Raw genomic sequence first — 115,343 nt, 5'->3', positions numbered from 1 at the left:
TACATGGTTTCCAAGGAAGCGTCCGTTACCTGGGTTCGCGCCGGCTACCTGCCTGCAACCCCTGTTTCGGAAGATGCCGGGGGCAGCGCCTCCCCGCTTCTGAAAGAAGGCATCTCAATCTGGAAGTCGCTGAACGATAACAATGCCCTTGGACATTATCCCGATTGGGCGAGCCCAACCATGCTCAAGACGTTTGATGAAAACACGCCACTGCTGCTTGCGAACAAGGAAACGCCCGAAGAGCTGATCGGCAAGCTCGACGCGGACTACAGCGCTTATATGAAGAGCAAGTGATTGCCGCCGAATACGCCGATCCCGCCGCGCTACTCGATCGAAGAGAAGTAGCGGCGGGAAACTTCGGTACGTCTATCCCGATCACGGCCAGAGCGGTGCAATTCGACCTCTGGCATATTTCCGAGACGGTGCATGAAACGCTCATCACTTGACGCAAAGGCCAGCAGAAATCTCATCTACATTCTGCCTGGCTTGCTGCTTTATTTTGCTCTCATCCTTGGTCCTATTGTTGCGGCAATCGGTATCAGTTTTACCGAATGGAACGGGATCAGCCCGCCCAACTGGATTGGCCTTGGCAATTATGCAAAATTGTTTTCAGATGAAACTTTCTATGTGGCATTGAAAAACAATGCTTTCTTCATGGTATTTTACTGCGTCATCCCGATTGTCGTCGGCCTGTCACTTGCTGCGATGGTCTGGACGTTCAGGCAGCGGGAACAGTTCGCGCTGCGTACATTGCTGTTCTTGCCCTATATCATGCCCACTGCTGTCCTTGGCATCATTTGGCACTGGCTTTATAATCCCGCCTTTGGTCCCATCAACCAGGCTTTGAAGCTGGTTGGCCTGGGTTCGATCGCTCTACCATGGCTCGGCGATTTCACGTTTGTCCTGCCGGCGGTCGGTATTGTTGCGAGCTGGTATTTCTTCGGCTTCTGCATGGTCTTGTTTCTTTCCGGCATCCAGCGGATTGATCCTTCGCTGTTTGAAGCGGCAAGAGTCGATGGTGCCAGCGGAAGCAGAATTTTCTTTTTCATCACACTGCCGCTTCTCCTGCCCGAAATACGTATCGCGCTCCTTCTCACGATCATTTCCTCGATCAAGAGTTTTGATCTGATCTTTACGATGACTCGAGGTGGACCGGCCAATGCCACCCTCGTTCCCAATATTTATATGTACGAGCTTGGCTTCCAATTGAATCGTTATGGATATGCCTCAGCCGTCGCCATCATCGGTGCGATTCTCGTCTTTACTATCAACTATGCCGTTCATCGGCTGGTGCGGCCGGTGAATGAAGGGAGTGCATCGTGAGCAGAGATTTTCGTGGGATAGGCGCGGTGCTGCCCTCGCGTATCATTCTTTGGCTGTTCGCAGTCCTGGCGATAGTTCCATTTGCCCTTCTTATACTTACGTCTCTGAAGAGCCGCGCCGATCTCATACAAGGTGCATTCGTATTGCCGGCCTATCCGCATTTCGAGAACTATGCAAATGCTTGGATCGATGGCCGGTTTAATGTCTATTTCCTGAATTCGGTCATGATTGTTTTCCCCGTTGTAGCGGTTAGCATCATACTTGGCACGTTGACGGGATTCGGGTTCGCATTCCTGACCTTTCCGTTCAGACGCACCATTTTCGTCCTTTTAACTGTTGGCATGATGGTGCCGACCGAAGCCTTCATTATTCCGCTCTACTATGAAATGCGTTATGTCGGCCTCATAAACACCTATGCTGCGCTTATCCTCCCTCAAATTGCCATGTCTCTGCCTTTTGCGACCATGTTCATGGCCAGCGCGATGCAACAGTTGCCATCGGAAATTATAGAAGCGGCCGTTCTCGATGGGGCATCCAGACGATACATTCTTTCTAAAGTTATCGTACCTTTGATGCTGCCGTCGATGTCCACGCTGGCATTGTTCTTGTTCATTTGGACCTGGAACGAGTTTCTTATCCCGCTTGTCCTTGTCAATGATGATAACTATCGTACTCTGCCAATTGGCATGCTGTTTTTTCAGGGACGCTATACCGTCAATACACCGGTGCTAACGGCGGGCGCTGTCATCGTCATCGGGCCACTCATTCTTGCCTATATGTTCTTCCAGAGGAAACTCATCACAGGCCTAACGGCTGGAGCGACGAAGTAAACGACGTTGATCTCGATTAAAGAGATCGGTCGCGCGCTCGGGCGCCATGAAGCAATGGGAACCTTCTTTCGCCGATCATCGCGCCATTCCCGTGCGAATGCGGCCATGCAATTATTGGATCCCCTAATCGCTTTGCCGGTTGAGATGACACGCAAATCTGGTTATCTGCCTGTCCGTCCAATTCGCGAACAGTAAGGTCCTGGCCGTATGGCTCCCAATTTCCTCGTTACCCATTCCGGCGGCTTCCATGCCGACGAAGCGTTGTCCAGCGTCATTCTCACGCGGCTTTTCCCTGATGCGCGCCTGGTTCGCAGCAGGGCGCCGGAATGGATCTCGCCCGGCGTCGATCGCATCGTCTACGATGTCGGCGGCGCTTATGATGCGGCCGCCGGGATTTTCGATCATCACCAACGCGGCGCACCGCAGCGCGACGATGGTCAGCCCTTCAGTTCGTTCGGGTTGATCTGGAAACATTTCGGTCGCGACTACCTGACAGCCCTTTTGGTCCCAAGCGCCTTTGTCGAGACCGTGCATGCTGCTTTCGATGCCGGCTTCGTCTTGCCGGTCGACCTGGTCGACAATGGTGCGCTCAGCCCGGATAGCGCCGGCCTGCTGGCCGGATTGACCTTGCCGTCGTTGCTCGAAACATTGAAGCCCGTCTTCGACGACGCGGACCCGGAGGCGACCGACCGCGCATTCCATGCTGCGGTTGCAATCGCCCGCAATTTCGTCGAAGCGAAGATTGCCGGGATCCATGCGAAACTGCGCGCCGAAGCTCTGGTGTTGCAGGCGATTGCGTCCGCCGGGAGGAGCCGCGTTCTCGAACTGCCGATGGGCATGCCGTTTCGTCCGGCGATCGTGAAAGCGGGCGCCGATCACCTCCTGTTCGTGGTCCATCCGCGCGAGGCTGACTGGTGCCTGACGGGAATTCGCCGCGCGGAGGAAGGGTTCGAACTGCGCGCCGATCTTCCGGCGGACTGGGCCGGGTTGAGCGGTCGCGACCTTGAAATGGCGACCGGTATTGAGGGCGCCAGTTTCTGCCACAACGGCCGTTTTATCGCCGCCGCCAAAACGCGAGAGGCAGCGCTCGCTCTCGCGAGATTGGCGGTGGAGGACGCGGAGCAACGAGCCGGTTGAGTATAGACCTTGGCACTGAGCGGGTCGGCATGTGGAAGCAACTCGGTCAATCGTCTTTCATCATCTGCACCAGAACCGGGTAGCCCCGAATTTGCACGCTATTTAGATCGACTGAAAATAGTCCCGTGTGAAATTATTTGGGGATGATCCTGCGCCGCCGTTGCTCCCATGAGCGTGCATTGGCACGATCATGAGAGCAAAAAAGGAGGCTTGTCATGCGCTTATCCGCCCCGCCGATGTCGAAAGAACGACTTGCGCAGCTGCTGGCTGGTTTTTTGCCGGATACCAAGCAGCAAGAGGTTCACACCGGCATGCGGAGCCAAGACGGTGGAAAAGCGACATGTGAAGAAGGCCCGTCCGGCGGATCTAATTCGCAATAGCTGAGGATCGTTGCCGAAGCGTTGGTATGGAAACGTACGGACACGGCAGAAAGGGGCGTATTGAGGCGATAGTCAACAGTCTGGATCACACGATAAGCCGTAAACTGCGGCAGGCTGGTTCACGCCTTTCAACGTGAAAATCCCGAGCCGTTCAAATCCGTCTTGGACGTGCGAGGCGAATAGTTCGGAGGCCAACAGATTGCGTTCGACCGTATCGCACAATTTTTCCATTCGGGCTGCCTCGTTGACAGCTCTGCCGATTGCCGTGAAATCAAGTCTGCGGGCAGCTCCGACGTTTCCGTAGAATACGTCTCCGATATGCAGGACTATATCGACGAGGAGCTCGGGTTCCTCGGAAACCACGCGTGCCCGGTTGACCGCTGCATTCGCCTCGATTGCCATCTTCGCAGCGGCTAAGGCCCTTTCACAGGCCTTAGCCGGATCTTCAATATCGGTCGGGAAGATAGCAAGCAGACTATCGCCCATAAATTTGAGAATCTCACCGCCGAACCGTTCAACCGGCCCCCCGATCGCGTCGAAATGCTCGTTCAGCCAACCGACGATACGTTCCGGCGGAAAACGTTCGTTTAGCGCCGTAAAGTTCTTCAGGTCCGCAAGCAGAATGGCGGCATGGATAGCATCACCATTGCCGCGCCGGGTCTGGCCGCTGAGAATGCGGCCGCTCGTGCGGGCTCCGGTATAAACGGCGAGCATGTCGGTCGCGACACGCATCGCCGCGATGCGGCAGCAGGCGAGGGCGAGAGCAGGTAGAAATTCATCCAGGGCGGCAATCTGGCTGTCGGAGAACCCCTCCGGGCTATCGACAGCCAATGAGAAGCCGATACCGGCCAAGGCGGTTCCCCCAGGAAACCGCGCAAGCTTCACCAGGTAGTCGGTTGCCCCAAGATCGGAGAGTTCGTTTAGCAGCGGAAACCCGGCTGCGTCACCGCCGGGCGGCAGTCTCCAGCGCCCAACATCGATGTCTCGTGAAAGAAGATAGGAGATAGGCGAGCGGCGAAACATCGCGTCACCCGCTTCGCCGTGCTCTTGTATTTCGAGCGAGATGCTCGATGACCGCGACCACGAAATCGAGGAGCCTCTCTGGAGCGGATCAATCGACGGCATGGCTATCGACGCCCTAACGAGCGGATAGCCGAGCCTGGTCAGCCGTTCTGAAACTCCGGTCAGGAGCTCTTCGATGCTGTCGCTGGTCAGGCCCACAGCTATGATCCAGTCGACCAACTCCCGCGTCTGCGTCACTTCGTAAGCCTCTCTTAACGGCAACGTTTGAGATGATCGTCGACCAAGTTTGGTGTTCCGGTCCAAATCAATGGGCAGCCTAGCATGGAAACTGGCGAAAGTACCTTGTGTGCGTACGAGCGGGGTGGCTGCCCATGCAGCACAAGATCGAATGCGCTTTTCGAAGTGTTTGGAGATAATGGCGGAACCATACGGGTAAAACTGGGTGGCCTTTATCTTGCCTCGCCTTGACCGCCTGGTCGCGTTGTTCTCGCCCGACGCAATTGATCTTTCGTTATGGGCGCAACAGTTTCACCATCTGGCAGGTTTGCTGCGCCTGAAGTGACGGGCCTTTTGCAAGGTGAAGGCTCTTGTGTGGACGGTCATTCGATCTGAAGCTCGAGCGTCTTTGCGACCTCATCATAGTGTTGCGCCGACGCTGAATTCTTCTCTGCGGCATACTTGGCGCTAATCTTCCTTGCAGCCTCAGCCGCAATGCGAAACGCGTCAATCCTGACCTGAGGCTCAAGCTCGGCTCCGCCGCCGATGTCATCGTCACTGAACGTACCGGCCCGATATCCATCGCCCAGATCGACAACGCCGATCTCGGGAAGGCCATTCTTCATTCGGCCAAAAAAAGCCGGTCCGGCGTGATTGCCGTCGCGGCGCCGCAACATGCCCGCGCCCGAGGCCTTCCCGTCGGCACAGGCGCCTGTCCAGAAGGCAGGCCCATTCGTCAGGGATGCAGGAGCGACGAACTCGCAGTGGCTTACCGGATCTTGCGACCAAAGGTGAGCTGCCGATCCGGCCAGCCCTGGGATGGTAATGCTCATAGCGAGCACGATCCCCGCGATGCTTGATAATCCGTTCACTCGAACGAATACATTCCCCAAAACAATTGCATCCTTGCTCATCACCGCCTCATAGGCCTGTCATTAGCCACTCGGTAAACCTGACAATTCCATATGGGTCGGAGTTGAACTGGTTCATTTCGTATGTTGTACGCAGGGGCAAGCTATCATGAGCGCTCAAAGCGCGCCGGCTTGCTGACCCTTTATCTGTTATCCAGTCCATAACGGCATCGATTATAACGACGGTTTCTCACTGGTCGAGCCTCGCTTGACCAATGTCGTCCCCAAGGCCATCCGTCGAACCGTTGACGCGCTACTTGCCGTTTGAAGAAGTCGCACCGCGCTGCGGCCGAGCTCTTCTCGATCGACGCGCATGGTTGTCAGCGGCGGAGACGAATGCGCTCCAACCGGCAGGTCGTCGAAACCGATGACGGAAATATCGTCAGGCACGGAAAGACCATGCGACTGGATCGCCTGGATTGTTGCGATGGCGACGATATCGTTGACGCAGACGATCGCTGTGGGCCGCCGAGCCGTTGTCGCCAGATAGTCGCTGATGATGCCTCGCGCATCGATCGTCATCAATTGTGGTGTCCCAAGGTCAAGGACATGTCGTTCTGGCTCGAAGGTGATACCTGTCTCCTGGATCGCATTTCGAAAACCATCCATTCGCTGCCGGATCGACTCGCGATAGGGATGAGTGACATGGAGAATTTCCCGATGTCCGAGTTCGATGAGGTGCCATGTGGCAAGCCAGCCGCCGAAATGATAGTCGGGTGAGACGCTTGATAAACGCATGCATCGGTCCATGCCGTTTACCAGCACGCTCCTTATGCCTGCGTCGGCAATCTGTTCGATCAGAGCTGGATTGTCGATGCCGACGAGCAGCAGCGCATTCGGCAGCCCGGACGGAAACAGATGTTCGATCAAACCGGAGCCCGTGCCGTCGGATGCGATCTTCACATCGATGGCAATCCCTTCCGAGGTGCCAGCCTCAATGATCCCGTTCAAGATTTCGCCATAGAAGCTGTCGTTGCTGGCATATCGGCCAAGCGTCAGAACGCTGGCCTGACGCAAGGGTTCGATAGATGAGCGGCCTTTGCGCTTCCTATAGCCAAGCGCCGTCATGGTCCGCATAACCCGTTCGCGGTTTGCCTGGCTGACGCCCTCTCTATTGTTCAGAACCTTGGAGACCGCAGCCAGCGAAAGGCCTGTAGCGGCGGCAATGTCTTTCAGCGTTGGCTCGGTTTCGAACTCGTCTATCGCCATGCGTATGGGGTATCCTGATTTCTGTATGTCACCGCCGTCTCGTCCGCAGATGAGCTATCTTACATAGCCCGTGACAAAACTCATATGCCAGCAAGAACGCTGGTATTCGGGACGATTGGCGCATTGTGATGGTCAATCGGGGTCTGACCGGCATGTGGCGATGCGTGGCGGACGGCAGTCGGATTTGTCACGCATCGCCTTTTCAGCGGCATTTGTCAGTTTCGTCCAAGGTGGCGATCGCAAAAGGCGAGATAAAGCTTCCAGTCCAGCGGTGTCGTGGAGTGTCCGCCATCGCGGATATGATATCCGACGTCCCCGCCGACGCTGACGCCGAACTCCGGCAGAGTGTCCGTTTCGATGCCCTCTTCGCCGAACAGCCTATAGACCGGCGTCACGGCTCGCGCAGATAGAAATTCGCCCGCGGGGTCAGAGTAGGGATCGCCGGCAGCCGAACCCACGTAGATCGGACGGGGTGCGATCAAGGACAGAAGCAGATGACCGTCGACCGGCAGATCCTGCGGGTGATCGGTATAACGATGATAACGGGCCGACATCCAGTAGGGAAAGGCGATATTCATATGCGAGATGGGTTCGTCCACTTCGCGATGGGACAGCGTGGCTCCGCCCTGTCCGGATTCGCTTGAAATGACCAGAACAAAACGCTTGTCCTGGGCTGCCGCCCACAATCCAGCCTTGCCCATCCGCGAAAAGCCATAGGCCACAGCGCGGCTGGCATCCAGGGACTTGTCGGTTTCGACATAATCGAGCATGCGGCTCATCCCCCAAGCCCATGCCCCGAGGGCGCCCCATCCGTTGCTGTCGACCAGTTTGGCTTGCGGATCGATAAATAGCGGCCGGATGCCATAGCCTATGCCCGCGGAGAAATCGGGTTCGAAATCTCCCGCATAGGCCGTTACGACGGCGTAGCCGGCCTTGAGAATTTGCGGAACATCCCACCACATCGTCTCGATGCCGCGGCTCTGATCGGTGGCGTCACGACGAATATGGCCCGAGAGTTCCTTGGCGATCGGCGTCCCATCCAATGCGGGGTCCGGCATCCAAAGCGGGTTGAGGGGTGCGCCGGGATCGTTCGTCACTGCCTGATTACCGAAGAAATTCAGTCCGATAATGACCGGGACCGGCTTGTCGGCATTTGCCGGCCGGTAGATCAATAGCGGAACGGTGCGCTCAATGCCGTTGGCATGGAAAACCAGCTTGATTTGCTTGCGCAGTGCCAATCCATCGAGAGCCGGCTGTTCATCGCCCTGTTCCACGGTCATCGGCAGCTTTGTACGCGGTGTTCGCCCGAAGACCTCATCCTCGAACATGCGCAATATCTCCGGCTGGCGCCGGCCGACAAAGGTCGCAGCATCGGTGATCCGCGTGCCATCCCGGCTCACCAATGGATCGGGCCATGGGGCCGGCGAGGCAGTCGAATTCATCTTGGCAATCAGAGCCTCGCGTTCAGACATTTCAGCACGAACCGAAACGGGTGACAGAAATAAACATGCGATGCAGAATCCGGCGATAGCGCTTATGAATATTTTCATAGTCTCCTCCCTTTGGCTATTCCACGCCATCGGCCTGTTCCGAGACACGCGTGACGTCCGCCGCGGCAAGGACCGAGGTGTGGGTCTTCTCTTCAGACGATGGCTCTTCAGGCAGCGACGAACCTTCCAGTCCCTGCCTCTCCCCTCGGCAACTCTGGAGGAAAAGTGTCTTACGTCAAGCGAAAATAGAAATTATACGAAATATATATCAGATTACGAAAGTTTCGTTCAGGGCGATCGAAGGTGATGTGCTCCCACTCTTGTACCTGCCGGCGGGACGAGCGCCTGTATGGCTCGTTCCGTGCGCGACCGGGGGCTGGGCACCATTCTTCTCGCAGGAGGCGGGAGCGCGCTCCTGCGATTGCCGGGATTGCCGGAGAACTGCCGATAGGACCCAGATGCAGGTAATCGTCGAAGTGTGGGATACTGCCGAAGAGCAGCCGGGGTAGGTGCTACCCCTCGTCATATCACTGAAATGCTGGCTGGCAGAAGCAAGTGTGGCAAAGTGGCGACACGTGCCGGCGACTAAGCAAAAAGCCGTAATTTCCTAAAAATAGTCCATAATTTTCTAAAATACCGCCGCCTCGAATGCAGCCATCCTCGCCATGGTAACCATTCGGTGCGCTATGGACATTCAATTCCCAGGTTTTGAAATTTTTGCTCCGAAAATCGAAGTGGCCCGGGCTGTCCTGCAACGGCCATATGCGAGCCATCCGACCGGTTGGAAACTCGATCATCTATATGCCCGCCGCGCCCGCGCGGGGACGAAGCTCCCTTGCGACCACACGCATGTTGCACTGCATTCCGCTCCGGAGCCGACGCAGCCGGGGGTCACGGATATCAGAGCAGATCGAAAGCCGGGCACCGGGATGGGACGCGTACTTCAGGAGTTACAAAATTTCGACGACGACGCAGGCGCGGATGCCGACCCAAGCGTGAAGCATTTTGCTCGGTTTCCAGCATGCTAGCAAAGCCAGGGGCAGCCAGGATCGGATCTGACGGGACTTGCATCAGATGATGGATTTCGCCGCAGGCATGAAACGCGCCTGAGGCATCGATCATCCATGACTTGTGTGTAGTGCCATACAGCCAGCCTTAGGAATTCGGCAATGCCGATGCTTCAATTGATCGGGAGAGTCGCATGAACACTGAAAAAATCATTATCTTTGACACTACTTTGCGTGACGGCGAACAAAGCCCCGGCATCAACCTTGACGCCGGGGAAAAGGTGGAAATCGCGCTTATGCTCGAAGGGCTGAAGGTCGACGTGATCGAGGCTGGTTTTGCCGTCTCCAGTCCAGGCGAGTTCGAGGCGATCAAGGCCGTGGCGCGCGTCGTCAAGGACAGCACGATTTGCAGCCTGAGCCGCGCGGTCGAGCGCGACATCGATCTGACGGCGGAAGCCGTTTCCGGTGCAGCGTCGTCCCGTATCCATATCGTGCTGGCGACCTCGCCCATTCACATGAAATACAAGTTGCAGATGACGCCGGAAAACGTGCTCGAACATGCCGTTCGCGCGGTGCACCACGCACGGCGCTATTCCGAGGATATCGAGTTTTCCTGCGAGGATGCGAGCCGGTCGGAGCCGGAGTTTCTTGCCCGTTTCGTGGAACTGGTGATCAAGGCCGGTGCGACCACGGTCAGCCTGCCTGATACGGTCGGCTACGCCACGCCGTACGAATACGGCAAGCTATTCACCTATCTGCGCAACACCGTGCCGAATGCCGACAAGGCCGTGTTCTCTGCGCATTGTCACAACGATCTGGGGATGGCTGTTTCCAACTCGCTGGAAGCGACCCGGCAGGGCGCACGCCAGATCGAATGCACGATCAACGGTATCGGTGAGCGGGCGGGCAATGCATCGCTCGAGGAGATCGTCATGGCGCTGCATACACGCGCGGATTTTTTCCGATGCCAGACGTCCGTTGAAACCCGTCGATTGACGGCTGCATCCAGGCTCGTCTCGGAGATCACGGGTTTCGTTGTGCAGCCCAACAAAGCGATCGTCGGCAGGAATGCCTTCTCGCATCAGTCCGGCATTCACCAGGATGGTATGCTGAAGAACCCGCTGACCTATCAGATCATGACGGCGGCGGAGGTCGGTGCCGACGAGTATCGGCTGGTGCTCGGAAAGAATTCGGGTCGCAACGGTTTTCGCATGTGCATGCGCTCGCTGGGCATCGAGTTCGGCTCCGATGCCGATCTCGATCGCGCTTTCTCCCGTTTCAAGGACATCGCCGATCAAAAGGCATCGCTTTGTGATGAGGATCTTCTGGCGACGGTTGCGGGTATGGAAGCCCTCTCCCGGGAAAGCCACATCGCGTAATTCTGTTTCCAGAACATGCAATCGGGATCGGCCGCGTGTCGGAACCGTGCCTGCTTCGGGCCTGGGCCGGCCCCGGGGGAACGCACGTCAATACTTTGCAGCATTCAGGAACGAAGGTCACAGTGGAGAAGCGAGCAAATGACGATGGATCTTGCAGTCGAAACGGCAGGCGATCTTCGAGTAGCCAAGCCGAAAACAGGGTATGAATTCCTGATCGACACGCTTAAGACCTGGCAAGTGCGCCATTATGCCGGCGTCACAGGGGGAGGGGTCATCCATTTGCTCAAACATCTCGAGCCGATGGTCTCTCCCGACGACGGTGCCGAATTTCCGGTTTTCTTCAATATCGGAGAGTATGTCGCCGGCTTTATTCCGTTGGGATACTATCTCGCGAGCGGGAAAATCAGCGCAGCCATTGCAACGACGGGAGCTGCGACACGGCTGCTGACCTGCGGCCTGAGTGATGCGAAATTGCACAATATTCCTGCAATCTACCTCATTCCTCTCAGTCCGGCAGATACGCGATACCGTGCGCCGCTGCAGGATACGAGCCCGGAGGGTGCCGACGTCGTGGCTCAGCTGAAGGCCGAGCTGCCATCAGGCACATTCGTCCTGAATGATCCGGACCATATCGGAGAACAACTCGAGCAGGCCCGCAAACACCTCGATCAGGGCGCGCCCATCGCACTTCTGATGCCGCCGGAAGCGCTCGGCAAGACGGTGCCCGAGCCGGTCCATAGGCCTTGGGACGGAGACCGCATTCATAAACCGAACAGGATCGACCAAGGCTCGTTCGCCCATTTTTTGGCCGAGTTCCCACGGCGATCGGTTGGGCGTCGGGTGATCGTGCTCGCGGGGGAAGAGGCGGCCATGTATCCGCACATGCCGGCCCTAACCACACGCTTGTGCAAAGCATTGCAGGCGCCGATCGTCTGGAGCATAAACGGAGCGAATGCGGTGGGGCGCGACAACAGCTTCGGTTTCGGCTATCTGGGCTTCGGCGGTAATGATCGCGCAATGCAGCTCTGGAGAAGCCTCGGCCCTGACGATATTGTCATCACCCTCGGGTTTTGCCCTGACGAATATACCCTTAATTTTTCTGACATACCTGCCCATACGACATGGAATTTCACCAACCTGGCTGCCCCATACGGCAGCGTTGGAGGCGAATTTCGGCATCGTGTGCGCGGCGAATATTTCGATGTTCGAGGACCGATCGATCAGGTTCTGAGCCAAGCGATCGAGCGGCTCGAGGATCTTCGGCTGCCGCGCCCTCCGGCACCGGCTTTCGCGGCCGATCTCAATGATCGCAAGATCATGCCGCCACGTCCCGGGACGATCGATATCGCTCGATTTTATCAGGAGCTCGATCGTCATTGGCAGCCGGGAAGCGTTGCATTCGATGATGTGTGCCTTGCCTACAAAGATCGTCAGTATGTCACGCAGCGCCCGCATCCGGACGTCCGCTTCCATTCGCTCTATCGCGGTTCGGCAATGGGCGGAGCATTCGGCGCGGCAATCGGCGCAAAGCTTGCAAAGCCGGACGCGACGGTCTTCGCTTTTACGGGCGATGGATGCTTCCGGCTGATTGCCGGTTGCCTTGCCGAAGCGCGATCATTGGGGCTTGTCCTGTTCGTTCTGGACAATGGCGCACTCGGCATCATGGTGCAGGGCCTGCCCGTGGTCATTCCCGACTATTCATCCGATCGCTACCATAGTGATTTGCACCGCATCGACTTTGGATCGATGGCGCGCGCATGCGGCTGGTCAAGCCGCAAGCTGATGCCGGATCTGAGCAATCTGGCTGAGATCATGTGCGAAAGCTATCGTCCCGGCCACCCATCCATCCTGGTTGAGGTACCCGTCGATGCAGAGCAGGTGGTGGGACAAAATCCGCGGGCTAACAACCTGTAGCGCCACACGGAGCAGCCGATACCGGATCAATGCAATGGCGTCGAAGGCGTCATCTCCATGTCACCAATGACCGTATCGAAATAGTTGTCGGCGATCTCGAGCAGCGTTTCCGCTATGCACTGAGGCTCCCATCCGTCTTGCCGAAGCTCCTGCACGGCCGCATCGATTTTCTGACGGAGTTGCTCGTGGCACTGCTGTCTCGATTGATCTGCAAAACCGATCAGCCATTGTTTACCTGGCATGACGATGCTCTCCTCCATGACGATAGACGTCCATATCTGTCGACAAGGTATAGCGGAGGTAAGCTGAGGCAACTGCTGCAGCGCCATTTTTCAAGCGCAATGCCATCATTTGGTCGTCGATACGCATAAGCAATTCGCGCATTCAATGAGTGGTTGTGGTGCTTGAGGGCGGTATCGGCGACGATCTTCGACAGGCCTTGCGGCAATGGCCACATACCCACATATGTGCCAATGTGGGTTTCTCAACTCAGGAGCACGCTAGATGAGCCGTTTGACGATCGACATAACGGACCAGCAACATCAAAGCCTAAAGGCAATGGCCGTTTTGCAGGGCAAGACAATCAAACAATATGCACTCGAGCGCCTTTTCCCCGGTGACATAGATGGAGATCGAGCCTGGGAGGAGTTGAAGACGTTGATGAATACGCGCATCAATGACGGGCTCGCCGGAAAACTGTCGACTAAAGCCGTAGGTGACATCTTCGATGAGGAGATCGCCGAGGATCGTGCTTGACGGCTTACATTCTTACCGCGGATGCGGAATCGGATCTACGTTCTGTAATCCGCTACACACATGCGCAATGGGGTACCGCTCAGGTACGCCGGTACATCTCGGCTTTGGAGCGAGGCATTGCGAATCTTGCCGGGGGGAAGGTCCTTTCAAGGATATGAGCGCGCTTCATCCGGCGTTACGAATGGCACGGTGTGAACATCACTATGTCTTTTGTCTGCTTCGCGAGAATGCGCCCGCCCTGATCGTGGCGATTTTTCATGAAGGAGTGGATCTCATGAAGCGATTGGCTGGTCGTCTGAACGAATGATCTTCGGACGAAGGCGAGATTGCCTGGTAGACGGTTGAGATGGTCGAACAGGATCGTGCATCAAGCCCAGCCGGTCATTGTCCGATCGATCTACGCGCCGTCGTCGCAATCCCGTTGTACACGCAAATCAACAACCTGAACCTAGTGGGGAGGGCTGACCCCATTTTGAGGGCGAGAACACCGTTAGAAATGACCTAAGCTGACCAAGGCTGAGCGAAGGCGATATGTCAGATTGCCAGCGAATAGCCCAGATCACGCAAGGGTAGGCGGCGTACCCGCTCTCCGGTTGCCGCGAAGATGGCGTTGCCCAGCGCAGGGGCGAGTGCCGGGAAGGCGGGTTCGCCCATGCCGGTCGGCGGATTGTCCGACTGGATGAAATAGGCATCAATCGCCATCGGCGCGAAGGGCAGGCGCAGGATCGGATAGGCATTGTAGTTCTGTTCCTGGATCTCGCCGTTTTCAATGGTGATTTTGAGGCCCATCGCCGTGGAAAGAGCATCGGTCGAGGCGCCTTGAGCCTGTGCTTCGGAGCCCGCCATGTCGATGATGGGCCCGACATCCAATACCGCGACGATCCGATCGATCTTGATCTGCTTGCGGGCGTCGACGCGAAGCTCGACAGCCTGCGCGACATGGCCGGCGTGAGAGTAGCACCAGGCGAGGCCCAGCCCGCTGCCATCAGGCATCTTCCTGCCCCAGCCAGCCTTGTCGGCGCACATCCTGATCACATCGGTCGCCCGCTTCGGGCTGAAGTTGACGCTCTTGTCTTTCGGGGCGAGCTCCGGCACGTCTCGGTTGACGGCGGCGATGAGGAATTCGACATGGTCGCGGCCCGACGCCAGCGACAGTTCGTGCATGAAGCTCTGCGCGGCGAAGACCTGGGCGTTATCACCCGGCGCCCGCCAGGCGCCGGTCGGGATCTTCAGCGGGAACATGGTTTTGCCGCGGCGCAGGTTGGGCGCCTTGATGGAGTATCTCAGATTATCGGTGAGGCCGGCACCGGAGGCTTCCTTCTTGCCGTCGGCGGTGAAGGTGATGAAATGTTCCTGCCAGGCGTCAAGCCTGCCATTCCTATCGATCGCCCCCTTGAACTGATGGTAGCCGGCGGGACGATAGAAGTCGTGGCCGAAATCGTCTTCCCGGGTCCATTGTAGCTTGACCGGCGCGTTGATCTTCCGTGCGATGACTGCCGCCTCGCAAGCATAATCATTGACCAGCCGCCGGCCAAAGCCGCCGCCGACGCGGGTCTGGTGCATCACGATTTTTTCCGGCGCTATCCCGGCAGCCTTGGCAATGACAGGCAAGCCGCGATCCGGCTGCTGGGTGGGCACCCACATTTCCATCATCCCGTCATGCCAATGCGCGGTGGTGTTCATCGGCTCCAGCGGCACGTGCGCGGCGAAGGGATATTCGTAATAGGCCTCGACGGTCTTCGCGGCATTGGCAAAGGATTTGTCCACGTCACCGACATTGTCATCCGATTTTTCCGGGAAGCGGGCTGCGAGCTTGCTGGCTTCGGCGGAGAATTTCGCGGTGGAATCCGTCGAGGCCTCGCTCAGGTCCCAATCCACTTTCAGCTTGTTCTTCGCCTGGAAGGCGCTCCAGGTATCCTTGGCGATGATGGCAACACCCGGCATCACCTCGACCGCCTGGCCGGTCCCGTCTAAGGCGAAGGCGTCAAGCACGCCGCGCTCGGCCTTGATCTCATCGATATTGAAGGACCTGACCTTGCCGCCGGCAGCCGGGCATTTGGTGTAGTTGGCATAGACCATGCCGGGACGCTGGACATCGATGCCGAACAGCGGTTCGCCCCTGACGACCTTCGGATCGTCGACGCCGTGGTAGCGCTTGCCGATCAGGCAATATTCGGCGCGTGTCTTCAGCTTCAGGCTGCGAGGATCGGGCACAGGCATTCCTGCCGCCGCCGCTGCCAGCGATCCATAGGCTGCGGATCTGCCGCTGGCAGTGTGGGTCAGGACCGAGGCCTGCGCGGTAATCTGTGAGGGATTGACTCCCCATTGCTGGGCGGCAGCGGCCATCAGCATTGCTTTGGCGCTGGCGCCGGCCTGACGCAGCTGGTCCCAGGCGCGCGGGATCGAGGTCGAGCCTCCCGCGCCCTGGCTGCCATAGATCTTGGGGATGATGTCGGCTTGCTCCATCACGACATGGCTCCAGTCGGCATCGAGCTCTTCGGCAATGATGACGCCGAAGGAGGTCTTGATGCCCTGGCCGATCTCCGGACATTTGGAATAGATGGTAATGGTGTTGTCCGGAGCGATCCGGATGAACGCGTTCATCGCCTGATCCTTGGGGTCAGCTGCTTCTGCTGCAAAATCTTCGTCGCCGAGATAGAAGCCCAGGATCAGCCCGGCAGCACTCCCGCCGGCGAGCTTGAAAAAGTTGCGCCGTCCCATGCTCAGCGTGGTAGTGGCCACCGGCAGTGAGCGAACCTCGCGCATCAATGCCGAGAGATAGGCGTCGGACTCGGCGAAATCGGTCCTGATATCAGCCATGGTGTGCCTCCGGGGGATGAGGTTGCTGGGCCGCCTGCTTTCGCAGATTGGCCACGTCCTTGCCTGTCAGATGTGCGCCTTCGGCGCCGAAGCGGGCGGTCACATAGTTGGCGACCGCCGCTATGTCGTCGTCCGAATAACCCTGGCCGAAGGCAGGCATGAAGATCCTGCCGTCAGCAGTCGTGCGGTTGACACCGTTGATAACGGTCTGTGCCACGTTCGTGGCGCTGGGATCGTTGACGGCGCGCACACCGGTAAGTGTCGCAAAGCCGGTGACCGGACTTACGCCGGTCCAGTCGTGACAGCTGGCGCAAGCGCCGGCGAAGATCTTCTCGCCGCGTGAGTCGATATCCGCCACGCCCTCCTTGTGCGATGCCGGCGCGGCTGTGGTAACGGTGCGCGGCAGGTCGCTTGCGTGGGCCGGTACGCTGCGCAGATAGGTCACCAGGGCATGCACGTCGTCCGGCACCAGATAGCTGAGGCTGTCGTCGGTGGCTTCACCCATCGGACCGGCCGCGCCGCCATGTCCGTTGGCGTGTCCCGTCGAAAGATAGAGATAGATATCCTCGTCGCTCCAGTCGCCGATGCCGGAATCCTTGTCGCTGCTGATATTATAGGCGTGCCAGCCGGCGGTGACGGCGCCTGCGAACTTGTGGTGATTGTCGAGCGCAAAGGCAAGGTTGCGCGGCGTGTGGCACTCGCCGCAATGTCCGAGCGCCTCGGCAAGGTAGGCGCCGCGATTCCACTGTGGGCTCTGGCTCGTGTTGGGGCGGAAGCGTTCGTCTGTGTTGAACACAACACTCCACAGCGACAACAGGCTGCGCTGATCGAAGGGCCATGAAAGCTGGTTGGGCTTTGACGGGGAATGGGCGGGCGCCAGCGTGAAGAGATAGGCCTTGATCGCCAGCACGTCGGCGTCCGTCATATAGGTGTAGGACGCATAGGGCATGGCGGGATAGAGCCTCTCGCCGTCGGCACGGATACCTCGGTGCACGGCTGCCAGGAACTGAGCGTCGGTATAGTTGCCGATGCCCGTCTCCTTGTCTGGCGTGATGTTGGTGGAATAGATGGTGCCGAATGGCATGTTGAAGGCGAAGCCGCCCGCAAAGGGAGTGCCGCCGTGTGCCGTATGACAGGCCTGGCAGTCCGCGGCATGGACGAGATATTCGCCGTGCTTCACGATATCCGCACTGGCAAGCTGCCCCGGAACACCGCTCACGGTGCCTGCCTGATAATCGCCAAGCGCTACCGTCGAACCACTCGCAAAAGAGGTTGGATCGCGGCCAAGAAGCAACCATCCCGCAAAGCCAAGGGCGATGACGACAATGACCGCAAAGAGAAGGCCGATAATTTTCTTCATGATCAGGCCGGCTTGGCAGCGGCGTTCTTGATCGCACGGCGGATGCGGATGTAGGTCCCGCATCGACAGAGATTGCCCGCCATGGCCGCATCGATGTCGGAATCGTCGGGTTGGGGATTGATGTTGAGCAAGGCCGTCGCCGACATGATCTGGCCGGCCTGGCAGTAGCCGCATTGCGGTACGGACGCTTCCATCCAGGCTTGCTGGACCTTGGCGCCGTTGGGCGTCTTACCGATTCCTTCAATGGTGATCACGGCGCGGGTGCCGACGTCGCCAACGGTCAGCTGGCAGGAGCGCACCGGCTTGCCGGCGACGTGGACAGTGCACGCGCCGCACTGGGCGACGCCGCAGCCATATTTGGTACCGACCAGATTGAGATGATCCCGCAGCACCCACAGAAGCGGCATGTCCTCGGGGACATCGACCTCGTGCAATTGCTCATTGATATTCAGAGTGAGCATGTTTCCATCCTGCCTGACGGGGGAAATCGACGCATCAACGGAACTGCTGGGAGATGGTACGCCGGTATCGTCGAGGGGTAAACTTCAACAATGCGTTATCACAGCCGTTGCCTCGCACCATTCAGCAGCCACGAGCGCGCCGGTGCCTTGAAATTGCTGGCGTCTCCAGTTGGCGCCCTCAGCTATGTCGCATTGAATGGATCGGCGCCAAATGGAAATACGGGTAGGCGGCAGTGATGGATACAGCCGTAAAGTCATCGCCCCCGCAGCGGGATCACTTGGAATTGCTCATAAAAAGTCTCGCTGAAAACCATCGCAGCCGGCATTGGTCCTGCTGATTTTGGCAACGAAGCCACCTCCATCAGACTAAAGTCTGGTTCATGATCGGACCTAGGGCCGAAGACGCAATCTTTAGTCCTAATGCCATGGATTGCCCCGACCTTTGCGCCAGTTGTTTCCCGCGATGGAAGCGGTTGGACACCCGGCCGCTGTCGTAGTGCATGCGGAGAAGGTCGATGAATGTGAACGGCGCCCGTGAAAGCGGCATCCCAGCCCCGGCATGTGCCAATGCTTCCGTCGGCAGCAGTATCATCGGGTTTGTCGGCTTCGTCGCCAAAGGTGGCAATGACTGTGGGAGCTAAGCGAAGTACCACGGTTGCGGTCGTCGTACCGATGTTCAACGCCGAACGAACGATCGGCGCGACCCTGGCCAGCATCTGTCGTCAGACGCATCAGGCGCTCGATATCATCATTGTCGATGACGGTTCTTCGGATCGATCGCTATCCATCGTGGCTGAATACGCGAAGCAGGATCCGCGAATCCGGATCCTTCGGCAGGCCAATAGCGGTGTCGCCGTCGCGCGTAACACCGGTGCGGCGGCGGCGGACGCCGAGTTTCTCGCATTTATCGATGCCGACGATTTATGGGCTCCGTCAAAGATCGCCCTTCAGTGGCAAGCACTTGACGAGGGCGGACCATCGGTTGGATTGGCCTATTGCTGGTATGCGCTCATCGACGAACATAGCCGCGTATTTTCCCTGCATAACCGGCCGAGCCACGAAGGACATGTGCTCCAGCGCATGTGCAGAAACAATTTCGTCGGCAATGGCAGCTCGATGCTCATGCGTCGTTCCGCATTCGAAAAGGCCGGGCAGTTCGACCCGTCCTTAAGGGCACGCAACGCACAGGGTTGCGAGGATCTTCTGATCTGCCTCAGAATTGCGGAGAATTACGAATTCCGCGTCATACAGCAGCACCTGATCGGCTACCGCATGACGAACACGAATATGTCGAGCGATGTCAGGCGGATGCTCTCTTCGTGCGAAATCGTCCTCGCCGAATATCGTCAAAAATATCCGCAGTATGGCAGCGATCTCGACGCGCATCTGGTCGACATGATCCACTGGCTGGTCGTCAGAGCTTTTGTCAGCGGCCGTTTTTTCGATGGCTGTGATCTGTTGAGGCGATTTCTGGCATTGGAGCCGCGCCTGGCGATTTCGAGCCTGCCGAACATACTGGACGTATATTGTCGCGCCAGGCTGGTTCCCGATTGGCTCAAGGCCCGCTTGCGGGGGTTGCAAAGAAACGCGGAGTTGCGGCCGCTCTATATGGAGACGATCCCGTGAGGTCGGGCGGTTCGTTCCTCATGCGGCTGCAGCGCCTCTTCCGCCTGGCTGAGGCGCCTGCCTGGGCAGGGCCGACCATCGTCGGGCTCGGCCTGACCGCTGCGGTCCTCGAGGGGGCAGGCCTCTTTCTCTTCATTCCCCTCATTCAGAGTCTCGGCGCCGTAGCGGCGCAACAGGGAGAATGGCAGCGAATTTTCGACCGGCTTCTCGCGCCCGTTCCGCAAAGCCATTTGACGGCATTCCTAGTGGGCGTGCTGTGCGTCAGCATCCTTCTGAAGAACGCCGTCCATCTCGTCAATATCTGGGTGACCCGGTATATCGATGGTCTCGTTGCGCATCGGCTAAGAGCAAGGGTTTTCGACCAGACGATAAGCTCGTGCATCGACTACAGGGTGGAAAACAAACGCTCCGATATCATCACGACGATCGCCAACAACACCTGGAAAGTCAGTCAGGCCTTAAGTCTCGCCTACCGTTTGATGATCTGCTTCTGCACCTTCGCTGTCTTCATGCTGCTGATGCTGCTGATTTCCGTCCGGCTGACCTTGTTCTCGATGATGTTCCTGCTCGTAGGCGCCATGGCCATTCGCCTGGCCACGCGGCGCGCAGACGAGACCGGCAAGGCCGTCGTCGAGGAAAACAAGCAGTTCGGCCTGAGGATGTGGGAGAGCATCAATGCGCTGCAATTGATCCGCGCTTTTGCCCAGGAAGACTATGAACGCAATCGCTTCTGGAAGACTTCCGACAATGTGCGGCGACGCCTTCTGAAGCTCGATATGCTGTGGGCGACACCGGGACCAGTCTCCGAAATCTCGATTACAATCCTGATCGGTGCGCTCGTTCTCGTTGCTCAATCGGTGGGGCTGGGCATTGCGGCGCTGGCAGCGTTTCTCTCGTTGCTATATCGTCTGCAAGGTCCGACCAGGGAATTGCTGCAATCGAAGATCGCGCTCGATGGGCTCGCCGGCAGCCTCGACGATGTCGATGACTTCCTCCGTACAACGGAGAAGCCTTTTCTCTCGCAGGGGCACGTGCAGGCGCCCGCCTTCAGGAAAGCCGTCGAATTCCGCAATGTCTCATTCCGCTACGCGCCCGGACAGCCGCTGGTGCTGGAGGATATCTCCTTCAGCATTCCCGCCGGCAAAACCACTGCGATCGTGGGCGAATCGGGGGCCGGTAAGTCCACGGTGATGGCGCTGCTCTTTCGCTTCATGGATCCGACATCCGGCGCAATCGTGGCAGACGGCATGCCTCTTCCCGAATTCGATCTTCGTAGCTGGCGCAAGCGCCTGTCGCTGATGTCGCAGGAGGTCCACCTCTTCAACGACACGATTTCAGCCAACATCGCCTATGGCGATCTGGATGCCGGGCCGGACGAGATCCGCAAGGCTGCCGAAATTGCCAAGGCGGACGATTTCATCCGCCTCCTTCCGGATGGCTACGAGACACGGATCGGCGATCAGGGAATGCGCCTGTCGGGCGGGCAAAGACAGCGCGTGGCGCTCGCCCGAACGATCCTTCGAAATCCCGATATCCTGCTGCTGGATGAGGCGACGAACGCGCTCGATGCCGAAACCGAACAGGCGTTTCAGCTGGCGCTCGATAAATACTCGCATAACCGCACCGTTGTCGTGATCGCTCACCGGCTTTCGACCGTTCTGGCGGCCGATCAGATCATCGTCATGACAAAGGGTCGCGTGGTCGAGGCCGGTTCGCCGGACGAGCTCTTCAAACGGCAGGGACATTTTTCCAGGCTCCACGAATTTCAGCACGGCCGCCGCAGCGGCCGGGAGTTGGGTGATGAGTTACAAGCTTATTGATATCGAGTTATCGAAACCCCTGGCGCCGATCGAGCTCTCGGCTGAGCAGACCGGTGTCGGCTTGATCGCACGATGGCAGGGCCGGCTGATCGCATTTGAAATGATCGAGCGGTCCGCCGGTTCTATGCTGTCGGCCGAGAGCCTGAAAGCCCTTGCTGATGAGCGATTTGCGGAGCGCATCCTCGTTGCCAAGTTCGACGAGGAGCTGAGGGCGCGCTTGTCGGCGACCGAGACGGCGCTGCCCAGTCTCAGCATCGCGATCTGCACCAAGGATCGTGCACAGCGCCTTTCCCGGTTGCTGCGCTCGCTCGATCAGGTTCGGGATGAATCTCCCTTCCAATTCATCGAAATTATCGTGGTCGACAATGCCTCGGTGGACACGGCCACGCGCGAAGCCGTCGAGAGTTTCCGCGATATCCGCTACGTTTTCGAACCGAAGGCTGGGCTGGATTTCGCTCGAAATGCCGCCCTTCAGGCGGCTTGGGGCGATATCATCGCCTATCTGGACGATGATGTCGTGGTGGACCGCAACTGGCTCGCAGGCCTTGCCAAGGCGTGCAGCGACAACCCTGGCGTCGGCGGCTTCACAGGCCTCGTGCTACCGTTTCGTCTCGACACCGAGGCGCAGATCTTTTTCGAGCGGCGTGGAGGGTTTGGTCGCGGCTTTGCGCGACGGGAGTTTCACAAGGCGCGCTTCGACAATCCGCTGCATCCCGTCGGTGCCGGCATTCTCGGCGCCGGCTGCAACATGGCCTTCGACCGTGCATTGCTGATCGAGCTCGGCGGTTTCGATGAGGCGCTGGATACGGGAGCGCCGCTGCCCGGAGGCGGGGATCTCGATATTTTCTACCGTGTCCTGCGCTCCGGCCGCCCGATGATCTATGAGCCGGAATATGCGGTCTATCACGAGCACCGCGAAACCATTCCGCAGCTCAGGCGGCAATACTGGACCTGGGGTCTCGGCATGATGGCCTTTCTCGTCAAGAGCTATCGCACCGATGGCGCGATGCGAGCGCGCCATCGTGCCATGGTCCGCTGGTGGTTCTTCGATCAGTTGAAGGCGCTTGCCCGCGCTGCGAGGCGGCTGCGCGGCCATGAGCTGCGTTTCGGTATCGCGGAGCTGTGGGGTGGAATCTACGGCCTTGCCGGTGAATACGATCGCTCGCGCGCCCGTATCAGGTCGATCCGGGAGCGCAACTCATGACGACAGAACGTTTTGAGGTGAGGCATATCGATCTTGCGGCCGCGGATATCGGTAGTGCTCGCGAGCCAGCGCTGTCGATCTTCTGGTGGAAAGATCTGCCACTCGGGGCACGGGCATCCCTGGAGGACGAGCTACCTTACGGGGCTTCTCAATTGCGTCAGCTTGCTGCCGAACATGCGGCCGCGCAATTGCAAGCGCGCAGCATCGCGCTGGGCGCACCGTTGCGTGCCACCTATGAAGGACAGCCAAAACCTGCGCTCTCGCTGGAGGCGGCGCTCGATGCACAAAATCTGGTAGAGGCGCTCGACGCGATCGCAGCCCCATCCTCCGCTTCGGCGCAGGATATTTCCGTGGTCATCTGCACCCGCGATCGCGGTCCGGCTCTGAGCAAATGTCTGGCCAGCCTTGCAGCGCAACGCAGCGCTCCGGGTGAGGTCGTTGTCGTCGACAATTCCCCGGACGGGAATGCGAAGAACATCTGCAGGCAATTCCCCGATTTTCGCTATGTCCATGAGCCTCATGCCGGTCTAAGCCGAGCCCGGAACACCGGTATTCAAACGAGCCGGTTTGATATCGTCGCTTTCACCGACGACGATGTCGAGGCGCATCGGGGCTGGACCGCGGAGATCGCGCGTATCTTTGCGGAACGGGACGTTGAGGCGTTTACCGGTCTCGTGCTGCCCGCGCGTCTCGATACGGCGGCGCAATGCTCCTTTCAGTTCACCATGGGCGGCTTTGGTTCGACCTTCGTGCCGCTCACCTTCGACAGGCGTTTCTTTGAGGAGACGCGGCCGAGCGGAGCGCATGTCTGGAAGATCGGCGCTGGTGCCAACATGGCCTTTCGACGCTCCGTATTCGAGCGGGTTGGCCTGTTCGACGAACGCCTCGGCGCGGGGGCGGCAGGATGCTCTGAAGATTCAGAGCTTTGGTACCGGCTGCTGGCGTCCGGTGGGGTGTGCCTCTACGAGCCCCGGGCCGTTGTCTTTCACCACCATCGCAGCGACTGGCCCGGCCTCAAGCGGCAGATCAAAGCCTATATGAAAGGCCACGTTGCAGCCCTTGTGACGCAATACGACAATTTCGGCGATCGGGGCAACATCGTGCGCATCGGCAAGCAGCTGCCGGTCTATTTTGCCAAGACCTTCGTCAAGGCGCTTTTCGAAGGGCCTCCGGGTAGGCTCGGAATTTTGGCGGCCGAAGTAGAGGGCTGGCTCGCCGGCCTGCAGTTTCTCCTGCGCTTCGGCTGGAGAATGCGGCGAACCCCGACGGGGAGCGCTGCTACGGCTGAAAAAGGAATATCGCGATGATCAAGAAAGCAGCGCTTGGCCAATTTCTGTCCGGAAACCCCTATCCGAATGGCTTGACGGATGGGCTGTTCTATCGCGAAAAGATGCGCGCCATCCATCGGGTCGCGCCGCCTGAAACGGGAGGCACCGGACGGGTGCTGGAAATCGGCGGCGGTCGCAGCGGTCTTGCCAGCATCCTTTATCCGCAGGCCGAAATCGTCACGCTCGACATCGACCCCGAACTGGCCGACCATCAGCCTTCCTGGGCGAAATCGACCTTCATTTGCGGCGATGCCTGCTCGCTGCCAATGGAAGACGATAGCTTTGACATCGTCACCATGTTCGACGTGCTCGAGCACATCGAGGATGATCGCCGCGCGGCGCAGGAAGCGCTGCGGGTGGTGCGGCCGGGCGGATATGTCCTGATCTCCACCCCTGAGCTCAACTGGCATTATCCCTATTTCAGCGTCATGAAACGCCATTGTCCGCATGAAAGCGAACTGATGCGCGAATGGGGCCATGTCAGGCGGGGATACCGGGATCCGGAACTTGCGGCCCTTTTCGACAGACGCCCGGAGCGGCGCGCCACCTTCATCAATGCCGCCACCGCGTTTTTTCACGACGTTTCGTTTTCCCGCATCGGACGCCGTCGCCGCAAGGTCCTCTATGCGCTGGCCGCGCCCGTGACCTTCCTCGGTTACCTGATGCACCGGCCATCCACGCGTGGCACCGAGACGGCCTTTGCCTGGCGCAAATGAGAGGTGACCGGACGTCAAAGATGATCGCGCTTTTCCCATGGGGAGATGTGATCGAAGAGTTTCTCGATCCGATCGGGCTTGAACTTCAGGATTTCGTCGAGCGGATGACGGGGGGCTGGCTGTTCGGCTATGCGGCAGCACTGAGTTCGGCCGGCCACAAACCGATCATCGTCTGTGCATCCGAGCGGGTGCACAGGATTGAGTGCTACGAGCATCCTAGCACGGGCACGCCGATCTGGGTCGCACCGGCAAAGCGGCCGCGGCAGGGCCATTCTCCTTCCGCCTATAGCCTGCGGCGCTGGTCTGCAACGCCGCTTTCAGCCTTCCGCGAGATCCTTTCCCGCTCCAAATGCAATCTGCTGCTTGCCCAGGAATATGAATACACGCGCTTCGATGCATTGGCATGGCTGGCGCGGGGTTTAAACCTTCCTCTCTATGCCACCTTTCAGGGAGGGGATCGCACGCTGTCCTGGATCGAGGCTGCTGCACGACGGCTTTCGCTGCGCGCGTGCCGTGGCCTGATCGTTGCGTCTTCCGCAGAGCGCGAGCGCCTTGCCAAGGCCTATCCACGCATTGCTCTCAATATCGCGAATATCCCAAATCCGCTAGCTACCCAGGAATGGCAAGCGATGGATCGCAGCGAGGCACGAGCAAATCTCGGCCTGCCGCAGGATTGCTTCATCGTCCTCAATCACGGGCGCATCGATATCCGCCGCAAGGGGCTCGATGTGCTTCTGGAAGCCTGGGAACGCTTAGCCGATGCTTCCGCCTGCCGATTGGTGATCATTGGCTCGGGTCAGGACAATGACGCTTTCGCAAAGCTCGTTCGCGAAAGCGAGCTGACGAACGTGCAATGGTTGTCCGGCTACATGACGGACCGAGCCTTGATCCGGCGCTGGCTATCGGCCGCGGACGTCTATGTCACAGCCTCGCGCGTCGAGGGCATGCCGGTTGCGCCATTGGAAGCCATGGCCTGCGGCCTTCCCATCATCGCTTCGGATGCACAAGGCCTGCCGGACATTCTCATCGACGGCGAGGCCTCGGGCGGCCTGATGGTCGCGCAGGAACAGCCGGAGGAAATCGCGCGGGCCTTGGCAAGATTGAAAGGTGATGGAGCTCTTCGCGCACGACTGGGTGCAGCTGCCCGACGGCGAGTGATGGAAAAATTCTCCATCGAAGCGGTTGGCGCCGCTCTCGATGAGTTTCTGACAACGGCACGCAGGTAAGGATCACATCCGGTCACGATGCCAGGCGAGCGCCGTCTCGATAATCCTGTCGATGCTGGAATGTCTGGGCACCCATCCAAGCTCGCGCTCGGCTTTATCGGCGGCAGCGACGAGAGCCGGTGGATCGCCGGCTCTGCGCGGACCATAGGCCAGGGCAAGGCTGCGTCCGGAAATGCGGCCGACAGCATCGACCAATTCCCTAACGGTCGTGCCGTTGCCGGTGCCAAGGTTATAGACGTGCGCCCCCTCATCCCGCAGCAGCTTCTCTCCGCCAAGGACATGAGCCTGCGCGAGATCGCTGACGTGGATGTAGTCGCGGATGGCGGTGCCGTCGCGCGTGTCGAAATCGGTGCCGTTGATGGTGAAGGTTCGGCCCGGTCTGATTGCCGCTTCTATGGCGAGCGGCACGACATGGGTCTCGGGGTCGTGCCGTTCGCCGATCTCGCCATCGGGATCACAGCCGGCCGCATTGAAATATCGCAGCATCACCGCATTGAGGCCGCGGGCGCGCGCGAAATCCTCCACCATGCGCTCGATCATGAATTTCGACCATCCATAGGGATTGATCGGCCACTGCGGATGGCTCTCGTCGATCGGAGTACGGGTCGGAATGCCATAGGATGCGCAGGTGCTTGAAAAGATCAGTCGGTTGACGCCTGCTTTGAGCATTTCCTCGATGAGAACCAGCGTCCCGAATGTGTTGTTCCGATAGTAGAGCTCAGGAAACTCGACAGATTCGCCGACATAGGCATAGGCCGCGAAATGGGCGACCACATCCGGGCGGTATTGGCGCAACGTTGCCGCGACCGTCTCGGCGTCGGCAATGTCGCCCTCGACCAGCGGCCCCCATTTCACGGCGTCACGCCAGCCGCGGGAGAGATTGTCGTAGGTGACAACCGACCATCCGGCCTCGGCGAAGGCCTTACAGCAATGCGATCCGATATAGCCGGCTCCGCCGGTGACAAGGACCGTCCTCATTCGGCGGCGATCGCGTGTGAACGGCCAGACGAAAGCAGTTCCTCAAAATAAGCGATCGTTTTGCCAAGCCCGGCTTTCAACTGAACCTTCGGCTTCCAGCCGAGTTCGCGCGATGCGATCCCGATATCCGGCTGGCGTTGTCTGGGATCATCCTCAGGCAACGGCAGGTATTTTATCGTCGAGCGGCTTCCAGTCAGTTCTATCGCGAGGTTGGCGAGCTCCAGCATCGTAAACTCCGCAGGATTGCCGAGATTGATCGGGCCTGTGATCTCGTCCCTTGTTCCCATCAGGCGAACCAGGCCGTCGATAAGATCGTCGACATAGCAGAACGAGCGCGTTTGCTGGCCGCTGCCATAAACCGTTATCGGCTTGTTCTGCAGCGCCTGCACGATGAAGTTGGAGACGACGCGGCCGTCATCGGGGCGCATCCTTGGACCATAGGTGTTGAAGATGCGCGCCACCTTGATCCGTAGCCGGTGCTGACGCCAGTAATCGAAGAACAGTGTCTCGGCGCAGCGTTTGCCCTCGTCGTAACAGGAGCGCGGGCCTATCGGATTCACCCGGCCCCAATAATCCTCCTGTTGGGGATGGATCTCGGGATCGCCATAGACTTCGGACGTCGAGGCCTGGAGAATCTTGGCGCCGACCCGTTTGGCGAGGCCGAGCATGTTGATCGCGCCGTGGACGCTGGTCTTGGTCGTCTGCACCGGATCGAACTGATAGTGAACCGGGCTCGCCGGACAGGCAAGATTGTAGATCTCGTCGACCTCCACATAGAGGGGGAAGGTAATGTCGTGGCGGACGATTTCGAAAGATCTGTTATCAAGCAGATGCGAGACGTTGCTTTTCCGTCCTGTAAAGAAGTTATCTACGCAGATAACCTCGTGTTTTTCCTGCAAAAGCCGTTCGCATAGGAAGGAGCCAAGAAAACCTGCGCCGCCGGTGACCAGGATTCGCTTTGTTTGCTGCATGACGGTTATCTCGCCGCTAACAGCGTGATGTTGCCGCCGTCGGCAGCTGCGGCACGTGCCGGGGCTGGGATGCCGCTTTCAAGGACGCCGTTCACATTCATCGACCTTCTCCGCATGCACTGCGACAGCGGCAGGGTATCCGACCGCTTCCATCGCGGAAAACAACTGGCGCAAAGGTCGGGGCAATCCATGGCATTAGGACCAAAGATTGCGTCTTCGGTCCTAGGTCCGATCACGAACCAGACTTTAGTCTGATGGAGGCCGAAAATCTTCCGGACGGCACTATGGCGGGCGGCGCTACTTGCCTTTCAATGACCGATTGATCGGCTTTGGATTGGCTGACATAGTGCCGCCGCTATCCGACCATGCCATGCAAAGACCCATCGATGACCGAACCCGCCGCTAATTCGTTTTCGCCCGTTTCCGCTCGCCCCTTGGCCAAGATCAGCCTGAAATGGGGTATGGTCGAGGAGCCTTCGCTTTCCATCCTGGAAAAATTCCAGCTCCTGCGGGATCTCGGCTATGACGGGGTCGAGCTCGATTCGCCCAATGATCTGCCACTCGACGAAGTTCTGAATGCCCGCGACAAGACCGGACTCGCTATTCCCGGCCTCGTCAATGCCGTGCACTGGAAGCGTCCGCTGACGGATCCCGATCCATCGGCGCGCCAAGCCTGCGTCGATTCGATGGTCAAGGCGCTCCATGATGCAAAGCTCTATGGCGCGACGACGGTGTTGCTTGTGCCCGGCGTCGTCAATGCAGGCACCAGTTACAAGACCGCTTACACGAGAGCCGGCGAGGAAATCGCCAGAATCCTGCCTGCCGCGGAAGAGAGCGGCGTATCGATTGCGCTCGAAAACGTGTGGAACGACTTCCTGCTGAGCCCGCTGGAGGCGGCCGATTTGGTCGATCGCTTCAACCATCCGAAGCTCGGCTGGTATTTCGATGTCGGCAACGTGCTCCGCTACGGACGGCCGACCCATTGGATCGAGGCGCTTGGCAAGCGCATCCTGAAAATCGACATCAAGGAATACAGTCTCGAAAAGATGAACAGCGAAGGCCCATGGAAGGGCTTCGATGTCGAGCTGAGCGAGGGCGACTGCGATTGGGCTGCGGTCAACAAGGCTCTGTCTGATATCGGTTATTCCGGCTGGGCTTCCATCGAGGTGCCAGGAGGCGACCGACATCGCCTTGCCGATTTGAAGAAGCGCGTCGACCGGATCGCCGCGCTTTAATGGCTGGATTGCAAGCGGGCGATCGTCAGCGGCCGGCAGCGGCTGCAAACATCGCCTTCGCATTCTTCAGGCCGGTTTCGCAACCGTATTGCGTCGGCTCGTTGCCTTCATATTCGAGCGAGACGAAGCCGTCGTAGCCTGAAGCGACGATGTCCGCGACGATCGACTGAACAGGCAGGTCGCCATAGCCGAAGACGGAGCCGCGGATTGCCTGGCCGCCGACCGTCTGCAGCCAGTCCGCGCCAGGTGCTACCTGGCGCACATAGAAATCCTTGAGGTGGACGAAACTTGCATGAGGGAGGCACGCACGCGTTCCCGTGAGCGGATTTTCATCGACGCAGAGGAAATTGCCGATATCGACGGTCAGCCTGAAGCTCGGCAGATTGACGGCATGAAGAAGCCGCTTGATCCGCTCGCTCGAGTTCATGAAGAAACCGTGATCCTCGACGCTGGTGGTCACGCCATAGCGTCCGGCATGCGCGGCAAGCTCATGGGTGGCGTCGGCGATCGCCGGGAATGCCGCTTCGAACTGGCCGGGCTCCGTTGCGCGGAGCGACCATGGCACGACATCGTGGCGCAGGAAGCGGACGCCGAGCTTGTCACAAAGCTCGACATAGCGCTTCAGCCGGTTAAGCTGGAATGCCCGTTCGCCGTCATCGATGAAATTGCCGGACATGCAGAGGCCAGAAAGCGGTATGCCGCTTTTCTGAGATGCGCCTGTCAGCCGCTTCAGCATCTCCGCGTCATCGGCGAGTTCATATTGCAGATCCTGCCCTTCGGGCGCGACGGAAAGCGTCGCCAGCTCGACATGATCGCCGCCATGTTTGCCGACCCACGCAAAGACATCCTCGATCTGCATGGCGCCGCTCTGCATCAACGGACGGAAACTGTATGAACTCAGACCTACCTTCATCGTGCCTCTCCTCGAGCGCTTTCATAAAAACTTTGTTCGGCAACTTAACAATCCCGGTTGACTTCGGCTACGATACATCTTTGTTTGCAATCAAATTGATTTAAGAATGGGGAATAGCAGGAATGTCTCGTCAGTCTGCCGACGTCGTCATCATCGGAAGTGGCCCGACCGGCTCGGCCTATGCACGGATCATCAGGAATAACTGGCCGGAAGCGCGTATTCTGATGGTGGAAGCCGGCCCGCAGATTCTGCCGCAAAAGGGCGCACATCTAGACAATATTCTCGATCTTGGCGAACGCGCTGCCTTCGAGGTGCGTGCCCAGGGCGGCGACCGCAGCCCGCGCCTGCCGATCAACAAGGAAGAATGGGAGGCCCGCCGCGCTGGTGGCTTTGATCATTCGTTGCTGCGCCGCTCGGGGCTTTTCATCGCCAATGATGCCGATGCCCAGGATGAGAACCTCTTTGCCGGCTTCTCGGCAGCCAATGTCGGCGGCATGGGCACCAAATGGTCGACCGGCACGCCGGTCCCGTCCGAGATCGAACTCGTGCCGTTCATCCCCAGCGATGAGATGCGCACGGCTCTGGCCATATCGGCAAAATTGCTCGGCACCAACAAGGACCCGCGCGCCGGCGATGTTGCGGCCATCGCCATGCGCGAACGCCTGGGCGAGGTCTTCAACCCTGGTCGCTCGCCCGATCGCTTCGTCCAGCCGATGCCGCTCGCTGCAACGCCCGGTCCCGATGGCCTGCGCTATCATGGCACTGACGTCGTGCTCGGCGACCTTGTCGACGAGCCGGAGGAGCGCTTTGATATTCTCTCTGAAACCGCCTGCCGCCGCGTGATCCATGAGAATGGCCAGGTCACAGGTGTCGAACTTGCTCGTGCCGGCTCGGAAGAAACCTTCATCGTTGGCGCCGGCACTGTTGTTGTTGCTTGTGACTCGCTGCACTCCCCACAGCTGCTTTACGCATCAGGCATCCGTCCCGAAGCGCTCGGCCGCTACATCAACGACCACTATATCGTCTCGCAGATTACCGAGATGCAGACCGATGTGCCGATGACCGCGATGAGCTGGATTCCGGCCACCAAAGATTTTCCCTATTCGGTCACCATCGCGCCGGCCAGCCTGCACTCGATGCCGCATGCCAGCGACATGAGCGGCCAGCCGATCGGCATGGGCGTTTTCGTGCCTTCCGATATCAGCGCCGACAACCGCGTCATCTTCGATGACACCAGCCGCGACTGGCTCGGCCTGCCGGCTATTTCCATCCATTGGCGTCAGTCGGAGGGCGACAAGACGCGCCTCGAAGAGGCCAAGGGCCATGCCCAGCGAATTTCCGCCATTATCGGTCGCCCAGCTCCCGGTTTTGCCACCTTCGTGCAGCCCGTCGGTTCGTCGCTGCATTATCAGGGCACGATCCGTATGGGCGAGCGTGACGATGGCACCAGCGTTTGCGACAGGAACTCCAAGGTCTGGGGCTTCGACAATCTCTATGTCGCCGGCAATGGCGTCATTCCCACGAAGACCGCCACCAACCCGACCCTGTTCAGCGTCGCTCTCGCCAGTATCGGCGCCAGCCAGATCGCTGCCGCTCGCCGTATCGCCTGATCGGCAGGTAGGCTGAACTATTACGGAAAACTCAGGTGCCGGTCTCGCCTAAAGCAGGTTGGCATCGCAGCTTATGACCGGATGTGAGGTGGTGACCTGCCGGTCCATAGTTCAGCTCCCTTCAAGAGCGTTTGGGTTTAATGCCGCATACTGCCCGACAATGGCTGAAATCCGTGATTTGAAGGCTTACGACAAAATATCCTGAAAACAGGAGCGAGTTCTCGCGGAGATAGTATTCCCAGCGAAGCGAGGTCGGGACGCGCACGGCTCTTTTTTGTGCCTGACGACGGCTTCGTCCAGCTTTGCTCACCGGACGATCACGCAATAGTGCAATCCGGCGGCCAAACATTCGCCATCACCCAGCGTCTTTGCTGCCTCACGACGTCCAATCCCGGTCGCCGCGTTCAGGGAATGATGAACATGGCCGAATTGCAGCGTTCTTCTCGGCTTAAGAGCCCAAAAGCGTTGATAGCCTGCATTCTTATCGTCGGAACAATCAGTGCGGGGTGGATAGAGAGAGCCTATGTGGAACGTGAGCTAACGGCGTTTGACCACTCCGCGGCCAAAGATGGCGTCAAGCCGGCTCAAGCCGCTGGCGTCCCGGTCACCCTTGCTCCCGCTCGATCGGAGGATTTCCTCGTCAATCTGAGCGAGCTTGGAACGGTTCAGGCGCTAAACACCGTCACCATCCATTCGCAGATCACCGGCCGCATAGCCAAGATCGATTTCACGCAAGGGCATATGGTGAACAAGGGCGATCCACTCGTGGAGATCGACACGCAAACCTACGAGGCCGCGCTGGCGCAGGCAAAAGGGCAGCTTGCGCACGATCAGGCCCTGCTCAAAGGCGCTCAGGTGGATCTCGATCGGGATAGCAAGCTGGTCGCGCAGCACACAACTCCGCAAGTAACGTTGGACGACCAGGTGGCGCTTGTCGCGCAGGATCAGGGAACGGTGCAGGCAGACGAAGCCGCTGTCCAGTCTGCCAGCGTCAATCTGGCCTATTGCCGGATCGCTGCACCGTTCACAGGGCGGGTGGGCTTCAGCCTGATCGACGTGGGCAACCTGGTACAGCCTACCGATACGACCGGCATCGTTACCATAGAGCAGGTCCAGCCGATCAGCGTTATTTTCCCAGCCCCGCAGGATCAGTTGCAGGCGGTCGACAAGGCGCTCGCTTCCGGCGAAGTGCCGGTTCAAGTGATAAGCGAGGATGGGAAGACCGTGCTGTCGCAGGGCGCACTTTCGTATATCGACAACCAGATCAATGTCGGGACCGGCACAATCAATCTCAAGGCGACCTTTGCGAATACGGACAACCAGCTTTGGCCGGGACAGTCGGTCACGGTCAGGCTGGGCGTCTCGACGCTGAAGAATGTGGTGCAGATTCCGCTCGACGCCGTGCAGCACGGCCCCGATGGCTTGTTTGCCTACATCGTTGGATCGGACCGAAAGGCACAGGCTCGCCCGATAAAGGTCTCCGAGACCGGCGACGGCAATGTCGTGGTGACCGATGGCGTGAAGCCTGGCGAGATGGTGGTGACCGACGGCTCCTATCGTGTGCAGCCCGGCAGCCTTGTCGCCGATGCCAAGCAGCAGATTGCCGCGGACGCGCCGCCCGCGACAAGAATGGCTGCCCAGTAAACCTGACAATCGCTGTTTCCGGTGCAACTGAATTACAAGAGTGAGAAGCTTGCATGGCTCAGTCTAGTGGCCTGTCGTCTCCATTCATCAGGCATCCGATTGCCACCTCGCTCATCATGGCGGGAATCCTGCTCGTCGGCATAGTGGCATACCCGCTGCTCCCCGTTGCGCCGCTGCCGCAGGTGGATTTTCCGACCATCCAGGTCTCCGTGCAATTGCCCGGGGCAAGCCCCACCATCATGGCCTCGTCGGTCGCGCAGCCGCTCGAGACCGCCTTTGCCTCGATCGCCGGCGTGAGCGAGATGACGTCGCTGAATTCGCTGGGTTCGACGCAAATCACTTTGCAGTTCGATCTGGATCGAGATATCGACGGTGCCGCCAACGATGTGCAGGCGGCCATCAATTCCGCCAGCGGCCAACTCCCGACGAACCTGCCCAGCCCGCCGACCTATCGCAAGGTCAACCCGGCCGATTCGCCGATCCTTCTTCTCTCCGCGACATCGGATACCCTGCCGTTGACCACCGTCGACAACGAGGTCGAAACGAAGCTCGGCCAGCAGATCAGTCAGCTTCCCGGTGTCGCGCAAGTGCTTTACGGCGGACAGCAAAAGCCGGCCATCCGCGTGCAGCTGGACCCGAGCAAGATGGCAGTCAGGGGCTTGACGCTGGAGGACGTGCGGACGCAGCTGAATGGCGTTACCGAAAACAATCCCACCGGCAATATCGACGGCCCGTCGCGAAGCTATACCATTTACACCAACGGCCAGCTGACCGACGCATCGAAATGGAACGATGTCATCGTCACCTATCAGAACGGCTCGCCGCTCTATATCCGCGACATCGGCCAGGCCGTCACCGCGGCGCAGGACAACAAACAAGCCGCCTGGGCCAATGGCAAGCGTGGCATCTTCCTGATCATCTTCAAGCAGCCGGGCGCGAACGTGATCCAGACGGTCGACAGTATCACCGCCGAACTGCCGCGCCTGACCGCGTCGATGCAGCCGGGTATCAAGATCGGCGTCCTCAGCGATCGGACGCAGACAATCCGGGCGGCCGTCAGCGACGTGCGCACGACGCTTCTGATCACGGTTGTGCTCGTTGTTGCCGTCATCTTCGTGTTCCTGCGCAGCGTCCGGGCCACACTCATCCCAAGCCTGACTGTGCCGCTTGCCCTGTTCGGGGCTTGTGCGGTGATGTGGATTGCCGGCTTCACGCTCGACAATCTCTCGCTGATGGCACTGACTATTGCCGTCGGCTTCGTGGTCGACGACGCGATCGTTGTCCTCGAAAACATCCAGCGCCATATCGATGAGGGGATGGACGGTTTCGAGGCCGCGATGACGGGTGCCGGCGAGATCGGCTTCACGATCCTGTCGATCAGCCTCTCGCTTGTTGCGGTTCTATTGCCGCTGCTGTTGATGAGCGGCATCATTGGGCGATTGTTCCGGGAGTTTTCGCTAACACTCGCAATGACTATCGCCGTATCGGCCTTCGTGTCGCTGACACTGATACCGATGCTGGCATCGCGCTTTCTCCGCGACAACGAACATGCGCGTCACGGCCGGCTTTACGCCTTGAGCGAACGCGGGTTCGATGCGATGACGAATGGCTATGAATGGGCGCTCGATCTTGCGTTGAGGTTCCGCCTGATCACGCTTGCTGTCTTCTTTGCGTCGCTGGTCCTTTCCGTGCTGCTCTTCATCTGGATACCCAAGGGCTTCTTTCCACAGCAGGACACCGGGTTGATCACCGGACAATCCGAAGCGGCACAGGATATTTCCTTCACCAAGATGCTTGACCGTCAACGGCAGCTCGGAACCATCGTTCAAGCGGATCCGGATGTGGCGAGCGTCGCCATGGCCGTCGGCGGCGTCGGCAATCCCTTGAACACAGGCCGGGTTTTCATAACGCTGAAGCCGCGCGACCAGCGTCAGGCGACTGCTGACGAGATCATCCGGCGTCTGCAGCCAAAGCTGGAGACGGTTGAGGGCGCGCGCCTCTTCCTTCAGGCGGCGCAGGATGTGCGCGTCGGCGCTCGCGCATCACGCACGCAGTATCAGATGAGCATGACCAGCGCCGATATCGAGGCCCTCAACAGCTGGTCGCCGAAGGTGCTCGCCAAGATGCAGACGCTACCTGGCCTCGAGGGTGTCGCGTCGGACCAGCAGACGAATGGTTCGACCCTCACGCTGACCATCGATCGTGCGCAAGCACAGCGCTACGGCATTCAGCCGGAAGCGATCGACAACACGCTGGACGACGCTTTTGGCCAGCGTCAGATAGCGCAATATTTCACCCAGCTGTCGAGTTATGACGTTATCATGGAGGTGCTGCCAAACCTGCAGAGCGACGTGAGTACGCTGGACAAGCTCTATGTGAAATCTGCAAGTGGCCCTGATGTCCCGCTCTCCGTCTTGGCGCACTGGACCACCGTGCCGGTGCAGCCGCTGCAGATCAGCCATGAAAGCCAGTTCCCCTCCGTCACGATCAGCTTCAACCTTGCGGCAGGCACGTCCATCGGCGTCGCCACGGACAGGATCAATGCGGCTCTGCGTCAGATGAACCTGCCGGCATCGATCAATACCAGCTTCGAGGGCACCGCCCAGGCATTCCAGCAGTCCCTGTCCTCTATCCCGCTTTTGCTGCTCGGCGCACTCGTCGTTGTCTATCTGATCCTCGGCGTCTTGTACGAGAGCTACATTCACCCCCTGACCATCCTGTCCACCTTGCCATCCGCCGGCGTCGGGGCAATGGCAACGCTGATGCTGCTCGGCTACGATTTCAGCCTGATCGCATTGATCGCCGTCATTCTTCTGATCGGCATCGTCAAGAAGAACGGCATCATGATGGTCGATTTCGCCATCGAGGGAGAACGCAGCGAGGGACTGACGAGCGAGCAGGCGATACGCAAGGCAGCATTGATCCGGTTCCGGCCGATCATGATGACCACCATGGCAACCATGTTGGGGGCGGTGCCGCTGATGCTTGGTCATGGGACCGGATCGGAACTTCGCCAGCCTTTGGGCTTTGCGATGTTTGGCGGTCTGGCTGTCAGCCAGGCGCTAACCTTGCTCACAACGCCCGTTGTCTACCTCTATCTCGATGGATTTTCCAAGTGGCTTACCAAAAGCCGCCGGATCTCGCCCGGAGAGGAGGTAGGGCAAGAGCAGTTGAAAATCCTGCGCTAAGACCGGGCAGCAGTAAACCTCATGCCGGTCGCGGAAATCCACCGGGGCGGGGCAGGTCTGGGGCAATGTCCGTCAGTAAACCAATCGCGCTCGTATCGTTCCCGGGATCTGGCGGAGCGTGTCAAGTATCTCATTCGCCGTTTGGCCAACGCCTTCGACTTCGATAACCACGTAACCCGTTTCGCCATGTGTCTGCAGGAACTCGCCGACGATATTCAGTCCGCGCGATGAAAAGATCGTATTCAGACTGTTCAGGATACCAGGGCGATTTTCGTGAACATGGATGAAACGCGTGCCGTTTGGACGCGGCGGCAATTGAACCTGGGGGAAATTGACCGCGCCGAGCGTCGACCCGACATCGGAATATTCCACAAGCTTCCTAGAAACTTCCCTTCCGATACGTTCCTGAGCTTCTTCGGTCGATCCGCCAATATGCGGGGTCAGGATCACATTGTCCAAACCTTGCAGCGGCGTTTCGAAGCGCTCCTTGTTCGATGCCGGCTCCTTGGGGAACACGTCGACTGCCGCACCTGCGAGATGCCCCTCTTTCAAAACCCTCGCAAGCGCGTCAAGATCGACCACCGTCCCGCGGGAATTATTGATGAAAAAGGCCCCCTTTTTCATTCTGCGCAGCTCGGCCTCAGTTATCATGTTTTGCGTCGAGCTGGTTTCGGGCACATGCATCGTCACGAAATCTGAGATTTCCAGCAGTTCGCCGAGCGACGCCATGGATTCTGAATTGCCGTGGCGAAGCTTGTCCGAAGGATCAAAATAGCGAACGTTCATACCCATGCTTTCCGCAAGAACGCTCAGCTGCGAGCCGATATTGCCGTAGCCGACGATACCAAGCGTTTTCCCGCGCATTTCGCGACTGCCTTCGGCGGATTTGTCCCATCCGCCTTCATGAGCGGAAGCCGAACGCGGGAAAATCCGTCTGGTCAGCATGATGATTTCGCCGATGACGAGCTCGGCGACCGAGCGCGTATTCGAATAGGGGGCGTTGAACACCGGGATCCCGCGTCGGCGGGCTGCATCCAGATCGACCTGATTTGTTCCCACGGAAAAACAGCCGACGGCCATCAGCTTCTTGGCGGAGCTGAAAATCTCTTCCGTGAGCTGCGTGCGCGACCGAATGCCGATGATATGCGCCTCGGCTATATGGCTCTTGAGATCCTTGTCATCGAGGGCCTTCGGCAAATGAGTGAGATTGACGTAGCCGGATGATGCAAAATAGTCCACCGCACTCTGACTGATCCCTTCCAGCAGAAGTACGGAAATCCGATCACGGGGAAGAGAAAGTTGTCCGGTCATTGAATTACCTTCGATAGTCAAATTCGATTAGGCCGACGTCGCGCGCCGCCACGACGACATGACTTAGACCATCCGATGGACAGCGCAAGAACAAACTCAATTCGCTCGGTAGACAAGAGCCTTGTTCCGGCAAGTCAACATGGTGACGGGCCTATATTCGTTTTCTCGGGGTTGCCAGATCGACGGCTTCATCAGACGGGTGGATCGACGGCGGTTATACTACTGAGTAGTATATTACTCGGCAGTAAGGAGTGAAATGAGATGTCGGTAAAAGCATCGGTCTCAATTTCCGACCAGCAGGACGTCTTTGCGAGAAAGCTGGTCGAAGAGGGGCGCTTTTCAAGCCTGAGTGCCGTCGTGCAGCATGGACTTGAGCTCGTTCGCGAAGAAGCCGAGCTGAGGGCGGCCGAGCTTGCGGCCTTGAAAGCTCTGATTTCCGAGCGTCAGGCAGGTGATTTTCTGACTTTGGAGGAAAGTCGCTGGCGGACCCAGGAGCTGATCTCCTCCAAGAAGGCATCTCATGGTCTTTAAAGTCGTGCATTCCGCTGACAGCGACCGGGATCTCGGCCTGATCTTAGATCATCTGATCGAATCCTATATTGCGCTTGGCGATCCGCTGACTGACGCCTTCGATCGTGCTGCAGAGCGCCTTCACGCGATCGAAGCCGACATGGAAGCACTTGCCCAAGCGTCATACCAGGGAACGCTTCTGCCCGACATAGCCCCAGGCTTGCAGCAGGTTACCAAGAACCGGGCCATCTTTTATTTCGACCTCGACGAAGAGAGGCAAGTTCTTCGAGTACTTGCCATCTTCTTCGGCGGGCAAGACCATCGGCGTCGGTTCCTGAAGCGGCTTGGCCAGCCGGAATAGGCGCTGAAAATGCGAGAACGATTCGTGCTTGCACCCGCGCAAACACCAGATGGATTTGCTCGACTGCCGGCAGCGGTTCAATGCAATCGGGCAAGTCGTTCGCATAGAAACTGAGTGATGTCGGCCGATTTCCAGCTGCCGTGGAGGTCGGCGCTGAGACAACCGGAAGCCAGAGCCGTATTCGTCACGTTTCTGATGTTGGTCGCGGCCTCACACAACACGCGATCGGCATGTTTTGTGCCCAACCAATCGAGCATCGCTGCTGCCGAGAGCACCGTTCCGTAGGGATTGGCGATGCCCTTGCCGGCGATATCGGGTGCCGAACCATGCGCAGCCTGGAAGAAGCCGTTTCGATCACCGAGTTCGGCTGAGGGCGCCAACCCCATGCCGCCGATGGTCGCCGCGCCGAGATCGGAAATAATGTCGCCGAACATGTTTTCGGTGACGATCACGTTGAAGTGGCCTGGCTGGAGGACGAGATGCATGGTCATGGCATCGATCAGCACATATTCCGTCTCGATGTCGGGGTAGTCCGGCGCGACACGGTCGAATACCGACCGGAAAAAAGCGTAGCTGCGCAGCACATTGGCCTTGTCGCAGCAGGTCACGCGTTTCACTCCGTCCCTGGGGGCGCCGTTCGATTGACGCGCAAGCTCGAAGGCCTTGCGCACGATCCGCTCGACACCCGAGCGGGTTTGAACCAGGCTGTCGACGGCAAGTTCGCCGCGCAGCTGCACGCCGGCGCCGCGCGCAGCATAGAGCCCCTCACTGTTTTCGCGCAGGATGATGTAATCGATCTCGCCCGCTTTTACGCCTGAAAGCGGGCAGGTAACGCCTTCGAAAAGGCGGATCGGCCGGATATTGGCATAAAGATCAAGCTCGAAACGCAGCCTGAGCGTAAAATCGAGCCCAGCCTCCGTTCCATCGGGATGGACGACACCCGGTATCCCGCCGGCGCCGTGCAGGATCGCGTCAGCATTCCGGCAGGCATTGAAGGTCGGTTCGGGAAAGCTCTCGCCCGTCTTGAGGAAATGCTCCGCACCGGCTGGATATTCCCGGAAATTGAGATGTGAGCGATTGCCCAGAGCCGCCTTGACCACCTCGACCGCGGCCGCGCAGACCTCCGGACCGATGCCGTCGCCATGAACCACGGCAATCTCATAGATATCCTTCATCGCGGCCTCTTCAGATGCACTTGCCGCCATCGACATTCAGATCGACACCGGTAATCATGCTCGCTTCGTCCGAGCAGAGAAAAGCGGCGGCGTTGCCCATGTCCGCAGGTGTCGAAAGCCGCCCCATCGGAATGGTGGCGACAATCCGCGCCCGGCTTTCGTCGCTGTCGGAGCCGATGAAGGTCGAGAGCAATGGCGTATCGCCGGCGACGGGATTGATCGCGTTGACGCGAATTCCAAAAGGTGCAAGCTCCACGGCCATGGCGCGGGTGGCAGCGATGCCCCAGCCTTTCGAGGCATTGTACCAGGTGAGATTGGGGCGAGGGGAGACGCCGCCGGTGGAGGCGATGTTCAGAATCGTGCCCTGCCGCTCGGCCTTGAAATGCGGCAGCACCGCCCGCGCTCCATTGTAGATCGAGCGGATGTTGACATTGAAGATGCGCTCGAACAGGCCCTCGTCCATATCCTCCATCGGCATCGGTGGCTGCCCGATACCAGCATTGTTGACGAGAATGTGCAGACCGCCGAACCGCGTCAGTGCTAGATCTCGTGCGGCGGCGAGGCTGTCGAGGGTGGCGACATCGCCGGCAAGCGGCGCCACCGATCCATCGTGCTGCGTCGCTACCCGTTCCGCGGCGGCGAGGTCGCGGTCGACGAGCACGATGCGCGCACCTTCCTCGACGAATTTCCGGACGATTCCTTCTCCGAAACCCGATCCGCCACCGGTGACGATCGCCACTTTACCCATAAGACGCATATCAAGGCCCTCCATTTGTTCCAGCATCGGATAACTCGGAGCGATTTCACAGTCCGATTATCTGAACGCCTTTTTAGGTTTCTTTATTTGTGTTGTGGCGGTCTGATAGTGAATATCGACTGCAGAATGAAACTGGGAGGCTGCGCCATGACATTGACTTTCGACGCCAAGCGGATGGCGGCTGAGCTTTACGATGGCGGCTTCCGACCGATGTTCATCGGCGGCCAATGGGTTGCCGCCCAATCCGGCGAAGTCAGCGAGAGCTATAATCCGGCAACAGGGGCGGTCCTTGCAACGGTTCCGCTGGCCGCGTCCGCCGATGTCGACCGCGCCGTTGCCGCGGCGCGTCGGGCTCTCGAAGGGCCGTGGTCCCGGTTCTCACCCTATGAGCGCCAGACGCTGCTGCTGAAAATCGCGGACTTGTTCGAGGAGAACTGGGAGCGCCTTTCGGTTTCCGACACGCTGAACATGGGCATGCCGATCATGCGCACGCTTGCCAATAAGCGGCGGGTCATCGGCATGCTGCGGTTTTATGCCGGCATGGCGACCGCGCTTCATGGCGAGGTGATCGACAATTCAATTCCCGGCGAGATCGTGACCTTCACCCGTCGGGAGCCGATCGGGGTCGTCGGTGCGATTATCCCCTGGAACGCGCCTACCGCAGCATCGATCTGGAAGATCGCTCCAGCGCTGGCAACAGGCTGTACGGTGGTACTGAAACCTTCGGAGGATGCACCGCTCACCCCGCTGCTGATCGCCAAACTCATGCAGGAAGCCGGCGTGCCGGACGGGGTGGTCAACATCGTGACCGGCAAGGGTTCGGTCGCCGGCGCCCGGCTGGCCGAACATCCCGACGTCAACAAGATCGTCTTCACGGGGTCCACTGCCACCGGGCAATCGATTGCTCGTGCCGCGGTCGGCAACTTGAAACGGGTCTCGCTAGAACTCGGCGGCAAATCGCCGGTGATTGTCTGCCGTGATGCGGACATAGACCGGGCCGTGCCCGTCGCCGCGATGGCGGTCTTTGCGCATTCTGGGCAGATCTGCATCGCCGGCTCGCGCTTGTTCGTGGCGCGCGAAATCCACGATGAGTTCGTCACCAAAGTCGCCGATTTTGCCCGTTCGCTGCGGATCGGCCACGGGATCGATGCCGATACCGATATCGGGCCTCTGATTTCCGCCCGCCAGGCGCAGGTCGTCGAGAGCTTCATCGCATCCGGGCAGAGCGAAGGCGCCGCGTTGGTTGCGGGCGGCACGCGCCTTTCGGGGGCTCTCTACGATAAGGGAAACTTCATCGCGCCGACCGTGTTCGGCGATGTCAAGGACGAGATGAGGATCGCCCGCGAGGAGATCTTCGGGCCTGTCATTTCAGCGATGCCCTTTGACACGATCGAGGAGGCGGTCGAGCGCGCCAATGCATCGCCCTATGGGCTGGCGGCCGGCATCTTCACCCAGAATCTTGGAATGGCTCACAAGTTGGTGCGCCGCATCAAGGCGGGATCGGTCTGGGTCAACATGTATCACGCGCTCGACCCGGCGGTGCCCTTCGGTGGCATGAAGATGTCTGGCTACGGGCGTGAAGGCGGGATAGAGCACCTTCACGAATATCTCGAAACCAAGGCCGTGTGGATACAAACCGACTAGAGCGGTTCAGCCCTCGCCGCGCAGATTGGTGCGGATGAGGGCGATAAGCTGCTCGGCATAGCGCTGCTGCACGTAGCCACGGGTTGTGATGATGCCGACAGCCCGCCGGGCGTTGGGATTGTCGAGTGGCACGACGCGGACGCGGCTGTCGACATTCCGACCGAGCGCGATGCCCGGCACGATCGATACACCAAGTCCGGATGAGGCGAGGGCCAAGGCGGTCTGCGCGCTTTCGACTTCGTATTGAACATTGAGCTCGATGCCTTCCTCGCGCGTCAGGCGATCGACGAGGCCGCGAACGGCGGTCTTGCGATTGAGCATGATCAGCGGGAACTGGGTGATTGCGTCCAGCCGGATCGTCTTTTCACCGGTGTATAGCTCTTCGGGAATGCACGCGACCAGCGGATCGTCAATGATCGATTCGAAATGGAAGTCGTTGAGGTTGGGCACCTCCGGGCCGATGTAGAACTCGACCTCTTGCTGCTGCAGCATGGCAAGCGCTGCCTGTGGCGGAGTTTCCTGTACTTCGACCACGCTGCGCGGATAGCGCAGCTTGAAGGTCGACAGGATGTCGCCGAGCCGGCTGGTAGCAAGGGTCGGGGCGCAAGCGATCTGGATTTTCCCTTTGCGGCGGGCGGCCAGCTCTGTCAGCTTGTCCAGGCTTGCCTGCACATCGGCCATGGCCCGCCCGATCTCCTCGAACAGCGCCTGGCCCTCATTGGTGAGGTTGACCCGCTGCGGCGTCCGTGTGAACAGGCTGATGCCGATCTGCTCCTCGAGGTCCTTGATCTGCATGCTCACCGCAGAGGGTGACCGGTTGCTTTCTTCCGCAGCCTTGCGAAAGCTTCCGGATTCCGCTGCAAGAAGAAAGGTTTGCAGCAATTTCAGATTGATATTCGGCATGGTTGTTATGGTCTCACTTGCGCCGATCGATGCCGATCGACTCCTCCGAGTGTGAGCATATTCCGCCATGCGATCATGACAAGATCGGCCACAGAAAAAAGCCGCCTGCGATGCTCAGCGCAAGCGACCTGCTGGGAAGCTTAAATTGGGAGGGGATCAATGAACGGCTGCAAACATGATTTTCTCTTCGGATGCATCCGATGCCATCATTTCTTCGACAACGCGGCCGCGCTTGACCACGAGAATGCGGTCGGAAACGGCCATGATTTCCGGCAGGTAGGAGGAAATGACGACGACGGCCATGCCATTGTCGGCAAGATCGCTGATCAGCTGATGAATCTCGACGATGGCGCCGACATCGACACCGCGTGTCGGCTCGTCGAAAATGATCAGTTTCGGTTTCTGGATCAGCGATTTGGCGATCACCACCTTTTGCTGATTGCCGCCCGATAGCTCGATCATCCGCGCCTGATCGTTGATCTGCTTGAGCTGGAGGCGTGTGCCCCAATCGGCGACCAGCTCCTTGGCCCGCGCCAGTGAAACGATCGAGAACGGGTTGACGCCATTGGACAATTCGCCGATCTGCAGGTTCTCGCCGCCGGTCATCGTCTCGAAGAAGCCATCGAGCTTGCGGTCCTCGGTAACATAGACGATCCCGTCGAGCATGGCCGGCCGAGGGACGCGATAGCGCACCGACTTGCCGAAGAGCCGGATTTCGCCGCCATGAAACAGGTTCCGCTTCATCACGCCGGAGATCACTTTGGCCATTTCGGTTCGGCCGGCGCCGACAAGCCCGAACATGCCTGTCACCTGGCCCGCAAACACGGAAAAGGACGAGTTCCGCACCAGGCCGGCGCAGGACAAGTTTTCCACCGACAGGACCTTCTCGCCATAGCTGCGCGGAACGCGCTTTGCCGATCCGTGCAGAGTCTCGGAAAGGTTGCGGCCGACCATCGCCTGGACGATGGAATTGCGGCTGAAGTCTCCGGCCTTGCCGGTGGCGACGATTTCACCGTCGCGCATCACCGTGATGCGGTTGGCGACCTGCAGTGCTTCCTCAAGCGCATGGGTGATGAAGACAATCGCCACGCCGGCCTTGACCAGCCGGCCGACAAGATTGAAGAAATGGCGCTTTTCCTCAGGTGTCAGTGTCGCCGTCGGCTCGTCGAAAATAATGACCTTCGCCTTGTGATGCACGGCGCGGGCGATTTCGACCATCTGCTTGTGAGCTGCGCCGAGCGTGCCCACCTGTGCGGTCGGATCGACCTGAAACCCCATGCCGACGAGGAACTGCCGGGCCTGGATATTGAGGCCGCGCAGACGATTGAATAGCTTTTCCTCGCCCAGATAGAGGTTTTGCGCTACGGTCATTGCCGGCACCAGGTTGGTTTCCTGGAACACCATGGCGATGCCCGCCTTCAAGGCTTCCGACGGCGAACCGAAATCCACCTCCCGGCCATCATAAAGGAGCTTACCTTCGCTGAGGCGATAGACCCCTGACATCACCTTGGTCAGCGTCGACTTTCCCGCGCCGTTTTCGCCAAGGAGCGCATGGATCTCACCGGGCTCCAGCGTGAAGTCGACATTGCGGAAGGCCGCTATACCGCCGAAGGTCTTGGTCGCTTTCCTGAATTCGATGATATTGCCCATATCAGCCTCGCTGCCCGTTCGCTGCCCCGGAGAGCCTGAGGACCTTCGAGCCGCCGCGCGAAGCCACGATCAGATCGTCGCCATGTTCGCAGGCCGCTACAGTTCCATGCGCCTTGCCGTCGGCACGCGAATGAAAGCTCGCCAAGGGCCGCATCTGCGAGTCGCAATTGACCACAAGGCCGTAGGAGCGGGTCACGGCATAGGGTTTAAGGACGCCCATCTGCTTGAGCTGGCTGCCCTGCATCGGCTCCTGGTAAGAGCTCCAGGAACTCAGTGACGGCGCCACCCAAAACGCCTCCGGAACCTCCGCCAGCATGCGTTCGCGATAGCGATCTTCGCGTAAAATGAATTCCACCAGCTGGTTGCGCGTCGAATAGAAAGTCAGCCAATAGCCTGCATCGAAGGCCGGGGCGATGCGCGCTGGATAGGCGGGCAGGTGTTCAAGCGCGTTTTCAACCTGTCCGGAAGCGAGATCGATCGATATGACGCGATGTCGCCATGCTTCGCTGACGAAGATGCGGTTGGAGCCGGTTGTTGCTACGCCTGCCGGCCAGGCAAGATCTGATTTCACGAGCTCGATCTTGCGCGCCGCGAGATCAATCTTCAGCAGGCTGCCGGAACAACCCTTTTGCATGAGATCACGTCGCCAGCCGCAGACGCCAGATGTTGTCGAGCCGTTGGCAACGAGCAATGTGTCGTTATTCAGGAAGGTCAGCGCCGTCACGCAACCGAGGTTGACATTGGCTGCGCTCTTGAAGGCTGCGCCATCGTGGGCCCCGCCACGGATAACGATGCCTTCGCCGTCGAGTGCGAGCGCCGTCATGCCGCGCGCCGTGGCGAGCGCCGTGATATCCTGGGGAAAGCTGGCAACCTCCTCGATGCCACCATCGGCCTGGATGCGCAGAAGGCGCCTACCGCTTGAGGCGAGAATGCCCTTGGGCGTCGATATCAAATTGTCCGCGGCTTCGAGCAGCGCAAGCGTCTCGGCCTCTTCCAGCCGCTGGTTCGGCAAAAGTGGCCCGTCGAATGTCGGGACGGTAACGGCCCAGGCGCCGCGGCCCAGGAATCGATCGAGGAATTCTCCGAATGGTTTCATGCCGGTTTGCCCCAGTAGGAATCGGTACTGAACCAGGTTTTGTCGGCGCCCGGCAGCGGCAGCGTGCCCATCCGGTTATTGAAGATGCCGCAGAGATAAAGCACGCCCTTATGCTCGCGCATTGACGTAATCATCGGATGCTTTTCGCCCGTCTGATCCCAGAAGCTTTCGAGGATCTCGCCTTTTTCGCTAAAGCGCAGCACGCAACCGGTGTTGAGATTGGGCATCAGCCAGGCGTCCTCGGACACGCGCCGTGCCATCCGCCGGCGAAAGCCGGGCATTTCCAGTGACAGGTCGAGTGCCGGTGTCCGCATACCCATCAATGCCAGCCAATAGGTGCCGTCGGACGCGCGGTTTATGTTGTCGGGATAGCCTGGCAGCCCTTCAATCACCCGTTCGAGCTTGCCGGCTTTGGGTCCGGCAAAATAGTAGCGGTTGATCCGGCACGCCCAGCTTTCGGCGAAAAGGACCGATTGCCCGTCAAAGGACGTGCAGACGCCGTTCGGGAATACGAGGTTGGAAATCAACGTCCCGGTAACGCCGCTTGCCGGGTCATGAACGATGATGCGGCCGTTGCCGCGGCTTTCAAGCGCATCGGCATACCAGTCGTGCATTTCAAAGCGTACGGTCGCTTCGGAAAACACGATCCGCCCATCGGGAAGGATGTCGCAATCGTCGGCGAGCTTCATCGTGCTGTCGTCGACGACCGATGTCAGGCTACGATTTGTCTCGGCGGTGAGAAGCTTTGCTTCACCCGCCGGCGACACCTGGTAAAGGCCCATGCCGGCGACGCAGACGACGAGATTGCCCTGCCGATCGAAGGCCATGCCAAGCGGTGCGCCGCCGATATGGGCAAAGACTTCGCGGCGGGTATAGTCGGGCGGATAGAAGCGCAGAATCTCGCCTTGCCGGCTTCCGGTATAGAGCCGGTCTTCCCGGTCGAAGATCACGTCCTCGGCGCCGTCAAGGATGCCTAGTCCGATCACGCCGACATCCTTCAGGCGATCATTGACTGCCATCGGCATGCCAACGGCGGTCGAAATCGCCTCCGGCATCTTGGCAAAGGTGGGCGAGATATAAACGCTGCGCAGGATCTTATGGCGATTTTTGACCCACCGGACATCGAGGAAGACCGAGGCAAGCAGTACGAAGCCCAGGGTCAGGTCATTGACCGGGCCGGGTACGGCAAGCGTCAGCAGGCTGTTGGAAAGGACAAGGACGAAAACGACCCCCATCAGTGCCTTCGCCACCGAGCCGCGGCCGCCGCCGAGAGAAATGCCGCCGAGGACGGTGGCCGTCAGCGCCTGGAGCTCGAGGCCGGAGCCAACATCGGAGGCAGCGCTTCCGATGCGGGCGCAGAACAGGAAGGCGGCGAGCGCGACGAACACGGAACAGACCACATAGGCGCTGAACACGGTCAAACGCACGTTGATGCCGGCATTGTAGGCCGATCGGCGAGCGCCGCCGACGGCGAATAGCCGCCAGCCGTAGCGGCCGCGCGATAGCACGATGTGCACGATGATCGCGACGACAACAAAGAAGGCGAAGGATATGGGAATACCGCCGATGTGGCCGAGGCCTAGATAATCGTAGAGCGGCGAATCCGGGGAACTCGTCACTAGCGCCGTCGATACGTGCGGGAAGATGATTTCGAAGGTCGAACGAAAGATGATTAGTGTAACGAGTGTGGTCAGGAAGGCGCGCATCCGCAGAATGCCCACCATGAAGGCGTTGATCGCCCCGCAGGCAGCGCCCACGGCCAAGGTGGCGGCGAGCCCGACACCGAAGCTCCATTGACCGACATTCATGCCGTAAAGCGTGGCGAGCACAGTGAGAGCGAAGGTCGATCCGATCGAGAGATCGATACCTCCCGATATCATGACGATCGTCAGCCCGAGCACGATCAGGCCCAGTTCAGCGGTCTGGCCGCTGAGATTGGTCAACGTCGTAACGTCGAAGAATCCTGGGACGATCGAACCGAAAATCGCACACAGCAGGATCAGCGCGAGAAAGGGAATGACGCTGTCGATCCATTTCTTCGCGAGGATTTCCCCGACCACATGGTCGGGGAGGACGCGATAGCGCAATCGTATCAGGCTTTCAGCCATGCTCATCTGTTCGTTCCGTTACTTGAGCTCGTCGAGCTTCCAGCAGTTTCGGCCGCTTGCGTTGGCTTTGTCGACGCGGGTTATCGGTCCGAAGAAGATCGTCTTTTCACTGCCGGCCTGGCGATCGGGATGCTGCAGAAGCTCGGAAATCTGCTGCGCGGCGATTTCTCCCTGGATCGGCGCGTTGAAATTGTAGATCACGTCCAGGAGGCCGTTCTTGATGCTTTGGCAACCCGTGTCGCTGCCGGCGCCGTTGGTGACGATCGTCACCTGGTCCTGCTTGCCGGCTGCGGCGACCGCAGCTCCGGCGCCGACCTCTGCATTGTCCCAGATTCCCATGATCCCGCAGAGGTCTGGATGCTGCTGCAAGACGGTCTCCGTGATCTGGCGGGCCTTTTCGCTGGAATAATCGGCCGGCTGGTCGGAGACGAGTTGAAGTTCGGGATATTGCTTCAAAATCTCATCGATGCCGGTGCGCATGAAGATGTTGGCGGCTCCGGTCTGCACGCCTGCGAGCCAGACGACCTTGTGCGACGGCGCCTTCGGACCGGTGCAGGCCTTGGCGAGCTCCGTCATCTCCAGCTTACCCATTTCGATCCAGTCATTGCCGACATAGCTGTCGGTCTGGGTTGCCGATTGCATGTTGACCTGCAGCACCTTGATGCCGGCTTGTTGCGCCTGCTTGAGCAGGCGAGCATAGGTCTGCACATCGGGATTTTGAACGATGAGCAGGTCAGGCTTTTCGGCGATTGCGCCCTGCATGGCGCGAATGCCGGCATTGGTATCGCCATTAGGGTCGCGCACTTCAAGCTTGAAGCCGTAGCGGGCGGCATGCCGTTGCCAGACGGCGACCCAGGCCTGGTTAAGATCGAAGCCTTGAGAGATCGGCACGAAAATGACCTTCTTGCCCTTTATCGAGTCAATATAGGCTTGGCGGCCGACCTGGTCGGTCTCCTGCGCCGATGCGATGGTCGAAGCCGTGAAGAGTGCGGCGGCGCCCAGGCCGACGACCATCAGTATTTTCTTGAGAACCGTCATAGTTTCCTCCCTATTGGACGTCTCGAGATTTTAGATATCCCCACTTTGCGAGGTCTGCTCATCCCGTGGATTGATGATCGCATCGATGGCAAGCGCACTCAGCAGAATGACGCTCTTGATGAGGTTCTGGCTGGTGTAGCTGAAGTTCAGGATCGTCATACCATTGGTGAGAATGCCGACCAGGATCGTGCCGACGACGACGTTGCGCACCCCGCCTTGCCCGCCGGACAGGCCGATGCCGCCAAGCACAACCACCAGAAGCACGTCATAAATCAGGCTGGAATTGTAGAGGCGGGTGTTGATGCCGGTGACAAGGCCCGTCATGATCAGGCCAGCGGTAAAGGCAATCAGCGCGCTGATGACATATTGCGTCACGATGATCGGCCGCGTCGGCAGACCCATGTTGCGCGCCGCGCTCGGATTGTCGCCGGTCGCGTAGACCAGCCGTCCGAAGCGCGTCTTCCTGAGAAAGAGGCCCATGATCGCCGTTACCGCGCCGAAGATGACGACCGAAGCCGGGATCCCAAATATTGCTCCCGATCCGATCCATTTAAGCCAGGCGACATTATTGGGTGCATAGAGCACATCGGAGGAGAAGACGATCCGGCCCGAACCATAGACGGAGGAGGCTATGGCCAGCGTCGCGAAGATCGGGGGGATGTCGGCAAAGGCTATCATGATGCCGGTAAATAGGCCGATCAAGGCGACCAACACCGCGCCTATCAGTACCGCCAGCGTGAAATCGATACCCCAGGACGAAAGCCAGATGCTGAATGCGACGCCGACGACCATGACGGCCACCATGGTCAGGTCGATGCCGCGTCCGACCACGACAAACCCCATGCCCACTGCCAGCGTGCCGAGGATCGACACATTCTTCAGCAGGGCGATGATGTTGCCTTCCGACAGAAAGTTGTTGAGGCCGATGGAGAAAATCAAAAACAATAAGATTGAAATGCCGACAACAACGGCTTCCTGGCTCAGCTTGACGGGCTTCTTAGGCGTACCGCCGCTCGTCGTGCCGGCGCTTTTGCTGCCGCTCACCATATGCCTCCCCTCGACCGCGAGATGGTTCCCCGTCTGGTCATAGATCACCCGCACTCAGCCATTGCATTGGCCGAGCCTCCGACAACAACCATCTTCCCTGAATGTCAGTTGAGCAATTTCGTTTTTCTGAAACGCTGTTCAGTTCCGAGCGCCAGATGGGGGCGGTGTTTACGTGGAAGGGGTCCATCCGAAACCGGAGAAACGGAAAAATCCATGATCGAGGTCATGTATGCGGTGAGCTTTCAGACGAAATCCAATTTCAATCGTGAATTTCGCTGGGTAACGGAGATAACGCCTCTGGAGTGGCGCAAGAAGACTGTTTCGAGGCAGTAGAGGGCAAAGAAGTACCAGATCGCGATCGAGTACGAGCCAGAACGCGTTTCAGGTCGAGCTTTTGCGCGTCCTGTTCATGTTGGCGGCATGAACACGAACACCGAACAAACTCGCAAACTCGCCGAAACGCTCAAGTCATTGTCCCTTGAGCCTTCGTTTCAAACAGTGGGGTCGCCAGTTACGAGGAATCGGCGGCTTGTCCTCTCGAGTGCCTTGCTTGCACTTGGCGTCAGTACGATCGCTGTCGCTTTCTTCTGGCCGGATATTGTGCCTCGCCTCAAAGCGGTATTGGAATCGCAGTCGGAAATCACGCCGCCGCCCGGTACGGCGCAAACCGGTGACGAACCAAACGCGACGTCCAATCGAGCGGTGTCCGGTATCGGTTCGCCCATCCCTTCCGCCAATTCGCGCAGATTGACATCGGCGCCCGAGATAACCGGATCCGGCTTCGTCGTTGCGCCTCGCATCGTGACGGTCTTTTCCAAATATGAGGGGGAGATCGCAACGGTTGGCGTGCGCGTCGGCGATCATGTCGAAGCTGGGCAGATCATCGTCAGGATCGATGATGTCAGCGCCGACTTCTCACTCGAACAAGCCAAGGCCGACAGCGATGCCGCCAAGCTTGTCCTTGACGGAAAGATCCTGGCGCTCAAGCAGGCCGACAGCTCGCTGCAGCGCAATGCGGCACTCTCTGCAAGGAGCGCTGTCTCGATCCAGTCCGTCGAAGAGGCACAAACAGCCAGAGATACGGCATTGAATGCGGTCGATCAGGCACGCCAAAGCTATGCCAGAGCCCAACTCGGCGTGAGGGTCGCGCAGGAACATGTTGATGCGCTGACCGTCATGGCCCCGATCTCGGGCACCGTGACGCGGCTCGACGCCCATGTTGGCGGCCGGGTGCTGGCCCGGGTGGACAGCATCAAGGAGAATGAGAGCCTGGTGACGATCACCGATACCAAGAGCCTGGTGATCGACGCCGATGTCGCCGAGACCAACATTGGCGAGCTTCGTCCGGGCCTTCGCGGCGAAGCCGTCCTTGATGGTTTCCCGGACGAGCCTTTCGCGATCGAGATCTTGCAGCTGTGGCCGGTCGCTTCGGCGGAAAAAGGCACGATTACCATTCGCCTCGCACTTCACAATGCGCCGGACGGCATCATGCCGAACATGGCAGCCCGTATTCGTATTTCGAGCCTTCCAGCACAACAGCCAGGAGACAACCGTCAATGACCTCTTCTACAGACAACGAGCCGTATATCGTGCTCAACAGCGTCAAGAAGGGATATAGAATAGGGACCGAGACTGTCCCGATCTTCTCCGATCTCGACCTGCAAATCGCCCGCGGTGAGTTTGTTGCGATCATGGGGCCTTCCGGATCAGGGAAGTCGACGCTGCTCAACATGCTGTCGGGTATAGACAAACCGGATCAGGGCCACCTGCGTATCGGGGTCAGCAATCTTGACCAGATGGGAGAGGCGGCTCGTTCCTCCTGGCGCGCCCATAACATGGGGATCGTCTTCCAGTTCTACAATCTCCTGCCGATGCTGAACGCGGCCGAGAACATCGAGCTGCCGCTTCTCCTGAAGCCGCTCTCGTCACGGGAGCGCCGCGTCCGCGTCGACAAGGTTCTGGATCTGGTGGGGCTTTCGGGTCGCCAGAAACAGTATCCAAAGCTGATGTCAGGCGGCCAGCAGCAGCGCGTCGGCATTGCACGGGCGATCGTCGCAGACCCGGCATTGCTGCTCTGCGACGAGCCCACGGGCGACCTTGACCGGCGGTCGGCGGATGAGGTGCTGGAAATGCTGCGCTTTCTGAACCGCGAACTCGGCAAGACCATCATCATGGTGACCCACGACCCGCAAGCCGCAAGCTATGCCAGCCGAACGCTTCATCTCGACAAGGGCCAGTTCGTCGAAGAGCGGAGGGCGGACATATGACGTTCCTCGATCTCGTGCGAAAAAGTATGTGGCGAAAGCCGCTGCGCACAATATTGCTGACAGTCAGCGTCGCCACGGCCTTTCTCATCTATGGTCTGACGACGAGCTTCATCGACGGTAGCCAGGGCTCGTCAGCGGCCAGCGAGGATATTCTTGGGGTCATGAGTGCGGCCGGCCGCGCCCAGCCGCTGCCGATTTCCTATCTGAACCGGATCGGCGTCGAACCGGGTGTAGCGGCCGTCGGCTATATGTCGCGCCTGCGCGGCTTTGCGACGGTCGAAAAGAACATCATTCCCGTAAGTGCCGCCGATCCTGCTCGGCTCCTCAGCTCGAACGGCAAGGAGCTTGGGCTGACACCGGATTTGATGAGCGTACTCGGCAAGGACCGCAGCACCGTCCTCGTCGGCCAAGCGATTGCCGAGGCACAAGGCTGGACAGTCGGCCAGAAGATCACCGTCACCAGCTTCGATACGGCAAAGCAGGATGGCAGCCATGACTGGCCCTTTGAAATCGCCGGTATCTTCAGTGGCGAAAACGCCTCCACCGACACCTATTTCGTGGTCGCCCAATATGACTATGTCAATGCGCTCAGGGCCCGCAACAAGGACACTGTCGACGCCTTCATCGTCAGACCTCAGCCAGGTGTCCAGGCAGGGGGACTTGCCTCGAAAATAGATCGGCTGTTCGCCAATTCTGCGGCGCCGACACAGACCCGGTCGGAAAAGCAGTTCCTCGAGGCGTTCCTGCGCCAATATGCCGACATCGGATTGATTGTGAACATGGTGGTCGGGGCGGCATTCGTCACGCTGCTCATGATCGTCGGCAATACCATGGTCTTTGCCGTTCGCGAGCGCACCTTCGAAATCGGTGTGCTAAAGACCTTGGGCTTTTCCGGCTCCTGGATCATGGCGCTGATCCTTGGTGAAACATTCTTCATATTCGTGATCGGCGCCACCATCGGCCTCATGCTTGCACTGCTTGCGACGGTGATCACGGGGCCTGCAATCGGCCTGGTCTTTTCAGGTGCAATTCTTGCGAAAGCCCTGGCAATGGTCACCTTGCTTGCGCTTGTGACCGGTGCGCTTCCGGCCCTGAACGCGCTCAGGATCCCGATAATCTCCGCATTCAGAACGAGGTAGATTCATGTCCTCCAATGCCAAGCAAGCATTCGTCATGATCAGGGCAAACCTGTTCAGCCTGCCGCGACGCATCTCCATTTCCGCCTCCATGGTTCTTTCCGTGGCGCTCGTCGTCTCTGTTCTCGCAGGCTTCCTGGCCATGGCAAGAGGCTTCGAGACGGCTCTGCAAAGTGCCGGCTCCAGCTCCGTTGCGGTCGTCCTGGGCGGCGGCACCAACCAGGAGACCGGCTCCGATGTTCCCGCCTCGGTCATTCGCACCCTCAGCGCAATGACCGACGATATCGGCGTGACGCGAGACGCCAACGGCATGCCGATTTTCTCGCGCGAAATCGTCGTTGCCGTCGATGCCAAATCGAACGGGTCGGATGAGGGCAGGACCTTGGCTCTTCGTGGCATGGATCAGTCCGGTTCTTCGATCCGTGACCATATTGCCCTATCGACCGGCCGTCTGTTCACGCCCGGCTCGCGCGAGATTGTCGTCGGGAACCGCCTCGCTCAGCAGTTCGGAATATCGATCGGCAGCATTGTGCGGCTCGGCACGGTCGACTGGACAGTGGTCGGTATGTTTTCGGCGCGAGGCAGCGCATTCGAGTCCGAGATCTGGGCCGATCTGGACGCGGTTCGATCGGCCTTCGACCGGCAAGGGCAGGTCCAGAGCCTGCGTTTGCGTCTTGCCAACCCCGCCTTGTTGCCACGGCTTCAGGCCAAGCTCGACACAATAAGGACGACCCCGTTGCGCGCCGTTGTCGAGGCCGACCTCTATGCAGCGCAATCGGCCCGTACAGCCAACCTCATCCGGCTGTTCGGCTGGCCGCTCGCGCTGTTGATGGCCGTGGGAGCGACCGCCGGTGCGCTCAACACAATGATGAATTCCGTCTCGGACCGTACCGTCGAGATCGCCACGGTCCGGGCACTCGGCTTCAGCCGAATGTCCGCGTTTCTCGGCACATGGGTGGAGGCGATCGTGCTTACCGCACTGGGCGTGGCGTTCGGACTGTTGGCATCCTGGCTGGCCTTCAATGGCTGGCAGGCAAACACCATTGGTGCCAATGGCGCGCGCATGGCGTTCCAGCTCTCCGTAACCGGCGATGTCATGGCGACGGCAGGTCTGCTCGGACTTGCAATCGGCATTCTGGGCGGCGCGTTGCCGGCGACCGCCGCCAGCCGGCTTCCCTTGACCGCAGCGCTTCGGTCGAGCGGATAATCTCTCAAGCGTGACGGGTCGCCGGTTCCTTCCGTTCAAGAATATGCCATCTGCGGCACGTATCGGGGACGCTTGCGGTTCAGCTAGCTGATGAGCCTGCTTGTCGTGCGGTGGTGCAGCACCATTCGGCAGCGTCTTTTTCGCTCAGCGGCCGCGAATAGAGGTAGCCTTGCACCAGCGTACCTCCCAATCCCCGAAGGGCCACAAGTTCTTCGGGTGTTTCAACGCCTTCAACCACGCATTCCAGCCCCATGTCCCGGCTGAGAGTGAGAAGAGATTTCACTATTTTGTAGCTGGCGGGCCTTTTGTGCAAATCTGTGACGAAGCTGCGGTCGATCTTGATCTTGGTCAAAGGAAGAGCATGCAGCCGCGTCAGGCTGGAATAACCGGTGCCGAAGTCATCCAGGGAAATGCCGCAACCAAGGTGCCGCAGCATTTCGACCGACGATTTGATTTGCTCGAAATCGTGCGCAAAGGCTGTTTCGGTAATTTCAAGATCAAGACGCTTCGCGTCAAAGCGGCTGCTCTCGATGATTCCAACCAGCGACAGCACCCCTTCGCTGGAATTGAGGTCGTAGGCCGACAGGTTGAACGACAGGCGCAAAGGTTCTTCCCACTCGGATGCGAAGGCAAGCGCCTTTTTCAGCAGCGGCCGCGTCAGTGAGCTGACGATACCGGCCCGTTCGGCAATCGGGAAGAATTGTGCGGGCGAGACATGTCCAAGAACCGGGCTGTGCCAGCGGGCCAGGGCCTCGAAGCCAACCGTCTGGTCATTCCCCAAGCTCACGATCGGCTGAAACATGACCGAGAGCTCATCTTCCAAATTGGCTTGCCTGAGCAGGTGCTCGATGCGCGCTTCTATGTTGATCTGCTTTTCGTGCTCGGCGTCAAATAGAACCGCACCCCCGCGGCGGTTTCTCTTGGCATGGTAAAGGGCATAATCAGCCCTGTCGAAAAGCTGCTCCAGAGTGGAAGCGAGGTTTGGGAAGACTGCTATTCCCATCGATGCGGATACGTGCACTGTTCCTTCCGGCAGATGATAAGGCGCTCCGAGCCATTCGGAAATCGCATTCGCGTTTTTGACAAGCAGAGCATCTTCAGGCGCGATCGGGGCGACGATTGCAAACTCGTCGCCACCCAGACGAAATGCCCGGCTGGCTTTCAAGCTGCTCGTGAGGCGCCTGCTGACGTCGATCAGCAGCCGATCCCCAACCGAGTGTCCGTAAAGGTCGTTGACCGGCTTAAAGCCATCGAGATCAATGACGCCTAGGGCCAGCCGCGTGTTTTCGGCCTTGGCCCTCTCGAATTCGGCTTCCAGATGCGTAAAGAACGCGCGACGATTGGGTAGCTCCGTCAGGCTGTCGACATTGGCAAGCAAGAGGTTCTCATTGCTAAGTGCCTCCGTACGTTGCTGCGAGATAACCATGCGCTCGAAATTGCGGTAGTTTGTCAGGAGAATCGACATCATCCCCGCACAGACCAGTGCCACATTGATGGCTATCGCAATAAAAGTCGGTTGCCTTGAGGCCACGAAAAATAAAACGAATGCGCCATTGACGATCACGGTAACTATGAATGCCGCCGAGCGAACATACATGAGGCAGAAGATGCAGGAAATGACTGTAATCGCCATGTAGAAGGCGACATGAGACTGAGCATATGCATCGCCATAGGGCACCAGCAAAAATGACCAGACAGTGAATGCTGTGGCGATCCCGATAGCCAGGCGATTGGTGCGGACGAGCGCTGCGTAAGCCACCTCGGGCTGAGGATCGACATTGCGTGTTCTCCACCAGAATGTGATCCTAAGCAGGCAGCCGAGCGTGAAAAGAGCAGGAATGCCAACGGTAAGCCAAGTCGGCGCTGATTGCATATGGGTGATAGAAAGCGCCCATGTGCTCGAAATCAGGATCAGATACATCATCGGCATCTGCCGTGTGAAAGCGCGGTACTGAGCTTTCAGCAAATCCGGATTATCGGATCGAATGGACATAAAATGCTGAAATTTCTGTGTGGCTTTTAGTATTTCCATAGCGCCGCTCATAGAGTAACGACGCTATTCATGGCATAGATGTTGTTACATTATTTGAAACACAGACGGTTAATCAATAAACAATTGCCTCAACCCTCGGATGCATGCTTGTTGGCCTGATCGGAAGAAGATCTTTTTCTTGTAAAAGCTGTGCGGCCTATCGTCTGCACCAGGATTGATATGGCAAATGTACCCTTCAATACCCGGTGCGACCTCTAACATTGCGATGGTTGGTTAGCATGCGAACACTGACAGCGAGATTGCCTCGAAGAAAATTGGCGGACTATAGTCATTGGACGAGCATTCGGAGCCGATCGTCGAAATCCGTCGAGCCAAAGTTGCGGCGAAGTGGAAAGCCTCAGCCTCCTCGACGCAGTCAAATGACCTTGCGGACTTCCTGCTCGAAACTGAGAACATGGTGCAAGGCGATCCGCTCAGCGGTATCGGCATCTCCGCGGCAGACGGCCTCGAGCATAAGGGTCTGCTCCAGCACGACTTTATCGAGTTCCGGGGCCAGCTCCGGAAACCGCCGCATCGCGACATGCAGGATTCTGAGCGAAAGATTGTGGTAGTGGTCGAGCGTATCGAAGAGATACCGGTTCTTGGCACATCGATAGATGAACCGATGAATACGCCGGTCGAGAGCTAGCAGCGCGTCCAATTCCGATGGGAGGGAAAGCGCCTTCAGCGCTTCAATCAGTTCGCCGGCTTCGCGGCGCTCCGGCTCGCGCAGCCGCTCCGCGGCCAGCCGCGTTGCCCAGGATTCGATCCGTGCTCTTGCCTCGTAGATTGCAGTCAGGTCGCTGATGTCGATCCGGCTGACGAAGGTGCCGCGGCGCGCATTGACATCGACAAAACCGTCGCGTTGCAGCCGCAGGAAGGCTTCGCGGACGGGCGTGCGGCCAACATCGAGCCGCCGCATGACGTCATTTTCCTTAAGGATGGTACCCGGTGCCAATTGCACCGTGATGATGTCCTCGCGCAGCTGCAAATAGGTGCGTTCGGCCAAAGTCAGCGACACCTCCGGGTCGTCGAGCATCTCCTCCGACATCCAAGTGTCCATCCACCTCGTCTCCATCCTGAGAGTGATCCGGAACGCTTCCCATTGAATCACTTGACAACGCACTTCGATAATATACTCTGTAATATATTACAAAAATATAAGGAGGGTGAACATGATTGGCAACGATATTTTCCTGAATTCCCGCTTCAAACGCGGGGTGACGGCAATCCTTGGCTTTGGTCTTGGAATGATTGCCATATCCACGGTTGTAAATGCCGCGGATCTGGAAACGCTGAAGCCGGGCGTATTGCAGGTCGCGATAGAGCCCTATATGCCCTACACGGCATTGAAGGATGAAAAGCTGGTCGGGCTCGACAGCGACATTCTCGACGCCGTCGCCAAGAAGCTTGGCCTCAAGATCGAGACGACGGTGACCGATTTCCCCGGCATGCTCGCCGCGGTACAGTCCCAACGTGCCGACATCACCATCGGCGGCATCGCATGGTCCGATGCGCGTCAGAAGGTCGGCTTGTTCACCGACCCGCCCTACTATTCGCCGCCGGCCATGGCCGTGCATGGCGATGCTTCCTATCCCGACGTAAAGAGCCTGGAGGGCAAGGCACTCGGCACAGTGACCGGATATGTCTGGGCCAAGTCGATTGCCGAAGTCCCGAAGGCCGATGCGCGCACCTATCCGACAGCCGACAGCGTCTTTTCGGATCTTTCATCGGGAAGGCTCGACGTCGGCTTTCTCGACCCGCTGCTGATCATCTATCAGCAGCAGCAACGACCGGACATGAAGTTTCGGGTTGCCTACCTCAATGCGCCCACCGCGGAGCAGGTCACTGTTCATCCCGACTATAAATATTTCCAGCCCTATATGACCGGCTTCTATCTGCCCAAGCAGGCGCCGAAGCTTGCCCAGGCGATCTCCGACCAGATCGATGCGATGTATAAGGACGGCTCGCTCGCCGCGCTTGTCACGAAATGGGGCGGCGATCCCAAGCAGTTCCTGGTTCCGTCGCCGGACATGGCGGCACAGCGCCGCGGCGTCGACCGTCCGCAGACCTGGTCACCACCATCCGTCGCCGATTGAGTGGGGGGAACGGACATGAGCTTTTGGCAATCTCTTGCTCAATTGTTTCAAGTTCCCTGGGGCGACTATGCAGGCAATCTCGGCGAGGGTCTTTTACGGACCCTTGCCTATACGATGGCCAGTTTCGTCGGCGCGGCGATCTTGGGGCTTGTGCTTGCCTTGATGCGTCTCAACCGGTTGCGCGTCGTGCGCCTGCCGGCGACCATCTACACGGAAGTCTTCAAGAATGTGCCCCTGCTTGCCATCATCTTCGTCACCTATTTCGGCTTGCCCTCGGTCGGAATCAGATTCAGTGTTTTCGTGGCCGGTGTGCTGAGCCTGGTGCTGTTCTATGCGGCCTATCTGTCGGAGATCTTTCGAGCAGCCATTGCGGGCATTCATTCGGGCCAGAACGAGGCGGCGCATGCACTCGGTCTTGGCCGTGCCACCACGTTCGGTCATGTGATCCTGCCGCAGGCACTCCGCCTTGCACTGCCGGGCACCAATACGATGTTCGTCGACCTTCTGAAATCGACGTCACTGTTGGTGACCATCTCTGCGGCGGAGCTGATGACCAGGGCGCAACTGATTGCTTCGGAGACGTTTCGGTCACTTGAAGTCTATCTGGTGATTGCGATGATCTATTTCGCCGTTTGCTATCCCGTCTCGCAATGCCTTCTCTGGCTCGAGCGCACCATACATGCGGGCATACCCTTGTCGTTTGGCCGCAGGCGGCGGCTCCGCCTGGCGAGAGCCTTGATTCAAACGGGAGGCTAGACGAATGGCTCAGATAGCAGTCGAAGCAAAGCGCCATGTGACCACGGCCGACAACACCGCCGCGATCAAGATCAGGGGGCTTCGAAAGTCCTTCGACGGAAGGCTGGTGCTCGATGGCATAGACCTCGATGTTCCACGCGGCCGGATTGTCAGCATCATCGGGCAGAGCGGCGGTGGCAAGACGACGCTCATGCGCTGCGTGAATTTGCTTGAGCAGCCCGAAGATGGCGCCATCGAAATAAACGGTGAAGTGATCTTTTTAAATGGAACGGTGACCTGCAAGGACCTTGCAAAGCTGCGCCAGCGGGTCGGTATGGTGTTTCAGCGCTTCAACCTGTTTCCGCATCTGACTGCGGTGGAAAATGTCGTCCTCGCGCAGATGCACGCGGCGGCAGTTGGCGAGCGTGAGGCGGTGGAGCGTGCCGTGCGGTTGCTGACCCGGGTTGGTCTTGTACACCGGGCACTGGCTTATCCCGAGCAAATGTCAGGCGGTGAGCAGCAGCGCGTTGCGATTGCGCGCGCTCTCGCGCTCTCGCCGACCGTGCTCCTGTTTGACGAGCCGACCTCTGCACTCGATCCGGAATCCACCGGCGAAGTGCTGCGTGTGATGCGCGAACTTGCAAGGGATGGGATGACGATGATCATCGTCACGCATGAACTCCCATTTGCCCGGGAGGTATCGGATTGGGTCGTCTTCATCGACGGCGGTCGGATTATCGAGCAGGGTCCGGCTGCAGACGTGCTCGACAATCCCAGGGAGCCTCGAACCGTTGCCTATGTCGCAAGATACGCAAAACCAGGTTGAGCGTGGCGATTCCAACCGTGCCGGCCCGGTGTTTCCGACTGCGCCGGTGACTGCTTTTCTCTGAAAAAATATGGATGAAATGAAACGGATTTCGACAGATATCGCCGTCGTGGGCGGTGGCGTCATTGGTCTTGCGATCGCCCTCCGGCTTCGCGCCGACGGGCGCGACGTCATCGTCATTGAACCGAATGAGCCCGGTTCAGGTGCCTCCTATGGGAATGCGGGGACTGTGGCGAACTACGCTATCATACCGGTAGGAACGCCATCGGTGCTTCGAAATTTTCTGTCGCTTATCCTTAGTCCGGATAGTCCTTTGGCCGTCCGAACATCGGCGTTGCCGACCCTGTTTCCTTGGCTCGCCCGGTTTGCTTACGAGTCTCTCCCACATCGCTATCGCGAAAATGCCGGCCGGATCGCCGAGCTTGTTTCAGATGCCGCCTCCGCCTGGATGGAGTTCGCCTCGGAGATAAACGCGTCGAATTTTCTGTCCGCAAAGGGTTGTCTCTATCTCTATGAGACGCGAAAGGCGTTCAAAGCGGCTGGCGCGGACATAGAGCTGCGTCGCAGCTATGGCATTTCGCAAGAGCTTCTCTCGGCCGGCGAGGTGACCGGCCTCGAGCCCCGCTTCACAGGATTCGAAGGCGGGGTTTTCTTCCCGGGCGCCATCAATCTCAGCGATCCGGGCGAGGTGATGCGTCTTCTCACTTCGGCCGTGAAGCGGGCGGGCGTGGAATTCGTTCCGGCATCGGCGACCGACATCGTGCGCGAGCGAAGCGGCCTGCGCATCACAGCTTCGGCTTATGAGCTGCGCGCCCGCACGGTCGTCATTGCTGCCGGCGCCCACTCGCGCAAACTGGCTGCATCGCTCGGCGATCCCGTGCAGCTTGATACCGAACGTGGCTATCATATTGAATATGACATGCCGGGATTGCCGATCGAGCGGCCGGTCTGCCCGACCGCCCATGGCTTTTATTTTTGCCCGATGCAGGGGCGGCTGCGTGTTGCCGGCCTGGTGGAACTCGGCGGATTGACGGCTCCGGGGAACCCGCGGCTTACGCAAGCCCTTGTGAGGAATGCGCGCAGATTCTTCCCCGAACTTGGAACGCCAAGTCGTTCCTGGCTTGGGTTTCGGCCTTCAATGCCCAATTCCGTGCCGGTCATCAGGCCTTCGAAAGGCGGCAGGGACGTCATCCTTGCCTTCGGACATGGGCACATCGGATTGACCCTGGCGCCCCGCACGGCCCAGCTGGTCAGCGCAATGCTGGCCAGCTAAAGCACGGGAGCAGATGGCCTATCGATGCGCATCGACCAACAGTTTGGTGAGTGGAGCCTTCCCGCACGGTCATGCGATTAGTCCGGTATTGGAGGCGATCGATCGCCCTCTTGCGGTCAGATCTCTTCCCAGGGAAACGTGTCAAGACGCTCGATTCCGGCAGCGGTGACAAGCGCCTGTGTTTCGAGCTTGATGCTTTCGGAGCCGTCTTCGGCAATGAGGCTTTCGATATTGAGCACCATGTTTTCTTCTATGACGCCGCTGAAGTTCTCATCGAAGTCAGGATGCAGTGGAATTCCAGGCCATTCGTCGGCCATGCCGGTCCCGTGTGCGGCCAAAGTATAGCGGTAGGGGAGGTATTTTTCTGGAATTCTCCAGCTCTTCTCGTTGAACTCGCGGAAGGTCATGCCAGGCCGGATAATCGCAAGATTATGATCGATCTGGTCTCTTGCTGCCGCATAAAGTTCCTTCTGTCGGGCATTCATCGCCACGTGCCCGCAAGTCCACGAACGCGAAAGGTCAGCACAGTAGCCGTAAGGCCCGATCATATCGGTGTCGAACGAGATCATCTCGCCGCGTTTGATGATGTAGTCGGAGCATTCCTGATACCAGGGATTTGTGCGTTGGCCTGCGGTCAGGAGCTTGGTCTCCAGCCATTCGCCGCCGCTGCGCGCATTCTCGAAATGGAGTTCCGCCCAGATCTCCCGCTCGGTACGCCCGGGCTCGGAAACCTCGTACATGCGCGCCATGCTGGCTTCACAGACGCGGATCGTCCAGCGCATGAGCTCGATTTCTTCCGCACTTTTGATCGAGCGTGCGCGCTCCGCAAGCTCCTGGCCGTCGAGCAAGGTGAAGCCGCGGCTCTGCAATTCATGAGCGGGCGCCGGTTCAAGCCTGTCGACGGCGATCCTGCCGTTGCGGCAGTGGGGCTTGACGACGTCGGCGATCTCGTCCGCCCATGCTTTCATCCGGTCTTCGACCAGATTGCCGGCCGTGAAGAAAAGGAAGGATTTTGACGTTCGAACCTCGTCAATGCCGGGCAATCCGTCGTTTACATGCTCCGATCCTTCGAATTCGAACATGATCCCCGGCCCGTCGGCGAGGATGAGTGCATATCTGGATGGATTGTGCATCGTCCAGATGCTCATATTCGAGCAATCGAAGGCGTAGCGGATGTTGACCGGATCGTAGAGCAGCAGCGCCGGACAGTCCCATTCCTTCATCTTCGCCCGCAAACGCCCGAGACGGTAGCGTCTCGCACTGCCCAGGGTCGATGATGGGATCGGGCTGATCAGAGGACGATCGGCGCCATTGGGATTGAGATAGGCTTGCTTGCGGTCGTCCTTGAAGACGGGCGCGCTTGATGATGGCGGCGAATTCTCTTCCCTGCCCAGCATTCGATACCTCTCCCATCAACCCTTCGTCAGCGATCAACGACAAGATCGCTAAGCGGCTTCGAGCAGCAAGGCAGGAACATCCCGGCGTCGATCTCCCGCTGACGGATACCGCCATTGTGATTCATTTCGACCGAGCCTGAGACGAGCTTCGATTTGCACGTGCCGCACATGCCGTTCGAACAGGACGAAGGAAGCCTGATGCTGCCCTTCTTCGCAGCCGCGAGCACCGTTTGATCGGATGAGACTTGCAGCGTTCGCTTTTGCTTCGAAAATTCGACCTGATAGAGCTTCTGGGCGGGCTGTTGCTCGACGTCCAGTCCCGGCTCGTCGATGACTGCCGCATCGAAACTCTCTTCGATGTAGTTTGACGCGGGAACGCCCAACGCCGCCGTGATAGAACGCGCCGCCGCCATGAAGGGGGCGGGACCGCAGCACATGACGACACGCTCGGCGATGTCAGGGACCGCGAGCTTGAGGTACTCGAGCGAGATCCGGCCGGTCAATCCCGGCCAAGCCGATTCGCCAGCCACTGTCTCCGGCAGGAACTGGAGACGCAGGCCTTTCATCCGTGTCGCGAGACCGGAAAGGTTGTGGCGGAAGATGAGGTCGGAGGGCGTGCGCGCTGCGTGAAGAAAAACGATGTCCGAGGGTTCGTATCGATCCGCCAGATCGCGTGTGATCGACATGACCGGCGTGATGCCCGAGCCGCCCGAGAGCAGCAGCAGTTTTGTCTTCTCCCCCTTTGGACGGATGAAGTGACCGAGCGGTCCCTGGCCCTTGACCGTCATACCGGCAGCCATGTTGTCGTGCAGCCAGTTCGAGACTTTGCCGCCGGGTACGCGCTTGACCGTGACGGTGAATGCGTTGCCGCGATGGGGCGAAGACGAGATGCTGTAGCAGCGCGCTTCACTATCCGGACCCATCGGGAAATCGAACAGAAAGTACTGCCCGGCATCGAAGCTGAAGCGCTTGCCTTCCGGAGACGCGAACGTGAAGCTCTTCACGTCATGCGTCTCCTGATGCACGTCGATGCATAAAAGCGTCTCGTCGTGCTCTGGATCCCAAACAGCGGTCTGGCCGCGCTGCATTTGAGCGAACTCAATACCCATGGGCGCGCATCCGATCGATATACCAGGCCGCGAACTTGTCCAGGTTGGCTTCCGAGAAGCGAGAATAGGGGCCGGGCTGGTAGGCTGGATCGAGGGCGCCGGCATGCGAGCGGGCGACGAGGTCCGCATCCTGGTCCGTCGTGGCGATCCAGACGTCTGTGAGCTTGTCGAGGTCGTAGTCCTTGCCCTCGACGGCGTCCTTGTGGACCAGCCATTTGGTTCGAACCAGCGTCTTGCCGGCAGAGAGCGGGATGACGATCGCGACGACAGCGTGATCGCCCATGAAGTGGTTCCAGCTATTGTGGCCCCAGAGATGCGTATCGCCGAGATCCTTGCGGGTCATCTCACCGAGCAGCTTCGACGATGCCGCAGTCGCGTCATATGTCTGGGATTCGCCGGCCCCGGCAATGATCAGACGCTGGGTGCGGAAGTTCGTGGCGCAGTCGACGAGCTGTTCGACTGCCGCCGACGGGAAACCATCCGCCTCCCAGGCTTTTGTCCGCTCGTCGTAGAGCCGGAAGTGCTCGGCCGCCTGCTCGCGGTCCTCTGGGTTCAGCGTTTCAGGATCGAAGCCGAAGTCGAGGTCGACGAAAGAGACGCAGAGCTCGGGATGATTGGCGGAACAGTGGTAGCACTCGCGATTGTTTTCCATCGTCAGCTTCCAGTTGCCGTCCTCGATGACGTCGGTCTGATGAGCGACTTTGGCATTCCGAATGTCGTAGGGCGCAAGGCGTTCGATCATCACCTGTTCGAGGCTTGCGATGTCTTCCGGTGGATTGTCGGAGAGGCATACATAGATCAGGCCGCCGATCGACTTGAAGTTCACCGGCTTCAGGCTATGGCACTGCTTGTCCAGGTCCTTGCCCATGTGTGGCGCGTAGCTTAGCTCGCCGGTCAGTTCGTAGGTCCATGTGTGATAGGGACAGACGAGCTTCGAGACGATCGTCTTGCCGGCATCGAGCAGGCGCGAGCCGCGATGGCGACAGACGTTGTGAAGCACGCGAATTTCGCCGTCGTCGTCGCGAAGCAGGATCAGGCTGGTCTTGCCGATATCGACAACCGTGGCATCGCCTGGTTCCGGCACGTCGCAGTCGAGGCCGACGCAGATCCAGTGCTTGTGGAAGAAGACGTCGATATCGGCCTCGAAGACATCCTCACGGATGTAGAGGCCGGCAGGCAGGGAATAACCATCGGCGCGTGCTTCAAGGAGGGCAGAGATGGAAGATGGGAGCCTGTTTAGCATGATAACCTCTTATGCGTCGATGATCTGCAGTTTGCCCTTGCATCCGTTATGCTTCAACGGCATTAATTTTCACGAATGCATAACATTATGTAATGCGAAGGATGCATAATGAACTTTCGGCGGCGAATTCCATCCCTGACCGCATTGATGACTCTCGAGGCCGTTCTGCGGCATCGGAGCTTTACTGCGGCCGCGATCGAGCTTGGCGTCACTCAGGCAGCCGTCAGCCGCCAGATCGCGACATTGGAAGAGGAACTCGGGCTACCGATGTTCGTGCGCAAGCATCGCGCCATCGAACCGACTGCTGTATGCCTCACCCTGGGAACGACGCTTGCGCAAAGCTTCGCCAGCATCGCGGACGCCGTCGATGCAGTCAGATCCTCCCAGCAGAACGTCGTGACGATCGGCGCGACTGTCGCCTTCTCCTCCTTCTGGCTGCTTCCGCGGTTGGCAGAGTTTCGGCGGGAGAATGCGGGCGTACAGATCAGGGTCATCTCGCAGGACGCAAGAATTGATCTGGACGCCGGTGGTATCGATATCGCCATTCGATACGGCAGGCCGCCATTTGCCGACGCCAAGGTGGTCGCCTCGCAGGAGGACGTCGTCGTTCCCGTATGCTCGCCCGACTATTTTTGGCGTCGTCCGACGGCGCAGATGTCCGATGCCGACGAGTTCATAGAGACAGACGCTCATGACCGCTCATGGCTCTCCTGGACGCAATGGGTTCAGGAAACCGGCCGGGCTTTGCGAATAAAGCCGCATCTTCGCTTCAACCACTATACGGAGGCGATCGCGGCCGCGCGTGCGGGGCAGGGGATCGCGCTCGGCTGGCGTCTTCTTGTCCAGACTTTTCTGGAGGATGGCACGCTCGTCGCCTTGGATGAGGCCGAGATGTCGACCGCCGACCAATATCACATTCTCCTTCCAGCGAGGCCGCGCCGTACGCTCGCCGCTGAACACGCCGCAAACTGGCTTGCCAATGCGCTGACGCGGTAGGGCCAGTTTCGGAATTCAACCTGGATGAGGCTTGTCGAGATCGCGAACGCCGTCGCTGGCCATAACGAAACACTATGGCGGCAGAGTAGAGTTGTGTTGGCCAAGCTCTGATGCATGAACTTACTGTGAGATCGTCGGCTGAGGCCGGCTCTCAAGAACCGCTTAAGCGGCGTAAACGGTCCGGAACGGACTGATAAGAAGGTTTCCTAACACGGAGCGGAACAGATGACCCATTCACTTAGCCGCAGAGCTCTCTTTGTCTCCACTGCACTCCTGACGCTGGCTGTCGCGGTGCCAGGATTTTCGATTTCCGCGAGAGCGGACGGAGATCCGATCAAGCTGGGTATCGTCGCGCCGATGAGCGGCCCGAATGCTCGTTACGGTGCATTCTCGATGCATGGTGCGGAACTGGCGGTCAAAGAAATTAACGAGGCTGGTGGCGTCGATGGCCACAAAATCGAACTCTACAATGCCGACAGCCAAGGAACACCGGTGGAAGGCGTGTCAGCGACGCGCCGTCTGATCGATGAAGACGAGGTCGGCTTCATCATCGGCGATGTCTCCAGCTCTGTCACCTTGGCCATGCAGCCGGTTGTCGAAGATGCTGGCGTCCTTCTTCTGAACGCTGCGTCCTCCAACCCGAAGATCACCTATGGAGCAGGCGTCGGCGGCTACAAATGGACCTTCCGCAATTATCCGACCGATGAAAACCGTGCTTTGATCGTTGCGAAATACGCGGCCGAACAGCGCGGCTTCACCAAGTTTGCCGTGCTGTCCGTCGATACGGATTATGGTCGCTCGGCGATCGAATTCACCAAGAAATACCTTCCCGAATTCAAGGGCGAAATCCTCAGCGAAGACTACTACAAGGAAGGCGAGGTCGACTTTCGTAGCGTATTGTCGAAAATTCGCGACAATGGTGCACAGGCAATCATCATGTACGGCCTTGCCGATACGACACCCATCGTCGCTCGGCAGATGGTCGAGCTTGGTCTTGCCGGCAAGGTAACCCTGATCGGCAACGGCGAATTCAATACGGCAAAGACGATAGAATCTGCCCCTACCGCTCTCGAAGGGGCCGTTGAAGCCGCGGCCTGGCTGCCCGCCTGGGATTCTCCCGAAAGCAAGGCATTCGTCGAGAAGTTCACGACGACTTACAAGGAGGTGCCCAATAACCACGCCTACGTTCACTGGGATACGGTGCATCTTCTCGCGGAAGCGATCCATGAGGCCGGCAGTATCGATCAGGAAAAGGTTCGCGATGCTCTTTCCAAGATCAAGTATAAGAGTCCCGTGGGCGAGGTTACCTTTGACGATCATAATCAGGCGCGTTTGCCGATGATCCTTCTGCAGATCGAGAACGGCAAGCCCAGCATAAAGGGAGCCTACACCGCGGACATCAAATACCCGACCCAGTAACCTGGCCGGGAGGAGCGCTACCCATGTTCTCGACTATTCTCGAGCAGGTCGTCAACGGCATCGTGACCGGTTCCGTCTACGCGATCGTCGCTGTCGGCATGACGATGATCTTCGGAGTCCTGCGGGCAATCAACTTCGCTCACGGCGAGTACTACATGCTGGGAACATTCGGTGCGTGGTTCGCAATCGACTATCTCGGCCTGTCGTACGAGGCGTCGATCGTGGTCGGTGTCCTGTCGACCATCGTCATCGCCTATGTCGTCGGACGTTTCGTCATGCGGCGCATGGTCGGTGCCCCGGCCGAGGCCGGGGTGCTCGCCACGCTCGGCATTGCTCTCGTCCTGCAGAATACGGTCATCCTTGTCTTCGGCGGCGGATACAAATTCTTTTCGGGCGGCTATATCCAGCCGGTGTCGATCCTCGGTTTCAGTATCGCCGAGCAGCGAATCCTGATCCTGATCGTGACGCTCCTGGTCTTCATCGGCCTGGAACTGATGGTTTCCTACAGCCGCATGGGCAAGGCCATGCGGGCGGTCTCGCAGAACGTCGAATGCTGCGAGGTGGTCGGCATTGACGTCTCGCAGGTCGTGCTGCGGACGTTCATCCTTGGTGCTGCTCTCGCCGCTCTTTCGGGAGTGCTGACCGCACCGGTCAACGTCAGCGTCTACGGGGGCATGGGTGAGCTCATCACCTTCAAGACACTTCCCATCATCATCATGGGCGGTCTCGGAAACGTTCGCGGCACGTTCTTTGCGGCGATGATCCTTGGGATCGCCGAGAGCCTGGTTGCCACCTATGTCGGGCTGCAGTTCCGCGACACGGTCGGTTTTGCGACCCTGATCCTGATGCTGATGTGGCGTCCCCACGGCCTCTTCTCCACGCAGGCGCGCTTCTAAGCGCACCGCAGGTCCATTCTCGAACATCGAGGACACGACATGTCTCTCACCGAAACCACCACACAGCCGAAACGGCGCGATTTGCGAATTCCGCTCGCCGTCCTGCTGATCATTGTTGCTGTGGCAGCCCCCTTCATCGGCAGCCGTTATGTTACGCATGCCTTGATCATCGCGCTGATCTTCATGCTGCCTGCACACGGACTGAACCTGCTGGTCGGCTACACGGGTCTATTGTCGCTTGCCCAGGCTGCCTTCTTCGGCATCGGTGCCTACGCGTCCGGCCTGCTCGCGGTCTATTACGGCACTCCCTTCTATGTGAACATCCTTGCCGCCGCCGTCATAGCGGGCGGGCTTGCTCTCCCGCTCGGCATTCCGGCCCTGCGATTGAGGTCGACCTCTTTCGTGATGTGTACTTTGGGCTTCGTGATCATCGGGCAGGCCATTGCAAAGAACTGGATCTCGTTGACCCGGGGCGACATGGGGCTTTCGAGCATCCCGAAACCGCATTTCACTCTTGGGCCGTGGTCGTTTACGGTGTCCGGCACGACCAACTTCTACTACCTGACCCTGGTGGTCGCCGCGCTCGCGACCGCGCTTGTCTGGGCAATCGTGCGGTCTCCCGCGGGCAGAAACATGGTCGCAATCCGCGAAAACGAAACGCTTGCGGAATCGGTCGGCATTCCAACGTGGCGCTACAAGCTGATCGTCTTCATGATCAGCGCGGCATTCGCCGGCGCGGGCGGTAGCCTCTATGCCCATTATCTGACCGTCGTCAGCCCCTTGACCTTCCAGATGTATTATTCGACGACCGTGCTCATCATCGTGCTCGGCGGTGGCGCCGGAACGATCTCCGGTACGGTTATCGGCAGCCTGCTCTTCGTCGGCCTGACGGAGGCACTCCGCATAGCGCCTGAATTGAGAATGATCGTCTACGGTCTGTGCCTGCTGGTGCTTGTCTTCTGGTTCAAGAAGGGCTTTGCACCGATGATCAACCGCTTCTGGAACGTGATCGGAGGTGTGAAATGACGTCCCATCTTCCTATCCTGCAGATCAAGAACCTCAGCAAGTCCTATGGCGCCGTAAAGGCTGTCAACGACGTCAGCATGCATATCGAGCGCGGCGAGATCGCCGGCCTCATCGGGCCTAACGGATCGGGAAAGTCGACCTTCTTCGATTGCTCTACCGGTCTTGCCCAACCCGACTCCGGAACCGTCACACTCGACGGTCAGGATATTACCGGCTGGTCGCTGAACAGGATTGCCCGTGAGGGGCGGATGCTGCGCTCCTTCCAGAAGACCGTGACGTTCCGGTCCCTGGACGTGGAAGAGAACCTGATCATTGCCGGTCAGATGTTCACGTTTCCGTCGATCTGGTCCACTTTCGGCCTGGGAACCAAATCCCGTAACCGCGTGGCGGGATTGAGGGAGCGTGCGCGCGATCTCATCAAGATGGCGGGTCTCTGGGATGTGCGGCACCAGCCGGCGGGAAACCTGTCGGGCGGCCAGCAGAAGCTGATCCAGTTCGCCTCGATGCTGATGCCCGAACCCAAGCTCATTCTTCTCGACGAGCCGATGGCGGGCATCAATCCGAAGATCATCGAGCGCGTGGTCGAGACGATCCTTTATGCGAACAAGAGCCTCGGCGTCAGCTTCCTCGTAATCGAACACAATATCGACGTCGTCACCAGCATCTGCCAGCGGGTCATCGTCCTCGACCAGGGCATGAAACTCGTCGAGGGGCTGCCGCATGACATCATTCAGGACCAGCGTGTGAGGGAGGCTTACCTTGGCGGCTAACTCCAACCTTTCAATCCAAGGTCTTCGAGCCGGCTACGGCAATCTGGACATTCTCAACGGCGTCGATCTGGACGTGCCATCAGGTCAATTCGTGGCGCTCATGGGTCCGAATGGCGCAGGCAAGTCGACGCTTTTGAAGACGCTCTACGGCATGACGACCATCAAGGGCGGCAGCATATCGTGGCGGGAAAAGGACATTGCCGGATATAGATCGCGAGCGATCCTGGGAGAGGGTATCTCCTTCGTTCCACAGGGGCGCTGCAACTTTCCGCTCATGACGATCGACGAAAACCTGCAAATGGCCGCCTATACGCTGCGCGACGCCAAGGTGAAGTCCGACAGGGACTATGTCTATGATCTCTTCCCGATCTTGAAGACGCGGCGCAACACCCTTGCCGGAAACATGTCCGGCGGCGAACAGCAGCTTCTGGAAGTCGCAATGGCGGTGCTTCAGCGTCCCAAAGTGCTTCTCGTCGATGAGCCATCCGTCGGGTTGTCGCCGGCTGCGATCGGCGTCGTGTTCGATGAGCTGCTGCGGCTTCATGCGGCTGGAATGACCATTCTCCTTGTCGAGCAGAACACCAAGAAGGCCATGGAGGTCGCGGAGCGCGCGATCATCCTGCGCTTGGGCAAGGTGATCTGGGACGGACTTCCCAAGCAGATCACCCACGACGAGCTGGGCGAGTTGTTCCTGACCGGGAAGATGCGCGGCGAAACCGAGGCAGCACACTGAACACAACCGTCCAAATGGACGATATCACCGAGGAAACATCATGAGCAATTTCGTGGCCGCGTCACGCGTGGCGCGCATCAAGATTTCGCCCAGCACGGCAGCGGCGGCACGTGCCCGCGAACTGAAGGCGGCCGGCAAGGACATTGTCGACATGACCGTCGGCGAGCCGGACTTTGACACGCCGGAGAGCGTCAAGGCGGCGGCACATGCGGCGATTGATCGGGGCGAAACCAAATATACGGCGGTGAACGGTACGCCTGCCCTGCGCAAGGCGATCATCGGCGACTTCGAGCGCCGGCTCTCGCTGCAATATGCCGATAATGAGATCTGCGTCGGAGGTGGAGCCAAGCAGATCCTGTTCCTGGCTCTGATGGCAAGCGTCGAGAACGATGCCGAGGTCATCATCCCCGCGCCCTATTGGGTATCCTATCCGGACATGGTGATCGCCAATGAGGGCAAGCCTATCATCGTCGAATGCCCGCAGGAGCAGGGGTTCAAGTTGACACCGGAGGCCCTCGAGGCGGCGATCACGCCACGAACCATGTGGCTCGTGCTGAATGCGCCGTCAAATCCGACGGGCGCTGCGTATAGCCGCAGGGAATTAGAGGCCCTTGGGGACGTTTTGCTGCGTCATCCGCATGTTTTCGTCCTGTCAGACGATATCTACGACCAGGTCTGGTTTCGCGACGAGCCGATGACAACGCTGGTCGCGGCGGTTCCGGCGCTGAAGGACCGGGTCCTGCTGACGAACGGCGTGTCCAAATCCTACGCGATGACCGGCTGGCGTATCGGCTACGCCGCCGGCCCCGCACCGTTGGTTGCCGCGATCAACAAGCTGCAATCGCAAATCTCTTCGTGCCCGTCTTCGGTCAGCCAGGCCGCAGCCGCCTATGCCCTTTCGGCCGATCAATCCTTCGTCCGCGATAGCGTAAGGGTCTACAGGGAACGCCGCGACTATGCCTGTGGCCGCCTCAATGCCATCGACGGACTATCCTGCCAGGTGCCGGACGGTGCCTTCTATCTCTTCCCGAACTGCGCGGGTGTGATCGGGAGGAAGACGCCGGAAGGCAAGGTGATCGAAACGGACCTGGACTTTGTCCTCTACCTCCTCGACGGTGTCGGGGTTGCTGCACTGCAGGGAGCGGCCTACGGGCTATCACCCTATTTTCGCCTTTCGATCGCCACCTCAATGGAGGTGATCCAGGAAGCCTGCGACCGCATCGAGCGCGCCGTCGCGGCGTTGCGCTGAGCAGCGCCCCAATGTCGGGAAGGGGGCTTGCATGTGTCCTTCCCGAGAGACTAGGGTCCACGAAAAAGAGCGTGGAACCATGAGCGTAGATTTCCGCAAGCTGCGAAGCTTTGTAAAGATCGTCGACACCGGCAGCGTGTCTCGTGCGGCTGCAATCCTGAGGACGGCGCAGCCTGCCTTGTCGCAGCAGATCGCCTCGCTGGAAGCGCATTTCAAGCACAAGCTCCTGATCCGCAGCAATGTCGGGATCACGCCGACGGAGGCCGGGCTTATTCTCTATCGGCACGCCCAGCTGATGCTGAAACAGATCGACCAGGCGCAGATCGACATCAATCAGGCGGCAGCGTCCGTTGCCGGGCGCGTTTCGATCGGTCTTGCGACATATTCGACATCGAGTTCGCTCTCGCTTCCGCTATTGCGTGAAATGAGGGTCCGGCATCCTCAGATCGTCGTGCACATCAATGACAGTTTCGGGCAGATCCTCAGCGAATTGATCATGACCGGCAAGATGGACATGGCGCTCATCTATGCGTCCGATCCGATTAAGGGCACGACGCTTCAGCCGCTCTTCAAGGAGGAGATGTTCCTCGTTTCCCCGCCAGGCGAGAACCTGCCTGGCGCGGCCGGCGAAGCCTTGGCCGTGGGAGCGCTTGCACAGATGCCGCTGCTGCTCCCGAGCAAGAACCATTTGTTGCGGCGTTTGATTGACGATGCGCTGGCGCGTGCCCGCGCCGCACCGGCAGTTCTCTCGGAAATCGAATCCGTCCCCGCCCTGAGCGCCGCCGTCCTCGACGGCCTCGGTTCGACTATTTTGCCGGCCTCGGTGGTGACTGCGACCTCCTCATTCGCAGGCGCACAGGTGCGCGCGCTGACCAGGCCGGTCATCGACGCCACCGTTTCGCTCTGCGTATCCGACCATCTGCCGTTGTCCGAGCCTGCACTGGCCGCAAGGGCGGTGCTTCTCGAGATCGTTGCGCACATGACGGCGACGCATCATCCGGGGATTCGTCCGGTATAACGCACGCTGCAAAACGTCGCAGAACATTGTTTGCTCGATGGCGGCGCCATGCAGCAGCGCCGCCATCGCCATAAGCAAACCCTATGGCGGCAGACAGTAGTAGTGTTGGCCAATCGGCGCCGAACTCACCTAACCTTGTGGCAGATAAGGGGTTCGACCTTCGGACCCGCGGTCATAGGCGCGGCCCGCGCCAAGCTTCTGCTTCGAGGGAAACATGGCAAAACTGGCTTTCGACACTGGCGGCACATTCACGGATTTCGCGCTCCTTGACGATCGTGGCGAGTTGCATCTCCACAAGGTGCTGAGCACGCCGAAAAACCCGGCGGAAGCCGTTGTGCAGGGTGTATCCGAGCTTCTTGAAACGTTCTCCGGCTCGATCGCCATCGAGAACTTGCAGATCCTCGGCGCCACAACGGTCGTCACCAATGCCGTCCTCGAACGCAAAGGCGCCGAAACGGGCTTCGTTACTACGAACGGCTTCCAGGACATGCTGCGCATCCGCAACGAAGGCCGCTACGATCTCTATGATCTCAACATCAAATATCCGGATCCCCTCGTAACCCGTGCCAATAGCTTCGGTGCCGAGGAGCGCATCGCGGCCGACGGCGAAGTGATGACCGAGCTCAGCGAAGACAGCGTGCGCGAGATTGCCGGCCGCCTGCGCGAGAAGGGTGTTCGTTCAGTGGCGGTGTGCCTGCTTCATGCCTACAAGTATCCGCAGCATGAAAAACGCGTGGCAGCCCTCCTTCGTGAAGAGAACCCGGATATCTTCGTCTCGATCTCGTCCGAGGTCTGCCCGGAAATGCGTGAGTTCGATCGCGCCTCGACCACCGTTGTCAACGCATATACCCGTCCGCAAATGGCGGGTCACGTCGCGCATCTCGAGCGGGAGTTCGCCGGGAAAGGCATCGATCGCCAGGTTCTGTGGATGACGTCTTCAGGCGGTCTCGTGCCGAGCCGCCGGGCCGCCGAGCTTCCGGTCCGCCTGATCGAATCCGGACCTGCGGCCGGTGCCGTTGCTGCTGCCGAGTTCGGCCGGGTTGCCGGCGAAACGAGCGTCCTGTCCTTTGACATGGGCGGAACGACGGCAAAACTCTGCCTCATCCCGAATGGCGAGCCCAATGTTGGCACGGATCTCGAGGTCGCCCATTATCAGCGCTTTCGCAAGGGTTCCGGCTTTCCGCTGAAGATCCAGTCGATCCAGATGATCGAGATCGGCGCGGGCGGTGGTTCGATCGCCGCCAAGAATCCGCTCGGCCTCCTCGATGTCGGTCCGCATTCGGCGGGCGCCATGCCAGGCCCTGCCGCCTATCAACGTGGCGGCAGCCAGCCGACGGTCACGGACGCCGACATCCTGCTCGGCTACATGGGGACGGAATCCTTCGTTGGCGGCTCCTTCAAGGTTTCGAAAGATGCCGCTTGCGGGGCGATGGAAAAACTCGCCAGCTCGCTCGAAGTCTCGGTGGAGCGTTGTGCCTGGGGCATTCATGATCTCGTCAACGAGTCCATGAGCAAGGCGGCTGCCATGCATGCGACGGACCTTGGCGTCGACCCGCGATCCCTTCCGATGGTTGCCTTCGGCGGCGCAGGCCCGGTCCACGCCTATGGCATCGCCCGCAAGCTTGGGATCAAGCGGATCATCTGCCCGACCGGTGCGGGTGTGAGCTCGGCTATCGGTCTGTTGATCGCGCCGGTTGCGGTCGATCTCTCGATGAGCCATCCGATGCCCGTCAACGCCTGGGATATCGGTGAAATGAACCGTATCCTTGACGAGCTGGCGGTACAGGGGGCGGAAGTCGTGTCGGCCGCGGGAGTGGCGAAGGAGACGATCGCCAATCGCTTCACCGTCGACATGCGGCATGTCGGCCAGGGGCACGAGATCACCGTTGTGCTGCCGGATCGCAATCTTCCCAAGGAGGAATTTCTCAAGCAGCTCACTGACAACTTCTTCAAGCTATACCGTGAGCTCTTTGGCCGGACCGTCGCCGCAGCCGTCGAGGTCATCACTTGGCGCCTGCGCGCAAGTGGCGAGAAGGACCAGGTCACTCGTCCTCACGAGACGCAGGCGGAAGAGGCCAGGAAGGGTAGCCGCCAGGTCTATTTCCAGGAGCGGGGCGCCTATGCGGACACCTCGGTCTACGACCATTACAAACTTCCGGTGAACCACGAGATCAGGGGACCCGCCATTGTCGAACAGCGTGAATCGACTGCTGTCGTCGGGCCGAGCGGCAGCTTCCATGTCGATGCCAGCGGCAATCTCGTGATCAATATTCTCTAAGGGAACATCCGATGTCGAAGCCCGTCACCGATTTCAACGATCCGATCAACCTTCAGGTCATGTGGAACCGCCTGATCTTCATCGCCGATCAGGCCGACAACGTGCTCGGCAAGACGGCATTCTCGCCGATCGTGCGCGAAAACCATGACTATGTAACCGTTCTCCTCGACAGCAAGGGCCGAGCGCTCGCCCAGTGTACCTGGTCGATCCCGGTCTTCATTACGTCGCTGCCGGCCGCAGCCCAGAAGTTCTTTTTGCCGAAATTTCCGGTCGACGCGCTGGAGGAAGGCGACGTGCTTGCGACCAACGATCCCGAGATCGGAACAGGGCACCTTCCGGATGTCACCATGATCACGCCGATCTTCAAGAACGGCAAGGTTGTCGCCTATGCCGGATCCATTGCGCATCTCCCTGACATCGGCGGCGCGCCGCTTCACTCCGAAGCCAGCGATATCTTCGAGGAAGGCATACGCTTCCCGATCGTGAAGCTGCTCAAGGCGGGCGTCCCAAACAAGGACGTATTCGACATCATCGAGGCGTCCGTTCGCCTGCCGACCGAAGTGCGTGGCGATCTCGAATCCATGATCGCCGCGAACAACGTCATGGGACGAGAACTTGTCAAGTTCCTGGATGAATACGGTCTCGACGATGTCGATGGTCTGGCAGACGCGATCCACACACGCTCCGAAGCGCAAACCCGCAAGGCGATCCGCCAGTGGCCAAATGGCAAATACTCGGCAGAAATGCTGCTCGACGGCTATGACATCGACATCAAGCTCAAGGCGACCGTGGTCGTGAGCGATGATTCCATCCATGTCGACTACGCCGGCACCTCGCCGCAGGTGCTGCATTCGATCAACTGCCGCACGAACTATCGTTACGCCCATTCGGTCTATGCGCTGAAATGCCTTCTCGATCCGGATACGCCGAACAATGAAGGCTGCATTACGCCAATCAGCGACGATGCGCCGCTGGGATCGATCCTGAACCCCGAACAGTGGACGGCCGGCAATTCGCGCAATCTCATCGGCCATGCCATTCCCTCGCTGATCTTCAAGGCCCTCGAAGGGGTGGTCCCTGACAAGGTCATGGGCGACAGCGGCGGTGCGCCGATCTGGGCTGCAAACTGCGTCGGCCGTCGCGATGACGGCACGCAATACGGTTCGGTTCAGAATTTTCATGGCGGGCAGGGCGCTCGTGCCGAGTTTGACGGCCTGGATACGCTGAGCTTCCCGTCCAACTGCAAGGTCACCGCGATCGAAATGTTCGAGATCGCCGTTCCCGCGCTGACGGAATGCAAAGAATTGATCGCTGACTCCGGCGGTGCCGGCAAGTATCGCGGCGGTTTGGGCCAGCGCGTTGTTCTTCGTAACCTCGGCAAGTCGCCGATGAACATCTATCTCGCATCCGAACGCGTCCGTCATCCATGCTTCGGCGTGGTCGAAGGCCAAAACGGCATGGCAGGTAAGGTCATGAAGAATGGACAGCCACAGTTCCCGAAGGGCAAGGTCGTTCTCAAGACGGGAGAACGGCTCGAGGTCGAAACACCCGGAGGAGGTGGTTGGGGTCGCGCGAGCGAACGTTCCGCCTCATTCATCGAGCAGGATCTTGCCGAGGGCCTGATTAGTCCGCGGGCCGCGAAGACCGTTTACGACTATAAGGGTGCCGGCGCGGTCGCTGCAGAATAGGAGAGAACAATGGGCTTGCTTGAGGGAAAAATCGCTCTCGTTACCGGAGCCGGCACCGGGATCGGCAAGGAGGCGGCATTGCTTCTCGCGAAGGATGGCGCAACCGTCATCCTGACCGGCAGGCGGATCGCCCCCCTGGAGGAGGTCGCGGCCCTCGTCGAGGCGGCAGGCGGCAAGGCGTTTGCGAAATCTCTCGACATCGAATCGCGCTCGGACATTTTCGCCGCGGTCGAATGGGTAAAGGAAAGCCTCGGGCCGGTCGATGTGCTGGTCAACAATGCCGGCAGCGCCAGCAAGGTGTTGAACGCACGATTTCTCAGCGAAGAGGAATGGAATTCCACCATCAACGTCAATCTGACAGCGGTCTTCAATCTGACCCAGGCGGTTCTTCCCGGCATGATCGCGAAAGGCGAGGGGACGATCATCACGGTCTCGTCGCTCGCAGTGCTCAACCCGAACCTCCTTGGCGGCGCCGCCTATGGTGCTGCGAAGGCCGGCGTGAAGAACTTCATGACATTCCTGCACAATACCTACCGAAACCAGGGTATTCGAGCGACGACCATCCTGCCCGGCGAAACGGATACGCCGATCATGAACAACAGGGCGCGACCGCCGCTCGACAGCGAACGTGCGATCATGCTGAGCCCGCATGACGTCGCCCGGGCAATCGCGTTGTGCGCCAGCCTGCAGAAAGGCGCGGTCATCCCCGAGCTGCACATTTGCCCGACCTTCATGCGCGACACCTCGGCTGACATCGAGGTTGCCCGCTGGGTAGGCGCGCCGGCCGATACGCCGGACATGCCAGAGACGTAATCAGGAGGAGCACATCATGAACGGTGCAAAATTGCGCGCCCGCCTTCAGGCCGGCGAACCCATAACCATGTTCACGCCGCATCACGCTTCCTCGGGCTTCGCCGCCCGCCTGGTCGAGCTGGGGGCGGACTCGGTATTCGTCGATTGCGAGCACGGGACGTGGAGCTTCGAGGATGTCCGCGAAACCTCGCAGATCGTCCGGTCCGTCGGCGGCGCCGCGATCATTCGTCCTCACTCTCACGAGCGGCCGATCATCATCAGATATCTGAATGCCGGTGCTGACGGGATCATGGTGCCGATGGTGGATAATGCCGACCAGGCGTGTGCCATCGTCGACGCGGTCCGATACGCACTGCCGTCGGACCATGAAAAACGCCTGGTCATTGCAATGATCGAGACCGTCGAGGCGATCGATAATCTCGACGCGATCGCCCGAGTGGAGGGGATCGACGTCTTCTTTATCGGGCCAGGTGACCTCTCACAGAACATGGGCTTTCCACCGGCTCCTCCATTCGGCGAGGAGCGGCCGACCGAAGTACAAGAGAAGGTGGCGGAAGCGGTCAGAAAGATCCGTTCTGCCGGCAAGGTCGCCGGCACTCTCGTCACCGCCGACGAATTGCCGGGATGGCTCGAAAGAGGTGTGCAGTTTTTCTACATTCACTCCGACCCCTTCCTCAGACGCGGTATCGCCGCGATTAATCAGACGCTGATGCGATAAACAAGCAGCGGGTTGCCTTCGGCTTGACCCTTGCGCAGGCCGCTGGAAGACAGTCGCCGGGCATAGTCACCGGTTTCGCGCGTTCATCTCTTTCCGAAATGCAGCCGGGCTCCTTGCGGTCCACTTCTGGAATGCCCGATGGAAGGCGCTGGGTTCGGAAAAGCCGAGGCGCGTGGCGATCTCCCCGACGCCGAACTTGGTCGTTTGCAGCATCCCGATTGCAAGATCGCGGCGGATTTCATCTCTGATGGCGGCATAGTTCTGGCCTTCGGCATGCAGGCGATGCCGCAGGGTCGAAGGAGACATACGCATTTGCGCGGCCAAATCATCGAATGACTTCCACGAAGAGGGCGGCGATTGACGTAGCCGCTTGCGCACGCTCGCCGCAAGGCCGGCGTCATAGCGGTAACGCACGAGGATATTGGCTGGCGCATTGCGCAGAAATTGCTTCAGGGCCTGCTCGCTGCGCGTCACCGCCAGTTTAAGGAGGGAGGCATCGAAGGCAAGCCTGCTCGCCGGCTGCGAGAAGCGCACGGGCGCCCCGAAAAATTGCCGGTACTCCGCGCCATGCTCCGGCTCGGCGCAGCGAAAATCGACCATCCGCAGGGGGATACGGCGCCCGATGAGCCAGCAGGCGATGCCGTGCAGGAGAATCCAGTAGGTTCTATAGGCAAAGGCCGAGCGTTCGCTCGCACTGTCGGTCAGTACGATATGCGCCAACCCGTCCGCCACTTCGAGATGTCCCTCCGGGTCCTCCAGCACGATGTTCAAAAACCGCAGTGCCCGCCGCAATGCCTGGTCGAGGGTTTTCGCGTGGAGCACGCAATGACAGAGCAGCGTGAAACTGCCGCGGCGCATGGGCCTGCCGCCCATGCCGAAGAATTCGTCGTCGATTTCGGCCGCGATCGCCAGCCAGAGCGCGCCATAGCTTTCGGCTGAAACCGGCGCGTCGATCTGGGTGGATAGGCCGAGCGTCGCGAGCAATCGTTCGGGGGATTTTCCCTGCCGCCGAAGGCAGTCGATCGCCTCTTTCACAAAGAAAGGTGATATCATCCGCCGTGCGGTTTCCGTCATCGTCATGACCTGCAAAATATGGTAAAACTGGCCGCTGATTTGAGACGCTTTTGTCATCGAATGCAATATCGTGCGACGATAAGCTTGGGCGAGGCGCAAGGTGAATCGCGCTCTTCCGGGGATACGATACTGCGGGCGACTGCACGAAGCGTGGAGGCCCTCGGTTGAAATCGACTGCGCTGGAGGAGAGCGACCATGTTGATTCAGGGAAAAACCTTCGTCGTCACCGGTGGCGGTTCGGGCCTTGGGGCTGCTGTCGCGCGCATGCTGACGGGTGAGGGGGCCAATGTCGTCATCGCTGACGTTAACGTGGACGCCGGTGGTGCCATCGTCAGTGAACTCGGGACCAACGCCGCCTTCATCCGGACGGATGTCACGCAGGAGAAGGACGCCCAAGCCGCGATTGACACGGCGGTAGAACGCTTCGGCCATTTGCACGGGCTGGTCAATTGCGCCGGCGTCGCGCCCGGTGAGAAGATAATCGGCCGCAACGGACCGCACAAACTCGACAGCTTTGCCCGCACGATCGGCATCAATCTCATCGGCACTTTCAACATGATCCGGCTTGCCGCGGTGGCAATCGCCAAGCAAGAGCCGGATGCGGACGGCGAGCGCGGCGTCATCGTCAACACGGCTTCGGTCGCCGCCTTCGACGGGCAGATTGGCCAGGCCGCCTATGCGGCCTCCAAGGGCGGCGTTGCCGCAATGACACTGCCGATCGCGCGCGAACTGGCCCGCAGCGGCATTCGGGTGGTCGCCATCGCGCCGGGCATATTCGAGACGCCGATGATGGCCGGTATGCCGCAGGAGGTGCAGGATTCGCTGAGCAAAAGCGTGCCCTTTCCGCAGCGCTTCGGAAAGCCGGTGGAATTCGCCGCATTGGTACGCCACATCTGTGAGAACGTCATGCTGAATGGCGAAGTCATCCGCCTCGATGGCGCATTGCGCATGGCATCGCACTGAGGCAGGCTCGTTATGGGAGGTTTGATATGACGCGAGAGGATCCGATCGTCATCGTTGGCGCGGCCCGCACTCCGATGGGTGGCTTCCAGGGAGATCTTAAGGACTGCACGGCGCCGGAGCTCGGTGCTGCCGCCATCCGCGCCGCACTTGAGCGCAGCGGCGTTCGCCCCGATGCGGTTGAAGAGACGGTCTTCGGCTGCGTACTTCCGGCCGGGCAGGGCCAGGCACCGGCGAGACAGGCCGCGATCGGCGCTGGCCTGCCCTTTGCCACGGGAGCGACCACCGTCAACAAGATGTGCGGTTCGGGAATGAAGGCCGTCATGCTGGCGCATGATCTGATCGGCGCGGGCAGCGCTTCGATCTCCGTCGCCGGCGGTATGGAAAGCATGACGAATGCCCCCTATCTGCTCGATCGGGCGCGGGGCGGCTACCGGCTTGGGCATGGCCGCGTCATCGACCACATGTTCCTCGATGGGCTCGAAGACGCCTATGACAAGGGACGCCTGATGGGCACCTTTGCCGAGGATTGCGCCGAAGCCTATCAGTTTACCCGCGCGGCACAGGATGACTACGCCGTCACCTCGCTGACCCGCGCTCGCAATGCGATCGAGGAGGGGGCTTTCGATAGCGAGATCGTGCCCGTCACCGTCAAGTCAGGGCGAGCCGAACTGGTCGTCAGCCGCGACGAGCAGCCGGGCAAGGCGAAGCCGGAGAAAATCCCGACGCTCAAACCTGCTTTCCGCGAAAACGGCACGGTGACCGCTGCAAACGCGTCGTCCATCTCCGATGGTGCTGCCGCTCTGGTGCTGATGCGGCGCTCGAAGGCCGAGCGCGAGGGGATCGCGCCGCTTGCTACCATCGTCGGCCATTCAACGCATTCGCAGGCACCTAATCTCTTCGCAACCGCGCCGATCGGCGCGCTGCGCAAGCTTTCCGAACGCACCGGCTGGAACCTCAGGGATGTCGATCTGTTCGAGGTCAACGAAGCCTTTGCCGTCGTTGCCATGGCGGCGATGCGCGATCTCGATTTGCCGCATGACAAGGTCAATATTCATGGCGGCGCCTGCGCACTTGGCCATCCGATCGGCGCATCCGGTGCCCGTGTGCTGGTCACGCTGCTTGCAGCGCTGAAGCGCCACGGCATGAAGCGCGGCATAGCGACGCTCTGCATCGGCGGCGGCGAAGCGACTGCCATGGCCGTCGAACTGAATTGAACGGTTTCAAGGAGGAGACTGGACCATGATCCTGAGTGAAGACCAGATCCAGATCCGTGATATGGCGCGTGATTTTGCCCGTGAGCGCCTGGCGCCTGGCGCGGCCGAGCGCGACGCGAAAAGCCTCTTTCCCCGCGAGGAATTGAAGGAGATGGGCGAGCTCGGCTTCCTCGGCATGCTCGTACCCGAAGCCTATGGCGGCTCGGAGACGGGCGTGATTGTCTATGCCGTGGCACTTGAGGAGATCGCCGCAGGTGACGGGCCTTGCTCCACCATCATGAGCGTGCACAGCTCTGTCGGCTGCGTGCCGATCCTGAAATACGGAACAGAAGAGCAGAAGCAGCGGTTCCTGCCGAAACTTGCAAGCGGCGAATGGATCGGCGGCTTTGCCTTGACAGAGCCGCAGGCCGGCTCAGACGCCTCGAACCTCAAGACTCGTGCCCGCCGCGACGGTGATCATTATATCATCGACGGTGCCAAGCAGTTCATCACCTCGGGCAAAAACGGCAATGTCATCATCGTCTTTGCCGTCACCGACCCCGATGCCGGCAAGAGAGGAATTTCCGCCTTCATCGTGCCGACCGACACACCCGGCTACGAGGTCGTGCGTGTCGAACACAAGCTCGGACTGCACTCGTCCGACACCTGCCAGATCGCCTTTACCGGCATGCGCATCCCAGCCGATAATCGGCTCGGTGAGGAAGGCGATGGCTACAGGATTGCCCTCTCCAACCTGGAGGGCGGGCGCATTGGCATCGCTTCGCAATCCGTCGGCATGGCGAGAGCTGCTTTCGAGGCGGCGCGCGACTATGCCCGCGAGCGCACGGCCTTCGGCTCGCCGATCATCGATCATCAGGCGGTTGCTTTCCGGCTTGCCGACATGGCGACGCAGATCGAGGTTGCCCGCCAGATGGTGCTGCACGCAGCGCAGTTGAAGGAGGAGGGGCAGCCCTGCCTCACCGAAGCGTCGATGGCCAAGCTGTTTGCCTCGGAAATGGCTGAGAAGGTCTGCTCCGACGCGATCCAGATCCATGGCGGCTACGGATATATGGCTGACTATCCGGTGGAGCGCATCTACCGTGACGTCCGCATCTGCCAGATTTACGAGGGGACGAGCGACGTCCAGCGCATCGTTATCGCGCGCAACTTATAGTATGTTTTCATGAGATGTCTGCGATCGAGCCTGCCTTGGGGAGTTACAGGCGGTACGGTCGACAAGGGAGGTATCATAACGCATGAACGAGGTTCCAAATCTGAGCCTGCATGTCCCCGAACCGGCGGTACGGCCCGGCGGCCAGCCGGATTTCTCCAACGTCAAGATCGCCAAGGCCGGCGCCGTGCCGAAGCCGGCGGTCGATGTGGCGCCGGAGGAGATCCGCGATCTCGCCTATTCCATCATCCGTGTTCTCAATCGCGACGGCGAGGCGGTCGGTCCCTGGGCCGGGCTGCTCTCCGACGAGGAATTGCTGACGGGCCTGCGCAACATGATGAAGCTCAGGGCTTTCGACGCGCGCATGCTGATGGCGCAGCGGCAGGGAAAGACCTCCTTCTACATGCAGCATCTCGGCGAGGAAGCGGTCAGTTCCGCCTTCCGCAAGGCGCTGAACAAGGGCGACATGAACTTCCCGACCTATCGGCAAGCGGGACTGCTGATCGCCGACGACTATCCGATGGTCGAGATGATGAACCAGATCTACTCGAACGAGGCAGATCCCCTGCGTGGCCGGCAGCTGCCAATCATGTATTCGTCGAAGGAACACGGCTTCTTCACTATCTCCGGCAATCTTGCCACCCAATATGTGCAGGCCGTCGGCTGGGCCATGGCGTCGGCCATCAAGAACGACACGAAAATCGCCGCCGCATGGATCGGCGACGGTTCGACGGCCGAATCCGATTTCCACTCCGCGCTGGTCTTCGCCTCCACCTACAAGGCGCCGGTCATCCTCAACATCGTCAACAACCAATGGGCCATCTCGACCTTCCAGGGCATTGCCCGCGGCGGCTCCGGCACCTTCGCCGCCCGCGGTCTCGGCTTCGGTATCCCGGCGCTTCGTGTCGATGGCAATGACTATCTGGCTGTCTACGCCGTTGCCAAATGGGCGGCCGAGCGCGCAAGGCGCAATCTCGGCCCGACGCTGATCGAATATGTCACCTACCGCGTTGGCGCTCATTCCACCTCGGATGACCCGAGCGCCTATCGGCCGAAAACCGAATCCGAGGCCTGGCCGCTCGGCGATCCGGTGCTGCGGCTGAAAAAGCATCTGATCGTGCGCGGCGTCTGGTCGGAAGAGCGCCATGCCCAGGCGGAAGCCGAAATCCTCGACGAAGTGATCGAGGCGCAGAAACAGGCCGAGAGCCATGGCACGCTCCATGCCGGCGGCAAGCCGTCGGTGCGCGATATCTTCGAGGGCGTCTATGCGGAAATGCCCCCGCATATCCGCCGCCAGCGGCAGAAGGCAGGATACTGACATGGCAAGAATGACAATGATCGAGGCCGTGCGCAGCGCCATGGACGTCTCGATGGGACGGGATGACGATGTCGTCGTCTTCGGTGAAGACGTCGGTTATTTCGGCGGTGTCTTCCGCGCCACGCAGGGACTGCAGGCAAAGTATGGCAAGACCCGCTGCTTCGATGCGCCGATCAACGAATCCGGCATTCTCGGCACGGCAATCGGCATGGCGGCCTATGGCTTGAAGCCCTGTGTCGAAATCCAGTTCGCCGACTATATGTATCCGGCCTATGACCAGATCACCCAGGAGGCGGCGCGCATCCGCTACCGTTCCAACAGCGACTTCACCTGCCCGATCGTCGTGCGCATGCCGACCGGTGGCGGCATTTTCGGCGGCCAGACGCACAGCCAGAGCCCCGAAGCGCTGTTTACCCATGTCTGCGGCCTGAAGGTAATTGTGCCGTCCAATCCCTACGACGCCAAGGGCCTGCTGATCGCGGCGATCGAGGACCCGGACCCGGTGATGTTCCTCGAACCGAAGCGGCTCTATAACGGCCCCTTCGACGGCCATCACGAGCGGCCGGTCACACCCTGGTCGAAACATGATCTCGGCGAAGTGCCGGAAGGGCACTATACGATCCCGATCGGCAAGGCGGAAATCCGCCGGCCGGGCAGTGCCGTCACCGTCGTTGCCTATGGCACGATGGTGCACGTGGCGCTCGCCGCAGCAGAGGAAACGGGCATCGATGCCGAGGTGGTCGACCTGCGCAGCCTGCTACCGCTCGACCTCGATACCATCGTCCAGTCGGTGAAGAAGACCGGCCGTTGTGTTGTCGTGCACGAGGCGACGCTCACTTCCGGTTTCGGCGCGGAAGTCGCATCACTGGTTCAGGAGCACTGCTTCTATAGTCTCGAGGCGCCGATTGTGCGCGTGACCGGCTGGGATACGCCCTATCCGCACGCACAGGAATGGGATTATTTCCCCGGTCCCGCCCGTGTCGGCCGGGCGCTCAAAGAAGTGATGGAGGGCTGAGGATGGGCGAGTTTGTCATCAAGATGCCCGATGTGGGTGAAGGGGTGGCCGAGGCCGAACTGGTCGAGTGGCATGTCAAACCGGGCGACCCGGTGCGTGAGGACATGATCCTCGCTGCCGTCATGACCGATAAGGCGACGGTGGAGATTCCCTCGCCGGTCGAAGGCATCGTGCTCTGGCTTGGTGCCGATGTGGGCGATACGGTCGCCGTCAAGGCGCCGCTGCTGCGCATCGAGATTGCCGGCGAGGGCGGGAATACAGCCGAAAAGGCTCCGACTCATGATGCCGAGCCGCCCGCGAAAATCGAGCCAGTCCAAGGCAAGCCTGTGGAAGCCAAGCCGACGGCGTCGTCTCCGGCGAGACCGAGCGTCGAAGCGAAAAACATTGAACCAGAAAGAGTTGCCGAGCGCCCTGCCGCTCGCGAGCCGGTGGAGCGACCACTGGCTTCTCCTGCCGTGCGCTTGCGGGCTCAGGAGGCTGGTGTCGCTCTGCGCCAGGTGATCGGTACAGGCCCGGCCGGTCGCATCACCCACGAAGATCTCGATCAGTTCATTGCGCGGGGCGCTCAGCCCGCTCCCGTTGCTCAAACCGGGCTTGCCCGCAAGACTGCCACCGAAGAGATCAAGGTGACCGGCCTGCGTCGCCGCATCGCCGAAAAGATGCGCCTTGCAAGCTCGCGCATTCCCCATATCACCTATGTCGAGGAGGTCGATGTCACCGACCTTGAAGACCTGCGCGCGACGATGAATGCCGGCCGCAAACCCGATCAGCCGAAGCTGACCATCCTGCCCTTCCTGATGCGGGCGCTGGTCAAGACGATCGGCGAGCAGCCGGGCGTCAATGTCACCTTTGACGACGATGCCGGCGTCATTACCCGCTATAGTGCCGTTCATATCGGCATCGCCACGCAGACGCCGTCGGGCCTGACCGTGCCGGTCGTGCGGCATGCGGAGGCCCGGTCGATCTGGGACGTTGCCGCCGAGCTCGCGCGTCTTGCCGAGGCCGCCCGCAATGGCACCGCCGCGCGCGAGGAGCTGTCCGGCTCCACGATCACCATCAGCTCGCTCGGCGCACTTGGCGGCATCGTCACGACGCCGATCATCAATCATCCGGAAGTTGCGATCGTCGGCGTCAACAAGATCATGACCCGGCCCATCTGGGACGGCACCCAATTCATCCCGCGCAAGATCATGAACCTTTCGTCGAGCTTCGACCATCGCATCGTCGACGGCTGGGACGCGGCGGTCTTCGTCCAGCGGATCAAGGCACTGCTGGAAACCCCCGCGCTGATCTTCATCGAAGGTTGATGACATGAAAGAAATCGTCTGCAAGCTCCTCGTCATCGGTGCCGGACCCGGCGGCTATATCTGCGCCATCCGCGCCGGCCAGCTCGGCGTCGATACGGTGATCGTCGAATCCACAAAGGCCGGCGGCACCTGCCTGAATATCGGCTGCATCCCCTCCAAAGCGCTGATCCATGCGGCCGAGGAGTTCGAAAAGGTCAGCCACATGACCAGTCCCAATGCGCTCGGCATCACTGTCGAGGCACCGAAGCTTGATCTCGCGCAGACCATACGCTGGAAGGATGGCATCGTCGGCCGGCTGAACGGCGGTGTGCTCGGGCTCCTGCGCAAGTCCAAGGTCAAGATCGTGCATGGGCAGGCGGTGTTCCGCGACGGCAAGACCGTCGAGGTCGAGACTGAGACCGGAACTCAGGTCATCCGTGCCGAAACGGTTGTCATTGCGACAGGCTCCGAACCGGTCGAGCTGCCGCTGCTGCCCTTTGGCGGAGCGATCCTTTCGTCCACCGAGGCGTTGTCGCTGACGAGTGTGCCCAATACACTTGCTGTCGTCGGCGGCGGCTATATCGGCCTGGAGCTCGGCACCGCCTTTGCCAAGATGGGTGCGCGGGTCACTGTGGTCGAGGCGATGGCGCAGATCCTGCCGCAATATGACGCCGAGCTCGTCAAGCCGGTTGCCAAGCGCCTGCATGAGCTTGGCGTGCGTGTGCTGACCGGAGCGAAGGCGAAAGGCTATTCGGGAGAAGCGCTGCTGATCGAGACCGCTGCCGGCGAAGAGGAGCGGATCGCCGCGGACAAAGTTCTCGTCACAGTCGGGCGCAAACCGCGTACGGAAGGTTGGGGTCTCGAAGAACTCGATCTCGATCGCGCCGGCCGTTTCATCCGCATCGATGAGCGCTGCCGCACCTCCATGCGCGGCGTCTACGCGATCGGCGATGTCACGGGCGAGCCGATGCTTGCCCATCGCGCCATGGCGCAGGGAGAGATGGTCGCTGAGATCGTTGCCGGCCGCAAGCGTGTCTGGGACAAACGTGCCATTCCCGCCGTCTGCTTCACCGATCCCGAGATCGTCACCGCGGGGCTTTCACCAGATGAAGCGCGCGCTCAGGGCTATGAAATCCGCGTCGGTCTCTTCCCCTTCGCTGCCAACGGGCGTGCCATGACGACCCAGTCGGAAGACGGTTTTGTGCGGGCTGTAGCGCGCGCAGACACCAATCTGGTACTTGGCCTGCAGGCGGTCGGTGCCGGCATCTCGGAACTGTCAAGCGCGTTCTCGCTGGCGCTCGAGATGGGCGCGCGGCTGGAAGATATCGCGGGCACGATCCACGCTCATCCGACCCGCAGCGAAAGCCTGCAGGAAGCTGCATTGAAGGCGCTTGGCCATGCCCTGCACATCTGAGCCGGTGTCAGGTGGCAATGGTCATTTTTCCGGGGATTTCGGTGACCAAAGGATGGTTTCGGCCGTCTTTTCGTAGGCCATGCCCTCCGGATAGCTGATGACCTCCAGTTGCAAGCCCCAGGGGGACTGGAAATAGAGGATGCTCTGTCCGGCATTCGGCCCCTCGCTGATGGGGAGCGGTCCGAGGCGGGTCGTGATGCCTTGTGCGTCGAGGTAGGCCTTGGCCGCCTGAATGTCTTCGACATAAAGTCCGACATGGAAGGCGCCAATGTCGCTGTTCTTTTGTTCAAGGTGGCGCTGGTCCGGGGCCTCATATTCGAAGAGCTCCAGGTTGGAGCCGTGGCCGATGCGGATAAGCGCCGCACGCCTGATGCGGGCGCGTGGATGAGTGCCCAACGCCTGGCGCATGAAATCGCCCTCATCATCGCCGATCGGGCCGAAGGTATAGGCATGCCTGCAACCAAGTATTCGGACGAAAAAGTCGAGTGCTTCGTCGAGATCGGGAACGGTGATGCCCGTATGGTCTTGACCGAGGAGGCCAGGCAATCCCAGGCTTGCGGCATTTGTCATGCAAGTTTCCCCTTCAACAGTTCCAGGACCAACCGCCGCTTGCGTGGCTCTGCGAGCCCGGTCGTGCGGTCGCCGCTATTTTCTGCCGAAAACCTCGGTTCGCAAGTCATGCGATCGATATTGGTTGCGTTGAGCTTACCCTACGTCCGATTTCGGCCGAACAGGGCTGATTTCAAAGCTTCGGGACACTCTGTCGCAGGCAGCGAAGCATTGCCGATTGCCGCAATGGCCGGCATACGATTAGAGCAGGCATTTGCTTGGGGGAGCGAAAACGGTGGCAGTCGATTTCAATTCGGAACTTCACGCACGTCCGTCGATCTATTTTTCGGGTCCGGCGCTGGTCGAGCATATAGCCCTGTCAGGCACATTACTCTCGATCTCCGATCTGAGCCACCGCGTCGTCGTTGCCGAGGACGCGATCGAAGGCCCTCGAACACAGGTCGAGTTTCATACCGAGTTCGTCACCGTCACCCGGGTTACGCCTCTTGAGGCCGATCCCTCGACCTGGCCCGCGGGCTCCCTGTCGATCGATGAGGCGGCGCGGCTCGCCGGCCTGATCGACTGGTCCTTCATTTGCCGATTGGAAATTCTCATTTGCGGATCGGCGCCGAGCGAACTTGGACCTCTCCTTTCGGCGCTTCAATTCGGCGATACGGCGGCGTCCGCGATTGGTGGCGGAGCCGCACTCGTCTGCTCTGATTTTCGCGTCGGAGACAACGGCACCAGCCGCACGATCCTTTTCAATCATGACCTTAACGCCTATCGGCTCGGCCGCATGGTCCGCAGGATCTATGAAATCGAGACTTACCGCGTCATGGCGCTTTTGGGCTTTCCGGAGGCACGGCGGCTTGGTCCTGTTCTTGGCGGCTACGACCGGAAGCTTGTCGAATTGACCAATCGCCACGTATCGACCTCGGCCGAAGACCATAAGCGACTGCTTGATGAGATTTCTCAGCTTTCCGCGGAGGTGATCTCCGCGGCGGCGCAGACGCGCAATCGCTTTGGCGCAACGGCAGCCTATGCCAAGATCGTCGAGGAACGCATCGCCGAGCTGCGGGAGACCCACGTACCAGGTTTCCAGCGTTTCGGGGTTTTCGTGGCGCGCCGCTTCAAACCGGCGGTCAGGAGTTGTGAGGCGACCGCATTGCGCCTGGAGCAATTGTCGCATGCGACCATGCATCTGATCGACTTGCTCCAGACCCGCATCCAGGTGGAGATCGAGGTCCAGAACGCCGTTCAGATCCAGGCCATGGCCGAGCGCGCCGAAACCCAGGTCAAAATTCAGCGGGCGGTCGAGGGTCTCTCGATCATCGCCATCAGCTACTACCTTCTGAGCCTGATCAAAGTCGCGATCGAGACGGCGGATCATGCCGGTCTTCATATCAATCCGATCTACATGCTGATCTCCATTCCCGTGGTGATCGGAGCGGTTGCCCTCGCGATCCTGAGGGTCAGGCACGCGCTGAAATCTTGAAGTCTTATTGAACGTAGCGCGCAGCAACTGCAGCCAGCACCAGCACGAATACGAAATCCCATGCGCCTGGCGATCCGCCAAGCACACGCCGTGCTGACATGACCTCACTTGGCTGTCAGCTTTGAAAGGCGCACTTATAATTGTAATGAAACAATATACAGATTGACATGATCCATTGTCTCTTTCACGCTGATGTCGTGAACATCCAGCGCGAGAAAGAGATGAAATTCGTGATGACGCCGGTTACATCGTCGGCAAGGCATCGGCGTGCACCATGACAATGATGGTGGCGCTGCAGGATATAGAAGCGGCGCGTCGGCGCATTGCGCCAAACGTGCTGCGCACGCCGTTGCGGCTCTCGCAAGCGCTGTCTCAGCGGACGGGCGTTCCGGTCCATCTCAAGCTGGAAAACCATCAGCATACGGGCAGTTTCAAGCTTCGCGGTGCCACGAATGCGCTTCTATGTTTGGATGAAAATGCACGTTTGCGCGGGCTGGTAACGGCATCGACCGGCAATCACGGCAGGGCCGTTGCCCATGCTGCCAAGGCGATGGGTGCACGCGCGACCATCTGCCTGTCGGCACTTGTTCCCACCAACAAGGTCGAGGCAATCCGAAGCCTTGGGGCAGACATTCGTATTGTCGGGCACTCGCAGGATGATGCGATGTTGGAAGTCGAGCGCCTCGTCCGTGATGAGGGCATGTGTTTCATTCCGCCCTTCGACGACGCCGATGTCATTGCCGGTCAGGGCACGCTCGGGCTCGAGGTCGCAGACGATTTGCCAGAAACGGCGCTGGTTCTCGTACCGCTGTCGGGCGGCGGGCTGGCTTCGGGTGTTGCGGCCGCGATCAAGAGCCGTCTACCGGCTGCCAAGGTGGTCGGCGTGTCGATGGAGCGCGGCGCGGCGATGGCGGCAAGCTTTGCGGCCGGTCGTCCAACGGATGTGCAGGAGGTGGAGACCTTGGCGGATTCGCTGGGCGGCGGCATTGGGCTCGATAACCGCCTGACGTTCCGAATGTGCCGGGCGCTTCTCGATGATGTCATCCTGGTCAGCGAGGAGGAGATCGCCGCTGGCATTCGCTATGCGGCCTTGATCGAGGGCATGACGGTCGAAGGGGCGGGTGCCGTCGGGATATCGGCCCTGCTCGCTGGCAAGATCAAGCCCGATGGTCCGACGGTTGTTATCGTTTCCGGAGGCAACATCGATCCGGCGACCCATCGGGCAATCGTGAGCGGTCTCGATAGGGGAGTGGTGCCATGACCCGCGTGCTGATCCTGACGGAAACCGACCTTCGCAAGATCGTTCAGCTCGATAGTGATGCTGTCGATTGCATTGTGCAGGCTTTTACGGCGCTGGCGACGAAGGCCGTGGAAATGCCGCCAATCATGCGGCTCGATATTCCCGCCCATCGCGGCGAGGTCGACGTGAAGACGGCCTATGTTCCTGATCTCGACAGTTTCGCGATCAAGGTGAGCCCCGGCTTTTTCAACAATCCATCACTCGGTCTGCCAAGCACCAACGGGCTGATGATGCTCCTGTCTGCCCGCACCGGTCTGGTCGAGGCGCTCCTGCTCGACAACGGCTATCTGACGGATGTGCGCACCGCCGCGGCAGGTGCCGTTGCCGCGCGATACCTGTCCCGTCCGGATAGCCGGATCGCAGCGATTTTTGGCGCCGGCATGCAGGCCCGTCTGCAATTGCGCGCGCTTACGCTCGTGCGACCGATCGAGGCGGCACTCATATGGGCGAGGGATCTGGAAAAGGCCGAAAGGCTTGCTTCGGAATTGACGGTCGAACTCGGCCTTCCCGTAACGGCGGCAGCCGATGCCAAAGCGGCTTGTCGCGGCGCTGACATCATCGTGACGACGACGCCCTCGGACAAGCCGATCCTCAAAGCCACCTGGCTGCAGCCGGGCCAGCATGTCACCGCCATGGGCTCCGACGCCGAACACAAGAACGAGATCGACCCGGTCCTGGTTTTGAAAGCCGCGCCTTACGTTGCCGACAGCCTGAAGCAGACCCGGCGGCTGGGTGAGCTTCATCATGCCATCGCCGCGGGGCTTGTCAGCGAGAGCGCTGATTTCCCCGAACTGGGCGCCATTATCGCCGGCAAGATGCCGGGCCGCCGGTCGCCCGAGGCGATCACGTTTTGCGATCTGACCGGGACCGGCGTCCAGGACACCGCCATTGCCACGCTTGCCCATCGCCGCGCGGTCTTAGCCGGCGCGGGGCAGGCGATCGAAACGACCAAAGCATCAGGAGACCCAGCGTGAGCGAACCGACCCTCAATTTCACCCGCGCCGAATATGCCGAGCGGCTCGCAAAGACGCGCCGCGCCATGGAGAAAGCCGGTGTCGATCTCGTCATCGTGACGGACCCCTCCAACATGCATTGGTTGACCGGCTATGATGGCTGGTCTTTCTATGTGCACCAGTGCGTGCTGGTGCCAGGCTCCGGCGAGCCGATCTGGTACGGGCGCGGTCAGGATGCCAACGGGGCCAAACGCACCGCCTATCTCGCCCATGACAACATCATCGGCTATCCCGATCATTACGTGCAGTCCAACGAGCGCCATCCGATGGATCTGCTCTCGAAGATCATCGAGGAACGCGGCTGGGCCAATGCCTCTATCGCCGTCGAGATGGACAATTACTGGTTCACGGCCGCGGCCTATGCGTCGCTCGTCAAGCACCTGCCGAATGCCCGCTTCAAGGATGCGAGAGGGCTCGTGAACTGGCAGCGCGCCGTCAAGAGCAAGACCGAGCTCGACTATATGCGCAAGGCCGGCAGCATCGTCGAAGCCATGCACCGGCGGATCGTCGAAAAGGTCGAGCCCGGTATCCGCAAATCCGATCTCGTCGCCGAAATCTATGATGCCGGCATTCGCGGCGTCGACGGCTTTGGCGGTGACTACGCGGCCATCGTTCCGCTGCTGCCGTCGGGTGCGGATGCTTCCGCCCCGCACCTGACCTGGGACGACAAGCCGATGAGGAACGGCGAGGGCACCTTCTTCGAGATCGCCGGCTGCTATCGCCGCTATCATTGCCCGCTGTCGCGAACGGTTTTCCTCGGCAAGCCGACGCAGGCGTTCCTCGACGCCGAGAAGGCGACGCTCGAGGGCATGGAGGCCGGCCTTGCCGCCGCCAAGCCAGGCAACGTCTGCGAGGATATCGCCAACGCCTTCTTCGCCGTCCTGAAGAAATACGGGATCGTCAAGGATAACCGCACGGGATATTCGATCGGTCTCTCCTATCCGCCGGACTGGGGCGAGCGGACCATGAGCCTGCGCCCCGGCGATCGCACCGAGCTCCAACCCGGAATGACCTTCCATTTCATGACCGGTCTCTGGCTTGAAACCATGGGGATGGAAATCACCGAAAGCATCGTCATCACCGAAAGCGGCGTCGAGTGCCTCTCCAATGTGCCGCGGCAGCTGGTTGTGAAGTGATTGCCTGAGATGAACAGCATGAGTATTTCCAAACGTCCATCGCCGATCACACCGACAGTCGATTTCGACCTAGATGGCATCCAGCACGGCCATTTGCGTCTGCCCTGGTCGCGCGACGAGTCCGCCTGGGGTTCGATCATGATCCCCATCTGCGTCATCAGGAACGGGGAAGGACCGACGGCACTTTTGACCGGCGCCAATCATGGCGACGAATATGAGGGGCCTGTCGCTCTCTTCGATCTTGCCCGGACGCTGAAACCGGAGGAGATCAAGGGCAGGGTCATCATTGTCCCGGCGATGAACTATCCTGCTTTCCAGGCCGCAACGCGCACCTCCCCAATCGACAAGGGAAACCTCAACCGGAGTTTCCCCGGCCGCCCCGACGGTAGCGTGACCGAGAAGATCGCCGACTATTTCACACGTCACTTGCTGCCGCTGGCCGATATCGTGCTCGATTTCCATTCGGGTGGCCGCACGCTTGATTTCCTGCCCTATGCTGCGGCCCATGAGTTGCCGGACAAGGGACAGGAGAAAGCCTGTTTCGATGGCGTTGCCGCGTTCTCCGCCCCCTATTCCATGCGCATGATCGAGATCGATGCCGTCGGCATGTATGACACTACGGCCGAGGAGATAGGCAAGGTCTTCGTGACGACCGAGCTTTCGGGCGGTGGAACCATATCGGCGCATACGGCTTCCATTGCCAAGCGCGGTGTTCTGAATGTGCTGAAGCACGCGGGGATTGTCTCCGGTGCGCCAGAGATCGAGGCGACGCAATGGCTCGATATGCCGTCGTCGGACTGCTTCGTCTTTTCCGAGGCCGACGGCCTTTTGGAACCGCTCAAGGACCTGGGCGAGAAGGTTTCGCGTGGAGAAATCATTGCCCGCATCCATCCGACCGGCCGCACTGGAACCGCACCATCGGACTATCGCGCGGCGCTGGATGGTGTTCTCGCCGCACGTCATTTCCCCGGCCTGATCAAGACCGGTGATTGTCTGGCCGTCGTCGCGACCTTGACGGAAGGCCCCTGAATTGCCGCGCCGCGACAGCGCGGCGCGGATCACCACCCCGCTACGACAAGATCCGGAAAACCGGACGCCAATAGCGGAATCCAACCACAGAGGAGTGAACCATGAGAACGAATTTTTACCGCAGCGCAGCCGTCGCGGCTCTTGCCATTGGCTTCGCCGCATCCGCCCATGCCGCCAGCCTCGAGCAGATCAAGAAGGATGGCTACATCCGTGGCGCCAGCGCCAATGAAGTCCCCTATAGCTTCATGGACGAGAGCGGTGCCGCCAAGGGCATCGGTCCGGATGTTGCAGCGGCGGTGTTGAAGTCGATGGGTGTCAAGGAAGTCGACTGGACGGTGACGCCATTCGGATCGCTGATCCCCGGCCTGAAGGCCAAGCGCTTCGATTTTGTTGCCGCCGAGCAGAATATCCTGCCGGAACGCTGCAAGCAGGTGCAGTTCACGACGCCGAACTCGAGCTATGGCGAGGGGCTGCTGGTGCCGAAGGGCAATCCGAAGAAGCTGCATTCCTATGAAGACATCAAGAAGGATCCGTCTCTCAAGGTCGCGATCGTATCCGGTGCCGATCAGCTCGACTTCTTCCATGGCCTGGGTATTCCGGACTCGCAGATCGTCATGATCCAGGCGAATGCGGATGCGCTGTCCACGATCCAGACCGGCCGCGCCGACGCCTATGCGGCAACCGAGCTGACCGTCGCCAAGCTCGTTCAGGGCAGCACGAATGTCGAGCATGCCGAGCCCTTCACCGATCCGGTCATCAATGGAAAATCCGTCAGAAGCTATGGCGGTTTCGATTTCCGGCCCGAGGACAAGGAGCTCTATAAGGCCTTCAACACCGCTCTGGAGGCCTTCAAGAAGACGGACGACTACAAGAAGATCCTGATGTCCTATGGTCTCAGCGCCGAAAGCGTCGAGGCGGCACGCACCAAGAGCACCGAAGATCTGTGCGCGGGCAAGTGATCCTATCGATAGTCGAAAGCGACCCGGCGGCCGTCTGTAGACGATCGCCGGGTCGTTCCGCCGCTCCTGGCCTCGAACGGAGGTGACCCGGATATGAGTTGGACACACTATCTGCCGGCATTGCTGAAGGGGGCGGAGGTGACGGCGCTCATCGCCATCGCCTCGATGCTGCTCGGTGCCGTACTTGCCTTCGCCGCCGGCCTTGCGCGCTTTGCCGGAGGCCGGCTGCTCTCCTCAATCGCGATCGTCTATATCGAGATCTTTCGTGGCACGTCGCTTCTGGTGCAGCTCTTCTGGCTTTATTACGCGCTCCCGCTGATCGGCATCTCCTTCGATCCCATCACCACAGGCATTGCGGGACTCGCACTCAATATCGGCGCCTATGGTGCAGAAGTCGTGCGCGGCGCCCTGCAGGCGGTTCCAGATACCCAGCATGAGGCCGCGCGCGCCCTGAATTTCGGGCAGGGTCAGACGCTTTTCCATATCGTCTTGCCGCAGGCCGTGGTCGAAATGATGCCGGCTTTCGGCAACCTTGCCGTCCAGAACCTGAAGGACACCGCATTGGTGTCGCTCATTTCGATCAGCGATCTGACCTTCCAGGCGCAGCAATTGCGCAACATCACGCTCGACAGTGTGACGATCTACTCGCTGACGCTGATTGGATACTTCATCATGGCACTCATGCTCGTTGCCGTCATGCGCTGGCTGGAGATGATCCTTCGCCGTGGTGTTGCCTTCCCCGGGAGGGCGCCGGCATGATGTATGGTTTCACCTGGGACACCTCGACGACGCTGTCCTTCGCCTGGTCGATCCTGCCGATCCTCGGTATCGGTCTGATCGTCACACTCGAAGCGGCGGCCGCCGGTTTTGCGATCGCGCTTGTTCTTGGCCTGGTCTTCGCCCTGCTCAGGCGCAGCCGCTTCATCGCGATCTCCTGGCCGACGGCCTTCGTCATCGAGTTCCTGCGCGATACGCCGCTGCTCGTCCAGCTCTTCTTCCTCTATTACGTGCTGCCGATCTACGGCATCGTCCTGCCGGCTTTCCTGACGGGTGCGCTGGCGCTTGGGTTGCAATATTCGGCCTATACGTCGGAGGTCTATCGTGGCGGTCTGGATGCCGTGCCGCGCGGCCAATGGGAAGCGGCGACGGCGCTTAATCTCGGCCATGGTCGCACCTATTGGGACATCATCATTCCGCAAGCGATCCCTCGCATCATACCGGCCATGGGCAATTATCTCGTCTCCATGCTCAAGGAGACGCCGGTGCTTTCGGTCGTCACGGTGGTCGACATGCTCAACCTTGCCAATCTTATCGGGGATCGGACGTTCGAGTATCTGGTGCCGCTCTCGCTCGTCGGCCTGATCTTTCTCATCCTCACGCTCGTCTGCTCGGCGGCCATCCATTGGCTCGAAAAGGCGTTGCCGAAAAACGGAATCGCTCTCAAATGACGCAACCACTGATCCGCTTCCAAGATGTGACCAAGCGCTACGGCCATCTGACCGTCCTCGACAATTTCTGCTTCGACGTCGTACCCGGTGAGAAGGTGACGTTGATCGGCCCTTCGGGCTCCGGAAAGTCGACGGTCCTGCGCATCCTGATGACGCTCGAACCTTTCCAGGAAGGGACCCTGCACCTCGCCGGCATGTCCTATCACCAGGAAAATGGTCGCGGCCGCTTCCTCGCAAGCGAGGCGCATCTGCGCCAGATCCGCACCCATGTCGGTATGGTCTTTCAGAGCTTCAATCTGTTCCCGCACATGACGGTGCTGCGCAACGTCGTCGAAGCGCCTACGCGCGTACTCGGACTTGGAAGGGCGGAGGCCGAGTGCCGTGCGGTTGACCTGTTGCGCATGGTCGGACTTTCGGAGAAGAAGGATCATTATCCGAGCCAGCTTTCCGGTGGCCAGCAGCAGCGCGTCGCCATCGCCCGCGCTCTCGCCATGCGCCCAAGGGTCCTGCTGTTCGACGAGCCGACATCCGCACTCGATCCGCAGCTCGTCGGCGAGGTTCTCGGCGTCATCCGTGACCTTGCTCACGAGCATGATCTGACCATGCTGCTGGTCACGCACGAAATGCGCTTTGCCCGCGAGGTGTCCGATCGCGTCTGCTTCTTCGACAAGGGCCGCATCTGCGAGCAGGGCAAGCCGGAAGAGATCTTCAGCGCGCCCAGGGAAGAGCGCACCAAGGAATTTCTAAGCTCGATCCTTTGAAAGATCGACCTGCGGCAAGGCTAGACGATGGAGCCGACGTCGAAGACAGGCGGCAATTGCTCGAAGGTGCCGCGAACGGTTTCGAGCGCGGAGCGAAGGGCGGCGTGTGAAAGTCGGCCGCCAAGACAGATGCGGATGCCGCCGACCGGCCGCTCTCCTCCGGCGACGAAGGGATCGGACGGCGTGACCGCTACACCCTTGCGGGCCAGTGCCCGCACCAGCCCGTCCTCGGTCCAGCGTTCGGGAACTGACAGCCAGGCGCAGAGCGATAGCGGGTGACTGCCGGCTACCAAGGGCCCCAGCACCTCGGAGACGATCGCCTGCCGGGCTTCGGCCTCGCCTCTCTGGACTGCAATCAGGGCTTGAGCCGTCCCATCCAGTACCCAGCGAGAGGCCATTTCGGCAACGACATTGGTTGCGCTCCATCCGGTCACGCGCAGGATGGAGGCGGCACGGATCGAATAATGCGCCGGCACGACGAGATAGCCGATGCGCAAGCCCGTCATCACGGATTTGGTGAAGCTGGTTACGAAGAATCCGAGCTCGGGTATGAGATCTGCCATCGAGGGAAGGGGATCTCGCAGCATGGGTTTATAGACCTCGTCTTCGATCACGAAGATATTGTGCCGGCGGGCTATATCGGCAATCTCGCGCCGGCGTTCGGCCCCCATGACATGGCTGGTGGGATTGCCGAGCGAGGAGACGATCACAAGCGCCGACACGTCGCCGACAGCGCAGGCGGCCTCGAAAGCGTCGGGCAGGATACCCTCCTGATCGGTCGGCAGGCCGCGCAGCGTGAAACCCAGGACGTTGGCAAGTCCGATGATACCGTGATCGGTCAGGTTTTCGGTCAGCACCACTTCGCCCGGTCGTACGACCGAGGCGACGGCGAGAAATAGACCATGCGCCGCACCGTTCGTGACGAGGATACGATCGGGATCGGTTTTGACGGACAGGCCGGCGAGCCAGACCTGCGCCGCAGCGCGATGGGCATCGAGACCGGCGATCGGCCGGCAGGGTCGCATGAAGCTGCTATTGTCGCTTTCGGCAAGCGCCTGCATCAGTTCACGGGCCGATCGCTCATGCGCCTCGGTATAAACAGCCCGGATGATCGAAAGATCGGCGCTGCCGCTCGGATCGCGATCCAGCATGAAGCTGTCGGCGCGCTCGGTCACACGGCTGCGCACGAAGGTACCGCGCCCAACCTCGCCGCGCAGGTAACCGCGCCGCTCCGCCTCCTTGTAACTCAGGCTCACGGTCTGGACTGAAATTCCCAGTGCATGGGCGAGATCGCGATGCGTTGGCATCTGCGCATGCACCGGCAGGATGCCATCATCGATGTCGGAGATGATCTTGTCGGTGAGGAGCTTGTGTTTGGTCACGCCCTTGCGATGCTGAAGGACGGGCTTCCAGGGGCCATTGTCCTGGCTTTTTGAATCATGACGATACATGGATTGATCCGGTACAATTATAGAAACCCATGTACACTATTCAGCGCCGGATGGCGACGACCGAATGCAAAAGCTCGGCCCGTTGTCAACAACGGGCCGAGCCATAGGAGTAGGATGTGTAGACTCGCCTCGTAAGGATTGGATCAGCGGCCAGAAAGCACGCTTTCGATCGCGCCAGCCGCCGCCTTGACGACGGTGTCGGCTTCCTCTCGCGTCAGGCACAGCGGCGGTGCAAATCCCAGAATATCACCTTGCGGCATGGCGCGGCCGATGACGCCGCGCTCAAGCAGCGCTGCGGCCACCTGCGGGCCGATCTTCTGCGCGGGGTCGAAGAATTTGCGATCATCCTTGTCTTCGACGAATTCGATGGCCGCCATCAGACCGTCGCCGCGAACCTCGCCGACATGTCTGTGGCCACCGACGGCCTTCGCAAGTTCGGAGCGGAAATAGGCGCCGGTCGAGCCCGCATTTTCAACGATGCCGAGTTCGTCGACCAGCTCGAGATTGGCGATACCGGCGGCCGCGCAGATCGGATGGGCGGAATAGGTCCAGCCATGCCCGATGGCGCCGAGCTGGTCGGATCCCTGGACAAGCACCTGCCACATCTTGTCGGAAACGATGCTGCCGGAAAGCGGCGCGTAGGCAGATGTCAGGCCCTTGGCGATGGTGATCAGATCCGGCTTCATGCCGTAGTGGTCGGAGCCGAACATCGTGCCGAGGCGGCCAAAGCCGGTGACGACCTCGTCGGCGACGAGCAGGACGTCATATTTGTCGAGAACGGCCTGAATCTTTTGCCAATAGGTCCTCGGCGGCGGAACGATGCCGCCGGTGCCGAGGATCGGCTCGCCGATGAAGGCTGCGACCGTCTCCGGACCTTCCGCCAGGATCATCTCTTCCAGTCTGTCGGCGCAATGCTGCGCAAACTGCTCCTCATTCATCGACCGGTCGGCCCGGCGAAAGAAATAGGGCGCCTCGGTATGGAGGATCGGCGCGCGCGGCAGGTCGAAGGCCTTGTGGAACAGTTCGAGGCCGGTGAGGCTGCCTGTCATGACGCCAGAGCCATGATAGCCGCGCCAGCGGGAAATGATCTTCTTCTTTTCCGGACGGCCGAGAATATTGTTGTAGTACCAGATCAGCTTGATGTTGGTTTCGTTGGCATCGGAGCCTGAGAGGCCGAAATAGACACGGCTCATGCCATCGGGCGCGCGGTCGATGATCATCTTCGAAAGCGTGATCGACGCCTCCGTGCCGTGGCCGACATAGGCGTGGTAGTAGGCGAGGTTCTTCGCCTGCTCGGCAATGGCATCGGCGATTTTCTGCCGGCCATAGCCGACATTGACGCAGTAAAGGCCGGCGAAGGCGTCGAGGCTCTTCTTGCCGGTGGTATCGGTGATGTAGACGCCCTCGGCGCCAGAGATCACGCGGGTCGGCGTCTCGCCGCGGGCGTGCATGCCCATATGCGTCGAGGGATGGAAGAAATGGTCTCTGTCCCAGGCGTTCAGTTCGTTGCGCTTGTCCAACATATTATGCTTCCTTCCTTTGTAGCGGGCTCGTCAGGCTGTCGTGTCGACGCAGAGATATTTGAGCTCGGTGAAGGCCTCGATGCCGTGGCGAGAGCCTTCCCGGCCGAGGCCGGATTGCTTCCAGCCGCCAAAGGGGATCGGGCCGCCGGTGATCTTCACGCGGTTGATGGCGATCATGCCGTAGTCTAGCGCCCGGCCGAGCCGCATCTGGCGCGCGCCGTTGGCCGTGACAACGTAGGCGACAAGGCCATATTCCGTGTCGTTGGCCCGGGCGACCACCTCGTCCTCGCTATCGAAGGCGCTGACGGCTGCGACCGGTCCGAAGGTTTCCTCGCGCATGATCAGGGCATCCGGCGAGGGCTCGACAAGCAGGGTCGGCTGGAAGAAGAGGGCGCTGGCCGGATGGCGCTTGCCGCCGGTGACAAGCCTTGCGCCATGCCTCAAGGCATCGCTGACCTGTTCCTCAACCTTGGCGACGGCGCGTTCGTGCATGAGCGGTCCGATGTTGACGGCGCCGTCCAACCCGTTTCCGACCTTGAGGGCTTTGATGCGCTTGGCGAACGCCGTAACGAAAGTGTCCATGATCGGGCGCTGGACGAAGATGCGGTTGGCGGCGAGGCAATCCTGCCCGGAGGTCGCGAATTTCGCATTGATGGCGATATCGACGGCGCGATTAAGATCGGCATCATCGAAGACGATCAGCGGCGCATGGCCACCAAGTTCCATCACAAGCCGCTTCATTGTCCCTGCACACCGGCCGGCGATCATCTTGCCGATTCCGGTCGAGCCGGTGAAGCTCAGCGCCCTGACCCGCGGATCGTCGCAGAATGCGCCGACAATGGTTGCCGCATCGCCAGTGATGACATTGAAGACGCCGGCCGGAAGCCCGGCGCGCTCGCCGAGTTCGGCAAGTGCCAGCGCCGAAAGCGGCGTTTCGGACGACGGGTGGGCGACGACTGTGCAGCCTGCTGCAAGCGCTGCAGCCGTCTTGCGCGTGATCATGGCGGACGGAAAATTCCAGGGCGTGACGATGCCGACGACGCCAAGCGCTTCCCTGCGCACGATCATTTCGGCATCCGGCAGATGGCTGGTCACGCTCTCAGCATTGATGCGCTTTGACTCCTCAGCATACCATTCGATGAAGCCTGCGGCGTAATCGATCTCGCCACGAGATTCGGCGAGCGGCTTGCCTTGTTCCAGCGTCATGATGAGCGCCAGATCCCCGCGTGCCTCCAGCATGAGTTCATACCACTTGCGCAGGATCGTCGATCGCTGCTGCGGCAGAAGCGAACGCCAGGCGGCAAAGGCAGTTGCCGCCGCGTCGATGGCGCGGACGGTCTCGTCTTTGCCAAGATCGGCAACCCAGGCAAGCGTCGCAGACGATGCAGGGTCGGTGACCTCGAAGCTCTGATTGGCCTTGCCGGCGACCCAACGGCCGGCAGCATAGGAAAGATCTCGCAGCAGATGGCGGTCGTTCAGCCTTGAAAGGGCTTCATGATAGGTGGCGCGGGCGTGGAGCGCGGTCATGGTCGGGTCTCTCTTTCCAGATACCCGATGCTGCCATGGAACGCTGCGAGAGATTGTCCATTGCTGGCAGTTAGAAGAGAGAAAGGACCTAAAGTGAATGGTGTCTGTAGAGAATCTCTCTATTCGTCGCCAGGCGCATCCGGGGAAAGCAGGTCGGTCACGGGAAGCACCGTCTCCTCCTTCACAGTCTTGGTCACGATATATGTGAAATAGCGTTCGATGCCGAGGTCGCGATTAAGAAGGTCGTCGATCAGGCGCTGATAGGCATCGATATCTGCCGCCATGATCTTCAGGATGTAATCGACGCCGCCGCCGACGGCCCAGCAGGCAACGATCTCCGGCGTCGTCACGATCACTCGTTCGAAGCGCTCGAAATCGGCCTGGCGATGATTGGCGAGCGTGACCTCGACCATGACGCTGGCGATCGGCGCGAGGCGACGCAGTGCCAGATGTGCATGGTAACCGGTGATAATTCCAGCCTTTTCCAGCTTTCGAAGGCGCAGCCAGCATGGTGTCGGCGACAATCCCACCTTATCGGCCAGCGCGAGCTTGGTGATGCGGCCATCGCGCTGAATGGCCTCCAGTATCCGCAGATCGATTGCATCAAGTTTCATGTGAAAGCTGCTTGTTGTCGTCACTTGTCGCTTCCAGACCAATGGCACTCGGAACCAGAGCTGACAAGCGTGCATCGCGGAATTCGGCTGTTGGCTCGGCGTTGTCTGATCTTGAATAGGCTCTTTGTCCGCCGCATAGGGCAGTGCTTATTATGCGGCTGCGTTTCGCCATCGCAAAACAGGTTTGCGAACGATGCTCTCCATACCCCACGAGCGATGGTATCACGCAAATGAAATATAATAGATATTTCTAATTTTGCGTTGCGATACCAAATCTTCGGCATTCATTCTGACAAAATCATTAATTTCTGAGAAATAGACCCGGGGTTTTATTGGTGACTAAAAGTTACACAGGCTTTGATGAGGACATCTATACCTTGAGATACCGATTTTTAATCAAGAACATCTAGTCTCACGATGATACAGGCGGCTTGGATCGTTGTTTGCCGCTTGCGGAATATTATTTCTGTCAGAGGCACGCGGGGGGCGCGTCGCGCGATCGCAACGCCACCCAATAAGGTGGTGATATGATTCTGAAATCCGCAACTAGCCGCAATATTTTCTCAGTCGCCGCATGCGGTGTCATCGCAACGGTGGCCGCTTCCGCCATCCTGTTTGATTCTGCCTATACGACCGTTCGCCAATCGAGCCTCGACCAGATGCGCCAGATTGCCAGCACGACCGCGGCCGGATCGGAAAAGACCCTCGGCACGGCGATTGCCGTCGTCAATTCGCTGGAGACCATCCTTGCAACCATGAAGGATGCGGGTGATGCGAACCGGGCAACTGCCGACGCGATCCTGAAGAATATGCTCGCGAGCAACCCGATGGCGCTTGGTGTCTGGACGGGCTGGGAGCCGAATGCCTTCGATGGAAAGGACAAGGATTTCGTCGGCAAGGAAGGCCATGATGCCACCGGCCGCTATATTCCCTACTGGGTTCGAAGCGGCGGTCAGATCACCCATGTGCCTCTCGTGGACTATACCGTATCCGGCGCTGGCGACTATTATCAGCTACCCTTTACCCAGCAAAAGACGGTTGTCATCGAGCCCTATTCCTATGCGATCGACGGCAAGCAGGTGCTGATGACCTCCATTGCCCAGCCGATCATGATCGGTGGAAAGCCTGTGGGCGTGGCCGGCCTGGACATGGCCCTTGACGATGCCCAGAAAGCGATTTCCGCCATTCACCCGATGGGCACCGGCTTCATGAGCCTGGTTACCGCTGGGGGCGGCATGATTAGTCACCCCGACGCGGCGCTGATCGGAAAGAACATAAAGGACGGTGGTGCCGAGACGGCCGGTTGGGACCGGCTGATCGCCAATCCCGGTACTGAGCGAGAAGTCACCAGCGCTGACGGCACCACCTATTTTGCCATCGCAGAGCCCGTAAAGCTGACCGAGGCCATATCGTGGTACGCGATCGTTGCCGTGCCGAAAGCCACGCTTTTCGCGCAGGTCAACAGCGTGGTCAGAAATGCGATCGCGGTGACCTCGATCGCCACCGTTCTCCTCGGTCTTGCCGGCTGGCTGATCGCCCGGCGCTTCATTCGCCGCATCGAGAATGTCATCGCTGAAACCGACCAGATTGCCAATGGCGATCTGAATGTCACGCTCAGGGATCGAGAGGCCCGCGACGAAATCGGCGACCTCTCCCGCTCATTGCACATCCTGCTGGAAAACAATCGCGAAAAGGTCCGGCTTGAAACAGAGGCCGAAGCCAGCCGAGCCGCACATGAGGCCGAGCAGGCGGAGCGTGCCCGTATCAGCGACGCTCAGGAAGCGGAAGTGAAATTCGCCGTCGGTGAGTTGGCCACGGGACTCGTGCAGCTTTCCGACGGAAACATGACCGTGCGTCTCGACCAGCCTTTCACCTCGGCCCTTGATGAAATTCGCGGCAATTTCAATGCCTCGGTCGAGAAGCTGCAGGCCGCCATGATCTCCTTCTCCGAAAACGCGTCGGTGATCCAGTGCGGATCGGAGGAAATCCGCACCGGTGCGGACGATCTGGCCAAGCGAACGGAGCAGCAGGCAGCCTCGGTCGAGGAGACCGCCGCAGCGCTTGAAGAGATCACGACCTCCATCAAGGATTCCACCACGCGTGCCGAAGAGGTCGCAGCGCTGGTCGGCCGTACCAAGGATAATGCCGAGAGATCGGGTCAGATCGTCCATAGCGCAGTCGAGGCCATGAACGGCATTGAGCAGTCTTCCCAGTCCATTTCCAACATCATCGGCGTCATCGACGACATCGCCTTCCAGACCAATCTCCTGGCGCTGAATGCCGGCGTCGAGGCCGCGCGTGCGGGCGAGGCCGGCAAGGGCTTTGCGGTCGTTGCTCAGGAAGTCAGGGAGTTGGCGCAGCGTTCCGCGACGGCAGCAAAGGAAATCAAGGCCCTGATCCATTCGTCGGGCGATCAGGTCAAAAGGGGCGTCAGCCTCGTCGGCCAGACGGGAGAGGCGCTTCGCGCGATCGTTCAGGAGGTGCAATCGATCGACAGCAATGTGCAGGCGATCGTGCAATCGGCGAGAGAGCAATCGACGGGGCTGCAGGAAATCAACACCGCCGTCAATCAGATGGACCAGGCAACGCAGAAAAATGCTGCCATGGTCGAGGAATCCAACGCCGCGACCCATACGCTGGCGAGCGAGGTTTCATCGCTGTCCGCACGTCTTGCCCAGTTCAAATTGGATCATGCGGCCGGAAAGGTCGTGCAGCTGGCGGCTTCTCCACGGGAGAAAGCTGCAACGTCTGCCAAGGCACCTGCAACTTCCAACGGGGGTGCGGAGCTTTCCGGCCAGAGAGCGTTGGGCGAAAGACTGCGCTCCGCTTTCGGGAAGACCTCGCCCGCGGCAAGTCCAGTGTGGGAGGATTTCTGACAGTTTTACCTTCTTCGGAAGCGTGCTGTCATACGAGCTATTGCATCAGTAATGCTTTGAGGCCTGTCCTTTTCAAAGGAAGGTGGACTATGCGGCCTTCCCCGCCTCTTTAGTCGAAGAAAAAAGCAAGGTTCGCGGTGAGATCATTGGCACGGTGAGATCGTGCATCTTCTCGCGCCCTATTCGATGATGTTCGGGATCGAGCGTTCAATGCGAATATCCAGACGGATGACGCGCGTGCTGAGCATTTGAGATTCGCGCACAGTTTCGAAAACGGGCAGGAAAACCGGACGAATGATCGTGAACCAAGAAGCGACATCGTCGATGCCGGCACTGACGCTTGCGGTTTTGCCGCTTTCATCCTTTCCGACGATCAGGAGATTGCCGGCCAGCGGCGAGGGGTGACCCTTCAAATCCGCTATGCTGGAAAGCCCATCGATAAGGCCGTTATTATCGGCATAGAGAAGATGGGAGTCCGCGATGCGCACGACATCGATCCCGCTGGAGCCGACCAACTTACGGATGTGCTCGATCCGGTTGCCGGCGGGAAGCATCACCGTCCGGATCGTTCCGTCGACCGTGCTTAAAAGATATGACTTAGCTTCTGGCATGGGAATTTCTTCCGTCTGCCATTCAACGAAATGTGGTTCTTGCGCACGAACGAGGCGAAGCTCCGGTCGTGCTCTCCTATAGGATTCATATGGGCTATAATCATTCGCCATTCCCTTGCCACCTCGAGAATTAGCAGCAGAAGATATTGGCTCTATAGGCGCGAGCTTGTGCAACTTTTGCAAGCATCAAAATTCGTTCGGTGTGTTGCCTTTTCTTCAACGGCAAGGTGCCCCGACGCCTTCGATCCAAATAGATTGAGCCACACTTGCTTTAACGGCCTTCGGAATACTTCCGCAATGCATGGATAATGCTACGCGCCGGCGCTCCGGCCTGCTGCTCATGAAAATGACATGAGCGTTGACATCTCAAGCTAGAGTAAAAAATGCGATGGCTGCTATCTTTGATTGATAAAGGGTCGACAGAGACGAGGTAGCGCCGTGATGGATGGCGCCGTCGAGCAAGGAGCATCCTGTCCAGGTGGAGATCGACTACTCCAATGAAAGGGCGGATGCCTTTCCAGCTCGAACTGCGATCTCATCGAGATATTCCTCAAAATATCTGCGGGCAATGATGGATGTCATCGAGAGGTTGCGCCTGGGATCAACGATCAGGGAAAGTACCATTGGCGGCAAGCCGCTGTCGGCTATGCGAGAGTAGTGCAATCCGTCCTCATGCGGGAGGGACATTCCGGAAGCGATCGCCGTAACCCCGAAACCGCAGCCCTCGCGGACCATGGACCGCATGAGCGACAAGCTGTTGGTCGTCAGGACAGGCTGAAAGCGGATGTCGATACGCGCCGCGGCAATGTCGACGACATCCCGCAGATGACTGCTGGTATCGGGAACGATCGTCGGCTTCTTGAAGAATTCTCCTATGGAGATGCTGTCCGGCTGCTCTGTGCCGGGATCTGCGGGCAGCATGGCGATGAGATGAAAGTCGGCGGAGCGCGTAACAATGACCCCCGGTAGGGGCAGAGGGCTGAAGGTCAGTCCGAAATCCGCGCCTCCGTCCCTTACCAGCTGTCGCACACGATCGGAATCCTCCACTGCGATCGCATTGCGGATACGAGGATGATCCTTGGTGAACCGCGCAATCACCGCGGGCAGGAAGTCGGGCACGGTTTCTTGAGAGGCTGCTATTTTCACCTCGCCGCGGCGTAGTCCCTTCAATTCCTCGATCTCGGATTTGATTCGGGAAAGATCTTTATTCCATTCCCTGTAGCCGTTGACGAGCAATTCGCCCGCCGATGTCAGCCGCATGCCGCGCGGCAGGCGCTCGAACAGGGCAACACCGAATTCCTCCTCGGCGCTGATGAGCTGCTTGTTGATCGCCGAAGCCGACACATTCAGCTTTTCCGCAGCTTTTCTGATCGAGCCATGGTTGGCGATCTCGTCGAGGTAATGTGCGAAGCGAGAAAACATAAGTCTGCTCATTCGGAAGGTATACCTCGTTGAAGAAAAGGAAACACACCGGACGAATTTTGTTGGTTGTAAAAAATTGTGTGATCTAGTTTCTATTAAGACAATAATTTGAATGCAATCAATGGTGCCAAGAAGGCCGCAGCATGTATCTGGAGACCCCGCAAACCCATCAGGTACAGGTTGCCAACGAGAATTTCAGCCTGCCGATCGTCCAGCTGAGCGATCGGCGAGCAATCGCATTGCTGATGGTAATCGACATGGGTATCCGGTTCGGAGATCTCGTCGGCGACGCCCTTGCCCGTCATTTTGTGCAGTTGCGGCCTGACATCGTTGTCGGCAGCGCTACCTTGGGCGTCCCCGTCGCCATCGAGGTCTCGCGGCGCCTTGGAATCGACCGATATGTAATCTTGCAGAAATCGCCCAAATTTCACCTTGCGGATGCCTTGGTCGAGGATGTTCGTTCCATCACGACCGCAACGCCGCAGCGGCTTCTGCTGGATCGCCGGTCGATAAAGCTGCTTCAAGGCAGGCGCGTTCTCGTTGTCGACGATGTCATCGCCACCGGTTCCAGCATGGCGGCGGCAATCAGGCTCGTGCGTCGCGCCGGCGCAAACATAATTGGTGCGGGCGCCATTCTGACCGAGGGTCATTCTTGGCGGAACCTGCTCGGAGAGGACGCCAAGCTGGTGACCAGTCTGGGCCACATTCCGCAGTTCGATATTGTCGACGGAGTGGCGACGCCGGATGCCGCGACCGAAAAGGATGCTTGGGCGGAAGATCGCGCTTCGGTCAGCAAGCCTATCGGGCAGATCCGGCGGAAACGTTCCGTGGCCCAGAAAGACGGCGCGCGGATATAAGCATGGCGCCGGCGATTTGCTGAGCTATCTTTGCCGCACTCGTCGGGCGCCGTGCGCATGATTGGATTGGCCTGCCAATGCTGCGTGTGCTAGATCAGGTTCCATATGCAATCATGGGTGGTTTTATGATTTGAATTTCCTATACCTCGTTTGAATGTTGGAGAGAACTTCCGTGAGCGGGCAATTCATCGCTATTGCAATTCCAATCTGCGCGTTACGCTGGCCTTTTCTCCATCGCCCCTGTGAGTTTTAGGGGGCTGAAGCAGCAGCCTATGGGGGACCCCGAGGGTCTGTAGAGTGTGATGTCCTGGCCTCCGTTCGTGATTGGATGGAGTTCTGGATCTGAGTAATCGGATGCGTCAATAAGAGAGCGCGAAACTGCGCCTGAATGATCGCGGAGAGCCATTTCACTGGGTTTTCCGAGAATTTCCGCAAATTACTTTTTAGAGGGACCAAGATCATGCAACCAGCGACCGTTTCACAAACCGACGGCAATACACTCTTTCCCATCGTGCTCTCGATCGTGGCAGCTGCCGCGACTGGTGTGCTTTGGGCTTATGCCAATCCAATCCAGCTCGTGCCCGGCGTCATTCAGTGGCGCATTTTCGCCTTTCTGCCATCCGTGATCGGCATTCTGCTCGGCTGGCGCAGCGGCTTGATTTGCGGCTATCTCGGCACCATCGTCTGGTCGCTGCTGGCTGGCACCTTCATACCTGCGCATTCGCTTCTCGTTGATGGCATCATGGTCGGCCTGACCGGCCTTGTGCCCGGGCTGCTCTTCGATCCGGCCAAGACGGTCTTCGATCGCAACGCGCTGATCAAGATTGCCGTGGTTTGCCTTATCGTCGGGCTCGTTATGGTGGCGGCGGTGTCTGCAAGCCTTGCCTATCTCGGCATTTTCCCGTTCTGGTGGGGTTTTGGCTATCTCGGCCTGTCCGACATCGTCCCGATGGTCGTCGGCACGCCACTTCTGATCATCCCGGCCCTGAAAATTCTGAAGAGTGCGCATCCCGCCGGTTTCAAGCGCTTCTGAACCCGATCTGGATCAACAAGTGCTCAATATTGCCAATCTGACGATCGGTTTCGGCGGCGCCGCACCGGTGCTTGCCGAAACCAATTTTATGCTTGACGAGGGGCAACGGCTCCTCGTCTGTGGCGAAGCCGGCAGCGGCAAGTCGACCTTGCTCGGCGCTGCCGCGGGCCTGATTCCGCGCCTTATTCCAGTTGCCGAATTCTCCGGGCAGGTGGAGCTTGCTGGCCGCCCGCTGCTTTCCTTCACAAAAAAGGAGCTGTTCGGCACGATTGGCTTCGTGTCGCAAAATAGCGAAGATCAGCTTTGGGATATCTGCGTCGAGGATGTCATCGCCTTTCCGCTGGAAAACAAGGGTGTCGAGCGAAACGCGATCCGAGATCGGCTGACCGAACTGATGGCCGAATTCGAGCTGCAGGCCTTGAGCGGCCGTCGGGTTCTGACCCTTTCGGGGGGTGAACGGCGAATGGTCACCATTGCTGCGGCGATCGTCTCGAGCCCATCGATCCTGGTGCTGGACGAACCGACGACCGGGCTCGATCCGGCCGCGCGTGTGCGGTTGTCCAATATCCTGCTGAAAGTGCTGGACAGCACCCCGACGTTGCTGATCTCGGAGCAGGACCCTTTGGCACTCCGCTCCGTAATAGACAGCATTGCCCTGTTGCGTCGCGGCGGTGTCTCTCCGAGCATGCCGCCGCAGACGGTGCTTGGGCAGGATGCCGCCTGGATCGACGCTGGCATTTTGCCGCCGATGCGCGCCCGGCCGGCGCGGCAGATCGTTGAGCCGGGTCGTCCGCTGTTGACCGTTTCGGGGCTGACGAGCCAGCTTTCGCGCTCGCGCGGCAACCCCGTATTGAAGGAGGTCAGTTTCGATGTCCGGGCTGGAGAAGTGCTGGCGCTCATCGGGCGCAACGGTGCCGGCAAGACGACACTGTTCAAATCGATCCTCGGGCTGGTGAAAACCACCTCGGGTTCCATCCTTCTCGACGGGACAAAGGCCGATGACTGGTCTGTCGCGGCGCGGGCGCGCAAGATCGCCTACATTCCCCAGAACATGCGCCATATCCTGTTCAACATGACCGTACTCGGCGAGGTGATCTTTGCCATTACGGCGTCTAGCGCATCGTCGAGCGACCCCGCCGTCGTTGCGCGCGCCAAGGCAGCGCTGGAGCGCTACGCACTTTCCGACCTGGCGGAGGCCAATCCGTTTGCTCTTTCGGTCCGCCAGCAAGCCTTGCTGGGGCTCGCCTGCGCCGACGCGACCGGCGCGCTTGTTGCTATCATCGACGAGCCGCTTTTGAGCAGGGACATCAAAGGCCGGCAAATGCTGGAGCTTTTCATCTCGTCGATGCAGTCTTCGGGGCGGGCGGTCATGCTGATCTCGCACGATCTGGAATTGGTCGACGATCTGGCTACCCGCCTGATGATCCTCGACAATGGCAGGATCGCGTTCGTGGGGGCACCCGAAGACGGCTGGGAAAGCGGCACCTTCCGTTCCCTCGGCTGGCAAGCACCCTACGATATCACAGCCTGGAGCATGGCATGATGCGGCTTCATGAGCTCAATTTCTTCATCAAGCTGGGAATCGCCTTCATCATCATGCTGGCCGCCTGGTTTGCCCCGGGCTGGCGGTTCGGAGTACCCCTTGCGCTTATCTGCCTGGCCCTTCTATGGGGCTTGAGGGTTCCCGGGCTCCGCGGCTACCTCAAGGGCGCCACGCTGCTGACCGGCATGGTCATGGTGAGCTGGATGATAAATCTCTGGCTGCAGGGTCTTTCGACACCAGAAGCCTTGTCGGTCGCGGCGGCGATGGCCGCCAGGCTGGTGACCACGACAGCCGCCTTCTATTTCGTCATGGAGACAAGCTCGCCGGGCGAAATATTGGCGGCGGCAAGCGCTGCGCGGCTGCCGTCCATTGCCACGCTCGTTCTGTCACTGACCTTCGGCGTCATTCCGATGTTGCGCGATGATTTCGAACGCATTGCGGACGCCCAGCGTTCTCGCGGCATGGAGATCGACGATGTCAGCCTGCCGACGAAATTGCGTTTTGCACTGGCACGCGGCATTCCGCTGCTCGTCCAAGCGATCCGCATGGCGCATGCCATATCGTTTTCCCTCACCCTTTACGGGTATGATCTGAAACACAAGCGAACAACCTGGCGAGAAGTCGGCCTGATGGTCGAGCAGCGCCTCAGCATGAAGGAAAAGACCCATGACCTCTGAGACCGCGGACCCGAGAACCGGACAGAACTGGAAGGTCGACGTCGCCGGCTATGCCGTCGAGCTGCCGATCGTGGCGATCAAACCGGATTTTGCCATTTCTCTCATGATGGTCATCGATCTCGGCGTGAAATTCGGCGAGCACGTCGGCATCAAGCTTGCCGCCAAATTTGCATCGCTCAAGCCCGACATTGTGGTCGGCACGGCAACACTCGGCATTCCCGTCGCCATTGAAGTGACGCGGGCGCTCGGCCTCGACAACTACGTGGTTCTGCAGAAGTCGCCGAAGATCCATTTGGCAAATGCGCTGGAACAACGCATCTCCTCCATCACCTCCAAGGGCGAACAGCGCCTGCTGCTGGACCGCGCCGCGATCCCCTTTCTCAAGGGCAAGCGCGTGCTTGTCGTGGACGACGTGGTCGCCTCGGGATCGAGCCTCAAGGGTTCGCTGGAACTGGTGCGCAAGGCGGGAGCCGAAGTTGTCGGCATTGGCGTTATCCTGACCGAGGCTCGAGACTGGCACGAGACGCTGGGATCCGATTGCGACCTCATTCAGGGCCTCGCTCATATTCCTCAATTCTCCAGGACCGGTAATTCGGCTTGGGAGCCAATTCCCGGCACCTGAGGTCATCGCTGCGGTCAAACCGGCTTTTGGCTTCGCCGTATTGCGATCCATATGCGGCTGGCCTAAGCGAGTTTGCCGATCCAAGGCGCCTTGAAGAAACCCGCACATGACGCGGCGCGCACCAACTGACCTTTTGTGAGGATCGGCAGGCCCGCAACAGAGCCTATTGCTTCCGGACCCTGCAGATGACGGTACCGTCACCCGTTCGCGCCTTCTTGCTGGGATCGATGCATGTCAAGGCATCCGGTTCACAATCCTCGCGGAACTCATACATGCCATTGGGACCCTGAGCTTCCAGGTTGGGTCCCTGCGACGGGCAATCCACAGCCTCGGTGCCGCGTTGCTCGCATGCAGAAAGCGCAACACCGATCAGGAGGAGAGCAAGAAACTTGTGCATCATCTGTCTTCGATTACAGGATCATATGATGAATGCAAGCCCACCAGCATCGTGGACCATATCGAAACCAGGCGAATGGCCATACATCAACACGTCCAAGGAGGTTTCCTTCCGAATTCCGTTGTGCCGGAACCATGGCCACAAAAATCGCAATCGTGATCCCGATGGGAATCGGACAACGATCTGCCTCCGCGTGATGACTGGAGCGATCGGCTATCGGCCATGTGCACTTAAAGGAAACTCGCCTCGAACAATTCGCGCGTATAGGCGTCGTGTGTCGTGCCGGCCTGCAAATCCGCCTTGGTCAGCTCGTCGACGAAGATCCCGCCCTTCATGATCAGCACGCGATCGCACATATGGGCGATGACGGCTAGATCGTGGCTGACGAGGACATAGGTCAGGGAGCGCTCGTCACGCTGGTCGGCAAGCAGATTGAGGATTTCCGCCTGGATCGACACGTCGAGCGCCGAGGTCGGCTCGTCGAGCAGCAGGATCGGCGGCGAAAGGATCAAGGCGCGGGCGATCGCGACGCGCTGGCGTTGTCCCCCGGAAAGCTCGTGCGGATAGCGGTTGGCGAAGGCCGGCGGCAGGCCGACCTGGCGCAGTGCTTTTTCGACCTTTACCCAGACGTCCTCATGCCCCATGGCGCGCAGCGGTTCGGCGAGCGCCGTGCCGATACGATGACGAGGATGCAGCGAGCCATAGGGGTCTTGAAACACCATCTGGGCATGGCGCAGTTCATCTCGCGTGCGGGTCTTGCCGACGGCCTTGCCGGCGAGGCCGATGTCGCCGGACCATCCTTTTTCCATGCCGGCGAGGCAACGCAGCACGGTCGACTTGCCGCATCCCGACTCGCCGACAATGCCGAGCGTCTCCCCCTTGCCGACATCGAAGCTTACCCCTCTGACGACATGGTTCTTCGTCTTGCCGGAGGTAAAGACGACATCAAGATCGCGAACGCTAATCATCGGCTGGTCTCCAGATCAAGCTTTGCCCTGTCGAGCACTGCCAGGCGGCGCACCGGCTTGTGCGGGTCCGGCAATGCGGACATCAGCCCGCGCGTATAGGGATGCTGGGCATCTTCCAGACGCGTAAGCGTCTCCACGATGCGCCCGGAATACATGACGATGATGCGCTCGCAGAAGGCTGCGACCATGCGGATATCGTGGCTGATGAGCAGCAGCCCGGAATTGTTCTCGCGCACCAGTTCGTCGAGCAGGGTGAGCACGTCCTTGCGCACACTGACATCGAGTGCGGATGTCGGCTCGTCGGCGATGACAAGCTTCGGCTTTGCCAGGAGCATCATCGCGATCATGACGCGCTGACCCATGCCGCCAGAGATCTGGTGCGGGTAGAGCGCCATCACGCGATCCGGATCGCTGATGCGGACGCGCTCGAGCATGGCCCGTGCCGCATCGCGCGCCTTGCCGCCGCGCAAGCCCAGATGCAACCGGGCCGCTTCGGCGATCTGCTTGCCGACGGTCAGCACCGGATTGAGGGAATAGCGCGGATCCTGCATGATCAGCGCGATATCCTTGCCGCGCAGGGCGCCCATTTGGCGCTCCGACCTGTCGAGCAGGGAGACGCCGTCGAGCGCCATGCGTTCGGCCGTGATGCTTGCGCTCGGCGGCAGCAGCCGCATGACGGCACGCCCCGTCGTGGATTTACCGGAGCCGGATTCGCCGACGATCCCGACGCGCTCGCGCCCGACATCGAAACTGACATCCGAGACCGCCGCAAGCGAGTTGCGACCGAACCGGACGTTCAGGCCCTGAACGGAGAGGATGGGGTGGGGATCACGATCTTGCATGGCGGGGATCCAGAATATCGCGCAGTGTGTCGCCGACGATGTTGAAGGCCAGA

Annotated in this window: 100 protein-coding genes and 1 pseudogene (2 of these 101 cut by a window edge); 65 read left to right on the top strand and 36 right to left on the bottom strand. The window is 59.6% G+C overall.

Annotated elements, in window-relative coordinates:
- From GA0061103_RS19560 to GA0061103_RS19545, 5 genes are all read left to right on the top strand, one after another.
- Positions 1-294 carry the final stretch of an extracellular solute-binding protein gene (locus GA0061103_RS19560; RefSeq protein WP_092714001.1) on the top strand. It extends 1,041 nt beyond the left edge of the window, so the window shows 294 of its 1,335 coding nt (coding positions 1,042-1,335); its start codon lies beyond the left edge, outside the window; its stop codon occupies positions 292-294.
- Complete coding sequence (locus tag GA0061103_RS35080) at positions 291-446, top strand: hypothetical protein (RefSeq protein ID WP_167376616.1); 156 nt, start codon at positions 291-293, stop codon at positions 444-446. The genes GA0061103_RS19560 and GA0061103_RS35080 overlap by 4 nt, the downstream gene beginning before the upstream one ends.
- Positions 427-1,323 (top strand): carbohydrate ABC transporter permease, encoded by an 897-nt coding sequence (locus GA0061103_RS19555; RefSeq protein WP_092713999.1) that lies wholly within the window; start codon positions 427-429, stop codon positions 1,321-1,323. The genes GA0061103_RS35080 and GA0061103_RS19555 overlap by 20 nt, the downstream gene beginning before the upstream one ends.
- Positions 1,320-2,153, top strand: a complete 834-nt coding sequence (locus GA0061103_RS19550; RefSeq protein WP_092713997.1) for a carbohydrate ABC transporter permease — start codon at positions 1,320-1,322, stop codon at positions 2,151-2,153. The genes GA0061103_RS19555 and GA0061103_RS19550 overlap by 4 nt, the downstream gene beginning before the upstream one ends.
- Positions 2,154-2,360: 207 nt before the next feature.
- Positions 2,361-3,290: an MYG1 family protein gene (locus tag GA0061103_RS19545; RefSeq protein WP_092713995.1), complete on the top strand. Its 930-nt coding sequence runs from the start codon at positions 2,361-2,363 to the stop codon at positions 3,288-3,290.
- Between the two features lie 452 nt (positions 3,291-3,742).
- On the opposite strand, the gene GA0061103_RS19540 is transcribed toward GA0061103_RS19545, so the two are convergent.
- The 4 genes from GA0061103_RS19540 to GA0061103_RS19525 all read right to left on the bottom strand — a co-directional run bounded on the left by GA0061103_RS19540 (position 3,743) and on the right by GA0061103_RS19525 (position 8,501).
- Complete coding sequence (locus GA0061103_RS19540) at positions 3,743-4,930, bottom strand: adenylate/guanylate cyclase domain-containing protein (protein WP_092713993.1); 1,188 nt, start codon at positions 4,928-4,930, stop codon at positions 3,743-3,745.
- A gap of 362 nt (positions 4,931-5,292) precedes the next feature.
- Complete coding sequence (locus GA0061103_RS19535; RefSeq protein WP_092713991.1) at positions 5,293-5,823, bottom strand: hypothetical protein; 531 nt, start codon at positions 5,821-5,823, stop codon at positions 5,293-5,295.
- A 171-nt stretch (positions 5,824-5,994) separates the two neighbouring features.
- Complete coding sequence (locus tag GA0061103_RS19530; RefSeq protein WP_092713989.1) at positions 5,995-7,029, bottom strand: LacI family DNA-binding transcriptional regulator; 1,035 nt, start codon at positions 7,027-7,029, stop codon at positions 5,995-5,997.
- Positions 7,030-7,244: 215 nt separating this feature from the next.
- Positions 7,245-8,501: a glucuronyl esterase domain-containing protein gene (locus tag GA0061103_RS19525; RefSeq protein WP_141694449.1), complete on the bottom strand. Its 1,257-nt coding sequence runs from the start codon at positions 8,499-8,501 to the stop codon at positions 7,245-7,247.
- Between the two features lie 1,219 nt (positions 8,502-9,720).
- On the opposite strand from GA0061103_RS19525, the gene GA0061103_RS19515 reads away from it, so the two are divergent.
- Both GA0061103_RS19515 and GA0061103_RS19510 read left to right on the top strand, forming a co-directional pair.
- The gene (locus tag GA0061103_RS19515) at positions 9,721-10,905 is read left to right on the top strand and encodes a 2-isopropylmalate synthase (protein WP_092713985.1); all 1,185 of its coding nucleotides are present in this window, start codon (positions 9,721-9,723) and stop codon (positions 10,903-10,905) included.
- A gap of 138 nt (positions 10,906-11,043) precedes the next feature.
- Positions 11,044-12,819, top strand: coding sequence for a thiamine pyrophosphate-dependent enzyme (locus GA0061103_RS19510; RefSeq protein WP_092713983.1), 1,776 nt, complete (start codon positions 11,044-11,046; stop codon positions 12,817-12,819).
- Between the two features lie 26 nt (positions 12,820-12,845).
- Here the strand turns inward: GA0061103_RS19510 and GA0061103_RS19505 are convergent, their stop codons facing one another.
- Positions 12,846-13,079, bottom strand: a complete 234-nt coding sequence (locus GA0061103_RS19505; RefSeq protein ID WP_141694448.1) for a hypothetical protein — start codon at positions 13,077-13,079, stop codon at positions 12,846-12,848.
- Between the two features lie 244 nt (positions 13,080-13,323).
- Here GA0061103_RS19505 and GA0061103_RS19500 point away from each other — a divergent pair, with 244 nt between their 5' ends.
- Together GA0061103_RS19500 and GA0061103_RS35670 are read left to right on the top strand one after the other, a co-directional pair.
- On the top strand, positions 13,324-13,575 hold the full coding sequence (locus GA0061103_RS19500) for an antitoxin (RefSeq protein WP_092713979.1): 252 nt from the start codon (positions 13,324-13,326) through the stop codon (positions 13,573-13,575).
- Positions 13,572-13,733 carry a type II toxin-antitoxin system RelE/ParE family toxin gene (locus tag GA0061103_RS35670; RefSeq protein WP_425349518.1) on the top strand — a complete coding sequence of 54 codons (162 nt, stop codon included), beginning with the start codon at positions 13,572-13,574 and terminating at the stop codon, positions 13,731-13,733. The genes GA0061103_RS19500 and GA0061103_RS35670 overlap by 4 nt, the downstream gene beginning before the upstream one ends.
- A gap of 376 nt (positions 13,734-14,109) precedes the next feature.
- On the opposite strand, the gene GA0061103_RS19490 is transcribed toward GA0061103_RS35670, so the two are convergent.
- From GA0061103_RS19490 to GA0061103_RS19480, 3 genes are read right to left on the bottom strand one after another with little or no spacing between them, the layout of a single operon-like run.
- Positions 14,110-16,395 (bottom strand): xanthine dehydrogenase family protein molybdopterin-binding subunit, encoded by a 2,286-nt coding sequence (locus tag GA0061103_RS19490; RefSeq protein ID WP_092713977.1) that lies wholly within the window; start codon positions 16,393-16,395, stop codon positions 14,110-14,112.
- Positions 16,388-17,755, bottom strand: a complete 1,368-nt coding sequence (locus GA0061103_RS19485; RefSeq protein WP_092713975.1) for a cytochrome c — start codon at positions 17,753-17,755, stop codon at positions 16,388-16,390. Before GA0061103_RS19485 ends, GA0061103_RS19490 begins: the two co-directional genes overlap by 8 nt.
- 2 nt (positions 17,756-17,757) lie before the next feature.
- A complete protein-coding gene (locus GA0061103_RS19480; protein ID WP_075854406.1) occupies positions 17,758-18,216 on the bottom strand; it encodes a (2Fe-2S)-binding protein in 459 nt (152 codons plus the stop codon).
- 624 nt (positions 18,217-18,840) lie between these two features.
- Here GA0061103_RS19480 and GA0061103_RS19470 point away from each other — a divergent pair.
- The 6 genes from GA0061103_RS19470 to GA0061103_RS19445 are packed head-to-tail and all read left to right on the top strand — an operon-like array spanning position 18,841 to position 26,136.
- A complete protein-coding gene (locus tag GA0061103_RS19470) occupies positions 18,841-19,842 on the top strand; it encodes a glycosyltransferase family 2 protein (protein WP_167376615.1) in 1,002 nt (333 codons plus the stop codon).
- Positions 19,839-21,662, top strand: coding sequence for an ABC transporter ATP-binding protein (locus GA0061103_RS19465; RefSeq protein WP_092713969.1), 1,824 nt, complete (start codon positions 19,839-19,841; stop codon positions 21,660-21,662). Before GA0061103_RS19470 ends, GA0061103_RS19465 begins: the two co-directional genes overlap by 4 nt.
- Positions 21,643-22,866, top strand: a complete 1,224-nt coding sequence (locus tag GA0061103_RS19460; protein ID WP_092713967.1) for a glycosyltransferase family 2 protein — start codon at positions 21,643-21,645, stop codon at positions 22,864-22,866. The genes GA0061103_RS19465 and GA0061103_RS19460 overlap by 20 nt, the downstream gene beginning before the upstream one ends.
- On the top strand, positions 22,863-24,173 hold the full coding sequence (locus GA0061103_RS19455) for a glycosyltransferase family 2 protein (protein ID WP_092713965.1): 1,311 nt from the start codon (positions 22,863-22,865) through the stop codon (positions 24,171-24,173). The genes GA0061103_RS19460 and GA0061103_RS19455 overlap by 4 nt, the downstream gene beginning before the upstream one ends.
- The gene (locus tag GA0061103_RS19450; protein WP_092713962.1) at positions 24,170-24,910 is read left to right on the top strand and encodes a class I SAM-dependent methyltransferase; all 741 of its coding nucleotides are present in this window, start codon (positions 24,170-24,172) and stop codon (positions 24,908-24,910) included. Before GA0061103_RS19455 ends, GA0061103_RS19450 begins: the two co-directional genes overlap by 4 nt.
- Before the next feature lie 20 nt (positions 24,911-24,930).
- Complete coding sequence (locus tag GA0061103_RS19445; RefSeq protein WP_245304805.1) at positions 24,931-26,136, top strand: glycosyltransferase family 4 protein; 1,206 nt, start codon at positions 24,931-24,933, stop codon at positions 26,134-26,136.
- Positions 26,137-26,139: 3 nt separating this feature from the next.
- Here the strand turns inward: GA0061103_RS19445 and galE are convergent, their stop codons facing one another.
- Together galE and GA0061103_RS19435 are read right to left on the bottom strand one after the other, a co-directional pair.
- Complete coding sequence (gene galE, locus GA0061103_RS19440) at positions 26,140-27,114, bottom strand: UDP-glucose 4-epimerase GalE (RefSeq protein WP_092713958.1); 975 nt, start codon at positions 27,112-27,114, stop codon at positions 26,140-26,142.
- Positions 27,111-28,085: a UDP-glucuronic acid decarboxylase family protein gene (locus GA0061103_RS19435; protein WP_092713956.1), complete on the bottom strand. Its 975-nt coding sequence runs from the start codon at positions 28,083-28,085 to the stop codon at positions 27,111-27,113. Before GA0061103_RS19435 ends, galE begins: the two co-directional genes overlap by 4 nt.
- Positions 28,086-28,471: 386 nt before the next feature.
- Here GA0061103_RS19435 and GA0061103_RS19430 point away from each other — a divergent pair, with 386 nt between their 5' ends.
- Positions 28,472-29,320 (top strand): sugar phosphate isomerase/epimerase family protein, encoded by an 849-nt coding sequence (locus GA0061103_RS19430; RefSeq protein WP_245304804.1) that lies wholly within the window; start codon positions 28,472-28,474, stop codon positions 29,318-29,320.
- A 25-nt stretch (positions 29,321-29,345) separates the two neighbouring features.
- On the opposite strand, the gene GA0061103_RS19425 is transcribed toward GA0061103_RS19430, so the two are convergent.
- Positions 29,346-30,233, bottom strand: coding sequence for a sugar phosphate isomerase/epimerase family protein (locus GA0061103_RS19425; protein ID WP_092713954.1), 888 nt, complete (start codon positions 30,231-30,233; stop codon positions 29,346-29,348).
- A gap of 122 nt (positions 30,234-30,355) precedes the next feature.
- Here GA0061103_RS19425 and GA0061103_RS19420 point away from each other — a divergent pair, with 122 nt between their 5' ends.
- From GA0061103_RS19420 to GA0061103_RS19410, 3 genes are all read left to right on the top strand, one after another.
- Positions 30,356-31,843, top strand: a complete 1,488-nt coding sequence (locus GA0061103_RS19420) for a GMC oxidoreductase (protein ID WP_092713952.1) — start codon at positions 30,356-30,358, stop codon at positions 31,841-31,843.
- A gap of 420 nt (positions 31,844-32,263) precedes the next feature.
- On the top strand, positions 32,264-33,487 hold the full coding sequence (locus GA0061103_RS19415; protein ID WP_167376614.1) for an efflux RND transporter periplasmic adaptor subunit: 1,224 nt from the start codon (positions 32,264-32,266) through the stop codon (positions 33,485-33,487).
- 53 nt (positions 33,488-33,540) lie between these two features.
- Complete coding sequence (locus GA0061103_RS19410; protein ID WP_092713948.1) at positions 33,541-36,675, top strand: efflux RND transporter permease subunit; 3,135 nt, start codon at positions 33,541-33,543, stop codon at positions 36,673-36,675.
- Positions 36,676-36,747: 72 nt separating this feature from the next.
- Here GA0061103_RS19410 and serA read toward each other — a convergent pair whose 3' ends face one another.
- Positions 36,748-37,986 carry a phosphoglycerate dehydrogenase gene (serA, locus tag GA0061103_RS19405; protein ID WP_092713946.1) on the bottom strand — a complete coding sequence of 413 codons (1,239 nt, stop codon included), beginning with the start codon at positions 37,984-37,986 and terminating at the stop codon, positions 36,748-36,750.
- Between the two features lie 261 nt (positions 37,987-38,247).
- On the opposite strand from serA, the gene GA0061103_RS19400 reads away from it, so the two are divergent.
- Entirely contained in the window at positions 38,248-38,517 is a 270-nt protein-coding gene (locus GA0061103_RS19400; RefSeq protein ID WP_092713944.1) for a type II toxin-antitoxin system ParD family antitoxin, read from the top strand.
- Positions 38,507-38,857 (top strand): KluB, encoded by a 351-nt coding sequence (locus GA0061103_RS19395; protein ID WP_092713942.1) that lies wholly within the window; start codon positions 38,507-38,509, stop codon positions 38,855-38,857. Before GA0061103_RS19400 ends, GA0061103_RS19395 begins: the two co-directional genes overlap by 11 nt.
- 77 nt (positions 38,858-38,934) lie before the next feature.
- Here the strand turns inward: GA0061103_RS19395 and GA0061103_RS19390 are convergent, their stop codons facing one another.
- Both GA0061103_RS19390 and GA0061103_RS19385 read right to left on the bottom strand, forming a co-directional pair.
- On the bottom strand, positions 38,935-40,032 hold the full coding sequence (locus GA0061103_RS19390; protein ID WP_092714401.1) for an isocitrate/isopropylmalate dehydrogenase family protein: 1,098 nt from the start codon (positions 40,030-40,032) through the stop codon (positions 38,935-38,937).
- Between the two features lie 10 nt (positions 40,033-40,042).
- Positions 40,043-40,789 (bottom strand): glucose 1-dehydrogenase, encoded by a 747-nt coding sequence (locus GA0061103_RS19385; RefSeq protein WP_092714399.1) that lies wholly within the window; start codon positions 40,787-40,789, stop codon positions 40,043-40,045.
- A 147-nt stretch (positions 40,790-40,936) separates the two neighbouring features.
- Here GA0061103_RS19385 and GA0061103_RS19380 point away from each other — a divergent pair, with 147 nt between their 5' ends.
- The gene (locus tag GA0061103_RS19380) at positions 40,937-42,433 is read left to right on the top strand and encodes an aldehyde dehydrogenase family protein (protein WP_092713940.1); all 1,497 of its coding nucleotides are present in this window, start codon (positions 40,937-40,939) and stop codon (positions 42,431-42,433) included.
- 6 nt (positions 42,434-42,439) lie between these two features.
- On the opposite strand, the gene GA0061103_RS19375 is transcribed toward GA0061103_RS19380, so the two are convergent.
- From GA0061103_RS19375 to GA0061103_RS19350, 6 genes are all read right to left on the bottom strand, one after another.
- Positions 42,440-43,336: a LysR family transcriptional regulator gene (locus tag GA0061103_RS19375; RefSeq protein WP_092713938.1), complete on the bottom strand. Its 897-nt coding sequence runs from the start codon at positions 43,334-43,336 to the stop codon at positions 42,440-42,442.
- A gap of 156 nt (positions 43,337-43,492) precedes the next feature.
- On the bottom strand, positions 43,493-44,986 hold the full coding sequence (locus GA0061103_RS19370) for a sugar ABC transporter ATP-binding protein (RefSeq protein WP_092713936.1): 1,494 nt from the start codon (positions 44,984-44,986) through the stop codon (positions 43,493-43,495).
- A gap of 1 nt (position 44,987) precedes the next feature.
- Positions 44,988-46,082, bottom strand: a complete 1,095-nt coding sequence (locus GA0061103_RS19365; RefSeq protein WP_092713934.1) for a YncE family protein — start codon at positions 46,080-46,082, stop codon at positions 44,988-44,990.
- Entirely contained in the window at positions 46,079-48,196 is a 2,118-nt protein-coding gene (locus tag GA0061103_RS19360) for an ABC transporter permease (RefSeq protein WP_092713932.1), read from the bottom strand. The genes GA0061103_RS19365 and GA0061103_RS19360 overlap by 4 nt, the downstream gene beginning before the upstream one ends.
- Before the next feature lie 12 nt (positions 48,197-48,208).
- Positions 48,209-49,228, bottom strand: coding sequence for a sugar ABC transporter substrate-binding protein (locus GA0061103_RS19355; RefSeq protein WP_092713930.1), 1,020 nt, complete (start codon positions 49,226-49,228; stop codon positions 48,209-48,211).
- A gap of 30 nt (positions 49,229-49,258) precedes the next feature.
- A complete protein-coding gene (locus tag GA0061103_RS19350; RefSeq protein WP_092713928.1) occupies positions 49,259-50,275 on the bottom strand; it encodes an ABC transporter permease in 1,017 nt (338 codons plus the stop codon).
- A gap of 201 nt (positions 50,276-50,476) precedes the next feature.
- Here GA0061103_RS19350 and GA0061103_RS35420 point away from each other — a divergent pair.
- From GA0061103_RS35420 to GA0061103_RS19325, 5 genes and pseudogenes are all read left to right on the top strand, one after another.
- A pseudogene (locus GA0061103_RS35420) lies at positions 50,477-50,608 on the top strand (AraC family transcriptional regulator); the annotation flags it as partial.
- Between the two features lie 267 nt (positions 50,609-50,875).
- A complete protein-coding gene (locus GA0061103_RS19340; RefSeq protein ID WP_245304803.1) occupies positions 50,876-51,835 on the top strand; it encodes an efflux RND transporter periplasmic adaptor subunit in 960 nt (319 codons plus the stop codon).
- Positions 51,832-52,542: an ABC transporter ATP-binding protein gene (locus GA0061103_RS19335; protein ID WP_092713922.1), complete on the top strand. Its 711-nt coding sequence runs from the start codon at positions 51,832-51,834 to the stop codon at positions 52,540-52,542. Before GA0061103_RS19340 ends, GA0061103_RS19335 begins: the two co-directional genes overlap by 4 nt.
- Positions 52,539-53,681: an ABC transporter permease gene (locus GA0061103_RS19330; RefSeq protein ID WP_092713920.1), complete on the top strand. Its 1,143-nt coding sequence runs from the start codon at positions 52,539-52,541 to the stop codon at positions 53,679-53,681. Before GA0061103_RS19335 ends, GA0061103_RS19330 begins: the two co-directional genes overlap by 4 nt.
- 4 nt (positions 53,682-53,685) lie before the next feature.
- Entirely contained in the window at positions 53,686-54,885 is a 1,200-nt protein-coding gene (locus GA0061103_RS19325) for an ABC transporter permease (RefSeq protein WP_092713918.1), read from the top strand.
- A 79-nt stretch (positions 54,886-54,964) separates the two neighbouring features.
- Here the strand turns inward: GA0061103_RS19325 and GA0061103_RS19320 are convergent, their stop codons facing one another.
- Together GA0061103_RS19320 and GA0061103_RS19315 are read right to left on the bottom strand one after the other, a co-directional pair.
- Positions 54,965-56,917: a putative bifunctional diguanylate cyclase/phosphodiesterase gene (locus GA0061103_RS19320; RefSeq protein WP_162747806.1), complete on the bottom strand. Its 1,953-nt coding sequence runs from the start codon at positions 56,915-56,917 to the stop codon at positions 54,965-54,967.
- A 376-nt stretch (positions 56,918-57,293) separates the two neighbouring features.
- On the bottom strand, positions 57,294-57,980 hold the full coding sequence (locus tag GA0061103_RS19315) for a GntR family transcriptional regulator (RefSeq protein WP_092713916.1): 687 nt from the start codon (positions 57,978-57,980) through the stop codon (positions 57,294-57,296).
- Between the two features lie 112 nt (positions 57,981-58,092).
- Here GA0061103_RS19315 and GA0061103_RS19310 point away from each other — a divergent pair, with 112 nt between their 5' ends.
- From GA0061103_RS19310 to GA0061103_RS19295, 4 genes are all read left to right on the top strand, one after another.
- Positions 58,093-59,016, top strand: a complete 924-nt coding sequence (locus tag GA0061103_RS19310; RefSeq protein ID WP_092713914.1) for a substrate-binding periplasmic protein — start codon at positions 58,093-58,095, stop codon at positions 59,014-59,016.
- Positions 59,017-59,031: 15 nt separating this feature from the next.
- The gene (locus GA0061103_RS19305) at positions 59,032-59,772 is read left to right on the top strand and encodes an amino acid ABC transporter permease (protein WP_092713912.1); all 741 of its coding nucleotides are present in this window, start codon (positions 59,032-59,034) and stop codon (positions 59,770-59,772) included.
- Between the two features lie 4 nt (positions 59,773-59,776).
- Positions 59,777-60,577: an amino acid ABC transporter ATP-binding protein gene (locus tag GA0061103_RS19300; RefSeq protein WP_092713910.1), complete on the top strand. Its 801-nt coding sequence runs from the start codon at positions 59,777-59,779 to the stop codon at positions 60,575-60,577.
- 79 nt (positions 60,578-60,656) lie between these two features.
- Positions 60,657-61,850, top strand: a complete 1,194-nt coding sequence (locus tag GA0061103_RS19295) for an NAD(P)/FAD-dependent oxidoreductase (RefSeq protein WP_092714395.1) — start codon at positions 60,657-60,659, stop codon at positions 61,848-61,850.
- A gap of 116 nt (positions 61,851-61,966) precedes the next feature.
- Here the strand turns inward: GA0061103_RS19295 and GA0061103_RS19290 are convergent, their stop codons facing one another.
- The 3 genes from GA0061103_RS19290 to GA0061103_RS19280 are packed head-to-tail and all read right to left on the bottom strand — an operon-like array spanning position 61,967 to position 65,599.
- Positions 61,967-63,247, bottom strand: coding sequence for a M24 family metallopeptidase (locus tag GA0061103_RS19290; RefSeq protein ID WP_092713908.1), 1,281 nt, complete (start codon positions 63,245-63,247; stop codon positions 61,967-61,969).
- A 26-nt stretch (positions 63,248-63,273) separates the two neighbouring features.
- Complete coding sequence (locus GA0061103_RS19285) at positions 63,274-64,356, bottom strand: FAD-binding oxidoreductase (protein WP_092713906.1); 1,083 nt, start codon at positions 64,354-64,356, stop codon at positions 63,274-63,276.
- On the bottom strand, positions 64,346-65,599 hold the full coding sequence (locus GA0061103_RS19280) for an aromatic ring-hydroxylating oxygenase subunit alpha (protein WP_092713904.1): 1,254 nt from the start codon (positions 65,597-65,599) through the stop codon (positions 64,346-64,348). Before GA0061103_RS19280 ends, GA0061103_RS19285 begins: the two co-directional genes overlap by 11 nt.
- 108 nt (positions 65,600-65,707) lie before the next feature.
- Between GA0061103_RS19280 and GA0061103_RS19275 the strand changes: the two genes are divergently transcribed.
- From GA0061103_RS19275 to GA0061103_RS19220, 12 genes are all read left to right on the top strand, one after another.
- Positions 65,708-66,595 carry a LysR substrate-binding domain-containing protein gene (locus GA0061103_RS19275; protein ID WP_092713902.1) on the top strand — a complete coding sequence of 296 codons (888 nt, stop codon included), beginning with the start codon at positions 65,708-65,710 and terminating at the stop codon, positions 66,593-66,595.
- Between the two features lie 225 nt (positions 66,596-66,820).
- Positions 66,821-68,014, top strand: a complete 1,194-nt coding sequence (locus GA0061103_RS19270) for an ABC transporter substrate-binding protein (RefSeq protein WP_092713900.1) — start codon at positions 66,821-66,823, stop codon at positions 68,012-68,014.
- 23 nt (positions 68,015-68,037) lie between these two features.
- Positions 68,038-68,910, top strand: coding sequence for a branched-chain amino acid ABC transporter permease (locus GA0061103_RS19265; RefSeq protein ID WP_092713898.1), 873 nt, complete (start codon positions 68,038-68,040; stop codon positions 68,908-68,910).
- 39 nt (positions 68,911-68,949) lie between these two features.
- Complete coding sequence (locus GA0061103_RS19260; RefSeq protein ID WP_092713896.1) at positions 68,950-69,936, top strand: branched-chain amino acid ABC transporter permease; 987 nt, start codon at positions 68,950-68,952, stop codon at positions 69,934-69,936.
- The gene (locus GA0061103_RS19255) at positions 69,933-70,706 is read left to right on the top strand and encodes an ABC transporter ATP-binding protein (RefSeq protein ID WP_092713894.1); all 774 of its coding nucleotides are present in this window, start codon (positions 69,933-69,935) and stop codon (positions 70,704-70,706) included. The genes GA0061103_RS19260 and GA0061103_RS19255 overlap by 4 nt, the downstream gene beginning before the upstream one ends.
- Positions 70,696-71,439, top strand: coding sequence for a branched-chain amino acid ABC transporter ATP-binding protein (locus GA0061103_RS19250; protein WP_092713892.1), 744 nt, complete (start codon positions 70,696-70,698; stop codon positions 71,437-71,439). Before GA0061103_RS19255 ends, GA0061103_RS19250 begins: the two co-directional genes overlap by 11 nt.
- A 40-nt stretch (positions 71,440-71,479) precedes the next feature.
- Positions 71,480-72,688: an aspartate transaminase gene (locus GA0061103_RS19245; RefSeq protein WP_092713890.1), complete on the top strand. Its 1,209-nt coding sequence runs from the start codon at positions 71,480-71,482 to the stop codon at positions 72,686-72,688.
- A gap of 79 nt (positions 72,689-72,767) precedes the next feature.
- Positions 72,768-73,706 (top strand): nitrogen assimilation transcriptional regulator NAC, encoded by a 939-nt coding sequence (gene nac, locus GA0061103_RS19240; RefSeq protein ID WP_092713888.1) that lies wholly within the window; start codon positions 72,768-72,770, stop codon positions 73,704-73,706.
- Between the two features lie 214 nt (positions 73,707-73,920).
- On the top strand, positions 73,921-75,984 hold the full coding sequence (locus tag GA0061103_RS19235) for a hydantoinase/oxoprolinase family protein (protein ID WP_092713886.1): 2,064 nt from the start codon (positions 73,921-73,923) through the stop codon (positions 75,982-75,984).
- Between the two features lie 11 nt (positions 75,985-75,995).
- The gene (locus GA0061103_RS19230; protein ID WP_092713885.1) at positions 75,996-77,672 is read left to right on the top strand and encodes a hydantoinase B/oxoprolinase family protein; all 1,677 of its coding nucleotides are present in this window, start codon (positions 75,996-75,998) and stop codon (positions 77,670-77,672) included.
- 9 nt (positions 77,673-77,681) lie between these two features.
- On the top strand, positions 77,682-78,485 hold the full coding sequence (locus GA0061103_RS19225) for an SDR family oxidoreductase (RefSeq protein ID WP_092713883.1): 804 nt from the start codon (positions 77,682-77,684) through the stop codon (positions 78,483-78,485).
- A 16-nt stretch (positions 78,486-78,501) separates the two neighbouring features.
- A complete protein-coding gene (locus tag GA0061103_RS19220) occupies positions 78,502-79,203 on the top strand; it encodes an HpcH/HpaI aldolase family protein (RefSeq protein WP_092713881.1) in 702 nt (233 codons plus the stop codon).
- A gap of 66 nt (positions 79,204-79,269) precedes the next feature.
- Here GA0061103_RS19220 and GA0061103_RS19215 read toward each other — a convergent pair whose 3' ends face one another.
- On the bottom strand, positions 79,270-80,277 hold the full coding sequence (locus tag GA0061103_RS19215) for an AraC family transcriptional regulator (protein ID WP_092714393.1): 1,008 nt from the start codon (positions 80,275-80,277) through the stop codon (positions 79,270-79,272).
- Positions 80,278-80,472: 195 nt separating this feature from the next.
- On the opposite strand from GA0061103_RS19215, the gene GA0061103_RS19210 reads away from it, so the two are divergent.
- The 7 genes from GA0061103_RS19210 (at position 80,473) to lpdA (ending at position 88,637) form a co-directional block, all read left to right on the top strand.
- Entirely contained in the window at positions 80,473-81,240 is a 768-nt protein-coding gene (locus GA0061103_RS19210; RefSeq protein ID WP_092713879.1) for a 3-hydroxyacyl-CoA dehydrogenase, read from the top strand.
- A gap of 26 nt (positions 81,241-81,266) precedes the next feature.
- Entirely contained in the window at positions 81,267-82,454 is a 1,188-nt protein-coding gene (locus GA0061103_RS19205; RefSeq protein ID WP_092713877.1) for an acetyl-CoA C-acyltransferase, read from the top strand.
- A gap of 25 nt (positions 82,455-82,479) precedes the next feature.
- Positions 82,480-83,607: an acyl-CoA dehydrogenase family protein gene (locus tag GA0061103_RS19200; RefSeq protein WP_092713876.1), complete on the top strand. Its 1,128-nt coding sequence runs from the start codon at positions 82,480-82,482 to the stop codon at positions 83,605-83,607.
- Positions 83,608-83,689: 82 nt separating this feature from the next.
- Positions 83,690-84,922: a 3-methyl-2-oxobutanoate dehydrogenase (2-methylpropanoyl-transferring) subunit alpha gene (locus GA0061103_RS19195; protein ID WP_092713874.1), complete on the top strand. Its 1,233-nt coding sequence runs from the start codon at positions 83,690-83,692 to the stop codon at positions 84,920-84,922.
- 1 nt (position 84,923) lies between these two features.
- Complete coding sequence (locus GA0061103_RS19190; protein WP_092713872.1) at positions 84,924-85,937, top strand: alpha-ketoacid dehydrogenase subunit beta; 1,014 nt, start codon at positions 84,924-84,926, stop codon at positions 85,935-85,937.
- Between the two features lie 2 nt (positions 85,938-85,939).
- Positions 85,940-87,244, top strand: a complete 1,305-nt coding sequence (locus GA0061103_RS19185) for a dihydrolipoamide acetyltransferase family protein (protein WP_092713870.1) — start codon at positions 85,940-85,942, stop codon at positions 87,242-87,244.
- A 4-nt stretch (positions 87,245-87,248) separates the two neighbouring features.
- A complete protein-coding gene (gene lpdA / locus GA0061103_RS19180) occupies positions 87,249-88,637 on the top strand; it encodes a dihydrolipoyl dehydrogenase (RefSeq protein ID WP_092713868.1) in 1,389 nt (462 codons plus the stop codon).
- Positions 88,638-88,658: 21 nt separating this feature from the next.
- Here the strand turns inward: lpdA and GA0061103_RS19175 are convergent, their stop codons facing one another.
- Positions 88,659-89,207: a VOC family protein gene (locus GA0061103_RS19175; protein WP_092713866.1), complete on the bottom strand. Its 549-nt coding sequence runs from the start codon at positions 89,205-89,207 to the stop codon at positions 88,659-88,661.
- 274 nt (positions 89,208-89,481) lie between these two features.
- Between GA0061103_RS19175 and GA0061103_RS19170 the strand changes: the two genes are divergently transcribed.
- The 9 genes from GA0061103_RS19170 (at position 89,482) to ehuA (ending at position 98,327) form a co-directional block, all read left to right on the top strand.
- Positions 89,482-90,681 (top strand): DUF3422 domain-containing protein, encoded by a 1,200-nt coding sequence (locus GA0061103_RS19170; protein ID WP_092713864.1) that lies wholly within the window; start codon positions 89,482-89,484, stop codon positions 90,679-90,681.
- A 274-nt stretch (positions 90,682-90,955) separates the two neighbouring features.
- On the top strand, positions 90,956-91,942 hold the full coding sequence (gene eutB, locus GA0061103_RS19165) for a hydroxyectoine utilization dehydratase EutB (RefSeq protein ID WP_208603530.1): 987 nt from the start codon (positions 90,956-90,958) through the stop codon (positions 91,940-91,942).
- On the top strand, positions 91,939-92,955 hold the full coding sequence (eutC, locus tag GA0061103_RS19160) for an ectoine utilization protein EutC (protein WP_092713862.1): 1,017 nt from the start codon (positions 91,939-91,941) through the stop codon (positions 92,953-92,955). Before eutB ends, eutC begins: the two co-directional genes overlap by 4 nt.
- A complete protein-coding gene (gene doeA, locus GA0061103_RS19155; RefSeq protein WP_092713860.1) occupies positions 92,952-94,130 on the top strand; it encodes an ectoine hydrolase DoeA in 1,179 nt (392 codons plus the stop codon). Before eutC ends, doeA begins: the two co-directional genes overlap by 4 nt.
- Before the next feature lie 9 nt (positions 94,131-94,139).
- Complete coding sequence (gene doeB / locus GA0061103_RS19150; protein ID WP_092713858.1) at positions 94,140-95,159, top strand: N(2)-acetyl-L-2,4-diaminobutanoate deacetylase DoeB; 1,020 nt, start codon at positions 94,140-94,142, stop codon at positions 95,157-95,159.
- A gap of 101 nt (positions 95,160-95,260) precedes the next feature.
- Entirely contained in the window at positions 95,261-96,118 is an 858-nt protein-coding gene (gene ehuB, locus GA0061103_RS19145) for an ectoine/hydroxyectoine ABC transporter substrate-binding protein EhuB (RefSeq protein ID WP_092713856.1), read from the top strand.
- Positions 96,119-96,211: 93 nt separating this feature from the next.
- A complete protein-coding gene (ehuC, locus tag GA0061103_RS19140; RefSeq protein ID WP_092713855.1) occupies positions 96,212-96,877 on the top strand; it encodes an ectoine/hydroxyectoine ABC transporter permease subunit EhuC in 666 nt (221 codons plus the stop codon).
- Entirely contained in the window at positions 96,874-97,566 is a 693-nt protein-coding gene (ehuD, locus tag GA0061103_RS19135) for an ectoine/hydroxyectoine ABC transporter permease subunit EhuD (protein ID WP_092713853.1), read from the top strand. The genes ehuC and ehuD overlap by 4 nt, the downstream gene beginning before the upstream one ends.
- Positions 97,563-98,327, top strand: a complete 765-nt coding sequence (gene ehuA, locus GA0061103_RS19130; RefSeq protein WP_092713851.1) for an ectoine/hydroxyectoine ABC transporter ATP-binding protein EhuA — start codon at positions 97,563-97,565, stop codon at positions 98,325-98,327. The genes ehuD and ehuA overlap by 4 nt, the downstream gene beginning before the upstream one ends.
- Before the next feature lie 20 nt (positions 98,328-98,347).
- Here ehuA and ehuR read toward each other — a convergent pair whose 3' ends face one another.
- From ehuR to GA0061103_RS19110, 4 genes are all read right to left on the bottom strand, one after another.
- Positions 98,348-99,778, bottom strand: coding sequence for a MocR-like ectoine utilization transcription factor EhuR (gene ehuR, locus GA0061103_RS19125; RefSeq protein WP_092713849.1), 1,431 nt, complete (start codon positions 99,776-99,778; stop codon positions 98,348-98,350).
- A 143-nt stretch (positions 99,779-99,921) separates the two neighbouring features.
- The gene (locus GA0061103_RS19120) at positions 99,922-101,301 is read right to left on the bottom strand and encodes an aspartate aminotransferase family protein (protein ID WP_092713847.1); all 1,380 of its coding nucleotides are present in this window, start codon (positions 101,299-101,301) and stop codon (positions 99,922-99,924) included.
- Positions 101,302-101,331: 30 nt separating this feature from the next.
- Positions 101,332-102,828 carry an NAD-dependent succinate-semialdehyde dehydrogenase gene (locus tag GA0061103_RS19115; RefSeq protein WP_092713845.1) on the bottom strand — a complete coding sequence of 499 codons (1,497 nt, stop codon included), beginning with the start codon at positions 102,826-102,828 and terminating at the stop codon, positions 101,332-101,334.
- 119 nt (positions 102,829-102,947) lie between these two features.
- Positions 102,948-103,442: an Lrp/AsnC family transcriptional regulator gene (locus GA0061103_RS19110; protein ID WP_092713843.1), complete on the bottom strand. Its 495-nt coding sequence runs from the start codon at positions 103,440-103,442 to the stop codon at positions 102,948-102,950.
- Positions 103,443-103,969: 527 nt separating this feature from the next.
- On the opposite strand from GA0061103_RS19110, the gene GA0061103_RS19105 reads away from it, so the two are divergent.
- A complete protein-coding gene (locus GA0061103_RS19105; RefSeq protein WP_092713841.1) occupies positions 103,970-106,318 on the top strand; it encodes a methyl-accepting chemotaxis protein in 2,349 nt (782 codons plus the stop codon).
- A 179-nt stretch (positions 106,319-106,497) separates the two neighbouring features.
- Here the strand turns inward: GA0061103_RS19105 and GA0061103_RS35415 are convergent, their stop codons facing one another.
- Both GA0061103_RS35415 and GA0061103_RS19095 read right to left on the bottom strand, forming a co-directional pair.
- Entirely contained in the window at positions 106,498-107,112 is a 615-nt protein-coding gene (locus tag GA0061103_RS35415; protein ID WP_245304802.1) for a DUF3846 domain-containing protein, read from the bottom strand.
- Positions 107,113-107,418: 306 nt separating this feature from the next.
- On the bottom strand, positions 107,419-108,351 hold the full coding sequence (locus GA0061103_RS19095) for a LysR family transcriptional regulator (RefSeq protein WP_245304801.1): 933 nt from the start codon (positions 108,349-108,351) through the stop codon (positions 107,419-107,421).
- Between the two features lie 143 nt (positions 108,352-108,494).
- On the opposite strand from GA0061103_RS19095, the gene GA0061103_RS19090 reads away from it, so the two are divergent.
- The 5 genes from GA0061103_RS19090 to GA0061103_RS19070 all read left to right on the top strand — a co-directional run bounded on the left by GA0061103_RS19090 (position 108,495) and on the right by GA0061103_RS19070 (position 113,083).
- A complete protein-coding gene (locus GA0061103_RS19090; protein WP_092713836.1) occupies positions 108,495-109,208 on the top strand; it encodes a phosphoribosyltransferase family protein in 714 nt (237 codons plus the stop codon).
- A 460-nt stretch (positions 109,209-109,668) separates the two neighbouring features.
- Complete coding sequence (locus tag GA0061103_RS19085) at positions 109,669-110,241, top strand: aminotriazole resistance protein (protein ID WP_092714389.1); 573 nt, start codon at positions 109,669-109,671, stop codon at positions 110,239-110,241.
- 19 nt (positions 110,242-110,260) lie between these two features.
- Complete coding sequence (locus GA0061103_RS19080; protein ID WP_092714387.1) at positions 110,261-111,784, top strand: ABC transporter ATP-binding protein; 1,524 nt, start codon at positions 110,261-110,263, stop codon at positions 111,782-111,784.
- Entirely contained in the window at positions 111,781-112,461 is a 681-nt protein-coding gene (locus GA0061103_RS19075; RefSeq protein WP_092713835.1) for an energy-coupling factor transporter transmembrane component T family protein, read from the top strand. The genes GA0061103_RS19080 and GA0061103_RS19075 overlap by 4 nt, the downstream gene beginning before the upstream one ends.
- Complete coding sequence (locus GA0061103_RS19070) at positions 112,451-113,083, top strand: phosphoribosyltransferase family protein (RefSeq protein ID WP_092713833.1); 633 nt, start codon at positions 112,451-112,453, stop codon at positions 113,081-113,083. Before GA0061103_RS19075 ends, GA0061103_RS19070 begins: the two co-directional genes overlap by 11 nt.
- Before the next feature lie 627 nt (positions 113,084-113,710).
- On the opposite strand, the gene GA0061103_RS19060 is transcribed toward GA0061103_RS19070, so the two are convergent.
- The 3 genes in view from GA0061103_RS19060 to GA0061103_RS19050 are tightly spaced (each overlapping or abutting the next) and all read right to left on the bottom strand, a layout consistent with a single transcriptional unit that may run on beyond the window.
- Positions 113,711-114,448, bottom strand: coding sequence for an ABC transporter ATP-binding protein (locus GA0061103_RS19060; protein WP_092713829.1), 738 nt, complete (start codon positions 114,446-114,448; stop codon positions 113,711-113,713).
- Positions 114,445-115,290, bottom strand: a complete 846-nt coding sequence (locus GA0061103_RS19055; RefSeq protein WP_092713827.1) for an ABC transporter ATP-binding protein — start codon at positions 115,288-115,290, stop codon at positions 114,445-114,447. Before GA0061103_RS19055 ends, GA0061103_RS19060 begins: the two co-directional genes overlap by 4 nt.
- A protein-coding gene (locus GA0061103_RS19050) for an ABC transporter permease (protein WP_092713825.1) crosses the window boundary here: on the bottom strand, positions 115,277-115,343 show its final stretch. The gene runs 836 nt beyond the window's last position; only the last 67 of its 903 coding nucleotides appear in the window; its start codon lies beyond the right edge, outside the window; the stop codon is at positions 115,277-115,279. The genes GA0061103_RS19055 and GA0061103_RS19050 overlap by 14 nt, the downstream gene beginning before the upstream one ends.

The organism is Martinezella multihospitum (assembly GCF_900094585.1).
GTDB lineage: Bacteria > Pseudomonadota > Alphaproteobacteria > Rhizobiales > Rhizobiaceae > Rhizobium > Rhizobium multihospitium.
This window is presented reverse-complemented; position numbering and strand designations above follow the sequence as displayed.

Excerpts from the sequence above, each read along its gene's own strand:
- GA0061103_RS19415 (WP_167376614.1), top strand. The coding sequence starts at position 32,264 with ATGGCCGAATTGCAGCGTTCTTCTCGGCTTAAGAGCCCAAAAGCGTTG.
- ehuD (WP_092713853.1), top strand. The coding sequence starts at position 96,874 with ATGATGTATGGTTTCACCTGGGACACCTCGACGACGCTGTCCTTCGCC.
- nac (WP_092713888.1), top strand. The coding sequence starts at position 72,768 with ATGAGCGTAGATTTCCGCAAGCTGCGAAGCTTTGTAAAGATCGTCGAC.
- GA0061103_RS19310 (WP_092713914.1), top strand. The coding sequence starts at position 58,093 with ATGATTGGCAACGATATTTTCCTGAATTCCCGCTTCAAACGCGGGGTG.
- GA0061103_RS19085 (WP_092714389.1), top strand. The coding sequence starts at position 109,669 with ATGCAACCAGCGACCGTTTCACAAACCGACGGCAATACACTCTTTCCC.
- GA0061103_RS19315 (WP_092713916.1), bottom strand. The coding sequence starts at position 57,980 with ATGGACACTTGGATGTCGGAGGAGATGCTCGACGACCCGGAGGTGTCG.
- GA0061103_RS19270 (WP_092713900.1), top strand. The coding sequence starts at position 66,821 with ATGACCCATTCACTTAGCCGCAGAGCTCTCTTTGTCTCCACTGCACTC.
- GA0061103_RS19455 (WP_092713965.1), top strand. The coding sequence starts at position 22,863 with ATGACGACAGAACGTTTTGAGGTGAGGCATATCGATCTTGCGGCCGCG.
- GA0061103_RS19425 (WP_092713954.1), bottom strand. The coding sequence starts at position 30,233 with ATGAAGGTAGGTCTGAGTTCATACAGTTTCCGTCCGTTGATGCAGAGC.
- GA0061103_RS19220 (WP_092713881.1), top strand. The coding sequence starts at position 78,502 with ATGAACGGTGCAAAATTGCGCGCCCGCCTTCAGGCCGGCGAACCCATA.
- GA0061103_RS19300 (WP_092713910.1), top strand. The coding sequence starts at position 59,777 with ATGGCTCAGATAGCAGTCGAAGCAAAGCGCCATGTGACCACGGCCGAC.
- galE (WP_092713958.1), bottom strand. The coding sequence starts at position 27,114 with ATGAGGACGGTCCTTGTCACCGGCGGAGCCGGCTATATCGGATCGCAT.
- GA0061103_RS19385 (WP_092714399.1), bottom strand. The coding sequence starts at position 40,789 with ATGCGTCTTATGGGTAAAGTGGCGATCGTCACCGGTGGCGGATCGGGT.
- GA0061103_RS19420 (WP_092713952.1), top strand. The coding sequence starts at position 30,356 with ATGTCTCGTCAGTCTGCCGACGTCGTCATCATCGGAAGTGGCCCGACC.
- GA0061103_RS19185 (WP_092713870.1), top strand. The coding sequence starts at position 85,940 with ATGGGCGAGTTTGTCATCAAGATGCCCGATGTGGGTGAAGGGGTGGCC.
- GA0061103_RS19075 (WP_092713835.1), top strand. The coding sequence starts at position 111,781 with ATGATGCGGCTTCATGAGCTCAATTTCTTCATCAAGCTGGGAATCGCC.
- GA0061103_RS19235 (WP_092713886.1), top strand. The coding sequence starts at position 73,921 with ATGGCAAAACTGGCTTTCGACACTGGCGGCACATTCACGGATTTCGCG.
- GA0061103_RS19505 (WP_141694448.1), bottom strand. The coding sequence starts at position 13,079 with ATGGAGGAGAGCATCGTCATGCCAGGTAAACAATGGCTGATCGGTTTT.
- GA0061103_RS19525 (WP_141694449.1), bottom strand. The coding sequence starts at position 8,501 with ATGTCTGAACGCGAGGCTCTGATTGCCAAGATGAATTCGACTGCCTCG.
- GA0061103_RS19445 (WP_245304805.1), top strand. The coding sequence starts at position 24,931 with ATGATCGCGCTTTTCCCATGGGGAGATGTGATCGAAGAGTTTCTCGAT.
- GA0061103_RS19120 (WP_092713847.1), bottom strand. The coding sequence starts at position 101,301 with ATGTTGGACAAGCGCAACGAACTGAACGCCTGGGACAGAGACCATTTC.
- GA0061103_RS19350 (WP_092713928.1), bottom strand. The coding sequence starts at position 50,275 with ATGGTGAGCGGCAGCAAAAGCGCCGGCACGACGAGCGGCGGTACGCCT.
- GA0061103_RS19535 (WP_092713991.1), bottom strand. The coding sequence starts at position 5,823 with ATGAGCAAGGATGCAATTGTTTTGGGGAATGTATTCGTTCGAGTGAAC.
- GA0061103_RS19410 (WP_092713948.1), top strand. The coding sequence starts at position 33,541 with ATGGCTCAGTCTAGTGGCCTGTCGTCTCCATTCATCAGGCATCCGATT.
- GA0061103_RS19305 (WP_092713912.1), top strand. The coding sequence starts at position 59,032 with ATGAGCTTTTGGCAATCTCTTGCTCAATTGTTTCAAGTTCCCTGGGGC.
- GA0061103_RS19435 (WP_092713956.1), bottom strand. The coding sequence starts at position 28,085 with ATGCAGCAAACAAAGCGAATCCTGGTCACCGGCGGCGCAGGTTTTCTT.
- GA0061103_RS19205 (WP_092713877.1), top strand. The coding sequence starts at position 81,267 with ATGACGCGAGAGGATCCGATCGTCATCGTTGGCGCGGCCCGCACTCCG.
- GA0061103_RS19510 (WP_092713983.1), top strand. The coding sequence starts at position 11,044 with ATGACGATGGATCTTGCAGTCGAAACGGCAGGCGATCTTCGAGTAGCC.
- GA0061103_RS19215 (WP_092714393.1), bottom strand. The coding sequence starts at position 80,277 with ATGACGGAAACCGCACGGCGGATGATATCACCTTTCTTTGTGAAAGAG.
- GA0061103_RS19460 (WP_092713967.1), top strand. The coding sequence starts at position 21,643 with ATGAGTTACAAGCTTATTGATATCGAGTTATCGAAACCCCTGGCGCCG.
- GA0061103_RS19490 (WP_092713977.1), bottom strand. The coding sequence starts at position 16,395 with ATGGCTGATATCAGGACCGATTTCGCCGAGTCCGACGCCTATCTCTCG.
- GA0061103_RS19430 (WP_245304804.1), top strand. The coding sequence starts at position 28,472 with ATGACCGAACCCGCCGCTAATTCGTTTTCGCCCGTTTCCGCTCGCCCC.
- GA0061103_RS19090 (WP_092713836.1), top strand. The coding sequence starts at position 108,495 with ATGTATCTGGAGACCCCGCAAACCCATCAGGTACAGGTTGCCAACGAG.
- serA (WP_092713946.1), bottom strand. The coding sequence starts at position 37,986 with ATGACCGGACAACTTTCTCTTCCCCGTGATCGGATTTCCGTACTTCTG.
- GA0061103_RS19105 (WP_092713841.1), top strand. The coding sequence starts at position 103,970 with ATGATTCTGAAATCCGCAACTAGCCGCAATATTTTCTCAGTCGCCGCA.
- GA0061103_RS19210 (WP_092713879.1), top strand. The coding sequence starts at position 80,473 with ATGTTGATTCAGGGAAAAACCTTCGTCGTCACCGGTGGCGGTTCGGGC.
- GA0061103_RS19195 (WP_092713874.1), top strand. The coding sequence starts at position 83,690 with ATGAACGAGGTTCCAAATCTGAGCCTGCATGTCCCCGAACCGGCGGTA.
- eutB (WP_208603530.1), top strand. The coding sequence starts at position 90,956 with ATGACAATGATGGTGGCGCTGCAGGATATAGAAGCGGCGCGTCGGCGC.
- GA0061103_RS19115 (WP_092713845.1), bottom strand. The coding sequence starts at position 102,828 with ATGACCGCGCTCCACGCCCGCGCCACCTATCATGAAGCCCTTTCAAGG.
- GA0061103_RS19555 (WP_092713999.1), top strand. The coding sequence starts at position 427 with ATGAAACGCTCATCACTTGACGCAAAGGCCAGCAGAAATCTCATCTAC.
- GA0061103_RS19230 (WP_092713885.1), top strand. The coding sequence starts at position 75,996 with ATGTCGAAGCCCGTCACCGATTTCAACGATCCGATCAACCTTCAGGTC.
- GA0061103_RS19325 (WP_092713918.1), top strand. The coding sequence starts at position 53,686 with ATGTCCTCCAATGCCAAGCAAGCATTCGTCATGATCAGGGCAAACCTG.
- GA0061103_RS19190 (WP_092713872.1), top strand. The coding sequence starts at position 84,924 with ATGGCAAGAATGACAATGATCGAGGCCGTGCGCAGCGCCATGGACGTC.
- GA0061103_RS19055 (WP_092713827.1), bottom strand. The coding sequence starts at position 115,290 with ATGCAAGATCGTGATCCCCACCCCATCCTCTCCGTTCAGGGCCTGAAC.
- GA0061103_RS19265 (WP_092713898.1), top strand. The coding sequence starts at position 68,038 with ATGTTCTCGACTATTCTCGAGCAGGTCGTCAACGGCATCGTGACCGGT.
- GA0061103_RS19355 (WP_092713930.1), bottom strand. The coding sequence starts at position 49,228 with ATGACGGTTCTCAAGAAAATACTGATGGTCGTCGGCCTGGGCGCCGCC.
- GA0061103_RS19360 (WP_092713932.1), bottom strand. The coding sequence starts at position 48,196 with ATGAGCATGGCTGAAAGCCTGATACGATTGCGCTATCGCGTCCTCCCC.
- GA0061103_RS19225 (WP_092713883.1), top strand. The coding sequence starts at position 77,682 with ATGGGCTTGCTTGAGGGAAAAATCGCTCTCGTTACCGGAGCCGGCACC.
- ehuC (WP_092713855.1), top strand. The coding sequence starts at position 96,212 with ATGAGTTGGACACACTATCTGCCGGCATTGCTGAAGGGGGCGGAGGTG.
- ehuA (WP_092713851.1), top strand. The coding sequence starts at position 97,563 with ATGACGCAACCACTGATCCGCTTCCAAGATGTGACCAAGCGCTACGGC.
- GA0061103_RS19400 (WP_092713944.1), top strand. The coding sequence starts at position 38,248 with ATGTCGGTAAAAGCATCGGTCTCAATTTCCGACCAGCAGGACGTCTTT.
- GA0061103_RS19545 (WP_092713995.1), top strand. The coding sequence starts at position 2,361 with ATGGCTCCCAATTTCCTCGTTACCCATTCCGGCGGCTTCCATGCCGAC.
- GA0061103_RS19175 (WP_092713866.1), bottom strand. The coding sequence starts at position 89,207 with ATGACAAATGCCGCAAGCCTGGGATTGCCTGGCCTCCTCGGTCAAGAC.
- GA0061103_RS19290 (WP_092713908.1), bottom strand. The coding sequence starts at position 63,247 with ATGCTGGGCAGGGAAGAGAATTCGCCGCCATCATCAAGCGCGCCCGTC.
- GA0061103_RS19275 (WP_092713902.1), top strand. The coding sequence starts at position 65,708 with ATGAACTTTCGGCGGCGAATTCCATCCCTGACCGCATTGATGACTCTC.
- GA0061103_RS19500 (WP_092713979.1), top strand. The coding sequence starts at position 13,324 with ATGAGCCGTTTGACGATCGACATAACGGACCAGCAACATCAAAGCCTA.
- GA0061103_RS19470 (WP_167376615.1), top strand. The coding sequence starts at position 18,841 with ATGACTGTGGGAGCTAAGCGAAGTACCACGGTTGCGGTCGTCGTACCG.
- GA0061103_RS19450 (WP_092713962.1), top strand. The coding sequence starts at position 24,170 with ATGATCAAGAAAGCAGCGCTTGGCCAATTTCTGTCCGGAAACCCCTAT.
- GA0061103_RS19200 (WP_092713876.1), top strand. The coding sequence starts at position 82,480 with ATGATCCTGAGTGAAGACCAGATCCAGATCCGTGATATGGCGCGTGAT.
- GA0061103_RS19295 (WP_092714395.1), top strand. The coding sequence starts at position 60,657 with ATGAAACGGATTTCGACAGATATCGCCGTCGTGGGCGGTGGCGTCATT.
- GA0061103_RS19530 (WP_092713989.1), bottom strand. The coding sequence starts at position 7,029 with ATGGCGATAGACGAGTTCGAAACCGAGCCAACGCTGAAAGACATTGCC.
- GA0061103_RS19330 (WP_092713920.1), top strand. The coding sequence starts at position 52,539 with ATGACGTTCCTCGATCTCGTGCGAAAAAGTATGTGGCGAAAGCCGCTG.
- GA0061103_RS19365 (WP_092713934.1), bottom strand. The coding sequence starts at position 46,082 with ATGAAACCATTCGGAGAATTCCTCGATCGATTCCTGGGCCGCGGCGCC.
- GA0061103_RS19480 (WP_075854406.1), bottom strand. The coding sequence starts at position 18,216 with ATGCTCACTCTGAATATCAATGAGCAATTGCACGAGGTCGATGTCCCC.
- GA0061103_RS19380 (WP_092713940.1), top strand. The coding sequence starts at position 40,937 with ATGACATTGACTTTCGACGCCAAGCGGATGGCGGCTGAGCTTTACGAT.
- GA0061103_RS19245 (WP_092713890.1), top strand. The coding sequence starts at position 71,480 with ATGAGCAATTTCGTGGCCGCGTCACGCGTGGCGCGCATCAAGATTTCG.
- GA0061103_RS19485 (WP_092713975.1), bottom strand. The coding sequence starts at position 17,755 with ATGAAGAAAATTATCGGCCTTCTCTTTGCGGTCATTGTCGTCATCGCC.
- GA0061103_RS19515 (WP_092713985.1), top strand. The coding sequence starts at position 9,721 with ATGAACACTGAAAAAATCATTATCTTTGACACTACTTTGCGTGACGGC.
- GA0061103_RS19070 (WP_092713833.1), top strand. The coding sequence starts at position 112,451 with ATGACCTCTGAGACCGCGGACCCGAGAACCGGACAGAACTGGAAGGTC.
- ehuR (WP_092713849.1), bottom strand. The coding sequence starts at position 99,778 with ATGTATCGTCATGATTCAAAAAGCCAGGACAATGGCCCCTGGAAGCCC.
- GA0061103_RS19255 (WP_092713894.1), top strand. The coding sequence starts at position 69,933 with ATGACGTCCCATCTTCCTATCCTGCAGATCAAGAACCTCAGCAAGTCC.
- GA0061103_RS19280 (WP_092713904.1), bottom strand. The coding sequence starts at position 65,599 with ATGCTAAACAGGCTCCCATCTTCCATCTCTGCCCTCCTTGAAGCACGC.
- GA0061103_RS19390 (WP_092714401.1), bottom strand. The coding sequence starts at position 40,032 with ATGAAGGATATCTATGAGATTGCCGTGGTTCATGGCGACGGCATCGGT.
- GA0061103_RS19320 (WP_162747806.1), bottom strand. The coding sequence starts at position 56,917 with ATGGAAATACTAAAAGCCACACAGAAATTTCAGCATTTTATGTCCATT.
- ehuB (WP_092713856.1), top strand. The coding sequence starts at position 95,261 with ATGAGAACGAATTTTTACCGCAGCGCAGCCGTCGCGGCTCTTGCCATT.
- GA0061103_RS19060 (WP_092713829.1), bottom strand. The coding sequence starts at position 114,448 with ATGATTAGCGTTCGCGATCTTGATGTCGTCTTTACCTCCGGCAAGACG.
- GA0061103_RS19110 (WP_092713843.1), bottom strand. The coding sequence starts at position 103,442 with ATGAAACTTGATGCAATCGATCTGCGGATACTGGAGGCCATTCAGCGC.
- GA0061103_RS19285 (WP_092713906.1), bottom strand. The coding sequence starts at position 64,356 with ATGGGTATTGAGTTCGCTCAAATGCAGCGCGGCCAGACCGCTGTTTGG.
- GA0061103_RS19260 (WP_092713896.1), top strand. The coding sequence starts at position 68,950 with ATGTCTCTCACCGAAACCACCACACAGCCGAAACGGCGCGATTTGCGA.
- GA0061103_RS19095 (WP_245304801.1), bottom strand. The coding sequence starts at position 108,351 with ATGTTTTCTCGCTTCGCACATTACCTCGACGAGATCGCCAACCATGGC.
- eutC (WP_092713862.1), top strand. The coding sequence starts at position 91,939 with ATGACCCGCGTGCTGATCCTGACGGAAACCGACCTTCGCAAGATCGTT.
- GA0061103_RS19395 (WP_092713942.1), top strand. The coding sequence starts at position 38,507 with ATGGTCTTTAAAGTCGTGCATTCCGCTGACAGCGACCGGGATCTCGGC.
- GA0061103_RS19370 (WP_092713936.1), bottom strand. The coding sequence starts at position 44,986 with ATGGGCAATATCATCGAATTCAGGAAAGCGACCAAGACCTTCGGCGGT.
- GA0061103_RS19375 (WP_092713938.1), bottom strand. The coding sequence starts at position 43,336 with ATGCCGAATATCAATCTGAAATTGCTGCAAACCTTTCTTCTTGCAGCG.
- doeB (WP_092713858.1), top strand. The coding sequence starts at position 94,140 with ATGAACAGCATGAGTATTTCCAAACGTCCATCGCCGATCACACCGACA.
- lpdA (WP_092713868.1), top strand. The coding sequence starts at position 87,249 with ATGAAAGAAATCGTCTGCAAGCTCCTCGTCATCGGTGCCGGACCCGGC.
- GA0061103_RS19335 (WP_092713922.1), top strand. The coding sequence starts at position 51,832 with ATGACCTCTTCTACAGACAACGAGCCGTATATCGTGCTCAACAGCGTC.